General features: G+C 40.7%; 86 protein-coding genes, 1 tRNA gene, 1 other RNA gene and 2 pseudogenes. 42 read left to right on the top strand and 48 right to left on the bottom strand.

The window, feature by feature from the left end; all coding sequences use genetic code 11:
* The first annotated feature begins 503 nt into the window (after positions 1-503).
* Positions 504-1,691, top strand: a complete 1,188-nt coding sequence (locus tag FTV38_RS09280; protein ID WP_180010092.1) for an ammonium transporter — start codon at positions 504-506, stop codon at positions 1,689-1,691.
* A gap of 76 nt (positions 1,692-1,767) precedes the next feature.
* Here FTV38_RS09280 and FTV38_RS09275 read toward each other — a convergent pair whose 3' ends face one another.
* A complete protein-coding gene (locus FTV38_RS09275) occupies positions 1,768-2,466 on the bottom strand; it encodes an HAD family hydrolase (RefSeq protein ID WP_180022306.1) in 699 nt (232 codons plus the stop codon).
* A gap of 226 nt (positions 2,467-2,692) precedes the next feature.
* Between FTV38_RS09275 and FTV38_RS09270 the strand changes: the two genes are divergently transcribed.
* The gene (locus tag FTV38_RS09270) at positions 2,693-3,346 is read left to right on the top strand and encodes a phosphatase PAP2 family protein (RefSeq protein WP_257227287.1); all 654 of its coding nucleotides are present in this window, start codon (positions 2,693-2,695) and stop codon (positions 3,344-3,346) included.
* A 30-nt stretch (positions 3,347-3,376) separates the two neighbouring features.
* Here the strand turns inward: FTV38_RS09270 and FTV38_RS09265 are convergent, their stop codons facing one another.
* The 5 genes from FTV38_RS09265 to FTV38_RS09245 all read right to left on the bottom strand — a co-directional run bounded on the left by FTV38_RS09265 (position 3,377) and on the right by FTV38_RS09245 (position 9,754).
* Entirely contained in the window at positions 3,377-4,702 is a 1,326-nt protein-coding gene (locus FTV38_RS09265; protein WP_180022304.1) for an ATP-binding protein, read from the bottom strand.
* Positions 4,703-4,721: 19 nt separating this feature from the next.
* Positions 4,722-5,390 (bottom strand): response regulator transcription factor, encoded by a 669-nt coding sequence (locus FTV38_RS09260; protein ID WP_078189962.1) that lies wholly within the window; start codon positions 5,388-5,390, stop codon positions 4,722-4,724.
* Between the two features lie 3 nt (positions 5,391-5,393).
* Positions 5,394-7,064, bottom strand: coding sequence for a phosphoethanolamine transferase (locus FTV38_RS09255; protein WP_180022303.1), 1,671 nt, complete (start codon positions 7,062-7,064; stop codon positions 5,394-5,396).
* A 140-nt stretch (positions 7,065-7,204) separates the two neighbouring features.
* The gene (locus tag FTV38_RS09250) at positions 7,205-8,341 is read right to left on the bottom strand and encodes a porin (protein WP_180022302.1); all 1,137 of its coding nucleotides are present in this window, start codon (positions 8,339-8,341) and stop codon (positions 7,205-7,207) included.
* 126 nt (positions 8,342-8,467) lie between these two features.
* Entirely contained in the window at positions 8,468-9,754 is a 1,287-nt protein-coding gene (locus tag FTV38_RS09245; RefSeq protein ID WP_180022301.1) for an MFS transporter, read from the bottom strand.
* Between the two features lie 168 nt (positions 9,755-9,922).
* On the opposite strand from FTV38_RS09245, the pseudogene FTV38_RS09240 reads away from it, so the two are divergent.
* From FTV38_RS09240 to putP, 5 genes and pseudogenes are all read left to right on the top strand, one after another.
* Positions 9,923-10,557: pseudogene (locus tag FTV38_RS09240) on the top strand (1-acyl-sn-glycerol-3-phosphate acyltransferase).
* Between the two features lie 61 nt (positions 10,558-10,618).
* A complete protein-coding gene (locus FTV38_RS09235) occupies positions 10,619-11,542 on the top strand; it encodes a patatin-like phospholipase family protein (RefSeq protein WP_180022300.1) in 924 nt (307 codons plus the stop codon).
* A 99-nt stretch (positions 11,543-11,641) separates the two neighbouring features.
* Positions 11,642-12,121: an NfeD family protein gene (locus FTV38_RS09230; RefSeq protein ID WP_180022299.1), complete on the top strand. Its 480-nt coding sequence runs from the start codon at positions 11,642-11,644 to the stop codon at positions 12,119-12,121.
* A 16-nt stretch (positions 12,122-12,137) separates the two neighbouring features.
* Positions 12,138-12,992: an SPFH domain-containing protein gene (locus FTV38_RS09225; protein ID WP_078189969.1), complete on the top strand. Its 855-nt coding sequence runs from the start codon at positions 12,138-12,140 to the stop codon at positions 12,990-12,992.
* Between the two features lie 211 nt (positions 12,993-13,203).
* Positions 13,204-14,694, top strand: coding sequence for a sodium/proline symporter PutP (putP, locus tag FTV38_RS09220; RefSeq protein ID WP_180022298.1), 1,491 nt, complete (start codon positions 13,204-13,206; stop codon positions 14,692-14,694).
* Positions 14,695-14,889: 195 nt separating this feature from the next.
* On the opposite strand, the gene FTV38_RS09215 is transcribed toward putP, so the two are convergent.
* The 3 genes from FTV38_RS09215 to prpF all read right to left on the bottom strand — a co-directional run bounded on the left by FTV38_RS09215 (position 14,890) and on the right by prpF (position 18,302).
* On the bottom strand, positions 14,890-15,798 hold the full coding sequence (locus FTV38_RS09215) for a polyprenyl synthetase family protein (protein ID WP_168379257.1): 909 nt from the start codon (positions 15,796-15,798) through the stop codon (positions 14,890-14,892).
* Positions 15,799-15,927: 129 nt separating this feature from the next.
* On the bottom strand, positions 15,928-16,905 hold the full coding sequence (locus FTV38_RS09210) for a GGDEF domain-containing protein (RefSeq protein WP_180022297.1): 978 nt from the start codon (positions 16,903-16,905) through the stop codon (positions 15,928-15,930).
* A 206-nt stretch (positions 16,906-17,111) separates the two neighbouring features.
* Positions 17,112-18,302, bottom strand: coding sequence for a 2-methylaconitate cis-trans isomerase PrpF (gene prpF / locus FTV38_RS09205; RefSeq protein WP_168379031.1), 1,191 nt, complete (start codon positions 18,300-18,302; stop codon positions 17,112-17,114).
* 330 nt (positions 18,303-18,632) lie between these two features.
* Between prpF and FTV38_RS09200 the strand changes: the two genes are divergently transcribed.
* The 4 genes from FTV38_RS09200 to FTV38_RS09185 all read left to right on the top strand — a co-directional run bounded on the left by FTV38_RS09200 (position 18,633) and on the right by FTV38_RS09185 (position 23,422).
* Positions 18,633-20,021: an amino acid permease gene (locus FTV38_RS09200; protein WP_078189974.1), complete on the top strand. Its 1,389-nt coding sequence runs from the start codon at positions 18,633-18,635 to the stop codon at positions 20,019-20,021.
* 73 nt (positions 20,022-20,094) lie between these two features.
* Positions 20,095-20,167 (top strand) — tRNA-Arg (locus FTV38_RS09195).
* A 538-nt stretch (positions 20,168-20,705) separates the two neighbouring features.
* Positions 20,706-21,965 (top strand): OmpP1/FadL family transporter, encoded by a 1,260-nt coding sequence (locus FTV38_RS09190; RefSeq protein WP_180022296.1) that lies wholly within the window; start codon positions 20,706-20,708, stop codon positions 21,963-21,965.
* 305 nt (positions 21,966-22,270) lie between these two features.
* The gene (locus FTV38_RS09185; RefSeq protein ID WP_180004312.1) at positions 22,271-23,422 is read left to right on the top strand and encodes an OmpP1/FadL family transporter; all 1,152 of its coding nucleotides are present in this window, start codon (positions 22,271-22,273) and stop codon (positions 23,420-23,422) included.
* Positions 23,423-23,494: 72 nt separating this feature from the next.
* On the opposite strand, the gene thrH is transcribed toward FTV38_RS09185, so the two are convergent.
* Positions 23,495-24,112 (bottom strand): bifunctional phosphoserine phosphatase/homoserine phosphotransferase ThrH, encoded by a 618-nt coding sequence (gene thrH / locus FTV38_RS09180; protein ID WP_078189978.1) that lies wholly within the window; start codon positions 24,110-24,112, stop codon positions 23,495-23,497.
* A 201-nt stretch (positions 24,113-24,313) separates the two neighbouring features.
* On the opposite strand from thrH, the gene FTV38_RS09175 reads away from it, so the two are divergent.
* Both FTV38_RS09175 and FTV38_RS09170 read left to right on the top strand, forming a co-directional pair.
* Positions 24,314-25,048: a phosphoadenylyl-sulfate reductase gene (locus FTV38_RS09175; RefSeq protein WP_168379034.1), complete on the top strand. Its 735-nt coding sequence runs from the start codon at positions 24,314-24,316 to the stop codon at positions 25,046-25,048.
* A gap of 167 nt (positions 25,049-25,215) precedes the next feature.
* Complete coding sequence (locus FTV38_RS09170; protein WP_168379035.1) at positions 25,216-26,595, top strand: wax ester/triacylglycerol synthase family O-acyltransferase; 1,380 nt, start codon at positions 25,216-25,218, stop codon at positions 26,593-26,595.
* 311 nt (positions 26,596-26,906) lie between these two features.
* Here the strand turns inward: FTV38_RS09170 and FTV38_RS09165 are convergent, their stop codons facing one another.
* The 6 genes from FTV38_RS09165 to FTV38_RS09140 form a co-directional block, all read right to left on the bottom strand.
* Positions 26,907-27,080, bottom strand: coding sequence for a PA1571 family protein (locus tag FTV38_RS09165; protein ID WP_168379036.1), 174 nt, complete (start codon positions 27,078-27,080; stop codon positions 26,907-26,909).
* A 142-nt stretch (positions 27,081-27,222) separates the two neighbouring features.
* Positions 27,223-28,677, bottom strand: a complete 1,455-nt coding sequence (rng, locus tag FTV38_RS09160; protein ID WP_180022295.1) for a ribonuclease G — start codon at positions 28,675-28,677, stop codon at positions 27,223-27,225.
* Between the two features lie 42 nt (positions 28,678-28,719).
* On the bottom strand, positions 28,720-29,286 hold the full coding sequence (locus tag FTV38_RS09155) for a Maf-like protein (protein WP_180022310.1): 567 nt from the start codon (positions 29,284-29,286) through the stop codon (positions 28,720-28,722).
* Positions 29,274-29,765, bottom strand: coding sequence for a rod shape-determining protein MreD (mreD, locus tag FTV38_RS09150; protein WP_180004304.1), 492 nt, complete (start codon positions 29,763-29,765; stop codon positions 29,274-29,276). Before mreD ends, FTV38_RS09155 begins: the two co-directional genes overlap by 13 nt.
* Complete coding sequence (gene mreC, locus FTV38_RS09145; RefSeq protein WP_180022294.1) at positions 29,752-30,609, bottom strand: rod shape-determining protein MreC; 858 nt, start codon at positions 30,607-30,609, stop codon at positions 29,752-29,754. The genes mreD and mreC overlap by 14 nt, the downstream gene beginning before the upstream one ends.
* A 16-nt stretch (positions 30,610-30,625) precedes the next feature.
* Positions 30,626-31,672, bottom strand: coding sequence for a rod shape-determining protein (locus FTV38_RS09140; protein ID WP_086178633.1), 1,047 nt, complete (start codon positions 31,670-31,672; stop codon positions 30,626-30,628).
* Positions 31,673-31,805: 133 nt separating this feature from the next.
* Here FTV38_RS09140 and gatC point away from each other — a divergent pair, with 133 nt between their 5' ends.
* Genes gatC through FTV38_RS18075 form a run of 8 tightly spaced genes read left to right on the top strand, consistent with a single transcriptional unit; the run spans position 31,806 to position 37,165 of the window.
* A complete protein-coding gene (gene gatC / locus FTV38_RS09135; protein ID WP_078189985.1) occupies positions 31,806-32,120 on the top strand; it encodes an Asp-tRNA(Asn)/Glu-tRNA(Gln) amidotransferase subunit GatC in 315 nt (104 codons plus the stop codon).
* Positions 32,121-32,171: 51 nt separating this feature from the next.
* Positions 32,172-33,650 (top strand): Asp-tRNA(Asn)/Glu-tRNA(Gln) amidotransferase subunit GatA, encoded by a 1,479-nt coding sequence (gene gatA, locus FTV38_RS09130; protein WP_180022293.1) that lies wholly within the window; start codon positions 32,172-32,174, stop codon positions 33,648-33,650.
* Positions 33,650-35,125 (top strand): Asp-tRNA(Asn)/Glu-tRNA(Gln) amidotransferase subunit GatB, encoded by a 1,476-nt coding sequence (gene gatB, locus FTV38_RS09125; RefSeq protein ID WP_180022292.1) that lies wholly within the window; start codon positions 33,650-33,652, stop codon positions 35,123-35,125. The genes gatA and gatB overlap by 1 nt, the downstream gene beginning before the upstream one ends.
* A gap of 59 nt (positions 35,126-35,184) precedes the next feature.
* Complete coding sequence (locus FTV38_RS09120) at positions 35,185-35,649, top strand: hypothetical protein (protein WP_180022291.1); 465 nt, start codon at positions 35,185-35,187, stop codon at positions 35,647-35,649.
* 3 nt (positions 35,650-35,652) lie between these two features.
* Positions 35,653-36,279: a hypothetical protein gene (locus FTV38_RS09115; RefSeq protein ID WP_180014048.1), complete on the top strand. Its 627-nt coding sequence runs from the start codon at positions 35,653-35,655 to the stop codon at positions 36,277-36,279.
* On the top strand, positions 36,280-36,573 hold the full coding sequence (locus FTV38_RS18400) for a nucleotidyltransferase domain-containing protein (RefSeq protein ID WP_180014046.1): 294 nt from the start codon (positions 36,280-36,282) through the stop codon (positions 36,571-36,573).
* Positions 36,570-37,001 carry a hypothetical protein gene (locus FTV38_RS09105; RefSeq protein ID WP_257228757.1) on the top strand — a complete coding sequence of 144 codons (432 nt, stop codon included), beginning with the start codon at positions 36,570-36,572 and terminating at the stop codon, positions 36,999-37,001. Before FTV38_RS18400 ends, FTV38_RS09105 begins: the two co-directional genes overlap by 4 nt.
* Entirely contained in the window at positions 36,998-37,165 is a 168-nt protein-coding gene (locus FTV38_RS18075; RefSeq protein WP_257228756.1) for a hypothetical protein, read from the top strand. Before FTV38_RS09105 ends, FTV38_RS18075 begins: the two co-directional genes overlap by 4 nt.
* 862 nt (positions 37,166-38,027) lie before the next feature.
* Here the strand turns inward: FTV38_RS18075 and FTV38_RS09100 are convergent.
* Complete coding sequence (locus FTV38_RS09100) at positions 38,028-38,615, bottom strand: hypothetical protein (protein ID WP_180022290.1); 588 nt, start codon at positions 38,613-38,615, stop codon at positions 38,028-38,030.
* Between the two features lie 231 nt (positions 38,616-38,846).
* Here FTV38_RS09100 and FTV38_RS09095 point away from each other — a divergent pair, with 231 nt between their 5' ends.
* Positions 38,847-39,749: an NADP-dependent oxidoreductase gene (locus FTV38_RS09095; protein ID WP_180022289.1), complete on the top strand. Its 903-nt coding sequence runs from the start codon at positions 38,847-38,849 to the stop codon at positions 39,747-39,749.
* Positions 39,750-39,841: 92 nt separating this feature from the next.
* On the opposite strand, the gene FTV38_RS09090 is transcribed toward FTV38_RS09095, so the two are convergent.
* From FTV38_RS09090 to sbmA, 4 genes are all read right to left on the bottom strand, one after another.
* Entirely contained in the window at positions 39,842-40,288 is a 447-nt protein-coding gene (locus tag FTV38_RS09090) for a hypothetical protein (protein ID WP_180022309.1), read from the bottom strand.
* Between the two features lie 147 nt (positions 40,289-40,435).
* Complete coding sequence (locus FTV38_RS09085) at positions 40,436-41,281, bottom strand: hypothetical protein (RefSeq protein WP_180022288.1); 846 nt, start codon at positions 41,279-41,281, stop codon at positions 40,436-40,438.
* Positions 41,282-41,376: 95 nt separating this feature from the next.
* On the bottom strand, positions 41,377-42,354 hold the full coding sequence (locus tag FTV38_RS09080; protein WP_180022287.1) for a hypothetical protein: 978 nt from the start codon (positions 42,352-42,354) through the stop codon (positions 41,377-41,379).
* Positions 42,355-42,819: 465 nt separating this feature from the next.
* A complete protein-coding gene (sbmA, locus tag FTV38_RS09075) occupies positions 42,820-44,016 on the bottom strand; it encodes a peptide antibiotic transporter SbmA (protein ID WP_180022286.1) in 1,197 nt (398 codons plus the stop codon).
* A gap of 457 nt (positions 44,017-44,473) precedes the next feature.
* On the opposite strand from sbmA, the gene FTV38_RS09070 reads away from it, so the two are divergent.
* Positions 44,474-44,668, top strand: a complete 195-nt coding sequence (locus tag FTV38_RS09070) for a hypothetical protein (RefSeq protein ID WP_078189992.1) — start codon at positions 44,474-44,476, stop codon at positions 44,666-44,668.
* A gap of 151 nt (positions 44,669-44,819) precedes the next feature.
* On the opposite strand, the gene FTV38_RS09065 is transcribed toward FTV38_RS09070, so the two are convergent.
* The 4 genes from FTV38_RS09065 to ssrA form a co-directional block, all read right to left on the bottom strand.
* Positions 44,820-47,783, bottom strand: a complete 2,964-nt coding sequence (locus FTV38_RS09065; protein ID WP_180022285.1) for a type I restriction endonuclease subunit R — start codon at positions 47,781-47,783, stop codon at positions 44,820-44,822.
* A gap of 213 nt (positions 47,784-47,996) precedes the next feature.
* Complete coding sequence (locus FTV38_RS09060) at positions 47,997-49,175, bottom strand: restriction endonuclease subunit S (RefSeq protein WP_180022284.1); 1,179 nt, start codon at positions 49,173-49,175, stop codon at positions 47,997-47,999.
* Positions 49,175-50,743 (bottom strand): type I restriction-modification system subunit M, encoded by a 1,569-nt coding sequence (locus tag FTV38_RS09055; protein ID WP_180022283.1) that lies wholly within the window; start codon positions 50,741-50,743, stop codon positions 49,175-49,177. Before FTV38_RS09055 ends, FTV38_RS09060 begins: the two co-directional genes overlap by 1 nt.
* Positions 50,744-50,814: 71 nt before the next feature.
* Positions 50,815-51,174, bottom strand: a transfer-messenger RNA (tmRNA) gene (gene ssrA / locus FTV38_RS09050).
* A 128-nt stretch (positions 51,175-51,302) separates the two neighbouring features.
* On the opposite strand from ssrA, the gene glpK reads away from it, so the two are divergent.
* A complete protein-coding gene (glpK, locus tag FTV38_RS09045) occupies positions 51,303-52,787 on the top strand; it encodes a glycerol kinase GlpK (protein ID WP_180022282.1) in 1,485 nt (494 codons plus the stop codon).
* 72 nt (positions 52,788-52,859) lie between these two features.
* Here glpK and FTV38_RS09040 read toward each other — a convergent pair whose 3' ends face one another.
* The 3 genes from FTV38_RS09040 to FTV38_RS09030 form a co-directional block, all read right to left on the bottom strand.
* The gene (locus FTV38_RS09040; protein WP_180008247.1) at positions 52,860-54,386 is read right to left on the bottom strand and encodes a DHA2 family efflux MFS transporter permease subunit; all 1,527 of its coding nucleotides are present in this window, start codon (positions 54,384-54,386) and stop codon (positions 52,860-52,862) included.
* Between the two features lie 6 nt (positions 54,387-54,392).
* Positions 54,393-55,544: an efflux RND transporter periplasmic adaptor subunit gene (locus FTV38_RS09035; RefSeq protein WP_180022281.1), complete on the bottom strand. Its 1,152-nt coding sequence runs from the start codon at positions 55,542-55,544 to the stop codon at positions 54,393-54,395.
* A gap of 262 nt (positions 55,545-55,806) precedes the next feature.
* Entirely contained in the window at positions 55,807-56,304 is a 498-nt protein-coding gene (locus tag FTV38_RS09030) for a thioesterase family protein (protein WP_180022280.1), read from the bottom strand.
* Positions 56,305-56,411: 107 nt separating this feature from the next.
* Between FTV38_RS09030 and hemB the strand changes: the two genes are divergently transcribed.
* Both hemB and thiO read left to right on the top strand, forming a co-directional pair.
* Positions 56,412-57,425 (top strand): porphobilinogen synthase, encoded by a 1,014-nt coding sequence (hemB, locus tag FTV38_RS09025; protein WP_111885258.1) that lies wholly within the window; start codon positions 56,412-56,414, stop codon positions 57,423-57,425.
* Between the two features lie 138 nt (positions 57,426-57,563).
* Positions 57,564-58,688: a glycine oxidase ThiO gene (thiO, locus tag FTV38_RS09020; RefSeq protein ID WP_180022279.1), complete on the top strand. Its 1,125-nt coding sequence runs from the start codon at positions 57,564-57,566 to the stop codon at positions 58,686-58,688.
* Positions 58,689-58,709: 21 nt separating this feature from the next.
* Here the strand turns inward: thiO and FTV38_RS09015 are convergent, their stop codons facing one another.
* The 3 genes from FTV38_RS09015 to FTV38_RS09005 all read right to left on the bottom strand — a co-directional run bounded on the left by FTV38_RS09015 (position 58,710) and on the right by FTV38_RS09005 (position 61,500).
* Positions 58,710-59,645 (bottom strand): TIGR01777 family oxidoreductase, encoded by a 936-nt coding sequence (locus FTV38_RS09015; protein ID WP_180022278.1) that lies wholly within the window; start codon positions 59,643-59,645, stop codon positions 58,710-58,712.
* A 66-nt stretch (positions 59,646-59,711) separates the two neighbouring features.
* On the bottom strand, positions 59,712-60,161 hold the full coding sequence (locus tag FTV38_RS09010; RefSeq protein WP_168379056.1) for an ABZJ_00895 family protein: 450 nt from the start codon (positions 60,159-60,161) through the stop codon (positions 59,712-59,714).
* 394 nt (positions 60,162-60,555) lie between these two features.
* Complete coding sequence (locus tag FTV38_RS09005) at positions 60,556-61,500, bottom strand: GGDEF domain-containing protein (RefSeq protein ID WP_180004261.1); 945 nt, start codon at positions 61,498-61,500, stop codon at positions 60,556-60,558.
* A 169-nt stretch (positions 61,501-61,669) separates the two neighbouring features.
* Between FTV38_RS09005 and FTV38_RS09000 the strand changes: the two genes are divergently transcribed.
* From FTV38_RS09000 to FTV38_RS08990, 3 genes are all read left to right on the top strand, one after another.
* Positions 61,670-62,047: a VOC family protein gene (locus FTV38_RS09000; protein ID WP_180008234.1), complete on the top strand. Its 378-nt coding sequence runs from the start codon at positions 61,670-61,672 to the stop codon at positions 62,045-62,047.
* Between the two features lie 133 nt (positions 62,048-62,180).
* Positions 62,181-63,434, top strand: a complete 1,254-nt coding sequence (locus FTV38_RS08995) for an exonuclease SbcCD subunit D C-terminal domain-containing protein (RefSeq protein ID WP_373683580.1) — start codon at positions 62,181-62,183, stop codon at positions 63,432-63,434.
* A 9-nt stretch (positions 63,435-63,443) separates the two neighbouring features.
* The gene (locus FTV38_RS08990) at positions 63,444-67,037 is read left to right on the top strand and encodes an AAA family ATPase (RefSeq protein WP_180022277.1); all 3,594 of its coding nucleotides are present in this window, start codon (positions 63,444-63,446) and stop codon (positions 67,035-67,037) included.
* A gap of 48 nt (positions 67,038-67,085) precedes the next feature.
* On the opposite strand, the gene FTV38_RS08985 is transcribed toward FTV38_RS08990, so the two are convergent.
* On the bottom strand, positions 67,086-67,886 hold the full coding sequence (locus FTV38_RS08985) for a thioesterase family protein (RefSeq protein ID WP_180022276.1): 801 nt from the start codon (positions 67,884-67,886) through the stop codon (positions 67,086-67,088).
* 193 nt (positions 67,887-68,079) lie between these two features.
* The gene (locus FTV38_RS08980; RefSeq protein WP_180022275.1) at positions 68,080-68,766 is read right to left on the bottom strand and encodes a YggS family pyridoxal phosphate-dependent enzyme; all 687 of its coding nucleotides are present in this window, start codon (positions 68,764-68,766) and stop codon (positions 68,080-68,082) included.
* A gap of 125 nt (positions 68,767-68,891) precedes the next feature.
* Between FTV38_RS08980 and FTV38_RS08975 the strand changes: the two genes are divergently transcribed.
* Both FTV38_RS08975 and FTV38_RS08970 read left to right on the top strand, forming a co-directional pair.
* Positions 68,892-69,929: a type IV pilus twitching motility protein PilT gene (locus FTV38_RS08975; RefSeq protein ID WP_078190026.1), complete on the top strand. Its 1,038-nt coding sequence runs from the start codon at positions 68,892-68,894 to the stop codon at positions 69,927-69,929.
* Between the two features lie 27 nt (positions 69,930-69,956).
* Entirely contained in the window at positions 69,957-71,078 is a 1,122-nt protein-coding gene (locus FTV38_RS08970; RefSeq protein WP_168379063.1) for a PilT/PilU family type 4a pilus ATPase, read from the top strand.
* A gap of 78 nt (positions 71,079-71,156) precedes the next feature.
* On the opposite strand, the gene fur is transcribed toward FTV38_RS08970, so the two are convergent.
* Positions 71,157-71,594: a ferric iron uptake transcriptional regulator gene (gene fur, locus FTV38_RS08965; RefSeq protein ID WP_078193101.1), complete on the bottom strand. Its 438-nt coding sequence runs from the start codon at positions 71,592-71,594 to the stop codon at positions 71,157-71,159.
* A gap of 112 nt (positions 71,595-71,706) precedes the next feature.
* On the opposite strand from fur, the gene FTV38_RS08960 reads away from it, so the two are divergent.
* Positions 71,707-72,105, top strand: a complete 399-nt coding sequence (locus tag FTV38_RS08960; RefSeq protein WP_078193102.1) for an outer membrane protein assembly factor BamE — start codon at positions 71,707-71,709, stop codon at positions 72,103-72,105.
* Positions 72,106-72,148: 43 nt separating this feature from the next.
* Here the strand turns inward: FTV38_RS08960 and FTV38_RS08955 are convergent, their stop codons facing one another.
* From FTV38_RS08955 to FTV38_RS08915, 9 genes are all read right to left on the bottom strand, one after another.
* A complete protein-coding gene (locus FTV38_RS08955; protein WP_180022274.1) occupies positions 72,149-72,475 on the bottom strand; it encodes an RnfH family protein in 327 nt (108 codons plus the stop codon).
* Entirely contained in the window at positions 72,475-73,557 is a 1,083-nt protein-coding gene (locus FTV38_RS08950) for a hypothetical protein (protein WP_180022273.1), read from the bottom strand. Before FTV38_RS08950 ends, FTV38_RS08955 begins: the two co-directional genes overlap by 1 nt.
* 142 nt (positions 73,558-73,699) lie before the next feature.
* A complete protein-coding gene (locus FTV38_RS08945) occupies positions 73,700-74,155 on the bottom strand; it encodes a bacteriohemerythrin (RefSeq protein WP_078190032.1) in 456 nt (151 codons plus the stop codon).
* A gap of 263 nt (positions 74,156-74,418) precedes the next feature.
* A complete protein-coding gene (locus FTV38_RS08940) occupies positions 74,419-75,267 on the bottom strand; it encodes a class II glutamine amidotransferase (RefSeq protein WP_111885279.1) in 849 nt (282 codons plus the stop codon).
* 209 nt (positions 75,268-75,476) lie between these two features.
* Positions 75,477-76,385, bottom strand: a complete 909-nt coding sequence (gene argB, locus FTV38_RS08935; protein ID WP_078190033.1) for an acetylglutamate kinase — start codon at positions 76,383-76,385, stop codon at positions 75,477-75,479.
* Positions 76,386-76,395: 10 nt separating this feature from the next.
* A complete protein-coding gene (locus FTV38_RS08930; protein ID WP_180022272.1) occupies positions 76,396-77,820 on the bottom strand; it encodes a phosphomannomutase/phosphoglucomutase in 1,425 nt (474 codons plus the stop codon).
* A gap of 566 nt (positions 77,821-78,386) precedes the next feature.
* Positions 78,387-78,839, bottom strand: coding sequence for a dUTP diphosphatase (gene dut / locus FTV38_RS08925; RefSeq protein WP_111885270.1), 453 nt, complete (start codon positions 78,837-78,839; stop codon positions 78,387-78,389).
* Between the two features lie 62 nt (positions 78,840-78,901).
* On the bottom strand, positions 78,902-80,941 hold the full coding sequence (locus tag FTV38_RS08920) for a UvrD-helicase domain-containing protein (RefSeq protein ID WP_078193107.1): 2,040 nt from the start codon (positions 80,939-80,941) through the stop codon (positions 78,902-78,904).
* Between the two features lie 137 nt (positions 80,942-81,078).
* On the bottom strand, positions 81,079-81,711 hold the full coding sequence (locus FTV38_RS08915) for an OmpA family protein (RefSeq protein ID WP_078193108.1): 633 nt from the start codon (positions 81,709-81,711) through the stop codon (positions 81,079-81,081).
* A 247-nt stretch (positions 81,712-81,958) separates the two neighbouring features.
* Here FTV38_RS08915 and FTV38_RS08910 point away from each other — a divergent pair, with 247 nt between their 5' ends.
* The 6 genes from FTV38_RS08910 (at position 81,959) to FTV38_RS08885 (ending at position 86,537) form a co-directional block, all read left to right on the top strand.
* A complete protein-coding gene (locus FTV38_RS08910; RefSeq protein WP_180022271.1) occupies positions 81,959-82,882 on the top strand; it encodes an acyltransferase in 924 nt (307 codons plus the stop codon).
* 16 nt (positions 82,883-82,898) lie between these two features.
* Positions 82,899-83,963, top strand: coding sequence for a preprotein translocase subunit SecA (locus tag FTV38_RS08905; RefSeq protein WP_373686255.1), 1,065 nt, complete (start codon positions 82,899-82,901; stop codon positions 83,961-83,963).
* Positions 83,964-84,088: 125 nt separating this feature from the next.
* Positions 84,089-84,808 carry a septum site-determining protein MinC gene (gene minC, locus FTV38_RS08900; RefSeq protein ID WP_078193110.1) on the top strand — a complete coding sequence of 240 codons (720 nt, stop codon included), beginning with the start codon at positions 84,089-84,091 and terminating at the stop codon, positions 84,806-84,808.
* A 65-nt stretch (positions 84,809-84,873) separates the two neighbouring features.
* Positions 84,874-85,686 (top strand): septum site-determining protein MinD, encoded by an 813-nt coding sequence (gene minD / locus FTV38_RS08895; RefSeq protein ID WP_067670152.1) that lies wholly within the window; start codon positions 84,874-84,876, stop codon positions 85,684-85,686.
* Positions 85,687-85,688: 2 nt separating this feature from the next.
* The gene (minE, locus tag FTV38_RS08890) at positions 85,689-85,961 is read left to right on the top strand and encodes a cell division topological specificity factor MinE (protein ID WP_078190039.1); all 273 of its coding nucleotides are present in this window, start codon (positions 85,689-85,691) and stop codon (positions 85,959-85,961) included.
* Positions 85,962-86,249: 288 nt separating this feature from the next.
* Positions 86,250-86,537 carry a PA4642 family protein gene (locus FTV38_RS08885; RefSeq protein WP_067766167.1) on the top strand — a complete coding sequence of 96 codons (288 nt, stop codon included), beginning with the start codon at positions 86,250-86,252 and terminating at the stop codon, positions 86,535-86,537.
* Between the two features lie 81 nt (positions 86,538-86,618).
* On the opposite strand, the gene FTV38_RS08880 is transcribed toward FTV38_RS08885, so the two are convergent.
* Entirely contained in the window at positions 86,619-87,521 is a 903-nt protein-coding gene (locus tag FTV38_RS08880; RefSeq protein WP_180022270.1) for an AEC family transporter, read from the bottom strand.
* Between the two features lie 104 nt (positions 87,522-87,625).
* Between FTV38_RS08880 and FTV38_RS08875 the strand changes: the two genes are divergently transcribed.
* Positions 87,626-88,522 carry a LysR family transcriptional regulator gene (locus FTV38_RS08875; RefSeq protein ID WP_180022307.1) on the top strand — a complete coding sequence of 299 codons (897 nt, stop codon included), beginning with the start codon at positions 87,626-87,628 and terminating at the stop codon, positions 88,520-88,522.
* 41 nt (positions 88,523-88,563) lie between these two features.
* Here FTV38_RS08875 and FTV38_RS08870 read toward each other — a convergent pair whose 3' ends face one another.
* Positions 88,564-91,677 (bottom strand): DNA translocase FtsK, encoded by a 3,114-nt coding sequence (locus FTV38_RS08870; RefSeq protein ID WP_180022269.1) that lies wholly within the window; start codon positions 91,675-91,677, stop codon positions 88,564-88,566.
* Between the two features lie 252 nt (positions 91,678-91,929).
* On the opposite strand from FTV38_RS08870, the gene trxB reads away from it, so the two are divergent.
* The 3 genes from trxB to FTV38_RS08855 all read left to right on the top strand — a co-directional run bounded on the left by trxB (position 91,930) and on the right by FTV38_RS08855 (position 94,563).
* Entirely contained in the window at positions 91,930-92,883 is a 954-nt protein-coding gene (gene trxB, locus FTV38_RS08865; protein WP_111885274.1) for a thioredoxin-disulfide reductase, read from the top strand.
* Positions 92,884-92,994: 111 nt separating this feature from the next.
* Entirely contained in the window at positions 92,995-93,726 is a 732-nt protein-coding gene (gene aat, locus FTV38_RS08860; RefSeq protein ID WP_180010019.1) for a leucyl/phenylalanyl-tRNA--protein transferase, read from the top strand.
* Between the two features lie 21 nt (positions 93,727-93,747).
* The gene (locus tag FTV38_RS08855) at positions 93,748-94,563 is read left to right on the top strand and encodes an arginyltransferase (protein WP_078190044.1); all 816 of its coding nucleotides are present in this window, start codon (positions 93,748-93,750) and stop codon (positions 94,561-94,563) included.
* 85 nt (positions 94,564-94,648) lie between these two features.
* Here the strand turns inward: FTV38_RS08855 and rimI are convergent, their stop codons facing one another.
* The 3 genes and pseudogenes from rimI to tuf all read right to left on the bottom strand — a co-directional run.
* Positions 94,649-95,107: a ribosomal protein S18-alanine N-acetyltransferase gene (gene rimI, locus FTV38_RS08850; RefSeq protein WP_180022268.1), complete on the bottom strand. Its 459-nt coding sequence runs from the start codon at positions 95,105-95,107 to the stop codon at positions 94,649-94,651.
* 117 nt (positions 95,108-95,224) lie between these two features.
* A complete protein-coding gene (locus FTV38_RS08845; RefSeq protein ID WP_180022267.1) occupies positions 95,225-96,106 on the bottom strand; it encodes a metal-dependent hydrolase in 882 nt (293 codons plus the stop codon).
* Positions 96,107-96,324: 218 nt separating this feature from the next.
* Positions 96,325-96,683, bottom strand: a pseudogene (gene tuf, locus FTV38_RS08840) (elongation factor Tu); the annotation flags it as partial.

Raw genomic sequence — 96,683 nt, 5'->3', positions numbered from 1 at the left:
GGATAGTCTTTTTCAGATTCAATCAATAATTGAACCGCTCTTTCTCTGATTTCAGGGGTATATTTTAATTTGGTCATCGGAACATTCTCTCAGAATACTGAGTCTCCGACAAACCCGGTACGGTTCACCCCAAAATGTATCTTTCGTCAATTTTCAGTTTCATTATCGCACTAACATCTATCAATCAGATAAAAATAAAAAATAATGAATTGCCCTGAATTAACTCAGAAATGGCGCTATTAGTTTTTCATTTTTTAAACAGATTCAAAAAAAATAGTTTTTCACTTAATAATCATTCATTTAATTTTCTCATTGTAAAACGCCATTACACCATTTTAGTGCATTATTATCACATTCATGCAAGTCTTTGCTTTATATCGAGTCTTCTACATTTTTTAGTTTTTTTAATCAAAATTTCCCTCTCTCACTCCTCTTTTCGAAATTATTCCGCTCGATATACTGAACTTCTTTTCGTGAACTAGCGCACTAAACTGGAACACCTTATGCAAAATATAGATCTCCTCTTTCTCCTTCTTGGTGCAGTCTTGGTTCTTGCCATGCATGCTGGCTTTGCATTTTTAGAATTAGGTACAGTACGACATAAAAATCAGGTCAATGCGCTGAGTAAAATTTTGACTGACTTTTCTATTTCCGCAATTGCATACTTTTTTGTGGGTTATTACATCTCTTATGGTCAGCACTTTTTTCATATTGGGGACACTTTAGCAGCCGATCATGGCTACAACTTAATGCGTTGTTTCTTCCTGCTGACTTTTGCCGCAGCCATTCCAGCGATTATTTCAGGTGGTATTGCTGAACGTGCAAAAATGCGGACTCAAGCGATTGCCACATTATTATTGGTCGCTTTGGTCTATCCATTCTTTGAAGGCATGGCATGGAATGGTAATTTTGGGCTACAAGCATGGTTAGAACGCACATTTGGCGCAGCATTTCATGATTTTGCAGGTTCGGTCGTGGTACATGCGATGGGCGGTTGGATCGCTTTAGCTGCAGTACTTTTACTTGGCGCACGTCATGGACGCTATAAAAAAGACGGTCGTATCAGCGCTCACCCCCCTTCAAGTATTCCATTCCTTGCCTTAGGTTCTTGGATTTTAATCGTCGGCTGGTTTGGCTTTAACGTGATGAGTGCGCAACGTTTAGATGCCATTTCAGGACTGGTTGCAATTAACTCTCTCATGGCAATGGTGGGCGGCACGCTTGCAGCAAACTTTATGGGTAAAAATGACCCCGGTTTCTTACATAACGGTCCCTTAGCAGGTTTGGTTGCAATCTGTGCAGGCTCAGATGTAGTTCATCCTGTCGGTGCGTTAATTATCGGCGCTATCGCAGGTCTGATCTTTGTCAAACTATTTACATACACTCAAAACAAACTCAAAGTCGATGATGTACTTGGCGTATGGCCACTACATGGTGTATGTGGTGCTTTCGGTGGTATTGCAGTGGGTGTATTTGGACAAAAATGGTTGGGCGGTTTAGGCGGTATTTCAATGATCTCTCAATGTATCGGTACGCTGCTCGCGATCGTGATTGCATTGGCTGGTGGATTCATCATTTATGGTCTACTCAAAGTAACGATGGGCATTCGCCTAGATCAAGAAGAAGAATTCCGTGGTGCAGACTTAAGTATTCACCGTATTTCGGCAAACTCTGAAGAAAACATGTTCTAAACAACACAATCTAAAGCGGAATTTATGCCGCTTTTTTTTACCCTGAACTTCGCTTAAAGCTTGAGTTTAAATCACCTTATTTTAGAAAATCTAAGACCTGATCCAAATGCTGAATTTTATTCGGAATGCTGTGCTGTTGTTCAGCACTTAAAGTATGAAAGCCTTCAAGCAATACAGCAGACATCCCTGCTTGGCTCGCACCGTAAATATCATTGACAGGATGATCACCAATAAATAAACACTCGGTTTCCGTCACGCCCAACTCACGACAACTGTACTGAAATATTTCAACTTTGGGCTTACTGATGCCTGCACTTTCCGAGCTGATGATCTGATCAAAATACGATGCAAAACCTAGTCCATTCAAAATATTCAGGCGTGTGGCATGTCCACCATTCGACACCACCGCCAGTTTATACTGCTGCTGTTTTAGTTGCTGCAGCAAGGTCAATGCTCCCGGCATCGCCACGGCGAACTGACCAAAGTGCTGAAACCAAAATTGTGTGAGCTCATCAAAATCGGGTTGATGTATCCAATCCAGCTCCGTTTGTAGAGCATAAGCGACAGATGCCCCAATACTCGGATGAGTAAGGAGTTCTTTTTTCGGATATCCCCCATTATCTATACGATTAATAATACGTTTAATCTGTACAAGGTCTACCTCCACCAGCGTCGACTGATAAGACTCGGCTAAATACTGCGTATAGGCCTGAACGCTGTGATCTCGATGAGTCAAAGTATTATCTAAATCAAAAAGGACTGCACGTATGCTCATAAATCTTTATTACTGAGTTTTCAAAAACTTTAACACAATGCCCGTTTTGCTTTATGCACCTTCTTCGCTATCGATATCGATACAGTTCACATAGCCGATTAAGTCTGATTTAAGTTTCGTGGTTTCAAATAGCAGCATTCAAACAAAATAATTTCAGCACATCACACGACTTATGCTCTCGAACAGTACCTTTTTATTGCGACAAGCCCTGCTGCTCACGCTCAGTATGGTTGGCCTCCTTTATGTTTTTCCCGTCGGTGGTTCGCTCGACCAAGCTTTTATTCAGCCTTGGGTCGACCTACATGGTGGTTTTCCTCATCGTAATGATTGGGCACTTGCGGTGCTGAACCATCGCTATATCAAGAATATCGTCATAGGTGTGTATGTTCTCTATATCGCAGCATGGATATGCAGTTTTAAATATCCACATCTGAAAGCTCGCAAGTTTGAATTTGGTTATTTTTTCGTGGTTGCTCTACTCAGCACGGCAGTCATTGGGTTGCTCAAATCACAATCTGCGCATGCCTGCCCTTGGAATATGACAGTCGCTACAGCCCATGGCTTTTCTTGGGATTTTTCTGCACGCCAAGGACACTGTTTCCCTGGTGGCCATGCTGCGACTGGTTTTGCCTTAATCACAGGATATTTTGTTTATCGCATACATCGACCTGCCGGTGCTTACTTCTTTTTATCTGCTGGGCTGATTTTAGGCTTTGCTTTTGGCTGGGCGCAAATGATGCGGGGTGCGCATTTTCTGAGTCATAATCTATGGACAGCATGGTTTATTTGGGCCTTTAACACAGTCATTTATACATTTGGCTGTCGTTATCTACCCACAGAAAAAATCAAAACTGCCTATAAACACTTTGAATGGATATAGGCTTTATTCGCAAGGAGTAAATTAAAATAATTAGGAGTTTAAAGGTCTTAGCGGAATCTGAATCGTTACTTTCAACCCACCCAGCGTTTCACTTTTCGCGAAATCTAAACGTGCACCAATATGCGCAGCGGCCTTATCCACGATCGCCAAGCCTAAACCACTTCCAATTTCTTCATGATTATAAATTCGATAAAAGCGTTTACGAATTTGCTCATATAAAGCAGGGTCGATACCAGGCCCGCTATCTTCAACCTGTACAACCGCCTGCCCCGCATGTTCAAAGACGGAGACATTAATCACGCCCTGTGCAGGGGTATATTTGATGGCGTTATCAATCAAATTAAAAATGATTGAATGTACGGTTGGCTCAAGACTATATAAGGCAATGCGCTGTTGTCGCTCCATGCCAAGGTCAATATCTTTTTGCATCGCCAAATGCACCAGTTGCTCCACGCAATTGGTTGCGACTTGCTTCAGATCAAAATGTTGTTTGCGCTCAAGTTCAAAGACCGAGGCGTCTTGTTTTGCCAAACTCAACAATTGACTGACCAAATGCTGAATACGAATTAAACCTTTACTCAAATTTTGTAGAGCGTCATCTTGTGGAAATTTTTGTAGCAAAATCTGCATTTGCAAATTCAGTGCGGTAATTGGGGTCCGTAACTCATGCGCTGCATCCGCAATAAACTGGTGCTGTTCCTGCTGTGACAATGAAATCCGTTCAAACAACTGGTTCATTTCAATAATGGTCGGTGCAATTTCCTCTGGATATGGCATTTGAGAGATTGGAGAAAGTTCAAAGGCATCCCGTTTTGCCAGTTCTTTTTTAAATTTTTCCAGTGGGTTCAAACTGCGTTGAATCAACCATCCCAAAGCGATTAATGCAAAAGGTATAAAAACCAAATAGGGAATAAACATGCTACTAGCCAATTCTGCTGCAAGATGCTGCCGAACCGACTCCTGCTGACTGACCTGAATTTGCCGATCTGCAAGTGGCAAAATATAGGTATGCCACTCATCTTGTTGGGTACTGTGTGTATAAAAACCGGCTTTGGGCTGAGGCGCGACCAATAATTTTAATTGATGAGTTTGATGTGCATTGGACTGATAAGTCCACACATCGACAAATAAATCTTCTTCATGATAACGCTTATGTTGATCAAATTCACTGCGAATGGGCTGCGGATCATGCTCTGCAACACGTTCCGCCAAATTTTGCATTTGCGCATCTAAAATTTCATTAATTTCTTCAAGTGCAATTCGATAAGCTGAAAACACCAAAAGACAGCCCAAAAGCATACTGAAAACAGACACATAAATAATTAGTCTCTTTTTCAGAGAATAAGGCTGCTGCATGGTTGATAATTCCTTTGCCTTAACCGAGTCGATAACCTAAACCACGAATGGTGCGAATAAAATCTTTGTCTAATTTTGTTCTGAGATGATGCACATACACTTCAATAGTATTACTGCTGATATCACTATCAAAATCATAAAGCTTATCTTCTAAATTGGCTTTCGAAAAAATCTTATTCGGATGTGTCACTAATGGAATCAATATGGCCCATTCACGGTTAGATAAATCGACATATTGCCCCTTATAGCGTGCAAGATGCTGCTCAATATCTAAAATCAATTCACCATGTTTTAAAATTTTCTGTGGTGCTTCGACTGAACTCAGCCCTGTGCGTCGAAGGAGCGCATGAATCCGTGCAAGTAATTCATCAAACTCATAAGGCTTAATCAGGTAGTCATCTGCCCCATGGTTTAAACCATCTACACGGTTTTGTAGTTGATCCCGTGCCGAGATGATTAATACTGGCAATTTGGGCTGCATTTGACGAATTTGTTTCAGGACTTGCATACCATCCATCATCGGCAAACCCAGATCCAGCAAGACGATATCAATTCCCCCTTGCATTATGAGCTTTAAGCCATCGATACCATTATTCACCCACTCGACTTCAAACTGTTGATAGTTCAACAAGGTTTTAGTCGATTCGGCAATCATGAAATCATCTTCAATAATAAGTATTTTGTGCATGGCTTAAGTCCTGCGCTGTACTGAAGTACATTGTTGCAACATATTGTTTTTTTCATCAATCACTTGAGTCTGCACATCGAGCAAACTTAATAGCGATGGAAATAGATTATCCTGACTTAATTTTTGGCTTTTTTGTGCCATTAAACAAGTATATTGCGCTGAATTATTTTTTTGCCACGCCGGTGAAAACCACATCAACATCGGTACATGGGTTTGCTGTGACGGTGCAATTGCGTATGGAGAACCGTGTAAATATAAGCCATGCTCACCTGTCGACTCGCCATGATCGGACAAATACCACAGTCCTGTTTGATAGTGGTCAGTCACTTTTAAGGTGTTAATCAATTCACTCAGCACATGGTCGGTATAAATAATACTGTTGTCATAACTATTTATTAATTCTATAGAGCTACATCCCTGTATGGCATTGCTATTACAGGTTGGCTTAAATTTTTGAAACGCTGCGGTACTTCGTTTGAAATAAGCAGGGCCATGACTGCCCATTTGGTGTAATACAATCAAACGGGGAGTTGGATCTGCTTTGGGGATCGAAGCCAAATATACCTTCAAACCATCCACTAAGATTTCATCATGACATTCGCCATCGGCATCACACCACTTTTTCTTCAGCGCTTCAGGAAATTCATATTTTTCAACACGTGTGCATGTGCCCTTACAGCCTGAATTATTATCTAGCCACGTCACCTTATAGCCTGCACGCTGTGCAATATCGAGTAAACCTTCGCGATGACTTGCAAGCTGTTCATCATATTCGGTTCTCGGCATACCCGAGAACATACAAGGAACAGACACAGCGGTTGCGGTGCCACATGAGCTGACTTGGCTAAAATTGATAATATTTTGCTGACTGAGTTCAGGATTGGTATTTTTAGCATAACCATTGAGTGAAAAACTTTCCGCGCGCGCAGTTTCACCAACCACTAAGACCATCAATTTTGGTAAGCTTTTGGCGCTTACGTTTTCAACCATATGTGCATCTTCACCATAGTTCAGCAATGGCAAATTCTGTTTCGGTGCTTTTTTGTGATAATAGGAAAATGTCGAAGCGATACTGTTTTGTGGTGAGAGCATGCCTTTTAAGTCACGATGCTCACGAAAGATCGCAGCATAATCGACAAAATAAACAAACAGCAAAGCACCCAAAAGGATGAGCGATAGCACTATATGTAGACCCTTTTTGGCTACGACCGTGCTTAGGGCTTCTTTATGCAGTGGCAAAAGCCAGATCAATAGCACTGGCAAAATAACCAGTCCAAAGACCCAGATAAAAAATTGTGGCGAGATTAAATCCTGCACTTCCTTTACATCTGTTTGCATCATGTTCTGCACTTGGTCAGATGTAATGGTCACGCCTAAACTATTGACGAAATAGGCACTCAAGCCACCAATGATCAGCAAAACACTCGCCAAAAGTTTTGAATTCCATCGCCATTGCAGGAGTTGCATCAGCACATTATAAAGTGCCACTACCACCAGTACGGTTGCCGCTAAAAATAGTCCGGCCTTCAGCCCCGTATAAGGTGTGAGCTGCTGGATTTGCTGATAAAACGCGAGGTTCAAAACCACCCCAAGCCATAAGGCAAGCACGAGGTTAAATTGACTTAAACTAAGTCTTGGAATTTTTTGCTGTATTTTAGCTATGACCTGAAGCATATTGGCATCAATTATTGATCTTTGATGCCCTAATCTAAAAATTCAAACTTAAAAATCACTTAAAACTGATCAAAACCAAGCAAGAAAAATCAAAAAAGGCGATGTAAAACATCGCCTTTTGAACAACTTAAATCAAGGTCTTAGAATTTAAATTCTAGACCTGTACCTAGAACAGGTTGTTCACTTTCATTCGAACCTTTTTCAAGTGCTAAGTAACCTGCATAACCATAAGCTTTCACTTGTTTGCTAAATGCATAATCCGCACCTGCAATGAATTGCTGAGCTTCGTAATCCTCACCTGCTTTATAAGTCGTGGTATTTTGACTATATTGTGCTTTTACTGTCCAAGCTTTTGCAGAAGGTAGATTGTATTCTGCGCCGACTAACCAACCTTGAGCATCATCAATATTTGCTGCTGCAACATCATTACCTTTAGCAGCCTCAACCTCTGATGTTTGATACAGTGCTTTGAGTGCCAAACCGCCCTCAAGATTTACGCGACCAATCGCACGAATTGTATTTGCAGCAGCAAATACTTTGGTTCCAGTTATTTCAGAATTTGAAACAACTTTATCATTCACGGTATATGTACCACTATTTAGCGTCCCTACGCCACCAAAGTTCGATGGAATGGCTTTGTCATAGGCTAAACCTGCGACAACAACGGGGCTGTCATAGACAACAGACGCCGACCAAGCATCGCCAAGACCACGACCTGCAGTTTTTACTACACCTTTGTCGCTCTTGATTCCTGAAGATTCACCTGTTGCAAGCAATGCATTAACTTTAATTGCACCTTCAGCAATTTTAAATGCTGGTGATTCATAGACAACAACGTTATCTACACGGTTTTCGCCAGTCATGATGCCTGTAACATCAGCACGGTTACCCACGTAGTTGTTGAATGTATCAACCGGACTAGACAATTGTTTTAATGGGGTATCGTGTGCACCAACTTTCAATGTACCAAGTTTCGCATCTTTCAAACCAACGAAGCGGTTACGCTTAGACCAGTCATCGCCTTCGCCGTCTGAGTTAAATGCCCATTCAATTGCATAAACTGCGCTTAAACGGTCTGTCAGTTTTTCATCGCCCTTTAAACCCAAGAAAGAACTGTTTGAACTGATTTCAACGACATCTTTGTCTGAAACACCCGTTTTATTATCTTCAGGTAAATAATCAACAGACGCATCAATTTCACCGTAGAAGGTTGGTGCTGCAAAGGTTGACCCAGCCAAAAGGCTCAATGCGATAGCCGCTGCTAACTTAGTTTTCATCAAAAATTTTCCTTAAATTATTTTGTAACAGATATTACACACGGGAAACATATTACAAAATTATTAAATAATATTTGCATTGCTCTTTTAGTGCTTTAGCTGATAAAAAACAACCAAAATCATGATTTAGAAGTGATTTTGGTCATTTTTTGATGCTTTTCCCCAAAATAGAATCGGGACTAAGCTCAATGCAGCCAAACCTGTGATCCAAAATAAATAAGTGCTATAACCCAACTGATCGGCCACTATGCCACTGATGCTATACAGCCCCCCACTCACCGTCGCCATAATGGCAACCTGAAATGTAAAGTCCGTTGCTGCAAATGCTTTACGACTATATTGCATCACCAAAGTCAGCATGATCACGAGCAGCATGGCTGAAATCATGTCTTCGGCAGCATTGATCCCATAGATCAGCCATTCATGAACCTGCCGTTTAGCCTCGAACTGTAAAGCCAGCCATGCATAGGCCAATAAACTGAATATTTTCAATACCGAATAGAAAACCAAGGCCTGCGCCCGAGAAATATACTTCAAGCTTAGACCTGCAAGCCCCGCCCCAATTAAAGCAGCCACCGCACCTAACATGGTGACATACAGACCGATTTGACTAAAACTCAATCCTAAATCGACCATCAGCGGCTTAAGTAAGGGTCCTGCCAGACCATCTGCAAGCTTAAAACTCAATAAGATCATGAGCCACAGTGTGAGGGTTTTAGTTTGAGAAAAATAAGTCAAATACTGGGGAATAGCGTAGAACAAGGCTGAAGTATGCTTATGGTTGTTATCATTCTCTTGAGAGGAAATTATGTTGAGCTGTGGCTTTAAAGGTTCTCGATAGAGAAAAATAGGAATCGTATTGATGAATACCAATGCCGCTAAAAACAGAAATGTGGCTTGCCAATCCAACCAATCCAAGGCCCAAAGCACAGCACCACCACCGACGATAAAACCGAGTCTTGAACCAATCACCTGAAAGGTATTGCCCCAGTGCTGTTGGTCAGTTTTTAAAATATTGACAGCCAAGCCATCGGTTGCGACATCTTGAGTCGCACCGACCAAATTCATACTGAGTAAAGCCACAAAAAACAGCAGCAGATACATCGGTTCATTCAAGCTTTGGATCGGCAAAAAAGACAGGAAGACCAAGACCACCACGGACAACAACTGCATTGGAATAATCCAACTCCGATAGTGCCCTTTGGACCTTGAACCATGTCGATCAATCCACGGTGCCCAAAAAACTTTGATCGACCATGGCAGCATGAGTAATCCAAAGCCACCAATATGTGCCAAAGATACACCTTGCGCTCTTAAAATCACTGGTAAAACATGCGTCATAAAACCGACAGGTAACCCTTGCGCCCAATATAAGGAAAACAGTAAAAGATAGAGCTGACGAAGCTGGATCATAAGTTCCTAAATGTTGAATGCGCTGAAGTTACATTTAGAGTAGTCAAAATACGGCTATTTTGCCAATGATCTAAAAAAATCATCGACCTAAGATAAAGGTCAATGCTGATGCCGTATTTTTAAAGTACATCACGTCGAAAATGGATTTCACTTATATAAGAATATGCAATGAATCAAAAGACTCAATTATTTCCAGTTTTGCCCGATCAAGTTCCATCACGAGGCTCCATCCTGAGCCGCGCTATTTTTAAAAAACTTTTTTTGGCACAAGGTTGGAAATTTGACGGCGAATTTCCCAACCTTGCCAAAGCTGTGGCGATCATTTCTCCGCATACTTCTAATATAGATGCATGGCATGGTTTTCTCGCCTTGCTTGGAATCGGGATAAAAATAACCATTTTGGTAAAAACACCCTTTTTGATACCCCCTTAAAACCACTTTTGGATTGGGTCGGCGTGATCCCTGTGCAGCGTGAAAATCCACATGGACTGACGCGTGAAATTACTGAGATTGTCCAAGCGACAGATCAAATTTGGATTGGAATGGCACCTGAGGGAACACGAAAAAAAGCCGATAAAATCCGCAGTGGTTTTTACTATATTGCCTATGAAGCACAGATACCTATTGTGATGTTTAGCTTTGATTATGCAAAGAAAACCATTCATTGCTTGGGTGTTTTTGAACCTAGTGGAGATTTTGAAACTGATCTTGAAAAAATTTTGAAGATTTATGATGGCAAATTTTCCCCGAAAAATCCCGAATGGTTGGCCTTGCCGTTACAAAAGCACTGGAAAAAGCCCTAGTCAAATGGCTATTTTTTTGATGTGATGTACACTTTGTATATGTAACCATCAGATTTCACCCATGAAACTTTTGCATTACCTGATTCCTAGCCTCTTCGTATTAGCACTCGCTGGCTGTGATTCCGCAACCAAAACGCCTGCAACCACGACACCTACACCTGCCAAAGCACGTGAACCGGTGATCGCGATTGCGCTCGGTGGCGGCGGTGCCAAAGGTTTTGCTCATATTGGTGTGCTTAAAGTGCTCGAATCGCACGGTATTAAACCTAAAATTGTGACTGGGACCAGTGCGGGTAGTTTTGTCGGTAGCTTGTACGCCAGCGGTAAAACACCTTATCAAATGCAGCAATTGGCCCTGAACTTTAAAGAGTCCGATATTCGTGACTTAACCTTAAATAGCCAAGGCATTATTCAAGGGCAAAAACTGCAAGACTTTGTTAATAAAAACGTCGGCAATAAATCGATTGAACAATTTCCAAAACGCTTTGCTGCTGTAGCCACCCGTTTGGATAATGGCAGTAAAACTGAATTTAATCGTGGTAATGCAGGCCAAGCGGTACGTGCATCGTGCAGTATTCCGAATGTATTTGTACCTGCGACCATTGCAGGGGTGAAATATGTCGATGGTGGCTTAGTCAGCCCGATTCCGGTGAAAACCGCACGTGATATGGGTGCAGATATTGTGATTGCAGTTGATATTTCTGCGCGTCCTGACGGTAGCAAAGCCGTAAGCATGTTTGGTTTACTCGATCAAACCATTAACATCATGGGACAACAAAGTATTAATGAAGAACTGAAAAATGCCAATTTCGTGATTCAACCTAAAGTAGGACATATTGGTACACTCGATTTAAAGTCGAGCAATGCAACGATTTTAGAAGGTGAAAAAGCCGCACAGCTCAAAGTGAATAGCATTATTAAGGCGATCGATAACTTTAAACAGTCTCCTGCGGCCTTTAAACCAGCACCAAAAGCGAAAATATAATTCAACGATTTTTTTTATATTCATTGAGTTATACATCTGCTACATTGATATAGATACTGGTTCATCTATATCAATTCACCCTTATATAAGAGTAGATGTATGGAATTTATTTTAGAACCTTGGCACTGGTTTGTATTGGGCGTCGCTTTGATGCTTTTTGAACTGATTTTGCCGTCTTTTGCTGCGCTCTGGTTTGGCGTTTCCGCAATTTTGGTTGGGATCTTATATTGGATCTTTCCATCCATGGACTTTAATGTCCAAATTGTGGTTTGGATTATTTTTGCCGTGCTCTGCACATTTTTGTGGTTCAAATTTATTAAGCCTTTATCCATTGATAAAACCAAAGCAGGTCTGTCACGTGAAGCGACGATTGGCCAAGTGGGTATGGTGATTCAAACCCAGCTCAATCATGGCAGCGTAAAAGTTCGCTTCCCAATGCCTGTTTTAGGTTCAGACGAATGGCATTGCCGTACCCAAGATGCACTTCAAGTCGGTGATCGCGTTCGCGTGACCGATATTTTAGGCAATGATTTAGTCGTCCAACTGCACAGCAGCAACCACCCCGCTGACAATCCATAAATAAGTGAGAAATGACATGTCTGGTGTTTCTATTGTTTTTTTAGCGCTCTTAGTTTTTGTAGCCGTCACCATTTTTAAAGGTGTTCGTATTGTTCCCCAAGGTTATAAATGGATTGTTCAGCGTTTAGGTAAATACCATACCACGCTCAATCCGGGACTGAACTTTGTGATTCCGTATGTCGATGAAGTGGCTTATAAAGTCACAACCAAAGATATCGTGTTAGATATCCCCTCTCAGGAAGTGATCACACGTGACAACGCGGTACTGCTGATGAATGCTGTGGCTTATATCAATTTAACCACACCTGAAAAAGCAGTTTACGGTATTGAAAACTACACATGGGCGATTCAAAACTTAGTTCAAACCTCTTTACGTTCAATTGTCGGTGAAATGGACCTCGATGATGCACTGTCATCGCGTGATCATATTAAGGCTAAACTTAAAGCTGCTATTTCTGACGATATCTCTGACTGGGGAATTACGCTTAAAACTGTAGAAATTCAAGATATTAAACCTTCTCATACCATGCAAGCTGCGATGGAAGAGCAAGCGGCCGCTGAACGTCAACGTCGTGCGACAGTGACCAAGGCAGACGGTGAAAAACAAGCGGCTATTTTGGAAGCAGATGGTCGTTTAGAAGCCTCTCGTCGTGATGCAGAAGCTCAAGTTGTACTGGCAGAATCTTCACAGCGTGCAATTGAAATGGTGAGTTCAGCCGTCGGCGATAAAGAAATTCCAGTTGCTTACTTACTGGGTGAACAATACGTTAAAGCCATGCAAGATATGGCTAAATCTAATAATGCCAAAACTGTGGTATTACCTGCGGATGTACTCAACACCATTCGTGGTGTGATGGGACGTAATAACTAAATCTTCACATTAATAAAAATGGGTCGTGACATACGGCCCATTTTTATGCCCAAAACAAAAAAGAAGGCAAAGTTTGTGAATTTATGTTTAAATTTCACGTTATTTTTTTGACGTTTTAGGACTTATCGTTCGATTTCACCTACTTGGCTTAGGCAAATCCCATTGAGTCCCCTGATTAAACGCAATTGTCCAACGCCAAAGCGGATACCGTATGAGCTCCCTGAATCCCACCCTAATTACCTTTCTCTTTTATATTGTCGCCATGGTCGTGATCGGTTTACTTGCATACCGTGCGACCAGTAACTTTTCTGACTACATTTTAGGTGGCCGCCGATTAGGGAGCTTTGTCACTGCCCTTTCTGCAGGTGCATCGGATATGAGTGGTTGGTTGCTCATGGGTCTTCCGGGGGCGATTTACCTTTCAGGTTTATCTGAAATGTGGATTGCAATTGGTCTGATCATCGGTGCTTGGCTCAACTGGCTACTTGTGGCAGGTCGTCTCCGTGTACATACCGAAGTTCAAAATAATGCCTTGACCCTACCTGACTATTTCTCAAATCGTTTTAACGATCAAAAGAAAATCTTACGTATCGTGTCTGCTGTGATTATTTTGATTTTCTTCGCAATTTACTGTGCTTCAGGCATGGTTGCAGGCGCTCGATTATTTGAAAGTATGTTTGGTATGTCGTATAGCACTGCGCTTTGGATCAGTGCAATTGCAACGGTGAGCTATGTGTTTATTGGTGGCTTCCTTGCTGTCAGTTGGACCGATACCATTCAAGCGGGCTTTATGATTTTTGCCTTGCTGCTGACACCTATCGTGGTCATGTTGTCGTTTTCTGATTTAAGCCAGTTCACTCTGGCACTGGAAGCAGCACGCCCTCAAGCCATGGATGTATTTGCTGACTTAAGTTTTGTCGCAATCATGTCTTTATTAGCATGGGGCTTAGGCTATTTTGGTCAACCGCATATCTTAGTCCGCTTCATGGCAGCAGATTCTGTTAAATCGATTCCCAATGCACGTCGTATTGGTATGACATGGATGACGCTCTGCCTCGGTGGCGCAGTTGCAGCAGGCTTCTTCGGTATTGCTTATTTCCAACAGCATCCAGAACTGGCAGGTGTCGTTACAGCAAACCCTGAAACGGTCTTTATGGAATTGACTAAAATTCTATTTAACCCATGGGTTGCAGGTATCGTATTGGCTGCGATTTTAGCTGCGATCATGAGTACCTTAAGCTGTCAGCTTTTAGTCTGTTCAAGTACCTTAACTGAAGACTTTTATAAATCATTCTTACGTAAAAATGCTTCACAAAAAGAATTGGTTTGGGTCGGCCGTATCATGGTGTTAATGATTGCGTTGCTAGCGATCTATATGGCGGCTAATCCTGACTCTAAAGTCCTTGGTCTCGTCGCATATGCATGGGCAGGCTTTGGTGCTGCATTTGGCCCACTGATTATCATGTCATTGTTCTGGAAACGCATGACACTCAATGGTGCTTTAGCCGGTATGGTGGTTGGTGCAATCATGGTCATTCTATGGAAAAATCTCTGGGGCGATACAGGCGTTTATGAAATTATTCCGGGCTTCATCTGCTCACTACTTGCAATCATCATTGTAAGCTTAATGAGCAAAGCACCATCTGCTGAAGTCACTGAAAAGTTTGAAGAAGCAGATCGTATCTATAAAGAAAGTATTTAAGACCAATAGCACTTAAATTTAAGCTCTAAGTTTTAATATCTGCAAAAAAGGACGCCTAGCGTCCTTTTTTGTTTTTTATCATGTCATCCATTTTGATATTACTTAGATGTTTATTCACATCTGTCCCAAATGTACAAAATATAAAAATGCCCACAACACGTTAAATGTGTGGGCTAATGTCTTTACTACGTCATATTAACTTTGACGATTTAATAAAAACTGCGTGATCTTGTGTAATTCTGCCGCATCTTCTGCAAAATAATCCAAAGCTTGAAGCGCTTGTGCATGTAATTCTTCTGCATAAGCTTGGGCTTGATCAAGACCCATTAGCGCAGGATATGTCGATTTATCCACTTGTTGATCTTTACCCGCTGTTTTACCCAATGCTTCAGTGTCAGCAATAATATCTAAAATATCATCTTGCACCTGAAAGGCTAAACCAATCGCAAGACCAAATTCGCGGAGTTTAGGAATAGCTTGGTCTGTACCATTAAATATCGTCACTGCCGCCATCATGATTGCAGCAGAAATTAAAGCACCAGTTTTATTTCGATGAATGTTTTCTAGTTCATCCTGACTGACATGCTTGCCTTCCGCTTGTAAGTCTAGGACTTGTCCATTGACCATTTTTGAAGTTGCAGTCGCTAAAATTTGCATTTGCTTCAAGATGATCGGCGCTTCAACGGCTGGGCCTTGATCAAAGAGACGGCTGCCTAAAACTTCAAATGCCATCGATTGTAAAATATCGCCAGCAAGTAAGGCCGTATCTTCACCAAAAGCCACATGACAGGTTGGTTGACCGCGACGAAGTAAATCATTGTCCATACACGGCAAATCATCGTGTGCCAATGAATAACAATGAATAAATTCAATCGCCACAGCAGCACGGCGTACGGCTGCAAAATTGGTATTGGGTTTTAACGCTGCTGTTGCATAACAAAGTGCCGGTCGAACGCGTTTTCCACCCAACATCACAGCATGATACACCGCCCCTTTTAAGGGTTCTGGAATTGAAAATGCATCAAGCGCTGTCAGTAAATCCTGCTGAATACGCTGCTGCGCTTCTGTCAGGGCATGTGTGGAAACGTCTGTTAAAGAAGACACATTCACCTCAAATACTTTAAATATTTAACTGCTTCGTTCATTAGCAAATCGACTGCTAATGTTTTCTGTCATTTTGACCTGTTGCATCATACTGCTTTCTCAGATCTTTCTCTATGTTACGGCCTAAATCTATGTGTTTTTCCCACAGTCTGATGGTTTTTTAAATGTCGTTTCCTCAAATAGCGCCACATTTTGTCCATCATTAAAACAGGTACAATTTTTCGAGCCTTTCTTGGCTTGATACAAAGCCTGATCGGCACGTGCTAATGTTTCAAAAAATGACTCTGTTCCATCCCACAAGGCCACTCCGCATGAGATACTCAGTTGTAGAGCCTTATCCGCATAATTCATCGAAGAAGCATAGATTTGCTCACAACATTGTTGTGCAATCGAACATGCAGTCGATATAGCCGTGCGTGGCAAAATCATTGCAAACTCTTCCCCACCCATGCGATATATTTGTGCATCTGCGTGTTGACTAATTTGCATCCTTAAAAGCTGCGCACTTTTTCTTAAAACTTCATCGCCAAATGCATGACCGTAGATATCATTGATTTGCTTAAAATTGTCTAAGTCGAGCATCATCAAACAAATTTCATTGGCTTGTTCGACCGCGAAGCTTTTTTGCCACTGAGAAAGGTCTAAATCAAATCCACGTCGATTTTTTATCCCTGTCAGATAATCAAAATAAACTTGTTGTTCGAGTTGTTGGTTATGTTTCAACAGCGATAATTCGAATTGCTTTAAATTTGTAATGTCCGCACAGCACAACAACACATGTTCCAAATCGCCACTTTGTTGAAACTTTGGTTTGAGCGTAAACCAATAATGCCGTTCATTTTCACTATACATAAAGGGTTCAATGCTATCGTTCTCTAAACAGCGTAAATCAAACTCAGAACTTGTGGCTTTGGTTTTTTGCTGCATCACGGACACATGATTTAATACGATCTCTTGTAAGTCTGACTGAAATCGATGTTTAAATATTTGATTGGCGCATATCAGCTCAGCTGTCGCAGAAAATAACGCAGCAGGCATTGGCAACGCTTCTAATACAGCCAATTGTTCAGTAGGTAGGTCCGATTTTATTAAGTCTTTTTTAAGCATGGTTTCGCTACTTTTTTCAGGGTAAAGCTACGCAAAATGCTAACAAAATTAATCTGACATAAATCACAGAAACTTTCTAATATTAAATGCAGTTCATATTATATAAAACTATATACCAATTCATGATTTGCTTATTCATATAAAAGATAAAGGCAAAAAAAAGCCCCTGCAAAGCAGAGGCTGATTTCAAATGAGATGTTAAATGCTTAATCCAAACTATCCGCAGGAATACGCACCCAGCCTTCCATTAAGACACGCGCACTTCGGCTCATCACGGCTTTTTTAACGACCCACTGACCATTTTCATAAATTGCTTGCGCACCTACACGTAGCGTCCCAGACGGATGTCCGAAACGCACAGCTTCTCGCTCCCCACCACCCGCGGCTAAGTTCACAAGCGTTCCCGGTATCGCCGCAGCTGTACCAATGGCAACTGCCGCTGTGCCCATCATGGCATGATGCAGTTTCCCCATCGACAAGGCACGAACCAATAAGTCCGTATCTTGTTCTGAAATTTGTTTAGAACTCGAAGATGTATAGGCTTTCGGTTTTGAAACAAATGCAATCTTTGGGGTATGTTGACGCTGTTCTGCTTCAGCAATATCTGAAATCAAACCCATTTGCTGCGCACCATAAGCACGGATTTTTTCAAAACGGGCCAATGCCTTGGCATCACCATTGATCGCATCTTGCAGTTCAGTGCCGACATAACCAATATCTTCTGCATTTAAGAAGATCGTTGGAATACCTGCATTAATAAATGTTGCTGGGAAACTGCCTTCATCGGGTACGGTTAAAGTATCGACCAAATTCCCTGTAGGGAACATAGCGCCGCCATCTTCACCATCATCTGCGGGGTCTAAAAATTCAATTTGAACTTCGGCTGCTGGGAAGGTCACACCATCTAGTTCAAAATCACCAGTTTCTTGTACTGCACCATCAGTAATAGGTACATGCGCAATAATGGTCTTTTGAATATTGGCTTGCCAAATACGAACCGTACACAAACCATTCTCAGGAATACGTGATGCCTCAACCAAACCATTTGAAATGGCAAATGCACCAACCGCTGCCGTTAAGTTTCCGCAGTTACCACTCCAGTCGACAAATGCTTTATCAATCGACACTTGTCCAAATAGATAATCTACATCATGCTCAGGCTGTGAACTTTTTGCCAAAATCACGGTTTTACTGGTACTTGAAGTCGCTCCCCCCATCCCATCAATTTGTTTGCCATAAGGATCTGGACTGCCAATCACACGCAATAAAAGTTGGTCGCGAACTTTTCCAGCTTGTTGTGCTGCAAGCGGTAAATCATCTAGCTTGAAAAATACACCTTTACTTGTACCACCACGCATATAAGTCGCTGCAATCTTAATTTGGGGAGCAAAACTCATTTTTATTGAATCCTTAATCTTTATCATTGTGTTTTGGCAGAGCGTTCTTTTCTGCGCTTTTGCATCATACAATGTTTAATTGAAGTTTTAACAATCACATGACTTAAGTATAAAAAAACAACATTCGATACCTTTTCCATATAAAGGCAAGCATCAGAATTTCAATTAAAATAAAATTAATCTATTGATTCATAAATTTTTAACTCAGCATTTAAAACAAAAAATAGGTTATCAAACCTATAAATATTTTTCATAAATTTTGAGCTACTAGGCTATTCATTCTCTATACATTACAATTACCAAAATTAAACCATTCTCGGGAAGAGTAACTTGACTACCAATTCCTCCGAACTCAAGCGTGGCTTAAAGAATCGTCATATTCAATTGATTGCCATGGGTGGTGCAATTGGTACAGGCTTATTCTTGGGCTCAGCGCATGTGATTCAATCTGCTGGACCATCCATTATTCTAGGCTACGCCATTGGCGGTTTGATCGCCTTTCTAATTATGCGTCAGTTGGGTGAAATGATCGTCCATGAACCTGTAGCGGGTTCATTTAGCCATTTTGCATATAAATATTGGGGGAAATTTCCAGGTTTCTTAACAGGTTGGAACTACTGGATTCTCTATATTTTAGTGGCAATGACAGAACTCACCGCTGTTGCGAAATACATCAATTACTGGTGGCCTCATATTCCAGCATGGGCATCTGTACTGTTCTTCTTCGTGATCATTACTTTAGTAAACTTAGGTAATGTGAAGTTTTATGGTGAATCTGAGTTTTGGCTGTCGATTATTAAAGTCACTGCAGTTATTTCGATGATCGTATTTGGTTTGTATTTGCTACTGACTGCAGATGCCAACTCAACAGCATCATTTACCAACTTATGGAGTCAAGGCGGCTTCTTCCCAAATGGTTTTGAAGGCTTATTCTTCATGCTGGCTTTCTTGATGTTCGCCTTCGGTGGTATTGAACTGATTGGTATGGCGGCAGCGGAAGCTGAAAATCCAAAAGAAACTATTCCTAAAGCGATTAACCAAGTTGTTTTTCGTATTTTGATTTTCTACGTGGGTTCTTTGACTATTCTATTGTCACTTGTGCCATGGAATCAGCTTGAACTAGGTGGTTTAGACAAAAGTCCATTTGTGATGATCTTTAGCCAACTAGGAATTGATTGGGCTGCACATTTACTGAACTTCATTATCTTAACTGCAGCACTGTCTGTTTATAACAGCGGTATGTATGCCAATAGCCGTATGCTTTACAGCTTGGCGAAGCAAGGTAATGCACCAAAAGTTTTCGCTAAAACCAACAAAAGTGGCGTGCCAATTCCAGCGGTATTACTTTCTGCAGTCCTGATTTTCGGTTGCGTACTCTTAAACTACTTCGTACCTGAAGATGCGCTTGGTCACTTAATGTATGTGGTGGTTGGTGCACTTGTCCTTAACTGGGCGATGATTACCATGACTCACTTACAGTTCCGTCGTGCAAAACGTATTTTGAATTTTACAACGTCTTATCCTGCACTTTGGGCACCAGTCAGCAACTACATCGTTCTGATCTTTATTGCTTTAGTTCTCTTTATTATGTGGACTCAGGGCTTTATGGAATCTGTTCTAATGATCCCTGTTTGGATTACAGTCATGTTATTAATGTTTAACTATCTTAATCCTAAAGATTTGAGCGACATTGACCCCAATGAAGTTCATAAAGACTAAGTAATTTAAAAAGTTATTGTTTCGGCAATAACTTTTTTTTTAGCTAAAATAGGAGTACATTAGCCTCCGTCTTGCGCTCTTAGCTTAACTGGATAGAGCAGTTGCCTCCTAAGCGACCGACGTGGGTTCGAGTCCCGCAGAGCGCACAATTTCTGAGATATCCCTCCTCCCTGTATTTGTAATCCCCCATATACCAATAAATATAAAGAAAGAACCTTTCACACTAAAAACCCATCAATTACAGTTTTTAACTTAGTTATTGTTTTTACAAAGATTACTGTTCAAAGACTATTTTTAAGAACAGTTAAATAGCGCTTTAAAATGTGCTAACCACCTACCTCTCAATGCAAAAAACGACACATAGTATGGTCCATAAGGCCAAAAAATCAATTTATGACTGCTCATATCAAAATTTTTTCAATTTTTTTCTAGGTTTAGAAAATAATGCGCTAAATGAAAATATTAAATAATAATCAAAATGTTATATATACTAATTAGTACTTTTACTCTAAAAATAGCAACTTTTAGCCATATTTTTCAATCTAGAGCATTTACTCTTATTTTAATTGTGCTATTTTTGTCACATGGAGTAACAATTAAGCCTAAGAGTATTAAGAAGTTTTCCATAACGAATATATGCAGTAACCATAAAAATCAAATTCGTATCTCAAGGAATGACGAAGAATGAAATTAAAAACTTTAGCTACAGCCATGATTCTTGCTTCAGTTCCAATGACAGGTGCTTTTGCAGCAGCACTAGATCGTTCAGGACAATCTATTTCTGCATTTCTACAACCAGGGAACTATTTTGAAGCTGGCATTTCGGTTTTAGACCCTAATGTTTCTGGGAAGATGAACAGTACTGCTCCTGCTAGCAACCCAACATTAGGAGCTCTTGCCAATACTTCACTAGATGACATGGCAGGTGATTACTATTTTCCACAAGCAGCATTAAAATTACAGCTAACTGATAATTTTTCTTTTGGTTTACTATATGATCAACCATTTGGCGCAGAAGCTAAATATAGCGATACAGATCAAACACTACCAGTTGCAGGCACCCCTGGTGCATTCCAGCTAATGGGCGAAACAACTGAAGTCGACGTTCACACCCAAAATATTTCGATGATATTTGGTTTTCAACCGACTGAAAATTTCAACATTTATGGCGGTGGTGTATATCAAACAGTAAAAGGCGATGTTCAACTACGTGGTATTGCATATGGAGCAAACCAAGCTCTCGGTTTATATAATGCAAATATGAAAGAAGATAGTGCCGTTGGTTGGTTAGCAGGATTAGCTTACCAAATCCCAGAAATTGCTTTAAAAGCATCTATTACTTACCGTTCTGAAATTGATCACGAAGCTGCAACCACAGAAACTGGAAACAGTGCTCTACTTGGCGGTGCTTTTTCAACACGTGCTGACACCAAGATCACTACACCTCAGTCTGTTAACCTAGATTTTCAAACTGGTATCATGGCCGACACTGTCGCATTTGCGAATGTCCGTTGGGTAGATTGGTCAAATTTCGCAATTCGTCCAACTGCTTTTGGTGCAGCATCTGAAACACTAGGTGCCATTGGTCGTGGCCCAGTGGGTGGGTTTGATCTTGTTGCTTATACTGATGATCAAATCAATGCTACAGTCGGTGTAGGTCGTAAATTTAGTGAACAATGGGCTGGTAACGTCTCTGTAGGCTGGGATTCAGGCGCAGGTAACCCTGTATCAACACTTGGTCCTACTGAAGGCTACTGGAACGTAGGCTTAGGTTTACAATTCAGCCCAGCGCCTAACTACTTTATCGCAGGTGGTGTTAAATACTTCATGTTAGGTGATGCTGAAGCACAACCTGCATCAATGTTTGGTACAAATGAATCAGTAGCATCATTTGAAGATAACGATGCTTGGGCATACGGTTTAAAAATCGGTTACCGCTTCTAATTTAAATATGATTCGGGCCATAGTTCGCTATGGCCCTAACTTTTTATTCTTTCCCTATCTTGTTTGATCAAACAATAAACATTTAAATTTACTAAAACATTTATCAAAAACTAAGCTTTTTACTCTAATTTTTCATTTAAAAATCATAAAGATAATTATCAATCACTAGAATAAATACTCTAGTCATGCTCATTTTTTAACTTCCCTAGTTCAATTTTAGAGTAGCAACTCTTATTTACTGTTTTTCTATTTATGTTACTTTCCACACATTGAAATAACATCAAAAGTTACAAACAGGGAAAAGTATGCGCTTAAATCACCTTAGCTACGCAATTTTACTTACCGCTTTACCAACAGCATCATTATTTGCAGCGGGTCTAGATCGTTCAGGTCAGTCTATTTCAGCATTCTTACAACCTGGTAACTATGCAGAAGCAGGTATCACTGTTCTAGATGCAGAAGTAAAGTCAAATGAACTTAATGTCGATGACATGGCGAAGTCATATTACTTCCCTTCCGCTGCTGTCAAAGTACAAGCGACTGACAAAATTTCACTAGGTTTAATTTACGACCAACCATACGGTGCAGAAGCTGAATATGATGCTGCATCGCAAGTATTTGGTAATGGTGCTCAAGGTACATCTGTAGATGTTAAAACTGAAAGCTTAACTGCCCTAATTGGTTACCAACCAAACGAAAATTGGAACTTTTATGCAGGTCCAGTTTGGCAAACTGTAGAAGCCAATATCAAACTACGTGGTGCTGCTTATGGTGGTAATGCCAAACTTGGTACTTATAACATCGAAATGGAACGTGAAGAAGCTTATGGCTGGTTAGCAGGTGTTGCTTATTCGATTCCTGAAATTGCATTAAAAGCGGCTATTACCTACCGCTCTGAAATTGAACATAATACAAAATCCAATGAAACTACGCTTCTACCGTATCCATCTTTAAGTGCGCTGACATCATCTGTTGATGCAACAACACCTCAATCAGTTAACTTAGATTTCCAAACAGGTATTGCTAAAGATACGCTAGCATTTGCCAATGTTCGTTGGGTACATTGGAGCCAGTTTGCGGTTAAACCAACTTTACTTGGTAACGTAAGTTCAATTCCAGCACCTCATGTCCGTCAAAATCTTATTGATTACTCAGACGACCAATGGTCAGCTAATGTTGGTGTAGGCCATAAATTTAACAGCAAATGGTCTGGTTCTGCATCTGTAGGTTACGATTCGGGTGCTGGCAACCCTATTACGACTTTAGGCCCTGTTGAAGGGAATTGGAATGTTGGTCTAGGTGGTCAATATAGTCCTGCTGAAAACTATTTCATCCAAGCAGGTGTTAAATACTTCTGGTTAGGTGATGCTACTGCTCAAACTGGTGGTAATCCAGTAGGTGAATTTGAAGATAACCATGCGCTTGGCTATGGTTTGAAAATAGGCTATCGCTTCTAAGTTGTTAGAACAGCTTTGCATTAAACAAGAAAGGGCGCATAAGCGCCCTTTTCTATAACCAGCTATACAGAATTAAGCTGGAATATCACGAACTGAAGCATTACGAATCGCTTCTTTTAATGCAGCATAGCCATGAATTGGTGGGAATTGTGGAAATTCTGCAATCACATTGTCAGGCGCATCAAATAAGAAACCCGCATCTGCTTCACCAAGCATCGTCGTATCGTTATAAGAATCACCTGCTGCAATCACCCGGAAGTTTAACCCATGCAATGCTTGAACGGCTTTACGCTTTTGATCAGGTTGACGAAGCTTATAAGCTGAGATCATACCATTTTCATCAGTTTCTAATTTGTGGCAGAAAATCGTTGGCCAACCAAGTTGCTGCATTAATGGATGTGCAAACTCATAGAAAGTATCTGAAAGAATAATCAATTGAAAATGAGTACGCACCCACTCTACAAACTCTTTTGCACCTTCAAATGGCCCCATATCTGCGATTACGTCTTGAATATCGTTTAAACCCAAACCGTGTTGTTTTAGGATATTTAAACGCTGAGTCATCAACACATCGTAATCTGGAATGTCACGAGTCGTTGCTTCAAGTTCTTTAATGCCTGTTTTTTTCGCAAAATTAATCCAAATTTCAGGTACTAAAACCCCTTCTAGATCTAAACAAACGACTTCCATGCACTCTACCCTCTGTTATGTGAAAAAAATTTTTTCAATATCATAGCGGAAGAATAAAAAAATGCATTGTTCTTTTTTAAATCTATTTTTTTCATAAGTATCTATTTTTTAGTGATAAGTGTGTTTTAGCATTTCCATTAAAATAGTTCTGAAATAAATTAATATAGGTTTTAACGTTCCAAGCCTATAGCCAGGACATTCATGACTACCATCCCTACTATTGACCTTGTCGATGCACTTGCATCTGAATATGCAGATAAATCACCTTCTGAGATTATGAAACTTGCGCTTAGCCAGCAAGGTGAAGTTGCGATTTCCTTTTCTGGTGCAGAAGATGTTGTACTGATTGATCTTGCATCGAACTTAGGGATTCCTTTTCGTGTATTTAGTTTAGATACCGGTCGCTTACACCCTGAAACTTACCAATTTTTAGATACTGTCCGTAAACATTATAAAATTGATATTGAAATCTGTTTCCCAGAAAGTGATGCCGTACAAAAACTGGTAACAGAAAAGGGCTTTTTTAGCTTCTATCAAGATGAACATAAAGAATGCTGTGGTATCCGTAAAGTACAACCTTTGCGTAAAAAACTAGCCACTTTAGATGGCTGGATCACTGGTCAACGTAAAGACCAAAGCCCAGGCACACGTAATGAAATTCCTGTGGTACAAGCAGACCCCGGTTTTTCAGGTCCGGGCAAGCAATTGATTAAATATAATCCTTTGGCAAACTGGTCTAGCGCTGATGTCTGGAACTATATCCGTCTAATGGAAATTCCATATAATCCACTACACGAACGTGGCTTTATCTCGATTGGCTGTGAACCATGTACTCGACCTGTTTTACCGAATCAACACGAACGAGAAGGTCGCTGGTGGTGGGAAGATGCAACCCATAAAGAATGCGGCTTACACGCAGGCAACATGAAAAAATAAAGATCACAAAACCACTGCATAGCAGTGGTTTTTTTCAACGCATCGATACACATAATTCCGTATCATTTCAACGTAAAAACGCTATACTGCAAAAGACAATTTAATAATTCTAACAATGCTACTCATACATGAGCAGCTGTAGAAATTGCAGTGAGGCAATCAACGCTATGCGTCCATTACATCCTATTGATTTCATATTCTTAAATTTAGAGAAACGGCAACAACCGATGCACGTAGGTGGTCTATTTTTATTTCAGATCCCTGACAATGCACCAGATACTTTTATTCAAGATTTAGTCGCAGATATTCGTAATTCAAAATCCATTCCTATTCCTCCTTTTAACAATAAACTCAACGGCTTCTTTTGGGATGAAGACGAAGAGTTTGATTTAGATCATCACTTCCGCCATATCGCACTGCCGCATCCCGGTCGTATTCGTGAACTTTTGACTTATATTTCTCAAGAACACAGTGCGCTGATTGACCGTGCGAAACCGCTTTGGACTTGCCATATTATTGAAGGCATTGAAGGCAATCGTTTTGCTATGTACTTCAAAATCCACCACGCGATGGTCGATGGCATTGCAGGTATGCGTTTAGTTGAAAAATCACTTTCGCATGACCCAGATGCTAAAAGAATTGTGCCACCATGGTGTGTAGAAGGCCCTCGTGCAAAACGCCTGAAACAGCCTAAATCCAGTCGTATGAAAGGTCTGTTATCGACCATTAAGGGACAACTTGACTCAACTCCACGAGTTTTGTACGAACTGTCACAAACAGTAATGAAAGATATGGGGCGTAACCCAGATTATGTGTCTAGTTTCCAAGCGCCGAGTTCAATATTAAACCAACGGGTTAGTTCTTCTCGTCGTTTCGCTGCTCAGTCTTTTGAATTTTCACGTTTGTCACATATTGCCAAGTCACTCGGCGTAACAATTAACGATATTGTGCTTGCAATTTGTTCAGGCGCATTACGTGAATATTTAATTACACAAAATGCTTTACCTAAAAAGCCATTGATTGCCATGGTGCCTGCATCAGTTCGTACCGATGATTCAGATATGTCAAACCGTATTACCATGATTTTGGCCAATCTTGGAACCCATAAAGAAGATCCGCTAGAACGGTTGAAGATTGTGCGTCGTAGTGTGCTCAATGCCAAAGAGCGCTTTAAGCGGATGAACTCGAATCAAATTTTAAACTACAGTGCTTTTGTCTACAGTGCAGCAGGTTTAAATATTGCATCAGGCTTCATGCCAAAACGTCAGGCCTTTAACTTGGTCATTTCGAATGTTCCCGGCCCACAAGAGCCGTTATATTGGAATGGTGCACGTTTAGAAGCGCTCTACCCAGCGTCTATTGTTTTGGATGGTCAAGCGCTTAATATCACCATGACCAGCTATTTAGATAAGCTTGAAGTGGGTTTAACCGCATGTCGTAATGCGCTGCCAAAAATGCAAAATTTACTCACGCATTTGGAAGAAGAAATTCAACGATTTGAAACTATTGTGAACCAAGATTCCCCAAAGTTACAGGCGGTTAGCTAACCGCCTGTTTCTAGATTTGGTATCAATTCATCAGCATCTTGAACCATACATAATGATAAAAACCCGTCTAAATTGAACAATCTAGACGGGTTTTTAGTATTTGAACTTTGATTGATTTTTTGGAGCAATTTATGTGTATAAGCTAAAATTTAGGTGAACAAATCCGTTGCTATTGTTTAATTATGACTTGTAGATACGAACTGATAATTAAGTTTATTTTCCATTATTTATAAAATTTTAGCGCATTAAATATTTTAGAATTGCGCGTTAGCACTTTAACCCTCTGGATTACATTATTTATATTTCAATATTTAAGCTTTAATTGCTCGGCACTGTTTAAGTAACTGATGACAAGCAGAACGAATCATAGACGCTGTAATTTGAACCTCATTACCACGCTCATCCACGATATAACCTGAATGGATCGCTTTTGCTTCAACAACAGTTTTAAGACCACTTTTCATTACTGTTTTACTAACACCCATAGTACACCTCTTTTTGCTAAGCCATTTTCAAGTCCAATGCAGGAAAATGGCTTTGGCTATTTGATGTGTCTAGTATTCAAAATAACAGTTCAAAAGTAAAATCTCAGTTGTAACAAGTGTTTAACGATATTCTGTTACAATTTCAGCTCAGAATGATATCGTATTGCTCTTGCGTATATAAATTTTCCACTTGGAACTTGATCACACGGCTAATAAAGTGCTCTAAATCAGCTACCGCAGGTGCTTCAGCAGTTAACAATCGGTCAATCACCGACGGATGTGCCACCACGGTAAAACCACTTTGTGACTCATAAGCACGTGCATATCTCAAGATTTCACGGAAAATTTCATAGCAAACTGTTTCAGCCGTTTTCACATAACCACGCCCCTGACAGGTCGGGCAAGAATCACAAAGTAGATGCTCCAGAGATTCACGGGTGCGTTTCCGAGTCATTTCCACCAAACCCAGCTCAGACACTTGAGTGATCTTGGTTTTAGCATGATCGCGCTCAAGCATTTTCTCAAACTGGCTTATCACCTCTTCACGATGATGTGCTTCTTGCATATCAATGAAGTCAATAATGATAATCCCGCCCAAGTTACGTAGTCGGAGCTGACGTGCAATGACCTGTGTGGCTTCCATATTGGTTTTAAACACAGTGTCTTCAAGCGAACGACCACCGACGTAGGAGCCAGTATTGACATCAATCGTGGTCATCGCTTCAGTTTGATCGATCATCAGGTAGCCGCCAGACTTAAGTGCTACACGTGTCTGTAAGGCTTTCTGAATATCCTCTTCGACATTGTACAAGTCAAAAATTGGACGCTCACCCGGATAATGCAGTAAGCGATTTTGCATACTCGGTACAAATTCTTGAACAAACTCTTGCAATTTGCCATGCACTTCACGTGAGTCGACCTGAATTTTAGACGTATCTTCATTGGCCAAATCACGGATGACGCGTTGTGGTAAAGGTAGCTCTTCAAAAATCAATGAAGGCACAACAATACTGCGTTGTTTACGTTGAATGTATTCCCACAGTTTTGCTAAATAAGCCATGTCCTGCGCAATTTCACATTCAGGAATACCTTCGGCGGCAGTACGAACGATGACTGAACCCGGTAAGTTGTGTTCCTTTTGAATGCGTTCAATCATGCTACGCAAGCGATCTCGTTCTTCTTCAGACTCAATGCGCTGAGAAACACCGGTATGACTGCCATATGGCATTAAAACAAGGTAACGAGAAGGAATAGAAAGATCAGTTGATAGTCGTGCACCTTTGGTACCCAACATATCTTTCATGACTTGTACGGTGAGTACTTGCCCTGGTTGTAACAGCTCAAAAACATTCGGGGTTGGTTGATTGCGCTGCCAGACCATATCATTGATATGTAAAAAAGCCGTTCTCGACAATCCAATATCAATAAAAGCAGCCTGCATACCCGGAAGCACGCGAACAACTTTCCCTTTATAAATATTGCCCACTAACCCACGCTTCACGGTGCGCTCAACAAATAATTCATTGACCGTACCGTTTTGAATCAACGCCACCCGACATTCCATCGGTGTGACGTTAATCAACAACTCGTCAGACATATCAAAACTCAAAACATTATAAAAATTCTTGTGTTGCAGCAGTTAATTTAATGCCTTAACTATCTGTAATAACTGTACGGTTTCATGCAAAGGCAGCCCAACAACATTGCTGTAGCTCCCTTCAATACAAGGAATATAGCGCGCAGCAATTCCTTGAATAGCATAGGCTCCCGCCTTGCCGATTGGTTCACCTGTTGCCCAATAGCTTTCCATGTCAGCTAGACTTAGCGTTTGAAATTCAACCTGTGTACGCACTACTATACTGTATATTTGATCTTTTGTACTGACACAAACACCTGAAAACACATCATGTTTTCGTCCAGAGATCATTTCCCACATAGAAAAAGCATGTGCTTTCGACGCTGGTTTTCCTAAAATGTGCTCATCTACGCCTAAACTAGTATCCGCGGCAATAACGATAGCATCAGGGAATTGTTGTTGTACTGCGCAAGCTTTGGCACGTGCTAAACGCTCTACATAATCCGCTATAGGTTCTCCTTCCAACACGGACTCATCAATATCTGGACTGAAAATTTCAAATTCCAGACCTAATTGTTGCATTAGTTCGCGTCGTCGAGGAGAACTCGAAGCTAAAATTATATGCGCCATTTTCTCAGGAAGTAATACATGATTGGCCAAATGATTAAGCTAGTAACAATTGGCTGCCAATGGCGAGCAAATGAAAACTGTGCCCCACCCATCACTTGAACAATCCACACAAACAGTAAATGCGCGAAAATTGCCATTGCAGCAATAATCCACAAATTACCAAATGTAAGGATACGACGTTCACGCGTTAAAAAGCGCGTCACAAATGCAATGACCACAAAACTCAGTGCGTTCATGCCAAAAGGTGCATCAGTCAACAAGTCCGTAAAGAGACCTGTGGCAAATGCAAACCAAACACCGCACCATGTCGGCTGACAGAGTACCCAAAATAGCATGATCATCATCATGAATAATGGACGCCAACCCGATAAGTCATAAGAAAGCGGATACACCATCAGCACGGATGCCAAAATGATGGAAAAGATAATCGGAAATAATGGGTCGCGCTCTGTATGACGACTAAGCTTAGCGAGTGACATGCGGTTGCTCCATCGCTAAAGAATCGGAAAATAGCACAACCACATGATGACCACCTGCCAATTGGGCAGCAGGATTGATATCAATTTGGGCAAATTCACCGCTATTGTGACGACTGACTTTCGACACTGTACCCACCAAATAACCCGCTGGGAAATGTGCCCCTAGACCTGAGCTATAGACTTTTTCACCGACTTTGATATTCGCACTGGTTGGCACGTATTCCATCTTAAGTCGACCTAAGTCACCTGTACCCGTAACGATTGCGCGCATACCAGTATGTTCCAGACGCACAGATAAAGAGTGCTCTTTGTCTGAGAGCAACATGACACGACTACTATGCGGGTAAACATTGATAATTTGCCCCATAATGCCCTTGTCATCGAGTACAGTTTGTCCCACTTTAAGCTGACTGCTGGCTCCACGGTTAATCACAATAATATGACGTAAGGGATCAGCATCAGTACCAATGACTTCGGCAATCTCCATACGACCATCAATGATGAGTGGTGTATCGAGTAGTCCACGTAGTCGAGTATTTTCAGCAGAAAGTTCAGAAAGTTTCTGTAAACGGACTTGAGCCTGAATTAACTCTGCTTGCATCGCGGTATTTTCACGACGTAATTGAGCTTCAGACTTGGTTTGTTGATTCAGCCATTCTCGCGATAACACTGGATAGCTTGCTAGTGCATAAATTGGATTATATGCCGCATACAAGACGTCTCTGGCCGGTTGAATTACATGTGGCATGCGCCAATCAAAGAAAAGCACCACCAAGCATGTAATCACCGCAATGATAAATGAGCGAAAAGATGGCGGTTGTCTTGAAAACAGTTGCGTTTGCACCCGCCGAGTCCTTTTCTTAGCCTACAAATAACATGTCATGATTTGGGTTATCGAAGAATTCGAGAACCTTACCACCACCACGTGTAACACATGATAGTGGATCTTCTGCAACCACGACAGGAAGACCTGTTTCTTTTGCAAGAAGCTTATCAAGATTGCGAAGTAATGCACCGCCACCAGTCAACACAATACCGCGTTCTGCGATGTCTGAAGACAACTCAGGTGGCGTTTGCTCTAGTGCAGATTTAACCGCAGCCACAATGTTTTGCAGTGGATCAGAAATCGCTTGAGTCACTTCATCAGAAGTTACGGTAATCGCACGAGGTACACCTTCAGCCAAGTTACGACCACGGACTTCGATTTCCAAAGGTTTTGCACCTTCTTCTGGAAGCGCCATACCAACTTCTTTTTTGATGTTTTCTGCAGTGGTTTCACCAATCACACAACCATGTGCTTTACGCACGTAGTTAATGATTTGTTCATCAAATACATCACCACCGATACGTAGTGAGTCTGCATAGACACAACCTTGAAGTGAAATGATCGCGATTTCAGTTGTACCACCACCAACATCGACAACCATCGAACCACAGGCTTGCTCAACAGGCATACCTGCACCAATTGCAGCAGCCATTGGCTCTTCAATTAAGCGAACTTCACGTGCACCTGCATTGTATACAGCTTCACGGATTGCACGGCGTTCCACCAACGTCGATTTACATGGCACACACACCACGACACGCGGTGCAGGTGGGAACAAACGTTTTTCGTGCACTTTGCCAATGAATTGATTCAACATCGTTTCAGTGACTTCAAAATCTGCAATCACACCATCTTTCATTGGGCGAATCGCAGAAATATTTGCAGGTGTACGACCTAGCATTTGCTTCGCGTCAAGACCTACTGCGGCAACGATTTTTTGTGAACCACTGTGGCGAATTGCCACCACCGTCGGTTCATTTAATATAATGCCTCGTCCTGGCGCATAAATAAGTGTATTTGCAGTGCCTAAATCAATGGCAAGATCCGGCGAAAACAAGCCAATTAGTCGTTTTAGAATCACGGGGACGTTCTCAGTTAAACTTTTATATGGACGCAAGGTGGCAACTTTAACTAAATGTGATGATTTGAACAAGTCAATCGCTTATTATAAGCCACGATATTTTGAATTTTTTTAATACTGATTAGGTAATGTTATGTCTACATCGGATGCACAGCATTCTGCAGATCTAAATGCACAAACAGTTTCAGCGATTGCCCATCTGGCTCGATTGTCGCTAGATGAAGCGCAATCTGCTGACTATGCTCAAAGTTTAAATAAAATTTTAGGCATGATGGAAACCCTGAAAGGCATCGATACTGACGGTGTTGAACCACTAAAAAGTCCATTCGACAATCCACAGCCCTTACGTGAAGACGTGGTATCTGAGACCAATCATCGCGAAGCATATCAAGCAGTTGCTCCTGCCGTACAGGATGGCTTGTACCTTGTTCCGCGTGTGATTGAATAATTTTTATTCAGATCAACATTTTTTCAAATTAAACGTAAAGAAATATTTCTCATGACAGATTTACATCGCTTATCAATTCGTGAATTGTCTGAAGGTTTGGCTGGCGCTAAATTTTCTTCACGCGAATTGACAGAACACTATTTAAAACGCATTGAAAAAATCGATGCTCAAGTCAAGTCATACGTGACCGTGACAGCTGAACAAGCACTTGCGCAAGCAGATGCGGCTGATGCTGCAATTAAAGCAGGCAATGCAACTGCGTTGACCGGTGTACCAATTGCACATAAAGATATTTTCTGTACCCAAGGCATTAAAACCACTGCTGGTTCTAAAATGCTGGACAATTTTATCTCTCCTTACGACGCGACCGTTGTAGCGAAAGGTAAAGCTGCGGGCCTTGTCACTTTAGGTAAAGTGAACATGGACGAATTCGCCATGGGTTCGACCTCTGAAAATTCATTTTATGGCGCAACGGCTAACCCTTGGAACTTAAACCATGTTCCGGGTGGTTCTTCAGGCGGTTCTGCTGCGGCTGTAGCAGCTGATCTTGCTCCATTTGCAACAGGTACAGATACAGGCGGTTCAATCCGTCAGCCTGCGTCTTTCTGTGGTTTGACTGGTCTTAAACCGACTTACGGTCGTGTTTCTCGTTTCGGTATGATCGCGTATGCATCATCTTTAGACCAAGGCGGCCCAATGGCACGTTCGGCTGAAGACTGTGCTTACCTCATGAACGTGATGGCAGGTCATGATGCGAAAGATTCAACTTCTGTTGAAAAAGACGTCGATAACTACGTAGCAAACTTAAACGGCACTTCTGTAAAAGGTTTACGCATTGGTATTCCTAAGCAGTACTTTAATGTTGCTGGTTTAGATGCAGACGTAAAAGCACGCGTTGAAGAGTCACTGAAAAAGCTTGAAGAAATGGGCGCAATCTTGGTTGAGATTGACCTAAACATGACTGAAAGCTACGTGCCGACTTACTACTTGATTGCCCCTGCTGAAGCATCGTCTAACTTATCTCGTTTCGACGGCGTACGTTATGGCTACCGTGCAGAAAACCCTGTGGATTTGATGGACTTGTACAAACGTTCACGTTCTGAAGGTTTTGGTAAAGAAGTTCAGCAACGTATTTTGATTGGTACTTACGCGCTTTCTGCCGGTTACTACGATGCTTATTATGTGAAAGCGCAAAAAGTACGTCGTTTAATTCAACAAGACTTCTTAAAAGCATTTGAATCTGTAGACGTGATTGCGGCTCCTGCTGCACCAACGACTGCATATAAGATTGGTGCAAACTTATCTCCTGTAGAAATGTACTTAGGCGACATCTACACTATTGCAGTGAACTTGGCAGGCTTACCTGCGATTAACGCGCCTGTTGGTTTTGACAAAGACAACTTGCCTGTTGGCTTACAGTTGATTGGTAACTACTGGTCAGAATCTCAATTGTTGTCTGTGGTGCATCAGTACCAACAAGCAACCGATTGGCATACACAACGCGCTGCAATTGCTGAGGAGAATGCATAATGGCTAAAAACGCTGCGAAACCAAAATCTAACCTGATTGATGGTTGGGAAGTGGTGATTGGTATCGAGATTCACACTCAGCTTGCAACCAATACCAAAATTTTCTCAGGTTCATCAACTACGTTTGGTCAAGACCCAAATACGCAAGCGAGCCTTGTTGACTTGGCAATGCCCGGCGTATTGCCAGTATTGAACAAAGAAGTGGTTGATCTTGCGATCCGCTTTGGTTTGGGTATCGATGCGTACATCGACCAAGCATCTGTGTTTGCACGTAAAAACTATTTCTACCCTGACTCTCCAAAAGGCTACCAAATCAGCCAAATGGACAACCCGATTGTGGGCTTGGGTCATATCGACATTCAACTTGAAGATGGTACGGTTAAGCGCATTGGCGTAACCCGTGCTCACCTTGAGGAAGATGCAGGTAAATCGATCCATGACCAATTTGAAGGTCAATCTGGTATCGATTTAAACCGTGCTGGTACACCGCTGCTTGAAATCGTATCTGAACCCGATATGCGTTCGGTTGAAGAGGCGGTTGCCTACATTAAAGCGATTCACACGCTAGTTCGTTGGTTAGGCATTTCTGACGGCAACATGGCAGAAGGTTCGTTCCGTGCAGACTGTAACGTGTCTTTACGTCGTCCGGGTCAACCGTTTGGTACACGCTGCGAGTTGAAAAACCTCAACTCATTCCGCTTCATTGAACAAGCGATTAACGTAGAAATTGAACGTCAAATGGAAATCCTAGAATGGGAAGGCACCATTGACCAAGAAACACGTTTATTCGACCCTGTGAAGATGGAAACACGTTCAATGCGTTCTAAAGAAGAAGCGAACGATTACCGCTACTTCCCAGACCCTGACTTGTTGCCTGTAGTCATTCCAGATGCGCAAATCGAAGCGATTAAAGCGCAAATGCCTGAGCTTCCTGCGGCTCGTCGTGCACGTTTCGTGACTGACTTTGGTGTGACTGAATATGACGCTCACGTGCTTACATTGAGTCGTGAAATGTCAGAATTTTACGAAGAAGTTGTCGCTGCTGCTGGCGGCGCTGCTCAAGGTAAGATTGCGGCAAACTGGGTAATGGGCGAATTCTCTGGTGCTTTAAACAAAGCGGGCTTAGAGCTTCATGACTCTCCTGTATCTGCTGAAAAACTTGGCGGTATGATCGCGCGTATTGTAGACAACACCATTAACGGTAAGATCGCGAAGCAAGTATTCGGCTTTATGTGGGATGAAGGCAAAACTGCGGACGAGATTATTGCTGAAAAAGGCTTGAAACAGGAAACTGATACAGGCGCAATTGAAGCGATTATTAAAGACGTGCTTGCGGCAAACGAGAAGATGGTTGAAGAGTATAAATCTGGTAAAGAGAAAGCCTTTAACGGTCTTGTTGGTCAAGTGATGAAAGCAGCGAAAGGTAAAGCCAACCCTGCACAAGTCAATGAATTAATGAAGAAATTGATTGGTTGAGAATTGACTAATCAGTTGTTTTCATGAGATAAAAACCTCGCTTAATGCGGGGTTTTTTTATGGACAAGATATTATCTTCAGAACATCTTCAAAATGTTGGTTTTAGTGGTTGGACTGTTAGTTTAATTCTCATTGTTCTTTCTATTTTAGGATGGGGTTACAAAAAATTCAAAAACAGGAAAAGCGCCCAAAGAAGCCGCCTTTATAAAAAGCTTAAACCTTACTGGGATCGGAACTATCAGATCTTTATTGATTATGGTCCTCATGAAAACAATGATGCTTTCTATGATTTAGAGGGTAATGCAACAGAAGAATGGCGAAAAAAAGTTAAAGAAATAATGTTGCCTAATCATCAAAAAATTAGGGATATATGCTCTGAAAATCTATTGCTAATGACGCAAGAGGAACGTGACTTATATCATCAATATGAAGATCATGTCACCGATTTTAAATCGTGTCATGAATCAGGTTATTTACCCAATAGAAGATTCCCCCAAGATATAGTCACAATATTTAAGGATTAAATTATGAATTGGTTAGACAGCTTAAAAGCTCATGATAATGTTGAAACCGTTAATAAAGAAGGTAATCTCATTAAAATAACTACGAAAGATAATCGACCTGAACTTTTATCTCTTTCAAACTTTAATGAGAAATTAACGGGCAAAATGCTTCAAACCCTCTTAAAAACTTATAAGTTTGATTTTTTACTGTGCAATAAGAAAAATTTTTTCCTAGATGAGGAGGCTATTCGATTATTAAAACAAAATAATATTAGTTTTGGTACTGGTGGTGATTTATTTAGGTTGTTGAATGATACAGAAACTGCTTATCCAAATTTCATTAACAAAGATTCTGAATACGTCATGAAGAATTTAGGAACAAATTTTAATGTTAAAAGCTATCAACTCACTTCCAACCGAAAAGTTTCCGTTAAACGTCATGATGGTCGAGATATTACCTTTGTATTTATTAATGAATATGCTATTACACAAGAAAGAATAAATGAAATTTATGAGCTTTATGCACCATTTGACTTTGTTCTTGCAGCAAATCCAAACGCCCATTGGAAAGACTACACCTACCGTGGTCAAGAAGTAAAAATTGGATTGTGGGCTGCTCTTTTTTCATTTTTAGCAAATCCAAAGTCATAAGTGCTCGAAATTTCAAATTTAATTAATGAACTTCAAATATTAGAGATTGATTGTGATATCTATTTATTCGGCTCCTACTTGAAGAGTAGCAAGTGGGCTGACCTTGATTTTCTTATAGTTTATAGAACGTACGAAGATATAAAAAAATTGAAGGAAGTCTTTTCAAGACATTTTCAACATACACCTTTAGATCTAAATTTTATGACACAAGAAGAAGAAGGATATTTTAATTTTATTAGTCAAACCAATGCTCAGCAAATTTTTCCTAAAATAAGTCGCAATATCAAAACATGACCATCAAAAAATTATCCTCCATCGCCAAACTCGAAGACTTAGGACGTGTTCAACTTTCAAAGTCCTTCTTTATGCGCGACTTCATGTGTAGCGAAATCACCAACTGGTACGGTGTCCCCAACTTTCCAGACCATCCTGAAAAAGCCATCTACACAGGCACACAACTGTGTGAGCAACTGCTCGAACCATTACAAGATAAGTTTGGACGTATTGCGATTCGTTCAGCATATCGCTCACCAAGCGTCAACCAACTTGGTAATGAAAAAGGCCATAACTGCGCCACTAACGAGATAAACTTTGCCAGTCATATTTGGGACTATCCCGATGCAAAAGGCTATGGTGCAACGGCATGTATTGTCATTCCATCATTTCTTGAATTATATGAAAAAGACCTAAGCAATTGGCTTATTGGATTCATAACAACTTGAACTATAGCCATCTGCAGTTTTTCCCGAAACTCTGTGCTTTTAATATTGGTTGGCATGAAAAACCTGCACGAGAAATTTATAGTTATATCCAACCGAAAGGCTATTTATTACGGGGTGAAGCAGTTAATAAAGAATTTGAAAAGTTTTATCCTGATCTACGGTAATTTCTCCCGCACCCCTGCGCATCAGTGTTGCTCATCCCAGAGGAAGATAGAGTGTCAAGTGATTCTTTAGGTAAGTGAAGTTCCCTCTCCTTTTAGGAGATGAGAAGCACTACTTCGCAAAGGAGGGGTTTTAGAAAGCTATTATTGTGAGTAAGATTTAATTTTTTTAATTAAAATAAAAAAAAATTCAAATAGATAAAAACAAATAGATCATTAGAATTTTATGTGTAAACTTAGCTAGAATATCCGATTAAACTTTTATCAAAAAAGAATAACAAATGTCACTACTACAAATTTTACTATCGATACTAGGCATCTGTTTCGTTCTTTTGATGTATGGCTCTGTAAATACTGACAGAGAACTAATACCTAAGTTATCTCAGCTAAAAAAAATTTGGAGTGTAAAGTCTCTATATCAATTGTTTTCGCCCATTCGTTTTATCTTTAGTAAATTTAACCAATTTCTATTTTTCTTAAAGAAAAATGTTAAAAAGATCTTCAGATTTCTTGTTGAAATAACCTTTGAAATTTTATTCAACTTAATCCTACGTGGGATTTGGATTATCATAAAAAGTATATTTTTAGCTATTTTCAGAATATTTGACTAAAACTCAAAGGACTACTTTTCTTTTCATACTTAGATAGCTATGGAAAGCTAATAGAATTTGAGCGCGTTCAACCTTTAAAATCATTTTTATGCGTGACTTCTAATTACCCTCACCCCAGCCCTCTCCCTCCCATAGGGAAAGCGCGCGTCACAACATCAATGTAATACGCATTGTTCCCTCTCCTTTTAGGAGAGGATTAGGTTTGATAAAGACATCTGGGACAAAATTAATAAAGTTTTTATAAAGAATAAACCTTAAAGCCCTTCCAACTGAGCTTCACACCCCGCCCACTCATTTACATTACGCAAATACTTTAATGGTTTAATTTCAACTCGCTCACCAGAAGGCAAAATTTCTTGCACTTCTAGGGAACATTGATTCCCACCCTTTTGGTCCAACAATTCATAATTCTTATTTGAAGCAAATTTATAAACAGCATCTACACTGCAACCACGCATTTCCGCACCTGTATGCCAGCTCTTATAAGCACTTAAAGCTATAAAACGTTCCGCAGGTAATTTAAATTCTGCAAACTGAATATTTTGAGGTGGGTATGGCATATTTAATGTTTTAACTTTATAACGAATATTACCACCTAAACCATTAACACTTTCCACTTCAGGCGACATGAGAAACTTAGGCTGCATTGACGTTATACATCCATTTGGAAATAATCGCACACTGAAATTTTGGCCTTGCTCAATCCGAATACTACTAGTCAAAGCTTCTGTAGAATCTTGATATAACTTATGACCAATTAATTTTTTTGATTGATTTACAACATTTGCTGTACAACCGGTAAGTGCTGTTGCAACTAAAAGCACAATACATATTTTTTTCATTATCCACTGCTTCCAGTTTAAAATTTGACTGATTTTATTAAAAAATAATCTAAATTTAAAAGAATTTAATTAACTTTTTTACTGTAGATATATGTATCAGTTCAATCTAAAGCATTTCAACTGTTCTATTTTTAGAAAAATCTAATGCAAATTTCGGTCTGTAATCTATATACACCGCCTGCCTATAATCCAAGCATGATTTAAAAAACTAAATGTAATAGGCACAAGAAAATGAAATCAATCATCTTAGCAGCACACCAATACGGCCAACCGGAAGTCCTCGAATTTGCAAACTACGAACTTCCGCCACTAGCCTCTGGCATGGCACGTATTCACGTCAAAGCCTCAGGGATCAACCCGATTGATGCACGTCGCATGACAGGTGAATTTAAACATCCAGCTCTGCCCCAAACCTTTGGTACAGAATACGCAGGGATCATTTCAGAAGTTGACGGCTCACAAAATGAATGGGCGGTAGGCGATGAAGTGCTGGGTTCAGGCGGTGCATTTACCCATGCAACCGTGATTGATGTGCCACTAGCGAATTTAATCCGTAAGCCGAAAAATATTGATTGGTCTATTGCTGGAACAATTGCAGGCGCAGCACAAACAGCCATGATTATTTTAGATGAAATGGGCCCTGCTCAGTCCTTACTGGTACATGGAGGTTCAGGCGGTGTCGGTTCTATTGTGGTACAGCTCGCAGTAGAAAAAGGCATTGAGGTTGTCGCAACGGCATCAGCAGCCAATCAAGACTATATTCGTAAATTAGGCGCTACGCCTGTCACTTATGGAGAAGGTTTAGTTGAACGTCTAAAAGCAGTGCATCCAACACCCTTTGATGTCTCTATTGATATGATCGGCTCGGAAGAAGCCACTCAAACCTCTCTTGCTGTGGTCAAAGTTGGCGGATTTATGGGAAGTATTGCTGGCAGAAAATTATCTTCCAATAAAATTCAGCCAGTATGGGTTAAACGTAACCCAAAAAACCTACAGCATGTCGTTGATGGCATTGCTGACGGCCGTTTTACGTGGACAGTCAGCCGTGAATATGAATTTAAGAATGCGCAGCAAGCCTATAGTGATATTTTAGAAGGTCATACCAAAGGTAAAAGTGTACTGGTTTTTGAATAATTATTAGCTAATCCATAATGTAAATGAGCGCTAAACAGCGCTCATTTACATCATTATTTAACTTAAAAATATGTATTTCAAATTTAAAAACGTTATCGGGTAATACCCAATTTATTCCAAATTTCTGGGGTTAAAAATTTAGTCACCAATTTATTCAAATCGACATAACGGAGTACGCCTTGTAATTGTTGTTTAATTTCAGGCGTCTTTAATATTTCATCCCCCGTGATACTACCAAGCTCTTGAAAACTTTCGCCTACAGCCTGTAGACCGTCGGCTTTAATTACAGCCTGCGTTTGCGTAGAACATTGCTCCACCAAAATTCGCTGCATCACTTGAGCCAAATTTTTATCGAGTTGCGTTTTTTGCGCATCACTGACATTACTGTATTGTTTTAAATCTGGATGCGCTGCCAAGGCAGAAAAGGTCCATTGCAGCACCGCTGTTTTATCCGCAGCAGTGGTCGATTTCACTAAACATTGACTGAGCTGATCGACCGTCGGACTCGCTAAACTCACTTGCGTCGTCCCAAGCATCATGAAGGTCAATAAAGCCAAACCTGCTGGTCGTGAAAAACGTAGATGTAATTTTTTAGATAAACCGTAAGCCATAGACCAAACTCCCAAAACTTGAGTCACCTTTGTATCATGAAGTGCTGTATTTGCTGTTTGGTCTATGTAACTCAACTATTCATTTTTGCTAGTCGGTGCATAGATGAGAGGATGAATCGTTGGCCTTCTATTCCAATACCAGTAAAAATGTCCATGGGTATCGAGCAAACTATGGGTGGTCAATGTCGATTTATTGCTATCACCTCGCCAACATGCAAGTGCTGCATTACGGTTATTATGTAGGTCAATAAACTCGGGATTTAAATATTTTGGTTTCGCAGGAATGTATAAAGCATCTCCCGGATTGACCCATAAATCTGCCAAGTAAATCTTGCCTAGATTTGGAAAATAGCGTCCCACTGAGATGACCAGAGGCAATTGATCCTGATCTGTCGCGCTAAAAATATGCGGAAAGTCATGGTGTTCTAAATCAGTAGCCACATAAGGAAATAAGGTTTTTCCACTACAGTCAGGCTTACCGCCATCTAGATAGGCAAAACAATGACCTGCCATCATGCCGTATTCATATTGAATCTCTGACAGTCGTTTTTGATTTGAATGAATCTGAATCGCTTCACCTGCCTGAACTAAGGTGATACCAAAAGCTGCAGCGGTTTCTCTGGTCGCAACCAATGGCATAAACTCGAAGTGTTGCCCTTCAAATTCAAGCTCCGTTTGCTCCCCCCAATTGGTAATTTTAGTCGAAATTTCGGAAGGCACATCGTAGGGATTTCCCATCGTCATTTTCGCATTGGTGGCTGACTCGGTAATTAAATGAATTCCTGCCCCAAGTGATGCTAAATATGTTGGATGCCCACGATCATTCAAAAAGAAGGGTGTTTGCTCGATATTGACTGTAATCTCTGTTAATTCTCGGTCAAATAATGGTGCATTAAAATAAGTTTCATTTACTGAACTCATGGTTTTTCCTTATTATTTTTTAAAATTTTATCTGAGTACATCATTGGATCAGGATAAAAGCTTATTTCCCCAAATGGCTTTTATCCTGTTGAAGTTTATTTCATACGATTCAACATATTTTTTGCCCCTGCGTGGTTATAGTTGGTCGCTAAGTTTTGTAGGATGCCTTTTGCTCTTGCATTGGCGTTTGGATAACTTTTGCTATATGCAGGCACTGAGGTTAAGCATTTTGCAACGAGCATACCTGATTCAGCATAGGCTCTATTGGCATTTGCACCATTTAATTTGCCATAGCTATAAGCGCGCTGTGCATTATTACAAGCGGTGACTTGGTTTTTTCCGGCATTCAGATCGCGTCGTGCATTCACATATAAGCGCATTTGTATCTGCTGAGATGTTTCAGCAACTGGTTTCACTATAGGTTTGTTTTCAGGCTCTTTGGCTTTGGTTTCTTTTTTAGTCTCTACTTCTTTTTTTGCTTCATCTTTCGCATTGCTTTTTGTTGTCGTTGCTTTTGCTTTTGCTTTGCTTGGTGTGGCTTTTTTAGCTACAGTTTCTTCTTGTTTATTATAGTTTTTGCGACGTTCTTCGGGTCCAATAATTGCTGTATACAAACTCACTAAGCGGGTTTCAGAACGGTCATTTAATTTACGCTCTGAAACGGGTTCAATAGCAACCATCCAACGTTGTCCATCTGCCTGACTACACTGAAACACACCTGTGCTCTGTTTTATACTGCTATAGGTCGCTAATAATTTACGACTCCATGCATTTTTGACTTGGTTCAAATTGCTTTTATTCAGTTGAATAAATTTGCCATTTTTGGCTTGGCAGTAACTGCTCATATTTTGCTTGGGTATGAGCGATTCTGCTTCCATATTTTTCTTTTGTGGTCCCCAATCATAGACGTATTCTTTCGCCTTGCCATTTGAGCTATTTAGCCCTTTTTGATTGATCACTTCTTGTGGTGATGCATAATGATTAAATGAATTTGGGTTTAAACTCTGCATGGTGGTACAACCATGTAATGCAAATCCAATACTCCCCACCCATAAAATTGCCTTTAAATTCACAGCAAAAATCTCAAAAAATTCACCCTTAAAAAATAGCGTAATTTAGTGCCTTTCACAATTTTATAATCTTGATTTTATTTATTATTTTTATAAATTTAATCACTAAAATCGTACACGTTTGAGATGTGTGCATATGTTGTTAATTTTAATTTGATGAATTTCACATTTTATTTAAGTGTATTTGTTTATCCTTGGTGAACGGTCATCATCGTTCCCTTTTAGGTTATTTCGCAAGCATTTATGTATCGCTATGTGCTTATCAAATCTGCCATCAGAACAAGCCTCTATTATTAATAATAATATAAAGCTGGGCCTATCCATGATTCGAGCGACAATATGGAATCGAGTAAAAAAACAGCTCATCTAAAAATATTAATCTATTGATTTTATTGAAATATATTAACTTAAAATTAAAGTCATAAAAAAACCTGCATTTTAGTGCAGGTCTATTTTAAACTTATAAAATCAATTATTAATTTTTTCTTCAAACGCTCTTAAACGCTTATAAATAGAAATCAGTTCGATAATGGTTGTCCATGAGGAAATCAGGTATTGGAAGGAATCACGTACACGCCCAAAGACATTTAAAATTTGCATTAATATACCGAGCGTAATTGTTCCCGCAGCAATACTTGGAAACAAAATAAAATATCCATAAATATTATCCAGTTGCATGTACCAAATACGAACCAGATTGAAATAAGCGTAGTGGAAATACAGTCTAAAATAATTAAAACGAACTTTAGTAAATAATTCTTTTAATGTGAAAGGGTCTGCTCGATCTGCATAATCTTCACCATAAACTAACTCTTTACGATATGCCGCTTCGACTTTTTGATTATTAAACTCCAAACCCGGTAGTTTATAACCCACCAGCATTAAAATAACCGTCCCTAAAACCGCCCAAAGGACTGCCGCCCAAACCAATGCATAGGCGATTTCCCCCACGACAGGTAATTTCTTTACATGTGTTGATAAAGTTAGCAGCACAGGTAGAAATGCAATTAAGGTCATCACCGATTCAACTAAGCTAACCCCAAGTCCTTCTGTGGTTCTCGCAAAACGCATCGTGTCTTCTTGAATACGCTGTGAGGCACCTTCGATGGTTCTCAGTTTTTCCCAATGCGCTGTATAAAAGTCATTCATCGCAGTACGCCAACGAAAAACATAATGACTGACGAAAAACAGGTTCAATACCGCCAGTGTGACATACACCATGGCCACATAGAGAAAAGTCAGTATCTCAGAATATAGCATCGTCACTTCGCCCCCACCACCTGAAAGCATTTTCTGGATCAGGTCATAGAATGGGTTATACCAAGCATTGATCACGACATTACATTCCACACTAAACCAAACATTAAACAGAATAAGTGCGGTTCCCCACACTGACCATCGCTGCCAAGGATTATCTGATTTGATCTTCCAAAAGGCTGCAAAAAGCGCCGTTGCTACAAAAAACCAAACATAGAACCATAAAAATTTGGGACTCCAAAATCGGCTGACACCAATAGGTAGTTCTGCAATATGATAATTTGCAGGTAAACCAAATATCGTACCCCAACTATTACCACCGCTATACCACAAGACAATATTGATTACGAACCATAGAAGGAATGATCCAAAAAACCATTTTGGATTTGGAAAAAACGATTTAAACATTGGCCCTACATTTCCCTAAATCTTTGTTTTTAGTTTGAGTTGCTGATGATAAGTTTTATTTCATCAATTTTGTTATTCGGATTGAATATTTAACGCTGTTTAATCTGAAATTTAACAATCAAATACAAGACGACACATCATTCTGTTAGCTTAAGCATGAAAACTGAAAATTGCCTTAAATTCCTTTATTGATCAAGTCATATTGATGATTTGGTCATTGTTTGTGGAACAAAAAACGCATCTTAAGCATACAGATACACTTAAAAAATTTGTAATTTTATAAATTTTCTTTGATATCAATAAATTAAAATCCATAAATTATTTAACCATTATTTAAACTTAAGTTATGGAATTCTCTAAAATATTTTCTGCGATGTAGCTCACGTCATTTACAAAACATGTTTCTTCACCAATAATATGCTAAGTTCAATTAACAACCTATGCTTGGGGAAGTAAAATGGAAAGTGCAATTGTTGAATTACTCAAACCAATTACATTAAATAAAGAAAATTGCAGTCCTTTGGTTTTTGAAACTGGTACCGTTCTAAAAGTGATTATGCAAACGCCAGAAGGCCTTTTGGTAAGTAATGATGACAAATTTAACTTTATGATTTCATTGAAAGATAAGAATGAAGTTTGGCGCGAAATTTAATTTTCGCCTCACTTTGTGATTTGTTTTTAAATCATATTTATTCTAAGAAATTTAATCATACAATTATTGAATAAACAGGATAAGGTTCTTAAATTCCATAAAAAAAGAACCCTCCTTTTAAGCAAATATTTTTCATAACTTAGCTTAACGTTTAAATCCGTAAATCATATTTTTCTAAAATCGCATTGGTTTTCTGATGCAATCCCTCAAAATAGACTTTACTCACCAGTGCTGAAGGCTTGTTTTTTGGCAATGGCCGAATTTCATGTGCGTGCGGAAAACGTTCAGTAAAATCAAATCGTTGAACCACTTTTTTAAATTCATCAATCACAAGATTTTCATCTTTACAAAAGACATCATAGGCTTGCTGTTTTTCTGCATCCCAAAACTGCTTAAATGCATCTTGAACACTTTGGCCATTCAGCATTCGTGGCATTTGTTCATCAATAAATTTCTGAATCAAATCCATTTTTTTATACATTTTTCGGTCATTACTGAGTAAAGATTGGAGTTGTTGCTGCTGTTTCGCTCTTTGAATCGAGGACGGTGGCGCAGCAGCAATCATATTTAATAATGTATAAATATAATCCTGATTTACATAATCACTAATAATAAAATCTAAAGCAAAATTCACGTCACGTAGCACTGAATCTTTTTCAACCGCTGTACCTTTATTTATTCTGTCATACAAATCTTTATATTTAGATTTATAGTCCTCAAGTTCTTGCGGCACTATAACTGCGTTATCAACATCAAAGTCTGTATACATTTTCAGTTGTGAATGTAGACGAATCACATCACGAAAAGCTTGAATAAACTGCAACTGCTGACTTTCGAGTTTTAGATCATCTACTGACTGACACTCAGGTGTTATTTTTCTTAATTCACTAACACACTTATTAAATTCTGCTAATTGTTGATCCAATGGTGGCACAATCACTGGTTCAAAATTTTGGTCGTCTGCAAAAGTAGAAAGAGCTTTATCTGTTGCCTGCTTTAAATTTCTAAAACACACGACATTACCAAAAGCTTTAGTTGGTTTGTAAATACGGTTTGTACGCGAAAAAGCCTGAATTAATCCGTGATATTTTAAGTTCTTGTCGACATAAATCGTATTGAGCGGCAATGAGTCAAACCCAGTCAGGAACATATTGACCACAAGTAATAAATCAATTGGTGGCCCTTTCAGCTCCCCAACTTCTTTAGGTGGTTTAGGTACTTTGAAGTACTTAACGCGATCACCTAGATTTTTATAATATTCGTAAAATCCTTCGTCACAGTTATAGCTAGTCAGATGGCGCGTATTGAATTCTGCAATGATCCGTTCAAGTTGCGCTTTACGCCCCATATCAACTTGACTCGGCTGTTCTAGTTCTTCTTCAGAAATTGTACCTGTTGCAGAGTCATTGGCGTCGTTTGTCGTGTCCTGCGCTCCAAAAGAAAATATCGTACCAATCACTAAAGGGGTATAAATTTCTTCCTTCTTGTCCGCTTCTGCAACCAACTCTGCTTGGACTTTGGCAAATATTGCATAATATTGAAGCAGGACATCTACTGAGCTGACACAAAACATTGAACAAAATTCGCGTTTTGCCGTTTTTTTGTCATGATTTTTTAAAATATAACGTACAATTTTTTCTAAGCGCTCAGGGTTGTCATACAGCTCTTTAGTATCGATGCCTTGTATTTTTTCATCACCTGCATTCACCTGATTTGCGGTAAATTGCCCCACATAATCAATTTGAAAAGGTAGAACATTTTTATCTGCAATCGCATCGACAATCACATATTTATGCAGTCGTTTAGGGAATAGATATTCTGTGGTGTATTTCACGCCACCAATGCTTTGACAGTTCACAGGAAAAATAGGCGTGCCTGTAAAACCGAACATTTGCGCCTGTTTAAAGAAGCGTTTGATATTTTGGTGAGTATCACCAAATTGACTGCGGTGGCATTCATCAAAAATAAATACGACTTTTTTATCTGCCAAATCGGCGATCAATTCTCTGAATTTAGGGAGTGTAATTGCGTTATTCAGCTTTTGAATGGTCGTCACGACCAATTTATCTGTGAGTATATTGCTTTCATTTTTTCGTGAGTTCAGCCGTTTACCGATGAGCTGCTCAACCAATGTTTTGGTGTTGGTCGTTTGGTCTACGCAGTCGGGAACAAAGGCATTGAACTCTTTAGTGGTTTGATTATCGAGGTCTTTTCGGTCCACGACAAAGATAACTTTTTCTATTTCAGGCAACTGACGCATGATTTCACTGGCTTTAAATGCCGTGAGTGTTTTACCCGAACCCGTTGTATGCCAAATATAGGCATGATCGGTTGAGGTTTTTACATGCTGAATCATGTTTTCAACTGCATAGACTTGATAAGGTCGTAGCACCATTAAGCATTCATTGGTTTGATGCTGAACGATGTATTTACTGATCATTTTCGTAATATGTGCGGCGTTTAAAAATGCTTCGGTAAATTTACTCAAATCATTAATTGCTTTGTTGTTTTCATCGGCCCACGGAAATGTGAAATCAAACAGTGGCGTACCGTGTGAATAATATAAGCAATTTACGCTGTTGCTAATGACAAACAGCTGTATGTATCCAAACAAACCTTTTCCAGATGTATAGGCGTCTTTACTGTAGTTATGCACTTGGTGAAACGCTTGTGCGATTTCTACGCCACTACGCTTAAGTTCAACTTGTACCAACGGAAAGCCGTTGATCAATAGCGTGACATCAAAACGGCTGGTTTCTGTACCGCTCTCACCGTATTGAACCGTCACTTGGTTGGTCACTTGAAAAATATTTTTTTCTGCATCATCACTTAAAAAGCGCAGTGTTTGGGTCGTACCATCATCATGTTTAAGCTGGTATGAACCACGCAATAGTTTGGCTTTGCCGAAAATCGTATGTTCACTGCTCAGGTAATTCCACACCTGTTCCCATTGCTCATGTGTGAGTGGTGCAGTCAGTGCGTTAAATTTTTCTATTTGATTTTTTAAGTTTGCGAGTAAGGCTGTTTCGTTTCTATACTGAACACGTTCGTACCCTAAAGTTGTTAAGTGCTCTATAAATTGGTTTTCGAGTTCAAGTTCTTTTTGGGTCGACATTTATAATACTGCTCAGTTTTTAACTATTGGTATGTATATCTTTTGATTCTAATAGATTTATTATATTTTTCAATCTTTTAAATTCATCAAATAAACACCTAAACTGATGATACAGATCACTGTTTTTTCTTTTAGGAATCCTTCAGTACTTTCTTAAATAAAAAATTCCCACATTTGAATAAATGCAGGAATTTTATGAAGCAATATAAACAATCAGACAAACATTTGCTGTAACAAGCCTTTTTTCCACTGTTTGGCTTGTTCAATTTTCTGTGCAACACCTGCAATTTTTTGGTCAATCACTGTCAGAAAATTAGCGATTTTAGTTTGTTCTTCTAGGCAAGGGATTTCTATTTCAATAGATGATAAATCTGAACTATTAATCGCAGGATAGCTTGTTCCTGTGCAATGATTCAGAACTTCATCTAAAAATACTTTTCCATGTAAGGCATAATAAATAAACTTAGAGTTTAATTCTGTACGAATTTGAGCATAACCTGTTGAAGCTACGTATCCCCCATCTAAATTAAAATAATAATTGTTCTGTTGATAAGGTCTAACCATTTGAAATAAAACATCTCCCTTAGCCAACAATCTTTGTGCTCGACTTGGTGCTTCACTCAAAGTAATATTTTTTTCTAAAAGTAACTGCCCCTTTTCAACGCTTTCCAAATCAATATAAATAAAGTTTTTAGGTAGTGTTTTTGTTTTAGGATTAATTTGTGCGACCTCTTTTAACTCTCGCTGACTCCACTCCCCAAACTCACTCCCATCATCCGCTTTAAAACGTATCTGCTGGCTAAACAGCTTTTGCATCATGCCCTGTTTATATTGGCTCAGTAGTTCATGTTTTTGGGTCAGTAGGTTAATTTTTTCATCCACAGCGGAAAGAAAAGAAGCGATTTTGGCTTGTTCTTCTAAGCAAGGAAACGCTATATCTAAATTACCCACAATTTTAAAGTTTAAGGCTGGCATTGCTCCACCAGACATTTCGCTCTGAAAATAGTTAAACGTCTTGTCTGATTTCAAAATCAGCTTCAAATATTTCTGATTTATTATTTTACTATCAGCAACCACTTTAAAAAGGTTATTTGCAATAACACCTTCTTCATCTGAACCGATAAATCCTGCTGTTGCACCATATCTAACAATGGCTATATCTTCTTTACATAGAATTTTCTCAGGTGAGCCATCATATTTAATGAATCTAAAATCTTTCGAATTCTGAGTGAAGTTTTCAATTCTTAAGAATTTTATCAGTCCTTCTTCACATGCTATATATTGATCATCTAAAGATACTTGTTCACCTTGAAAAAACTTAGCTTTATTGCCAAGTTTTGATCTTTCCCAATCCCTATCAAACTCTTTAAATCGTAACTTAGGCGAAGCCATTACTTCACCTCCGCAAACGGAGAATCAATCCCTAACTCTTTACAAAAACCTGCAATCACCGCATCAGTCTTTTGACTTTCCACTTCTAAGGCGTGAAGCTGTTTCGCTATTGCATCTAAATCAATTTCAGCTTCCGCTTCAAAAGTATCCACATAACGAGGAATATTCAAATTGTAATCATTGTCAGCAACTTCTTGCAGACTCGCTACGTATGCATATTTTTCAATATTTTGACGGTTTTCAAATGCACCAACGATATTATCTAAATGCTCTGGCAAGAGCTTGTTTTGATTCTTTTGCTTATCAAACTCGTTGCTCGCATCAATAAATAAAATATTGTCGCTATGCTCACGGTTTTTCTTCAACACCAACACACAAGTCGGAATAGTCGTGCCATAGAAAATATTGGCAGGCAAACCAATAATCGTATCAATCACATTTAACTTTTCAATTAGATGCTTACGAATGTGCCCTTCACTCGAACCACGGAACAAAACTCCATGCGGTAGTACAATCGCCAAAGTCCCATTTTCATCTAACTGATAAAGCATGTGCTGTAAAAACGCCATATCGGCCTTAGAACTTGGGGCTAACTTACCAAAATCACGGAAACGCGGATCGCTTAAGTATGACTCACTCGCAGACCACTTTGCCGAAAATGGTGGATTCGCTACAATCGCATCAAATTTCAGTTCCATATGCTGTGGACGTTTTAAAGTATCTTCCTGCTTAATTTCAAACTTTGAGTAATGCACATCATGCAAAATCATGTTCATACGTGCCAAGTTATAGGTCGTACGATTCATTTCTTGACCATAAATCGCATCCACATCGCCGACTTCACGCTTTACACGTAGCAATAAAGATCCTGAACCACAAGTCGGGTCATATACACTGCGTAGACGTTCTTTACCTAAGGTGACAAGTTTTGCAAGCAAAGTCGAAACCATTTGCGGTGTATAAAACTCACCTGCTTTTTTACCAGCACCTGAAGCAAATTCACCAATGAGAAACTCATAAGCATCGCCTAAAATATCAGACTCAGTATTCGATAGATCAAAATTAATATCGTCTAAATGTACGATCACACGGCTAATCAGCTCATTGCGGTCATCTGGCGTATTACCTAACTTGGTCGAACTTAAATCCATGTCTTCAAACAAATGTGAAAAATCATCGGCCGCATCTGTACGCAATGTACTTTGCTCAATTGCCTTAAGGGTTTTAATTACATCATCCAAAATGTATTTTTTTGCTCGAGCTAATGTTGCCATACTGTGGAACAATTCTTGTGGCGCTAAGAAATAGCCCATACTGGCAAGACATTCTTCACGCACAGCACTCAAATATGCATGATTATTTTCAGTATCTTCGACCAATTCTGCAAACTTAATTTGATCCGGCGCCAAAATTTCGTTGGCATTATTTTGAATTTTTTCAGACAAATATTTATAGAAGATCAAGCCCAAAATGTAATCACGGAATTCATCTGCCCCCATTTTACCGCGCAAAGTATTGGCAATATTCCAGAGTTGTTTTTGCAGTTCTTGAAGCTGGACTTGAGTCATTGTTGTACCAAAAAATGTTTTTAATTAATCATAAAAAAAGCCGAACCCGAAGGTTCGACTTTTTTGAATTTTGGTGGAGATGGCGGGAGTTGAACCCGCGTCCGCCAGCACTACGCTCGAGAATACTACATGCTTAGATATCGTCTATTGATTTAGCTCTTTGTGACCCGACGAACAGGGTACAAATCGCGATCCTTTAAGATTTAGTATAAGACCCCAAGGCTTGATCTTATACGGACTTGTGTGCGTTCGCTTCAGTCGGGACCCCTAACCACAAGTATTCAGGGATGCGGACAAGCTGCCCTTAGGCAGCTAGAGCGTAAGTTTCGTCGTTTGCGACTAAAATATGCAAATTTGATTTACGAGAGAAAATGCGCTCTCGACATGCATCTATGAGTTTCATCACCAGCGTCGAAGCCAGAAACATCCCCAAAGTAGCGTCATCATAGCATAACTGCAAAAAATTGCGATGCAATTTCGAAACAATTACACATTGATCTGCGCTTAATTACATAATTGCGTTAATATTTTATTTTTCAAGACCGCAAAAGAAAAATATATGAGCTATTTATTGGCACTCGATCAAGGAACGACTTCAAGTCGTGCGATCATTTTTAACGAACATGGACAAGTTCAAGCTACAGCTCAACGGGAAACCCATATTCAAACCCCACATTCGGGTTGGGTGGAGCAAGATGCTCAGGAAATTTGGAGTACCCAAATTGCCGTCGTACAACAAGCGCTCGCCTCTGCTCGCATCCTCGCCAAAGACATCAAAGCCATTGGCCTGACCAATCAACGTGAGACCACTGTGGTTTGGGATAAACGCACAGGTCAACCACTTGCTCCTGCAATTGTTTGGCAAGACCGCCGTGCAACCGAGTGGTGTGGGCAACTAACTCAACAAAACCTCAATGACCTCATTCACAAAAAGACCGGTTTACGTATCGACCCCTATTTTAGTGCTGGGAAATTGGTCTGGTTATTAGAACACACCCAAGGTCTACGTGAACTCGCAGAGCAAGGTCATGTGGCTTTCGGCACGATTGACAGTTGGTTGGTGTGGAACCTGACACAAGGTGCAGAGCATGTGATTGAAGCAAGCAATGCCTCACGAACCATGCTAATGAACTTGCAGCAACAAGCTTGGGATGAAGAACTCTTAGAATTATTTGATATTCCCCTTTCGGTCCTTCCTAAAATCATCAGTTCAGATGAATATATTGCAGATACCGCTACAGGTTTACTTGGCGCAAACATTCCCATTACCGGCATTTTAGGTGATCAACAATCTGCGCTATTTGGTCAATCTTGTTTTGAAGCCGGTACAGCCAAAAATACCTACGGTACAGGCTGTTTCATGTTGTTTAATACCGGCACTGAAGTTCAATATAGTCAAAATAAACTACTCTCGACATTGGCGTGGAAAGCACAAAACCAAACCCATTATGCACTCGAAGGCAGTGTCTTTATGGCGGGTGCCATTGTGCAATGGCTAAGAGACGGTTTAGGGATTATTCAAAAAAGCAGTGATGTTGAAAAACTCGCGTGCCAAGTGGAGCATACCGATGGCGTGGTTTTGGTTCCTGCCTTTACTGGGCTAGGCGCTCCGCATTGGGATAGTGATGCCCGTGCCCTCCTCTGTGGAATGTCACGTGGTACAAATAAATCCCACATAGCTCGTGCCGCCTTAGAGGCCATTGCCTTTCAAGTGTCGGATGTATTGACCGCCATGCAGTCAGACCTGTCTAGTCCACTTAAAGAACTCCGAGTCGATGGCGGTGCCAGTAGCAATGATATGCTGATGCAATTTCAGGCCGATATTTTAAATGTGCCTGTACTGCGTCCTAAACTTTTAGAATCAACAGCATGGGGCGCTGCCGCAATGGCTGGACTCAAAGCGGGTGTGTTTTCAAATCTTGATGAAATTGCCGCATCATGGCAATTAGAACGTGCTTTTGAACCAAAAATGAATGCTGATCAACGTGAATTTCATTTGGCTCAGTGGCAGTCTGCACTCAAACGGGCGCGCTCGGACCTTTAATTTTTTTCAATCAACACCGTATGCAATAAAAAAAACCGCTCATTTGAGCGGTTTTTTTATACTTGATAATATTTAATGTGCATGACCACCACCCACACCTGCTTTAGGTCGTGGACAGAGCCAAATGATCAGTGCAGCGAATATAAAGACACCTGCCAAGACTAAGAACACATGATTGGCTGAAAGCGTTAAGGCTTCTTTATCCACCAAACTGGAGATATATCCCAAAGCAGCTTCTGAACTCATTCCATGATTCACCAAGGTATTTTGTACCTCAGTAACATGTAAATTACTGACCATTTCACTGCGTGCGACTTTGGTGTGATCATCCCAAATGGTTACTGCAATCGACGCTCCAATTGCCCCTGCCATGGTTCTTAAGAAGTTCATCAATCCTGCTGCAGATGCCATGTCTTGTGGCAGTACCGATGCCAAGGCCATATTGGACAAAGGAATAAAGAAAAATGGAACGGCAAAACCTTGTAATATTTGCGGTAAAGCCAAAGCCATAAAGTCTGCATCCGTGGTCCAAAAGGCGCGCATAAGAGTTACACCGCCCAAGATACTTAAACCAAAACTCGCTAAAGCACGTTGATCGTATTTGGTTGCAAGCTTCGCAACAATTGGCGACATGGTCAGACTACCGACGCCCATCGTTGCAGTGAGATAGCCTGCCCACGTTGCGGTATAGCCCAAGTTGATCTGTAACCACTGCGGAATCAGGACAATACTCCCGAAGAAGGCACCAAAACCAAAGGCCAAAGCCAAGACCGAAATGGTAAAGCTTCGGTACTTAAACAGCAGTATATTCACCACAGGATGCCGCTCAGTCAGCTCCCAAATCGTAAAAACGATCAACCCGACAAATGCCGTCAGTGCCAGTACCACGATAAATGGATGATTAAACCAATCTCGTTCATGACCCAAGTCCAACATCAATTGCAAGGCACCGATCCACAACACCAACAGCAGTAAACCACCGCGGTCAATTTTCAATTTCTGTGTTGGAGTTTCAGCCGTTTTCAGTAAGCGCATCGCTGCGATTGCACAACCGATCCCGACAGGAATATTGATAAAGAAAATCCAATGCCAAGATAAATTATCACTGATCGTACCACCCAAAATTGGACCTAAAATGGGGCCAACGACGGTAGTCATTGCCCACATGCCCATGGCTTGGGATTGCTTTTCAGGAGGGAAAATACGCATTAACAACGTTTGGCTCAGTGGCATAATCGGGCCACCAAACAAACCTTGCCCAATTCGGCAAAACACCAACATTTCCAAACTGGTCGATAAACCACACAGTATCGAAAATACAGTAAAGCCAAACAGGCTGATCACAAAAACCCGTACAGAACCAAAGCGCCCAGCGAGCCAACCGGTTAATGGCACACAAATCGCTTCTGCCACAGCATAAGAGGTAATGACCCATGTCCCTTGGGATGCCGATACTGCAAGGCTACCAGTAATATGCGGCACAGATACATTGGCAATGGTCATGTCGAGCACAACCATAAAGTTCGCCAATGCCAAGACCAAGGCAGCGAGAATCAGACGACCACCTTTCAGGTCAGTCATTTGCATTTGCTGATTCATAGGCAATTACTTCGATTTCAGGTCAATCGTCGCTTCCATAGACAGCCCCACACGTAGTGGGTGTTCTGCCAACTCTTTTGGATCTAAACGAATCCTCACAGGTAAACGCTGAACCACTTTAATCCAGTTTCCTGTGGCATTTTGTGCTGGAATCAAGGCAAATGCTGAACCTGTGCCACCAGAAAAACCAGTGACTATGCCATTAAATTTAACTTTGTCACCATACAGATCAGACGTCAGTTCAACTTTTTGACCCGCTTGCACCCCTGCCAATTGACTTTCTTTAAAGTTAGCATCGACATATAACTGAGAGACTGGCACTACCATCATTAATGACGTTCCCGGTGCAATGCGTTGTCCAACTTGAATATTACGACGTGTCACCACACCATCAAAGGGTGCTTTGATTTGTGTACGTTCTAAGTCTAACTGAGCTTGTTGTAGACGTGCTTGTGCAACTAAAACATCTGGGGTTGAGTTTTCATTGCTGTCTTGAATTAATGCATCATTCGCAGCTTTATTACTTTGTGCCGCTTTTTGACTAGATTTGGCTTGAGCAAGTCCTGCTTGAGCCACATCAAAACTAGCTTTAGCTGTATTCACAGCACTTTGCGCTGTGCTTAATTCTTCTTTAGAAATCGCACCCGAAGCAGCCAATTGTTGACGACGTTGTAATTCATCTTGAGCTTTATTCAGATCGGCTTGTGCCTTGGCGACTTGTGCGCTTGCACTATGAATTGCATCATCACTGACAAAAATTTGTGAGTTTAAAGAGCTGCTATTCGCCGCAGTTTGTTTGTATTGGCGTTTTGCTTTAAGTAATTCAGCCTGTGCCTGAGCTAAGGCAATTTCAGCATCGCGCGCATCAATGCGAACAAGCACATCGCCTTTTTTCACTTGCTGCGTATCACTCACCAAAACATCTGCCACTTGCCCCGTGACCATCGAGGTAATCGACGCTGTTTCTGCACCAACATAGGCATTATCGGTACTGACGGAATGATTTAGAAATATTGACCAAATCAAATACATCACCAAAGCAATCACGATCAATACAGCCACTATACCAAGGCCTTTTTTTCTGCGTGCTTTTAATTCCTGATCGGTGGGCTGCTCTGTAGATGGGGTTTCTGGCAGGTTACTAACGGTATCTGTCATAGATTTGTCCTAAATCTAGCAGACTTGGTCATGGCATCATGAGCTTTGCAAAGCATGTCAACTTTGCTGTCAGATAATGGTGTCGTGAGAAAGTCTATCTTCTTCAATTTTCCGGCATTTTAAAGCTAAAAAATCATATCCTGAGAATAGAAAATGTAACTCGTCAGTCTTTTTTTCGTCGGCAACAGGATAAAATCATGCCCTACTGCCAATACTGGACTTTATTTTTTCATCATTTTGAATGTGTTAACTTAAAAATGGCTTAATAAGCATACGATGCAATCGCCGTTGCAATCACTTTACCTTCATCATTGACCATAGTCATACGCATAGTGCAACCCTTACGGCCTAAACGTAAGGTTTCAGCTCGTGCAAGGAAATACTGTCCACGTCCTGGCGCCAAATAATCCACACGCATATCGACGGTCGCTAAGCGAGATACCTTTTTACTCGTTTCTGCTAGATCTTCAGCTGTGGCCTTTTTATACAATTCTGCCATTGCAGAGATACCACCGATACTGTCGAGTAAAGTTGCCGCAACACCACCATGTAAAATTTGGAATGCGACATTTCCTATTAGATTACTGGCCATGTCCACACGTGCTTCGATCTGACCATCGATCACCGTCATTTTCATTGCATTGTGTACAAAAAATGGGGAGCTGTTAAATGCTTGAGCAATGTTATTTAATAAAGTATCGATTTCAATCTTCGAGTTTAGGTCAATATTACCGGTCCAACTCTTATTTACATCTGTCATAGCCTACTCGAATCGCTGTCATTGAATAAAAAAATAATACGGGGTGCGCCAAACCCTCATTATGCGTCTACAATAGTCAAAGTTTAATACTGATCAATGAGATTGTTATGACCTATACGTTCAATCGTCCAGCTTTTCCTGCTACCCGCATGCGTCGCATTCGTAAAAATGACCAGCTTCGTGCCATGGTGCGTGAAACTCAACTGACGACTGATCATCTCATTTATCCAGTATTTGTGTTGCCAGGCCAGCAACAAACTCAAGACATTCCAAGCATGCCAAACGTACAGCGTCTATCTGCTGACTTGTTACTAAGAAAGGCAGAACGTTTACTCGAATTGGGTGTTTCAAAATTAGCTTTGTTCCCAGTTACCCCACAGGAAGATAAAAGCTTAACGGCTGAAGCAGCTTGGCATGAAGATGGCTTAGTCCAAAGCACCATCCGCTTATTAAAAAAAGAACTACCAGAAATGGTTCTCATCACTGATGGTGCTCTCGACCCATACACCACACATGGTCAAGACGGTATCATTGATGATACCGGCTATGTACTGAATGATGAAACCGTTGAATGCTTAATTAAACAAGCGCTCAGCCATGCCGAAGCGGGTGCAGATGTGGTTGCACCAAGTGACATGATGGATGGTCGTATCGGTGCAATTCGCCAAGCCCTTGAAGCCAATGGCCATATCTATACCAACATCATGGCTTATTCTGCAAAATATGCGTCTAGCTTTTACGGGCCATTCCGTGATGCGGTAGGTTCTTCAAGCAACCTCAAAGGTGGCAATAAATATAACTATCAAATGGACATCGGTAACCGTGCAGAAGCTTTACATGAAATCGCACTGGATATCCAAGAAGGCGCCGACATGGTGATTGTAAAACCGGGTATGCCGTATTTAGATATCGTCCGTGAAGTCAAAGATAATTTCGGTGTTCCAACCTTTGTCTATCAAGTGAGTGGCGAATACGCCATGTTGGCAGGTGCCATTCAAAATGGTTGGCTGTCTGAAAACGTGATTATCGAATCGCTTATGAGCTGCCGCCGTGCAGGTGCAGATGGGATCTGGACTTACTTTGCTGAAGATGCAGCACTCATGCTGAAAGACATGAAATAATTCGCAAAGCCTTCCTGTAATGGTGACATCCAGGAAGGCTTTTTTTATATCTGTAAAATTTAAAAAACAGTCTTGGAAGAAAAACTTCGGCGTTGCTGAAGTTAAGATCAAACTCATACATTCATCGGTTAAAAGAACATGAATATTGCCATTATTGGGGCGGGTATTAGTGGTTTACTCAGCGCATTAGAACTGGTTGAACGCGGTTGTACGGTGACGATTTTCGACCAACAACGCACAGGTTCTGCTGCATCATGGGCCGGTGGTGGCATCCTCTCCCCGATGTATCCTTGGCGATATCCCAATGAAGTCAATGCGCTCGCACGTTATGGCAAGCAGAGCTACCAAAAATGGAATGAAAAATTAAAACCTATGACTGGGATTGATTTTGAAATTCATGAAACTGGCATGTTGATTTTTGATGAAGATGATTTTGAAATCGGCTTAGATTATGCCCGTTTGCACCAAGACCCAATGCAACAGGCGGAATATTTACAATCCGAGCAAATTGAGCAGATTAATCCTCACATTTCAGCACGCTTTGCACATGGCATTTATTTTTCGCAATTAGCCAACATCCGTAATCCGCGACTTTTGCAGTCATTAACGGCTTATTTACAGCAGCATCCTAAAGTTCAGATTTATGAACATTGCCCGATCCACCAATTAAACCGTTCGGACAATCGTATCCAGTCCATCACCACCGCAGATGGTACACAACATACAGCTGATCAATTCGTTATTGCCACGGGCGCTTGGTCAGCCGCATGGAGTGAACAACTAGACATTGAGATACCCGTACAACCCGTACAAGGACAAATGCTTCTCTTTAAAACTCCGCAGAACTGGTTGCCGACCATGTGCATGAATAAGGTCATGTACTTAATTCCACGCCAAGACGGTCATGTGGTTTGCGGCTCAAGTATGCGCCAATGTGGCTTTGATACTCAGACAACAAATACAACCTTGCAGCATATTCAAAAATCCTGCTTTGACATGGTACCAGAGCTTGCCAACTTTCCGATTGTGAAATCTTGGGCTGGCCTGCGCCCATCTTCGCCTGAAGGGATTCCATATATTGGGCAGATGCCAAATTTCGACAATCTTTGGGCAAATTTTGGGCATTTTAGAAATGGTTTATGCATGGGACCAGCTTCAGCTCAGTTATTGGCTGAACTGATGACTGGGGAAACGCCTTCATTCAATGCGGACCACTATAGTCCGAGTCGCCTGTTTCAAGATGCATTGTTAAGCGTCGAATAATGGTCAATCCGTCAAATTCAACTAAGCCAATAAATCCTGCAAGGCTTCTTTTAACGTCGGAAATTTAAACTCAAAGCCTTGCTGTAATAATGCGGCTGGCTGAACCAATTGACCATTTAAAATTAATTGCGATTGCTCACCCAATAAAATTTTAAAGATAGTTGCAGGCACATTGAGCCACGGCTTTTTGGCTAATTGACGTGCTGCAATCTGCGCAAACTGAGCCTGCGTCGTTTTTTCAGGCGCAACCAAATTGAAAATATGCGGATCGATTGGCGTGGGTTCAAGCAATGCATGTTTTTTCTCTGCTTGTTTCATTAAAAACAGCATACTTCGGATCACATCTTGTATATGTATCCACACAAAAGGCTGCCGACCGGAACCTATTTTGTTGACCAAATTGAGCTGAATCGGTCGCAGCATTTGCGGTAAGATTCCGCCACCTTCAGCCAAGACCACACCTAGTCGTGTGATAATGGTATTTTGTTCAGGAAATTGGCGTGTGACTTGCTCCCAACTTTGGCATAGCTCTGACATAAAAATGGCTTGTGGTGCAGCATTTTCATCGCACACTTTTGTCCATTGTTCTTCAATATCAATACCATAATAGCCAACAGCCGAACCTGAAATAATGCATTTCGGAAAAATTTTACGTTTACGTAAATATTGATACAGCGCTTCTGTGGTTTTGACCCGACTTTCTAATAATTGCTGTTTACGCGTCTCTGTCCAGCGACCTTTGCCGATACTTTCACCTGCAAGATTAATCACATAATCAATTCTGTCATGAGGAATTTGATCGAGCTGCTGTACCCAAGTTAAATGTGGTGATTTAGAAATACGCCCAGCCTTACGACTGAGCCCAATCACTTTATAATCCGCAGCTAAAAGTGCCTTGATGAGATGTGTGCCAATAAAACCGCTGCCACCCGTCAGCAGTACTGTGGGCTGATGCATAATTTGTTCTTATCTATATGAAATAATACTATTATCTATAAAACAAGATCACCAGATGATCAAGCTTTATGCGCCAAACTTTTGAGAAGCCATCCGCTGTGCTTGCGGACCATAAAACCAATAGGTGATTAAATACAAAGGGATAGCCATCAGTAATAACATGATCACCATTAAACTCATAAACTGAGGATGTTGAACATAGAGCATTAAATTTTGCCAAATTTCAGGATCTTTTCTTGAAAAAATTGCGATACCCAAAAGTACAAAACCAAAATTATATAACCAAAAAATCAGGCTAAAACCTAGGGTAAATTTTTTACGTTCTGCCTGTGTCGGTGCTCTCTGATTTTTATTTAAAAACCGAAATAACACCACGATCATGGCAATCAGATAGGGTACGACCGTTAAAATACCACCCACACCCTGTGGCAATAATGCTGCGATCACACCGCAAATACAGGTCATGATTAAACAAATGAAAAAAAACAAGAAAAAATAACGTGTTAAAGACACCATGACCCTAACCCAAGAAGAAGTTGACACCTAGTATAAAAAAAAATGCATTTTTTTTCATTTTCATGTCAACCAATCTGTAATCAGCTACGTTATATAGGGTACAAGGTCTGTAGCAACCGATGATTTGGACGGCATCCACAATGTTTCGGTGACCTTTTTAAAAGCAATAAGTTTCATTTTGAATTTAAGTATGAACAGCAGCCATCACTTAAATTTAAAATCGATTTTTTGACCGACGATTTCATCATCACTCGAATCGTCGGTCTTTTATTTTGTGCCTTATGTATTCAGCATTTAATTTTTATATTCTACACCAAAAAAAATCAGCCGATAAAATATCGACTGACTAAAAACTTGCTGCAACTTTAAAATAAGTCACAACAGCAAAGCCATGTTATGCAGCACAATAGCGATTACGCCCCTGTCTTTTCGCTACATAGAGGTTTTTATCGACCTGATCCAAAAATTGCATTCGATTATCTAGATCTGATGGAATAATGGTTTTTACCCCCATGCTGAGTGTGACGAGTTCAGACACCGCTGAAGCTTTATGCGGTAATCGTGCAGCACGCACGGCCTCCATAATTCTATCGGCCATCACTGCTGCTGCTGCCTCATTGGTTTCTGGTAAAATCCAAGCAAATTCCTCACCACCAAAACGCGCGACTAAATCACGAGGTCGTGTACAACAAGATTCCAAACTTTTCGCAATTTGACGCAGACATGTATCCCCAATCACATGACCATTCAAGTCGTTGTATTGTTTAAAATAATCCAAATCGATCAGAATTAAACTCAGTGGCTTTTGTGTGCGTATCGCGTTCAACCATTCGCGTTGATAAAAGTCATCAAACAAACGTCGATTGGCAATACCGGTTAAGCCATCTTTATATGAATATTCTTCGAGCTGACGTTGCAATTTTTGTAACTGTTCTTCTTGTTTTTTACGTTCGGAAATATCAAACATAAATCCTACGAGGCAATCTACATCACCATTTGGTTTACGCACGACATGCACAACATCACGTATCCAAAGATATGAACCATCCTCTTTAAGTGCGCGATAATCTGCCTCATGATCTATACCAGCCATCGACTGCGAAACACAATAATTCAGCACAAAATCACGGTCTTCCTCATGCATACGTGATGCCCAGTCCTGAACGGTGCGCCAAGTATTTTGCTTCCAACCGAGCAACTTTTCAATTTGCGGTCCAATATAGCTGAATGTTTTACTGTCCCAATCAATACACCAAGGAATGGCTAATGTAGACTCTAATAAAGTCTTATACACCATACTATTTGCAAGTTTTTCTTCATCAAAAGGATTATTTGGCATGTTGCATCTCCTGCTACCCCAAATGCAGGTAATACACCTGCTGTACAACAATTGATCTATATACAGGATTAGAACAACATTTTATATTCCTAGTTCTTGGTATTTTTTAGCCTAATTTCAAATCTCTGCTATTTGAAATGTGCAATCCATCAAACAAAGAGTAATAACAATGAACCAGCTCTGCTATTTTGAAATTCAAAGCTCCGATCCAAAGCGTGAAGTGGCCTTTTATTCTGCGGTTTTCGGTTGGTCATTTATCCCAGTTGAAGGGCTACCGATTCAATACTTCCGTATTGAAACTCAAGGCATTCATGGTGGCCTCTTAGAGCGCCCTGCTCAGACTCCACCAACGCACTGCGGCACCAATGCATTTACCTGTAGTTTTGAAGTTGAAGATTTCGACCATATCGCTGAGAAAATTTTGGCGCAGGGTGGTCAAATTGCCATGGAAAAATTTGCGATTCCTGGTCAATGTTGGCAAGGCTATTTCTTAGACCCAGACCACAATACCTTTGGCCTCGTACAAGTCGATCCAAATGCACAGTAACAGCTTAGATTGATGACCTTGTAACTGTCGAGAACGACTTAGTTTGACGTATGAATGATTAATCACCCTCGAAAATGTGAACATCTGTGATACTTTAGACCCCAATCAATTTTTTTGATTTTTGGGGGCTTGCATGACTGTTCGTTTTTTTCATACTTCTGATTGGCATTTAGGACAATTCTTCTATAACCACTCACGTGACTACGAACACGAACAGTTTCTTCATTGGTTACTCGAACAAATAGAACAAAAGCAGCCGCATGCCCTGCTGATAGCTGGCGATATTTTTGATGTCATCAACCCAGCTTCCAAAGCGCAAAAACAGCTCTATCAATTTTTAGCCGATGCGCATGTGCGTGCCCCGCACATGCAAACCCTGATGATCGCAGGCAATCATGACTCAGGTTACCGTATTGAACAAGTTGAGCCATTATTAGAAAAATACCATGCCAAAGCTGTTGGCGTGGTCCATAAAAATACTGAAGGTCAGCTCGATTTAGACCGATTACTCGTGCCTATTTATGATGAACACAAAAATATTGTGGCATGGTGTCTAACCTTACCTTTTTTACGGGCTGCCGAGATCACCGGATTCAATGATCAAACCACCAATAGCCAAAACGCTATTACCTATGTGCATCAGCAATTAATTGCGGAAGCCAAAGCACGTAAAACTTCAGATCAAGCCTTAATTTTAATGTCACATGCCCACATGCAAGGCGGTGAAACGTCGGACTCAGAGCGCCCGATTATTATTGGCAATGAAGAAGCGCTTTCGACTGCCCTATTTGATGATGTAATTGACTATGTCGCACTTGGGCATTTGCATAAACCGCAAAAAGTTGGACAAGCCCATATCCGTTATAGCGGCTCACCGATTCCCCTGTCATTTAGTGAAATTAATTATAAGCACCAAGTGCTTGAGATCAGTATTGATCCAACTCAAACAGATGAATCACGCTTTCAAATGGGGTCCTTAGCAATTCCGCGCAGTGTGCAATTGCATCGCATCAAAGGCACAATTCCAGAAGTTTTGGCACAATTATCTGCTTTGGCGAGCGGTGAAATTGAAGATATTGATCAGCGTGAATATGTCGAAATTGAATACCATACCGACACCCCGCCTGCACCTAATTTAAGACAGCAGTTTGAAGAGGCTTTAGCGCCGAACCGTTATCGGTTGGTGCGCATCAGCCGCCGTTATTTAAACTCAGATCAAAATAATCAGCAACAAGCCGCAATCAACCTTGATCCACCTACGCCTGAAAAATTATTCCAAAACCTTTGGGAAAAACAAGGCTATGGTGCTGATGACACCGTAATGAAAGATTTTTTAAGTTTGGTCGATGAAGCACAAAAATCACTTGAAGATGATGTGAACGCTTAAGGAATTGCCATGAAAATTTTATCTATACGTATTAAAAACTTGGCATCTTTAGCGGGTGAACATTTTATTGATTTTGAATCTGAGCCTTTAGCCAGTGCAGGCTTAGTAGCAATTATTGGCAAAACTGGTGCAGGTAAATCAACCATTTTAGATGCCATGTGTTTGGCGCTGTTTAATCGTGTGCCACGTTTAAAAGACAGCGATGGTAAACTGATCGATATCGATGGTTCAGAGTTGCCAACCAACTCACCGCAAACCGTATTACGCCGTGGCACAGGTCAAGGCTTTGCCGAGCTCAGCTTTGTTGCCCAAGACCAAAAAGTCTATTCAGCGCGTTGGGAAATTAAACGTGCCCGTGAAAACCCAAATGGCAAATTGCAAAGCGTACAGCGTTCACTGAAATGCTTAACGGATGGCAGTGTCGTTGCAGATAAAACTAAAGCGGTTGAGAGCCAAATTTTACGCATTACTCAACTCAGTTTTGAGCAATTTACTCGTGCTGTTTTACTGGCTCAGTCAGAAGTGACCGCTTTTTTAAAAGCGCGTGATAATGAACGTGGCGAGCTATTGGAATATCTGACCAATTCCAGTATTTTCGGAAAAATTGGTCAATTGGCCTTTGAAAAAACTAAACAAATTGCCAATCAGCGTAAAGAGCTGGAAAATGTTTTAGGACATATTGAAATATTGTCTGATGAAGATCTAATAACAACCACGAATCAATTCAATACGGTTTCTACAGAATATAAAAAGCTGGAAATAGAAAAATCAGCGTTCGAAAAAAATCAACAGTGGTATGAACAAAAGCAAAAATACGAAACTGATGTGCAAGCACGTCAGCAACAACTACAAAATCAGCAACAACAACTTGATGCACTTGCGCCTGAAAAGCTACAACTGCAACAACTTGAACGCTTTTCATCTATACGCCCAAGTGTAATTCAACAAAAAAATATCAAGCTTGAAATTGCACAATTACAGCCGCAATTGACACATGCACAACAGCATTTTTCAGAGATTGAACAACAATTCAATGCTGAAAAAACCATCTTTGAAAAAATAGATACAGAACAAAAACAACAGCATCAATTTGAGATTCAACATCAAGACAAAATTAAACTGGTGCGTGACCGGATTGCTGAACGTCTTGTATTGGTAGATCAATTACGCAAAGCGCAAGGTGATTTTAAAGAGATTGAAAACCAACTTGTTCCGCATATCAACAATGAAAAACAGATGAAGGAACAGCTTGAGCAACTGCAAACCAATATTGCTCAACACACGGCACAGCTAGAAAGTTCAAATCACTTTGCCTCACTCGATGATGCACTTTCAGCGCATATCACACAGACTCAACGATTTATTCAAAGTTATGCACAATTTGAAAAAAATTATGGCAATGTGCAACAAGCCAATACACAATTACAGACACAACAAAAACAACTTGAAAAATTAACGCAAACATTTGGGCAAGAAGATGCGCTCAATCAGAAAATTTCATCACTACGTTACGAACGTGACCAGCTTTTACAAAAATTAAATCAGCTCAATGTTGTTCAGCAACAATGGCAAAGCTTCCAAAATATTGATGCTGAAAACAACAATCTCATGACGGTGAAACGTACACTAGCTCAGCAAATTAAACAAAGTCATACGCAGCTAAAAACGGCCGAACTTACCTATCAAACGCAGAAAAATGAGCGTGAAAAACTGCAACACATGTTGCAACAACAGCGCTTACTGAATACGGAAAATATTGAAAAATTGCGTGCAGATTTGGTCGATGGCGAAGCGTGTTTAGTCTGTGGAAGTACCCATCATCCTTATTCAGAAAAAGAAGCTTTTTCTGATGAATTACTGAAACTACAAACGCAACAAGAACAACAAGCACTTGCATTGGAAAAAGTGGCTTTCGAAGCTTGGCAAAAATTACAAACCACCTCCACTCAGCAAACCGCGTTAATGGATGCCAATGCGCAACAGCTAGCGACCTTAAAAATACAACTTGATCAGGCAAAAAATGCGCTTCAACAACAATTAAATATTCTAAATATTTCTTTTGATTTTTCACATCAGCATGAAGCCTTGGCGCAACTGATTCAGACAAGAATCAATGAATCACAACAAGCGCAAAAACAAACTGAAGATGCCTTAATTTCACATGAAAATGCTCAAAAACAAAGTCATGCACTCATAACTTCAATTCAACAAACCACACAGCACTTATCCAGTGTGCAACAAGCTGAAATCAATATTCAGCATATTCTCATTGTGTTGAATGACGTAGAAAAAAAATTATGGGAACAGTCGACTTTAAGCGCGGCTGAACAGATTTATCACACACTACAACAACGTCAAAATTACTTAAAGCAACGCCACGAGTTAAATACTCAATATAATCAAACTTCACAACAGCTTGAGCACTATCAGCAACAAATTAAATTTAGTCAGGAAAAAATTCAAACGGCTCAAAATCTAATTGAAAATTTAACAATTGAGGGCAAAAAAAATAGTGATATTGCGATTCAAACTATTTTTGAGATGACCCAAACACAAGTTGAAAAACCACATGATTGGTTAAATGATTTTGACCAAAACAGACAACTGTTACAGACGAGATTCAATCAGGCTCGTCAAACATTCGATCAAGTACGTCAAGCCTTTGAAACCAGTCAAAGTCGCTTAAAAGAATACCTCACCCAGCAAACACAATTAGTCACTCAAATGAGGCATGTTGAAAATACGCTTCAACAATGGATGAGCCAAAATTCAGAATTTAGTGAAACGCTGTTAGCGCAACTTAGTGCAATTTCATATGAACAAGAACAGCAGCTTAAACAGCGTGTTTTAAATGCAGAACGTGCCTATTCAGATGCTCAAGCAGGTATTCAGGCTATTCAAGAAACGTTGAAACAGCATTTAAAAACACAGCCTGAAATACAAATTTTACAAATCGAGCGTGTCATTGCACTAAATCTTAAAGCCCTTGCAGAACAGCAAGAACTTAGAGATCAACTTAAAAGTAAGTTAGATGTTCATTTTTCTAACCTCAGCAAACAAAAACAATTTACCGATCAGATTCAACAGATCCAATCTGAGGAACATCGTTGGAATAAGATTTCGAGCTTAATGGGCGATGCAACGGGCAAGAAATTCCGTGATTTGGCACAGCAATATAACCTCGATATTTTAATTGAATATGCCAATCAGCAATTGGCGATGCTTTCACAGCGCTATACCTTAAAGCGCCTTGAAAACTCATTAAGCCTAGCCATTGTCGATCATGATATGGATGGTGAAACCCGCTCGGTCTCTTCGCTTTCAGGCGGTGAGTCTTTCTTAACCGCGCTCGCTTTATCCTTAGCCATTGCGAGCATGGCATCAGGTACAACAAAAATTGAAAGCCTATTTATTGACGAAGGATTTGGTACGCTAGACGCTTCAAGTCTGCACATGGTGATGAATGCTCTGGATCAGCTACAAAACCAAGGGCGTAAAGTCGTGCTAATTTCTCACATTCAAGAAATGCACGAACGAATCCCTGTGCAAATTCAAGTCAATCCTGTCGGAGCAGGTGCAAGCACCATCCAAATCGTATCTTAAAAAAAGCCTGCTTAAAGCAGGCTTTATAATTTTTGATTCTCTAGATCATTACGTCCCGAGTGGACGTAGCGTTAAAATCTGTTCACTACGCCCAAATGGGCCATGGACATCATGCAATACAGAACTACTCAAACCAACACCATCCGCTCCATACTGCTGCACGGTTTCCAGACCTAACCACTGTCCCTGTGGTAAACGGTGCAAATGGATTTGTAGATCCAGATTTGGAAAGCCCCAGCCAAATGGCCAATCCTGACGCGGAACAATACCATTGGCGGTATCAACCATGCCCATTAAACGGACAAAATCAGCAGTCGGCTCACCTTCAACCATGTCATGCTGTGTTCTCAGCCACACAATGCCTTGACCTGCACGGCGCCCATGGCTTCTTGCTTCAATCGACTGAATATATCCCCCCGGCCACTGACGGATACCGTCCCAAATCGGCGCAGTTTCTGGCCCAGTCACATCAGCATCCTCCAAACCTTTCACGGACTGGCTATTTTGCGTCATCATGCGCCAAGTGCGTGCCACAATGCAGGTTTTGCCCTGAGCCCGCATTTCAGATTCAATCAGTTCAATGGTTTTTCCCGGACGAATCACTTGCGTGATTATTTCAAACTCGCCAGCAGGAATTAAGCCCAAAATATCGAGGCTAATGCGCCCGATACGCATATCATGACGTGGTGAAAAACGGTCTAATTCAGCACAAATAATGCCTGTAGCTGGTGCCATGTGTTGCTCATGTGCATTCCATGCACCTTGTGCTAAATCGGTCGAACGGTAATGTGCCGTGACACAGCCTTGCGCATCTACGTCGCGTTGAATCAACTGATAATATGCCGTCATGAACTTCCCTATTTGTCCAAGTGTGAATTACTTCAATATCAAAAACATCCTGATTATTTTGTACTCAACTTTAATGGAAAGTTCAAATTAAAAGGCTCACTTTGAACCCATAGGTTTCATCTATTGTGAAAATTTATCTGCTGTGCTTACACTTTATAAGCCTAGTTTTTGAAAGCAGGCTGAATCTTCTGTCCTATTTTGAATAATCACGTGCGCCAAACAATGCTGTCCCCACGCGAACCATCGTTGAACCCGCAGCAATCGCATCAGTCATATCGCCTGACATCCCCATACTTAATGTATCCCAATCTTCAGGTTTCGCATGCTGTGCTTTGACGTGTTCAAAGAGCATTTTGGCATCAGCAAACGCTTGCGGATTGTTTGGAGCAGGAATTACCATTAGTCCACGTAAGCGTAAATTCGGTAGCGTAGAAATCTGTGCGACCAAATCTGCTACTTCATTCGGCTGACAGCCATCCTTCGTATCTTGCGCATCAATATTGACTTGTAGGCAAATATTCAAAGGCGCTTGAGTCGCTTCTCGCTGGCTTGATAAACGCTCCGCAATAATCAAACGGTCTACCCCATGCACCCAAGCAAAGTTTGAAGCCAAATGTTTGGTTTTATTGCGCTGTACATGACCAATAAAATGCCAATCAATCTCTAAATCTGCCAAAGCCTCAATTTTTTCAAGCGCTTCTTGCAGATAATTTTCACCAAATGAGCGTTGCCCCGTTGTATACATTTCTCTTAGCATTTCAGCAGGATGCGTCTTAGATACAGCCAACAATTCAACCGACTGCTGTGGTCGACCCGCAAGTTGGCAAGCCTGCTCAATTTGCTGCAAGACTTGATTTCGTGCTTCTTGAAGTTTATTCATTGACGGGGTTCTCATTTCATTCATCTTTTTTTGCATTGCCCTGCAACTAAGTGTTGGTTAAGCTGTGGGAAAGCCTTATTATTCTATCAAAATAATTAAGATTTAATTTTTATCTCGGGGATTTTATGGACATTACAGAACTATTGGCCTTTGCTGCCAAAAATAACGCTTCGGATTTACATTTATCTTCTGGTATGCCACCAATGATTCGTGTGGATGGTGAAGTTCGTCGTATCAACCTACCTGCTCTTGAACATAAAGAAGTACACAAATTGGTTTACGACATCATGAACGATAAACAGCGTCGTGATTACGAAGAAAAATTAGAAACTGACTTTTCATTTGAAGTCCCTGGTGTGGCACGTTTCCGTGTGAACGCATTTAACCAAAACCGTGGTGCTGGTGCCGTTTTCCGTACCATTCCTTCAAAAGTATTAACCATTGAAGATCTTGGCATGGGCCAAATCTTTAAAGATATTTGTGAATATCCACGTGGCATCGTACTGGTGACCGGTCCAACGGGTTCGGGTAAATCAACCACGCTTGCTGCGATGGTCGATTACATTAACGACAACCGATATGACCATATTCTAACGGTCGAAGACCCGATAGAATTTGTACACGAATCTAAAAAATGTTTGGTCAACCAACGTGAAGTACACCGTGATACCCACGGCTTTAACGAAGCACTTCGTTCCGCACTGCGTGAAGACCCGGATATTATCTTAGTCGGTGAGATGCGTGACCTTGAAACCATTCGTTTGGCACTGACAGCCGCTGAAACAGGTCACTTGGTCTTCGGTACTCTACATACCACCTCTGCGGCAAAAACCATTGACCGTGTGATTGACGTATTCCCTGCTGAAGAAAAAGACATGGTTCGTGCCATGTTATCTGAATCACTTCAAGCCGTAATTTCACAAACCCTACTCAAGAAAAATGGCGGTGGTCGTGTAGCTGCGCATGAAATCATGATCGGTATTCCTGCGATCCGTAACTTGATTCGTGAAAACAAAGTCGCGCAAATGTATTCTGCGATTCAAACGGGTGCCAACTACGGTATGACCACACTCGATCAAAGCTTAAAAAACCTTGTCGCAAAAGGCATTATTAGTACGCAAACTGCACGGACTGCAGCGAAACAACCCGAATCTTTCTTGTAATTTTTTTATTTTTCTGGGGCGATCGTTATGGATTTTAACGGCTTACTTGATTATATGGTGGAGAAAAAAGCATCGGATTTGTTTATTACAGCCGATGTTGAACCCTCGATTAAGATCAATGGGCAAATTTTGCCAATTGGCTCGACTAAGTTACCGGGCCCGACTGTCGGTCAAATCTTACATTCGATTATGTCTGACAAACAGCGTAAGGAATTTGCCGATACGCGCGAATGTAACTTTGCCATTAGTAATACCAGTAAATCTGCTCGTTTTCGTGTCAGCGCCTTTCAACAACGTGACCAGCCAGGTATGGTGCTGCGTCGTATCGAAACCGTTATTCCAACGATGGATGAGTTGAAATTACCGCCGATTTTAAAAGAATTAGCGATGACCAAGCGTGGCATTATCATTTTCGTAGGTGCAACGGGTACAGGTAAATCAACCTCTTTGGCATCTTTGATTGGCTATCGTAATGAAAATAGCAAAGGTCATATCATTACAATTGAAGACCCGATTGAATTTGTACACCAACACCGAGGCTGTATCATTACCCAACGTGAAGTGGGTATTGATACCGACTCTTTCGAAGTTGCCTTAAAAAATACGCTACGTCAGGCACCTGACGTGATTCTGATTGGTGAGATTCGTTCACGAGAAACTATGGACTATGCGATTGCCTTTGCTGAAACCGGTCACTTGGTTTTTGCAACACTGCATGCCAACAACGCCAACCAGGCCATCGATCGTATCATTCACTTCTTTGAAGCAGATCGTCATAGTCAGCTATTCATGGACTTGTCTTTGAACTTAAAAGCAATGGTTGCGCAGCAGTTGATTCCAACCATTGATGGTAATTCACGTCGTGCTGCCATTGAGATTTTGATCAACTCACCTTTAATTTCAGACTTAATCCGTAAGGGTGAAGTGCATGAAATTAAAGACCTGATGAAGCGTTCTCGTGAACTAGGTATGCAAACCTTTGACCAAGCCTTATATGACCTTTATAAAGCCAAGCAAATTAGCTACAAAGATGCGCTCAAACATGCCGATTCACCGAACGACCTGCGTCTACAAATTAAATTGTCTGAAGAAGGCGGTGAGCATTTACTGCGTGCAAATTCAAATATTACCTTTGATGGTCAACATTAATTTTGCTTAAACGCTTTCGGAAATAAAAAACAGACTTCACATGAAGTCTGTTTTTTATTCATTCTCATCCGTATCGGATTATTTTTTACGATATGCTTCTTGGCATTCAGGCGCATCACAATAGCCATAAAGATTTAATGAGTGACCTGTAAGTTGGAAACCAAATTTTTCTGCCACTTGATGTTGCTCATGCTCAATCACATCATTAGTAAATTCCACCACTTTATTGCAGTTTTGACACACAATATGGTCATGGTGATCTTCTTGCATAATCTCAAAAACAGAATGATTGTTTTCAAAATGATGGCGTTGAATAATACCTGCAGCTTCAAACTGTGTTAACACGCGATACACAGTTGCTAAACCCACATCTTCACCCTGTTCAAGTAAAGTCTTATAAATATCTTCTGCGCTTAAGTGATGTTGTCTTGAATTTTCAAGCAATTCCAATATTTTAATTCGTGGAAGTGTAACTTTAAGTCCAGCTTTACGTAAATCTTGATTTGAAATAGGCATGAAAAAAGGTCTCTCAACAAAATTAAAGTTGGAATATGCAACAAAGTTTAGATGCAGTATGATCTATCCTTGGATCAAATGCATCATAATTAATTTGGGATAGTTTAGCAAAATGCAAAAAATCATGCTGACGTTATTTGTCACTTCATTGCTCGTAGGCTGTTCAACCTTGGGCGTTTATAAAGTTGATATTCCACAAGGTACACCTTTAACTCAAGCACAAGCGGCTAAAATTCAAGTGGGAATGAGCCACCAACAAGTTCGCTTTTTGCTAGGTAGTCCAACTGTTGCCGATCCAATGAATCCGTTACGTTGGGACTACATTTATAAGTATACCCCAGGAACATATGCTAAAAAAGCCAAGATTCCTGCTGCACATGGTCAACACTTAAAAATCTTCTTTGACCAAAACGGTATCGTTCAAAAAATTGAAGGCTTAGAAACCATTCCAGAGTCTCAACCGGGCTTACCAGGTTCTAAAGAAGCGATTTTAACTGCGCCACCACTATAGTCGCTTTAAGATAAAAATAAACCCCTAAATTTAGGGGTTTTTTTTATAAGTACAATTGCTTGAAACGATTGCCTCGACAATAACGGCCGACGGGATTTTTCTTGGCGCGATTACGACGAATATCTTTCGGATTAATGGTTAATGCACGATAGATTTCGACACGATCACCTGCTTCAAGTAACTGAGATGAATCGCTTAAACGTGCCCCGAAGATTCCAAGAGTTAACTCTTCGGGTAATTCAACTTGCTGTCGAATACCACTTTGCATAATGGCATCTTCAGCAGTCATACCGGGGTTAAAGCTCAGCGGAATTAATATCTGCTGTTCAACGCCTGCATAAGCCACCCACACTTGTAACTGAGCAGTCATTAGAATAACTGCCCAATCACAGCTACCAATGCCAATATTATTGACAAGGGCACTACGATACGTACGGCAATACGCCAAATATTATAAAAGGTTTCATGACTGAAGTTCATTGACTTACGTAGATGACTAATCTTCATAATCCACCCTGCGAAAATCGCATAAATCAGACAAATAATTAAGCCCCAAATCAACAAGGCAATATTAAATACTGGAACAACAGTGCTCAGTGCCCATACAAAAACCGCAACCAATAAAATCGCCCATTGCACCACTACGGCCAATTGGCGTTGTTGTAATTGTTCACGTGCCATTTGAATCAGCAATGCTGAAGCTGCGACTAAACCCACAACCAGTGCTAAAGCAGGTACTTGTGCTTTTGCTGCGAAAAAGGCAAAAGCAACCACTGCCAAAAGTTGAGCGATCCAAATTGGAAATACCGTTTTGCTTGCAATCTCTTGTTGCTTCACGGCTGGTAAACTTGACTGCCAGTACAAGCCCATCCCCAAACCACTTGCTACGAGCGCCAAGACAGTTGCATTGCCCCATTCACTAAATTCGAGCGCAGTCATTTTCCACTCTGGTAAGGCAGTTCCCATAACATTCGCTAAGACTACTGCAGCAATCACACCAATAGCGGTCAAAATCACTAAAAATTGGCGTGGTACAAACGACAATGCAAATGCAATGACCGCAAGGACAGCCAAAATCATGCTATAGGCAAAGCCATTAGCTGTAAAAATTGCCACATATTGCGATGCGGCTGAAAGCATGGCACCTGCTAAAAATGGAATAAATACTACGGCAAGCCAACCGACTACACGCCATTTGGGTGAAGCATCCGCATCACGTGTTAGCGAAGACAGTGCTTGAACTGCTGTGGTTTTTGAACGTTTTGCTAAAGCAATTTCCAAATAACATAGCGGTAAAGCTAAAATAAGCATTGTACCTAGCCACAACAGCCAGAAATCTAGCTGACGTTCAATTTGAATACCTGTTACCGGTGCTAAAGTTGCAATAATGATAAAAGATAAACAGAACGCCATCAGTGGCGATAACCATTTCGACATCGCATTGTCCTGCATGACAAATTCCTTTGAAAATTCTAGCGCTATTTTGCCTTGCTGTGCCTTGAAAATCAAAAACAAAAAGCAAATCACCTTAAAGGTGATTTGCTGCGCAAATAATATTATTAGATTTTAATTGTTTTTATTTCATTTTTTGAGGTTATGAAAAGAAACGTGCAAACCAATTTTTGCCTTTTTTCTTTTCTTTTTCTTTGATGATACCCATCATATTTTCTTTAACCGCACCGACATAATCAGCATCATCGTGCTGAATATGGTTAATCAGCCATTTTGAAAGCACTTCATGTAATTCATTTTCAATCGCATGCCCCATTTCAAAACGGTCGCGGTAAGATTCAATTTTTTTAATAAATAAATCATGTACGCGTTTATGTGGCACACGATATTTATAACCCGCTTCTTCTTGTAAAGATTCTTCGAAGGTAAAATGTGATTGCGTGTAATCAATAATGTTTTCCAGAATTTGTTTTACACGATCACGATCTGTATTTGCGTCAATGCCATCAATTTCATTGATGTAGTCAAGAATCCGTTTGTGTTGATCGTCAATCACATCGATACCAGTATTGTATTCTGGAACCCATTTCATTTTCATTACGACCACCTATAAATATGAAGGACTTATCACGTAAATTTCATCATATAATTAAAGAACTTAAATAAAAATGAAGTAAAAAGGTTGGTTTTAATTGAAATACTGCTATTTATATTGTAATCAATTGTTTTTATTATGTTAATTTATTTAATCCCGAGTATAAAGCTAAGATATTTTTTAATCAATTCAATATCTTAGAAAACACGCTTAATTCAATAAAGTGTAAGATATTCATTTTTATAATGAATATCTTTCATTCAAAATTAATACTGATCTGCACGTGTGACACGTTTTAAAGATGGGTCCAGCCGCTCACGTTCTAAACGTTCAACAACCGTCTTTGCAGCACGTATTGGACGGCCATGTTGAAATAAAATCATTTCACCCGGCTCAAATGCGGTCCAAACTTCATTTTGCGTTAGGGGTTCAGTGGTAATCACGGCAACACGGTCTTCAGGCGTGGTGACTTCACTAAAATCGACTTCAACATCAATATCAATCAACTGTGCAGGTTGAAATGGGAACTCTCGAACCAACCAATGCAGCTTGGTAATCGCATAACTAAAGAGCGCCTGCCCATTCGACAAACAAAAATTAAAGGTGCCATGTTCTGCAATTTTCGGAGAAATTTCCAATAGCAGATCAAATACCTGATCGAGTGTTGGTTCGGTATAACCAAAACGTTTCACCATTTGCTCGAGCAAATAGCAAAAGGCCAATTCACTGTCGGTATTACCGACGGGGCTGAAGCGCCCCGTGAGCTCAGGCTGAAAGCCATGCAGGTCGCCATTATGCGCAAAAATCCACTGTCTGCCCCACAATTCACGGCTAAATGGATGTGAGTTTTCAAGATTAATTTTGCCTTGTGTCGCTTTACGAATGTGTGCAATCACATTGCGAGATTTAATCGGGTAGTTTCGGATCAGCTCGGCAATCGGAGACTCTACAGCGGATTGATTGTCGACAAATAAACGACATGCTTTATCTTCAAAAAAAGCGATACCAAAGCCATCACAATGATCTGAGGTAATTCCTGCTCGCTGCGAAAATCCCCGAAACGAAAATGTTATATCGGTGGGAGTCGCACAATTCATTCCGAGCAGCTGGCACATATCGATCATTTCATCAGTAAATCTATGATTTCTCTATTGTGCATGACAGTTTTGGTTGTTGTAAATCTAAAATCGGCGCCATTGTAAGAGTTTTTATAATCCAACAAGGCAAATACATTATTTGATCTTTCCAAACGTCACCTAGCCAACTGATAAATAATAAAAAAGCCTCAAAAGAGGCTTTTTTATATCAAAAAATGCTAAGTATCTTAAGCTTTTTTCACATTGGTTCGATTGGTGATTAATGTACCCACACCATGATCCGTAAAGATTTCAAGCAATGTTGCATGAGGTACACGACCATCAACGATATGCGCGCTGATTACGCCGCCTTTGACTGCATCTAATGCACAGCCAACTTTCGGAATCATGCCGCCATAAATCACGCCAGTTTCAATCAAACGATCGACTTCTTGGGTGGTTAACCCAGTCAGCAGATTTTTATTTTCGTCTAAAACGCCCGTGATATTGGTCAAAAGAATTAGCTTTTCCGCACCCAATGCTTCAGCCACTTTACCTGCAACTAAGTCAGCATTGATGTTGTAAGTATTGCCGTCTTCGTCTACACCTAATGGTGCAATAACAGGAATAAAATCGCTTTGGGTAAACATTTCAAGTACGTCAGTTTTCACACCAACCACTTCGCCAACGAGACCTAAATCAATCTGTTTTACTGAACCATCTTCGGCAGTTTTTTCCATTAATAATTTTTGCGCACGGATCAAATTACCATCTTTACCCGTTAAACCAATCGCACGGCCACCGTGTTTATTGATTAAGTTCACAATCGACTTATTCACGCTGCCGCCCAAGACCATCTCGACAACTTCCATCGTTGCAGGATCAGTCACGCGCATACCGTCAATACGATCTGACTCACGGCCTAATTGTTTAAGGAATGAATCCACTTGTGGACCACCGCCATGCACCACAATCGGATTTAAACCAACCGTTTTCAGCAGCACGATATCACGTGCAAATGAGCTCTCAAGCTCAGGATCGGTCATGGCATTACCACCATACTTCACTACCAGCGTCTTACCCGCAAAACGTTGAATATACGGCAAAGCTTCCGTCAGGATTTGTGCTTTGTCGATGCCAGTATGTTGATGTGGCATTTGCCTCTCCTTATTGAGCATCTGGAATGTCATGAGCAATGTCTGGATAGTGCTCAACTAACATGGAAACAAACAGATCTCGTATTTCTTTTAAGCGTGCTGATGAGTTGGCATCAAAGCGTAAAGTGAAATACTCACCTGTATTCGATGCTCGAATGATGCCAAATCCATCATCAAAATCAAGGCGTATTCCATCAATTTTACTGATTTGTGCCGGAATTCGCGCAGAATTGGCTTCAACCTGCTTTAAAACTTCCGTTGGATCATGCTGATGCGTACTGACATATAAATCTTCTGTACTAAAGCGCTCTGGATATTTCGCCAAAGCTTGTGACAATGTCAGTCCCTGAGCTTGAATATATTCTAAGACCCTTAAGGCAGCATATAGGCCGTCGTCATAGCCGCCACCACGACCGTCATTAAAAACATAATGCCCTGCGTATTCACCACCAAAAACCGCTTTGCCTTTAGATTGGGAAATATATTTTCGCAAGAAACTACTGCCTGTTCGAATCATGACAGGCTGTGCTTCTAGATCACACACGGTATCGCGAATCATCGTTGAACATTTCACATCAAATACCACTTCTGCATGTGGTTTTTGAGTCAAACAAATTTCAGCAAATAAACATAATAATCGATCTGCAGAAACCACTTTGCCAGTTTCATCAATCAGCACTAAACGATCACCATCACCATCTAAAGCAATGCCAATATCGGCTTTTTGTAGCTGTAAGGCTTGGCGAAGGTGAGTTAAATGTTTGAGCTGTGATGGATCTGGAGCATGATCAGGGAAATGTCCATCAGCTTGGCAACGTAATGCCAAAACTTCACAGCCTAATTTATTTAATAATAAGGCTGCACAATGCCCAGCTGAACCATGCATACCATCGATCACAACTTTAAGCGGTTGCTGTAAATAAATGTCATCTAAAATAAATTTCTGATAGGCCAAACAATATTCAGGTTTGATTTCGTGTGGCTCAAGTTCAGTCATCAAGTGCACGCGTTCCGATGAAAAACAATTTCGTGCTTCGACTGCAACGTGTTGAATCATCTCCGGACAAGGTGGCTCACCTTTGATAATCCATTTGATACCATTATCTGATTTAGGATTATGGCTCGCCGTCACCATAATGCCATTGCCTTGAAATTGTCCCGCAATAAAATACAACATCGGGCTTGAGCAGCAGCCAATAATTTCCGCTTCAAGGCCAGCATCATGGCAGACTTTTTGAATTATTGTTGCATAGGTTGGACTGGTTAAACGCGCATCATAGCCAATAGCAAGGCTCTTTTGACCTGCATCTAAATATTGTTTTACTAAGCCGTAAGCAATCGACTGAACTAAATCAGCATTTAATAGCGATATTTTCCCGCGAATGTCATATGCACGAAAAATATGTTGCGGAAAGTGATTAAACAGTGAACCCATACTATGTTCTTCTAATTACATCTTTATTAATTAAAAAATCTAAAATTCTCATGAGAATTTAAGCTTTTAATTAAAGGATAAAATCCTGTAAAAAAGTGTAACTTTTTTATAACAATTTTAGTTAATAATCAATTAATAATATTTAAGCACTAACCAAAAATCTGACAACAATCTAACATTACTTCTTGTTTTCAAGATTATTTTCATAAATAAATCTTTGAGTTACATTTAATTAACTTGCTTATTTTCTTTTATCTAATTAAATTTTTACTTTTCCAAGATTTTTTATATTCAAAATCCACTCTGTACACATATAGTAAATTGATCAAAATAAAATCACTCATCATTGATTCAGATATTCATGTCATTCAAAAGTATAAACGTATTAAGTTCATCAGAATTCAACACTCTCTGGTAGGCACCATAATCTTTCACGATAAAAATCTAGATATTATGAATAAATTTAAAATTTAAATAAAAAACCATCACGAGGATGGTTTTTTATTAGCTACTTGATTGCAGGCATGTTACTTGTCAACGCACTGCAGCAATATGTTTAGCGCTGATTAGTTTTTACCTGTATGACCAAAACCGCCTGCACCACGTTCAGTGGCTTCAAACTCATCCACAATATCAAACTGAGCTTGTACAACTGGCACTAAAACATATTGTGCTAAACGCTCACCCGGCTCTAGGCTAAATGCCGTTTGGCTACGGTTCCAAACAGATACCATCAATTCACCTTGGTAGTCTGAGTCAATCAAACCGACCAAGTTACCCAACACGATTCCGTGTTTATGACCTAAGCCTGAACGCGGCAAAATTAAACCTGCAAAGTTAGTGTCTTCGATATAAATCGATAGGCCTGTTTTTACCAGAACAGTTTGACCCGGCTCAATCACGGTAGTCTCTTCTACACATGCACGTAGATCAAGGCCTGCCGAACCTGCTGTTGCATAAGTTGGCATTGGCCATTCTGTACCTAAACGTGTGTCGAGAACTTTAACTTGAACTTTCATGGTTCATTCCTGTTTCAATAAAACGAATTTTCAAAAAATAAAAATAATCTACGCTTTAAGCTTTAACGCTTAATCAGCGCACGTAAATTTTCTAAATAATGCTGTGCTTGCTGTTTAGGATCGATATCCCCTGCTAGCTTTTTCTTGCGTCCTAACCACTCCAATTCATCTTGTGGTAGTTCATCCAAGAAACGGCTAGGCGTCATTTGTCGCATTTGCCCACCGGCTTTACGTTGCTCAGCCAAAGTCATGGTTAAACCTTGACGTGCACGAGTAATCCCCACGTACATCAGTCGACGTTCTTCCTCGACCGTGTCGGCAGCAATGGAGTTCTTATGCGGCAGAATTTCTTCTTCTAGACCAATCAAATAAACAAATGGAAATTCCAGACCTTTCGACGCATGGAGTGTTAACAAATTGACTTTATCAGTGTCTTCTTCTTCTTGTTGCTGTTCTAACATATCGAGCAACACCATTTTACGAATCACACTTTCAATGTTCTTTTCATCTACATCTTCTGCACGGTTAATCAAACTTTGAATACTGCTATACAGCACTTCAATGTTATCGAGTTTGGTTTTTTCCTGTGCTGGCGTTGCTGCCGACTCTTTCACATAGTCGATATAACCCGCTTCTATCATCATGCGACGAATGATCGGAACAGGCTCATCATCTTCTAACAATTCACGGGTAAAGGTCGAAATAAAGTCCGCAAATTCGGCCAATTGGGTTGTGGCTTTTTTCGGAATCGCCATACTTAAGCGCTGGTCGCCTGCTGCACTGAGTAAGGATAAATTACTTTCCTGCGCAAATAGACCAAGCTTTTCCAAAGTCACAGGACCAATCGCACGTTTTGGCGTATTGATAATTCGTAAAAATGCACTGTCATCTTCAGGGTTGATGATCAAACGTAAGTAGCTCATCAAGTCCTTAATTTCAGCACGAGCGAAGAAAGACTGACCACCCGATAATTTATACGGGATCTGCATTTGGCGTAGCTGTGTCTCCAAAGCGCGCGCTTGGAAATTACCACGGTATAAAATGGCGTAGTCTTTCCAATTTTTACCATTCATCAGCTTGTGCGTAATCAAGTCTTTTACAACGCGTTCTGATTCATCATCGTCATTACGACAAGTAATCACGCGGATCACTTCACCATGGCCTTTATCTGACCAAAGCTTTTTATCGAAAATATGTGGGTTATTGCCAATAACTGTATTGGCAGCTTTTAAAATACGACTGGTCGAGCGATAGTTTTGCTCAAGCTTAATCACTTTCAGATTACGGAAATCTTCCTTCAATAAAGCCATGTTCTCAGGCTTAGCACCACGCCATGCATAAATTGATTGGTCATCATCACCTACCGCAGTGAATTGTCCCATGACACCCACGAGTAATTTCACCAAAATATATTGCGCGGTGTTGGTATCTTGATATTCATCGACCAATAAATAGCGGATTCGATTTTGCCAACGATCACGCACTTCTGCATTTTCTTGTAATAAGCGCGTCGGCATGACAATTAAATCATCAAAATCAACGGCATTGTACGCACGTAAATTACGCTCATACAGTTGATACAAATGCGCAAATTGAACGTCTTCTGCTGTTTCACAAGTGGTGTGCGCTTGCTCAGGTGGAATCAGATCGTTTTTCCAATCTGAAATCATTTTCATAGCTTTGGCAATCAGCTCTTTACTTTCTGCACCGGATAAATTGTCGCGATGCATTAAGTCCATCAAAATGCGTTTGCAGTCATCTGCATCTAAAATTGAAAAGTTATTTTTCAGTGGTGTATTTTTTAATTCCAAACGGAGCATGTTTAGCCCGAAGTTATGGAATGTAGAAACCGACAGCCCTTTTGCCTCTTCACGGCTCATCAGCTTCGTCACACGCTCTTTCATTTCACGCGCAGCTTTGTTGGTAAAGGTCATCGCGGTGATACGGTGCGCAGGAATACCACAATGCTTCACCAAATAGGCAATTTTACGGGTAATCACCGATGTTTTGCCTGAACCTGCCCCTGCAAGTACTAACAAGGGTCCTTGAGTGTATTTCATTGCTTCAAGTTGCTTGTCGTTCAACTGACTTGCCAGTGACATAGTCTTTCCTCTTATTAATTCGAGGATGATTATAGTCATCTGAAACGATCTTGCCTAATGCAAAATGTATTTTATCGGTCATTAAAAATGCCATAAAAAAAGCCACCCGAGGGTGGCCTTTAGTTTCGAACTAAAACTTATTTAGTTTCGTAAACTGAGATTTCTACGCGACGGTTTTGTTCACGACCTGCAGCAGTTGAGTTATCCGCTACTGGAGAAGTTGAACCGTAACCACGTGCAGTAATACGAGTTGAAGAAATACCTTGAGACGCTAGGTAGTTTTTCACTGAGTTTGCACGGTTTTGAGAAAGTGGGTTGTTGATCGCATCAGTACCAGTGTTGTCTGTGTGACCATGTACAACGATTGCAAGTTTGTTTGCAGTACCGTCTTCACGCAATACTTTAGCAACGTCATTCAACGCAGATTGGAACTGAGATTGAATAGTTGAAGAGTTAGTTGCGAAAGTTACTGATGGCATAACAAGGTTGATCGAACCATCTGGATTACGACCTACGTCAACACCAGTACCAGCCAATTCTTGTTTAAGACGTTTTTCTTTCTTATCAAGAAGAAGACCTGCACCACCACCAACTACAGCACCAATTGCAGCTGCTTGACCCATTTTGTCTTTATCAGCATTAGAATAAGCAATACCAGCGCCTAAAAGAGCACCTAGACCAGTACCGATTGCTGCTTTGTCATATTCCATGTTTTGACAACCAGTAAGTGCCATTGCCCCAACTACTGCCGAAATTACTAGTGCACGCATTGCATGCCTCCTTCTTTGTGTTTTGTTGTATGGTTGAAATGATGAAGTAAAACAAATGGCTGAACCATTGATTTTTTGTTAATAATAAAACGTTTAGTTACAATTTGTAATATGAATACGAGATTTATTTGTTAATTCCATCACAATTTCTTCACAGTTCTGCAGATGCCCTTTTTTATTTAATCAACTCGAACTATATTTATTAGAATCAATCATTATTTGGACAATTTCCGCTAGGACTTTTTATATGTCATCTCAAACAAATAAGCAACCGACACTAAAAAAAATTAGCAAAGGACTTACCGTCGGTTCAGTTATGACAGGCAGTACTTTTTTCCATGGTCCTCCTGTACTAGCCCTTGGTCTAACCAAACTCTTTAAAAAATCAAAAAAGGTTGATGAAACCAACATAAAAATTACCAACAGTTGGCTCACCGTCAATAACTGGCTGATTGACCATGTTCTGCCTAATACCGAATGGGACATTACCATCGATGAAGGCCTCGACTTAAATTTGCAGGGTCGCTATCTCATGACCTGTAATCATCAAAGTTGGGTCGATACGACAGTCAACCAATATTTTGGTTTAACCCGTATGCCTCTGACGCGTTTCTTTACCAAATGGGAGCTCATTTTCATTCCATTTGTGGGACAAGCTTTTAAAATTTTAGGCTTCCCAATGATGAAACGTCATAGCAAAGAACAAATCGCGAAAAATCCTGAACTTAAATATCGAGATATGGAAGAAGCGCGTAAATCTTGTGAACAGTTATTGAGCCAGCCTTTTACCCTGCTGAACTATTTGGAAGGCACTCGCTTTACCCCTGAAAAACATGTGCAGCAGCAATCACCGTATCAAAACCTTCTTAAGCCGAAAGCGGGTGGTTTAGCACTGGCACTCAATATTTTAGGGGATCAAGTTGATGCTCTCGTGGATATGACCATCGTCTATCCAAATGGTGCACCAGGTTATGGCGAATTTTGGCTCGGTGAAGTTCCACGCATAGCCGTGGATTTACGTAAAATTGAAATTCCAACGTGGGTGCATGGCGGCAACTATGAAGATGACGTAGAGTTCCGTGAAAAATTTCAGCATTGGGTGGATGAGCTGTGGACAGAGAAAGACCAACTCATTACTCGTATGAAAGCTAAATACTCAGTTACTGAATAATTAAGAAGAAGTTTTTATGTCGCAGAACAGCATGCCGCAAAACAAGAAATCTAAATATCATCATGTCAATCCAAACAGTTGGTCATTCAAACTGTTTTTGATTTATGACATTTTCATGGTGTTTATTATTGTTTTTAACTTGTTCTGCCTATGCATGAACTTTTTCCTCATGAGCAATCTTGGCAGTTGGTTCTTTAACAGTATCCACCTGCCCGATGTGCTGAGTTTTTACCGTGAACATTTGCATCCGTGGGTCATTACCACCGAAGCGTGGTTTATTATCTTTTTGATAGTCGAACTGTTGGTACGTTGGGCGATTGCTAGCATCAACAAGCACCATCAGCGCTGGTTCTTCTTCCCGTTTATACATTGGTACGAAATTTTAGCTATTGTGCCGCATTTACGTTTCCTGCGTTTATTTCGTGCGGGCGTGATTGCTTATCGACTGTATGAAATGGGCTATCAAATCGTGCCATCGGCATGGCAAAAGAAAGCTTTGTTTTATTATCGTGTGGTGATGGAAGAATTGGCTGATCGAGTGGTACTCACCGTACTCGATGGGGTTAGACATGAGTTAAACACCAGTACCACACATAAAGATTTGATTAGCAATGTCGTTCAGCATCACCGCGAATTATTCACCCAAGTCTTGGCCGAAATTTTGCAAGAAAATTTAAGCAAAGAGCTACGTACTGAACGTGAATTGATCGCCAAAAATGTCGGACAAATCGTCAGTCAGGCCATCGAAGATACCCCAGAACTCACGCAGCTATTGCGCTTAGTGCCAATCGTTGGCAGCCGCATTGAACAGCAGATTCAAAGTATCGGGCAACGTTTGGGTGAAAATATTACCCAAGGTTTAATTTCCCCATTGGCTTATCCCAATACATCGACGGCTCAAAAACCCAATCTATATTTAGACATTTCACAGCGTGTTAGCCGTATTGAAATCGAAAATAATGCCCAGCTGGATGAGTTGGTTCGCTCTGCGGTTTTTGAAAGTCTAGAAGCCATTCGTAAGCAAGTGAAAGTAAAACAGTGGCAGCAGATTATGCAGGAACAGGACCAAGCTACAGAATAAACACTTAGTCAAAAATAATTGCGAACTCCGCTAGAGTATTCATGCAAATTGTTCTAGGATTTGCTCTATTTACAACATAACTACTTCGGCACAAAAGTAATAGTTAGAAGTCTCAAGGATTCAATATGGCTGATATACGGATAAAAGGCAAAATGGTCAATGCGATTCGCATTCACCTCGATACCAATGATCATGATGCGATCCGCCAGCAACTTACTCCAATGTTCCAAAAGGCTTTTCCACCCGGAACATTAGCCGTGATTGAAAGTACGGTTGATCAAGAACTAATTGCACTGATTCAACTGCTTATTAGTATTGAAATTCAACCCATTGGTGTCACTGAAGGTCCGCTATCTGACCAAGCGCGTGCCATCCAATTTCCCGTGGTTCCTGCAGATCGTAAACTACAACAAGTTAAACCGACACGCGAACAAGTGGTTGAAGAGCCCGCGCCTGCAGAAGAAAAAACCGAAGATAAAATTGCTGCAGTCGAAGTACCGACCATTCGTCATGCTACGTCGTATCACAATGAAATCTTGCGTACAGGTCAATGTTTAGTCCAAGACCATGGCGATATCATTATTAATGCTGGTATTAATAGCGGTTCAGAAGTAATTGCTTCAGGAAATATACATATTTATGGTAGTGCTCGTGGTAGAGTCATTGCCGGAGCTGGTGGGAACACGGCTGCACGTATTTTCTGTCATTCATTAGAAGCTGAATTAGTTTCAATTGCAGGGACTTACTGTGTCGCTGATGATATTCCACCTCATGTGGTCAAACAGCCAGTACATATTTATTTGAATGACCAGCAAGAGCTAGTATTTGAAGCTTTGCAATTTTAATGTATAAATAATCACCAAACCCCTAATTAAAAAAGGGGATTTAAACCATAACAGGAGTGGATTCGGTGGCGAAAATTGTTGTCGTAACATCAGGTAAAGGTGGCGTAGGTAAAACAACTACAAGCGCATCTTTTGCAACAGGTTTAGCCCTTCGCGGCCACAAAACTGTTGTGATCGACTTTGATGTGGGTTTACGTAACCTTGACTTGATCATGGGCTGTGAACGCCGCGTTGTATATGACTTTGTAAACGTATTGAATAACGAAGCTCGATTACAACAAGCGCTTATTCGCGATAAAGATATTGAAAATCTCTACATTTTGCCAGCATCTCAAACACGTGATAAAGACGCGTTAACAGATGAAGGTGTAGCTCGTGTAATGGACGAACTTTCTCAAGAGTTCGATTACATCATTTGTGACTCACCTGCGGGTATCGAACGTGGTGCAATTTTAGCAATGTATCATGCTGATGAAGCGATCATTGTGACGAACCCAGAAATTTCTTCGGTACGTGACTCTGACCGTATTATTGGGATGCTCGACAGCAAAACCAAAAAAGTAGAACAAAACGAAGGTCGTATCCGTAAGCATCTCTGTATTACACGTTTCAATCCAGAACGTGCGGATAAGCAAGAGATGTTGACGATTGATGACATTTCAAAAGATATTTTACGCGTACCGACTTTAGGTGTTATTCCTGAATGTAAAAGCGTTCTACAAGCATCAAACGAAGGTAAACCAGTGATTTTGTTTACAGAAGAAGCGGCTGGCCAAGCGTATGATGACCTTGTTGCACGTTTCCTTGGTGAAGAGCGCCCTTACCGTCACATTACGGTAAAACCTAAGGGTTGGTTAGCACGTCTATTTGGAGCGTAATCATGGCAGGATTCTGGAGCAAACTTTTTAGCAGCGACGAGAAACCGTCAAGCGCACAAACGGCAAAAGACCGTTTAAAAGTTATCGTAGCGTCTGAAAATGGTTTAGGTAAACGCTTAAGCCAAGACAAGATTGACATGATGAAAAAAGAAATCATGCAAGTGGTAAACCGCTATGTTCGTGGTGTAGATGAGCAACATATTCAAATGTCTGTTCGTTCTGAAGCGAATATTGAAATGCTTGAAATGAATATCAATTTGCCTGAAGAACGTTAATCTGAATTCTGATTAGCCAAGTAAATTGAATCAAGGCAAAATGTGAGGCTGGATCAGTAAAGCGCTGCTTTACCCAGCCGCAAGATGAGAAGCTTTGCTTCGAGTGGGCTGGATTAGTTTTATTCCTTTGTTAGATCAAAAGCTTTGCTTCGAGTAAACGGGATAAAAAAAATAACTTTTGATCCAACCATAAAATGAGTCGCTTAACTTAGAGACGGCGAATAAAACTATTTTACTTGCGTACTCATATTTGCCTTTTTGTATTTTTAAACCAGCAAGGAGATTGCGATGGCATTATCTCAGCCAGCAACGTTCAACGAAGAATGGTCAGATGAGCGTGTATTTGCCTACCTTACTCAGCTTCCTCCTGAAGGAGTGAATGGCGACTTTCACGTGCTTTACCATGCTTTCAAACATATGCGTCCAAATGACTATGAGCGTCTTTTGACTCAATTCGTTGCCGATGGCCGTGATGTGAACGCAACTAATCCTGAAGGTCAGCGTATTCATGACGTGATTGCTCAATACCCACGTCAAAGCGCAGGTTTCCTCGAAGTATTGGCAAAATTTGCTTAATTTCGAGTAACAAAAAAAAGCCCGCATGATGTGGGCTTTTTTTATCTTATTTAAAATCAGCGTGATAGTATTTCAGCATGATTAATGCACGATCAACATGAGCAATGGAAACATCAAGCCAAAACCAATGGTTTGTACACTAATAATGGCCGCCATCAGTTGTGAATCACCTTGATAATAGCGCGTTAAAATATAGGACGATGATGCAGTCGGCAAAGCAAAAAATACCACTAAAATTATCCGTTCAAAATCAGTTAAACCAAGACAACTACTTATCACATAAGCCAAACTCGGCATTAAAACTAATCGCCCAATCGTATTTAAACTCAGACGACGTACATCTGCACGCATCTGCTGAAACTGTAATGCCGCTCCCACAGACAATAAACCCAAAGGTAAACTCATTGCCGCCAATATTTTTAATAATTCAGGTAAGCCTTTAAATAGACTCAAGCCTGATAAATTAAACAACACCCCTACAACACAGCCTAAAATTAAGGGATTTTTTGCGATTGACTGACAGGTCTGCCTCAATTGCTTCACACTTAAATTTGAGAAGGCCAATACTGAAATAATATTGACTAAGGGCACTGCAACGGCAATTAACATGGCAAACATCTGCATGCCTGTGGAGCCAAATAAAGCGCCCATAAGGGATAAACCAATATAGGTATTAAAACGGATATGACTTTGGATATACACGCCAAAACGCTGCACGGGGATATGCATAAACTGCTTGATCCCCCACAATACAATGCTGATCAAACAGGTGCCCGCAACCAGTACTGTCAACATTCGTGAAACGGTGTTCATATCCAATTGCACGGCTGATACATTCAAAAAAAGCAGCACAGGAAATAAAACGTAGTAATTAAGTTTTTCTGAATTTGCCCAAAATTCATCCTGAACAAACTGTGTGTATTTAAGCACATAGCCCATCGCGATTAATGCAACGAGGGGAAACAATGCGACGACGATATTCATGCTGTACGCCTTGAAATAAACAAGCTATTTCATCTTTAACCATTTATGTAGCACAATATAATCCTCATCTAGACTCATAACAAAATGAGTAATTACTCATGGCGATGACATTTTCTCAGCTTGAAATTTTTATTAAAGTCGCAGAACAACAAAGCTTTACTCTCGCTGCTCGACAGCTGGGAATTACTCAGTCAGCTGTCTCTCATGCCCTAAAGTGTTTAGAGCAACATTGGAATGTCAGCTTATTTAGCCGTGAACAAGGCGCTATTGCCCTAACACATATCGGCCAACAACTTCTACTACACGCAAAGGAAGTACTCAATACAACGCAAATCATGCAACAAGAAGTGCATGCCGCACATGGTATTCAACAAGGAACGCTGAGAATTGGCTCTTTTGGTTCTTCTAGTTCGATTCATCTGCTTCCAGAGCTATTAAAGGCATATAGAGAGCGCTATCCACACATTGAGATCTATGTCGAAGAAGGTACCGATGCAGAAGTGTCTCGTTGGATTTCTGAACGTCAGATTGATGTTGGTTTTGCCGTACTCCCTAAGCCGCAACTGTTCACCTTCCCCTTAATTCAAGACATTTTCATTGCCTTGATTCCAGATAGTTATTCAGTTTCCAAACACAGTCATTTAGATATCCAAGACCTGCAAAATTACCCCTTTATTATGACCCGTGCAGGCAGCCAGTCCCATGTCGAAAAACTGCTTAAACAACACTACATACAACCTAAAATTACCTATCAAATGTCGCAACTGTTAACCATTTTAAACATGGTGAATTTACAGGAAGGGATTGCTATTGTTGCAGATATGGCGATGCCTACTGAGCTGTTGGCGTTGCATCCACATGTGGTTAAACGTCCACTCTTTCCAAATACCCAACGGCAGATTGGACTCGCCGTAAAAAATCAAAAACTTATGAGCCCTGCCTGCAAAGCCTTTATCGAACTGGCCCAGTCCATGTTCTACCAAGATAGGTTCTCAATCTAAAAATAAAAAAACCTGCCGAAGCAGGTTTTTTGTTTTAGGACTTAGACCAAGATATCTCGTTTACCATTTGGCCCCATACTACTTACGATACCATTTTCTTCCATTTGGTCGATGATACGTGCAGCACGGTTATAACCGAGGCTAAATTTACGTTGCAGCGAAGAAGTAGAAGCTTTACGAGTTTCCAGTACAAAGCTAACGCATTGGTCATACAAAGCATCTCGATCTGATCCGCCATCACCATCTTCAAAACCGCGAGATGTCGGCTCTTCATCATAAGGCGTGAGGATTTCATCGACATAATTCGGTTCACCGCGCTCACGCCATGCATCACAAATACGGTTCACTTCATCGTCTGAAATAAACGCGCCATGTACCCGTTCAGGTTCAATTTTCCCCGGTCCGAGGAATAACATATCACCATGGCCCAGTAAGTCTTCCGCACCACCAGCGTCTAAGATAGTACGTGAATCCAGTTTACTGTTGACACGTAGCGCAGCACGCGTTGGAATATTGGCTTTGATCAAACCTGTCACTACATCTACGGTTGGACGCTGCGTCGCCAACAGCAAATGAATCCCTGCTGCACGTGATTTTTGTGCAAGACGGGTAATCATTTCTTCAGCTTTTTTACCCACTTGCATGATCATGTCGGCAAATTCGTCGGCAACAATTACGATCAACGGCATAGGCTGTAAACGTGGCGCACGACTTTGGGTTGCAGAGTCATCTGGCTTCCAAGTTGGATCGATGAGATCTTCCCCGTTGGCCATTGCTTCTTCAATTTTGCGGTTAAAGTCAGTCAGCTTACGCACTTTCATCAAAGACATCAGCTTATAACGACGCTCCATTTCATTCACACACCAGTTCAATGCACTCACCGCATCTTTCATGTCAGTTACAACAGGCGTTAATAAATGTGGAATATCGTTATAGTTGGCAAGTTCCAACTGTTTCGGGTCAATCATAATAAGTCGCAATTGCTCAGGTGTATATTTCAACAACATCGATAGCAACATGGCATTTACTGCGACTGACTTACCAGAACCCGTAGTACCTGCCACCAACATATGCGGCGCTTTCGCCAAATCAGCCAAGACAGGATTACCGGAAATGTCTTTACCCATCGCCATACTAAGTAAGGCATTTGGATCACGGTATGCCGGCGTTTCTAACAGCTCAATAAGACGAACCATTTCACGTGAACTATTTGGGACTTCAATCCCGATATACGGTTTACCCGGAATAACTTCCACCACACGTACAGAAGCCATAGACATTGAGCGTGCCAAGTCACGTGAAATATTGGTCACTTTCGATGCTTTTACACCGGGTGCCAAATCTAGTTCAAAACGTGTCACGACAGGGCCCGGCTGTGCTTCTACAACTTTAGCTTTGACATTAAACTCTTGCAGCTTAATTTCTAAAAGTTCAGACAAGCGAGACAATTGCTCTGCGGTAAAATTAACTTTCTTATTCGGATCTACAGGATCTAATATTTCCAATCCCGGCAAAGTCGGTAAATCCAAACGTTTTTGTGCCACTTGCATCGCACGAGACATTGGACGACCAGAGGCATCGGTTAAAGGCGCATCAAAGTCAAAATCATCTTCGAGATCTAAATCGATGTCTTCAGGCTTACCTGCTGTTTCTTGCCATACTTCACGGAAAGCATCTTTATTCGAGCTGATTAAGGCTTTTTCATCGTCAGATATAAAAGTCTGTGGCTGCGTATTGATTTCAGCACGAACCAAAGGCGTAGATTGCGCATAACTACTGGTTGTACGAACCGGTTGTGACTGTTCTATTGCTCGCTCTGCTTCTTCAACCAGCAAATCATCGAGATCATTAAATTCAGCTTCAGCACCGATATTTTTCGGTGTGGTGAGCGTTGTCGTTTGTGCAGCTGCCACACCTAATCCTACAACAGTTGCAGTAGTACCTGTTGCAAAATCATTTGAATGCGTTGCAGGACTTTCACTTTGTGCTGTATTAAATGGGCTATGCACATCAGTCGCTGTTTTACCATTTGGAACAGCGGCTAACAGCTCATCGAAGATTTCATCATCATCCCAATCCACTGATTTTTTAACTGCCGGCGCCGCTTCTGTCGGAGAAGTCAAATGCACATCTGCTGCTTTGTTGAAATATTCAGTTTGATTGGCAGGCTGCTCTTCTTCTGCAGCTTTCAGTAAAGCATCAATATCTTGTTTGTGCCGTTGGTCATCATTTGAATGCAAGGCACGCCAAACCTCTCCCGTCGCAACAACACGTTGTTGATCTTGCTCAAGCTGACGCACTTTCTCCAAAGTATGTTCAAAATCTTCATCGGATGGTGTAGCAGTCTCCGGCGAATTTACCGTAGATAAATGCTGTGCATTGCCTTCTTTGTCTGCACATTCTTTATCAGCAATATCATCAAATAAACGCTCAGCAACACGATCACGTACTACAGGGTCAACCTCTACAGCATGATGCTCATGGGCGGGTGTGACTGGTGCAATCACTTTTGATGCATGCGCAGCAGCACTCTCTTTTTTAGTCGTTGGTACGGTACGGTCAAAAGCAGTATCTCCTTCAGGGACATTGCGATAGAACAAATCTTGGAGATAAGCCGGTGTCGATTTCATGGTTGCCCATGTCTTATTCCACTTGATGCCAAAGGCCAAAGTGAACAACATGATCCAAAATGCAATAAGAAATATTGCTGCACCATAGACCGTTAAAATTTGTTCAAGACTTTGACCCAGTTCATAACCAATAATCCCGCCCGATGCATTTTCTAAAGTATCTTCGGGAACATTCCAAAATAGGAAAAGTAAACTTGAAGTTGCCAGTAAAATAAAGAACTGAGCGGCATAGCGAAATGGACGGTTTAGAAAACTACGTGGCCACCAGACTTGAATTGCTTCGAGAAATAAATAGACAGGTATCAGCAGACTTGCCCAACCTAAAAATCCATAGAGTAAGTCAGCTATCCATGCGCCTGCGACGCCGCTGGCATTTGAAACTTGCTGAGTATCACTGGATAAATGCATCCATCCCGGATCAAATGGCGTATATGTGACTGTTGCAAGGAACAGATATATCCCAAATGAAACAAGGAATAATGTCATTATTAAGCGCTGTGCATATGCACCCGACACCGCTGTCATATACGTTCCTGTAACCAATTCTTCATGAATGTTTTTGTCATTACCCACAACAAAATGGGCTGAATCTAAACCTGTTATTATGCACCTGTTCAATAAAAAAGATGCAAGATAATTTAAGTATAGTTGTTAACTTTATTGTATATAGCTCAAAACGATTTCGATGATCAATAATATCGACTTTAATCTCACACAATCGTTTCAAACTTTGACGTATAATTCCACAAATTATCATATAAAAAAAGGATTCTACGGATGAGCGCTCGTCACTCACGTCTAATTATTTTAGGTTCTGGTCCTGCAGGTTATAGCGCTGCGGTATACGCTGCCCGTGCGAACCTGAAACCGACACTCATCGCAGGTATTCAATTAGGCGGTCAATTGACTACAACGACAGAAGTAGACAACTGGCCAGGTGGTGCAGAAGGTTTAACAGGCCCTGCCCTAATGGAACAAATGCAAGCGCATGCTGAACGTTTTGGCACAGAAATAGTGTATGACCATATCAACGAAGTTGACCTCAATGTTCGTCCATTCGTACTTAAAGGCGATATGGAAGAGTTCACTTGTGATGCATTGATTATTTGTACAGGTGCAACTGCGCAATACTTAGGTCTTGAATCTGAAGCTGCATTTATGGGTCAAGGTGTAAGTGCTTGCGCAACTTGTGATGGTTTCTTCTACAAAAACCAAAAAGTAATGGTTGTCGGGGGCGGTAATACTGCTGTGGAAGAAGCGCTTTATCTTTCAAACATTGCTTCTCATGTCACTCTTGTACACCGTCGCGACACTTTACGATCAGAGAAAATTCTGCAAGATCATCTTTTTGCAAAAGAAAAAGAAGGTAAAATCAGCATCATCTGGAATCACCAAGTGGATGAAGTGATTGGTGATACGACGGGTGTGACTTCTGTACGTATTAAATCTACGCAAGATGATTCAACTCAAAATGTTGATGTCACTGGTATGTTTGTGGCTATTGGTCACAAACCAAACAGCGGTATTTTTGAAGGCCAATTAAACTTACGTGACGGCTACATCCAAGTTCAAAGTGGCACCGCAGGTAACGCAACACAAACGTCTATTCCCGGTGTATTTGCTGCGGGTGATATTGCCGATAGTATCTACCGTCAAGCGATTACTTCTGCAGGTTCAGGCTGTATGGCTGCACTCGATGCTGAAAAATACCTTGATGCACTCGGCGAATAATCTTTTGCTTCATTCATTTGCTTAGCTAAATAATTTTAAAAAATTAGCCGACCTGATGGTCGGCTTTTTTATGTATGATAAATATCCGTGTACCTCAATAAGAAGCTTGGCATGCCGATACTCCCTCCTTCTGAATTTACTTTCCCCGATCCTGTTGAATGCGATCCCGAAGGTGAAGGCTTAATTTGCATCGGTGCTGACCTCTCCCCTTCCACACTGTTTGAAGCCTATAGTCACGGTCTTTTCCCATGGTTCAGTGAAGGTGATCCGATTTGTTGGTGGTGTCCTGAACCCCGCTGCATTATTCGACCGCAGGACTATCATCCGAGCAAATCGTTATTACGCAGCATGAAAAAAATGGACTATAAGATCACCATTAATCGTGCGTTTGAAACTGTGATTCTCTCATGTTCACTGCCACGTAGTTATGCCAATGAAACATGGATTTCAGAAGATATCATTCAGGGATATTCTGCGCTATTTGAAGCAGGCTATGCTTATAGCATTGAAGTTTGGGAAAATGAGACTGTTGTCGGAGGCCTCTATGGCGTCAATATTGGCCATGGCTGCTTTGGTGAGTCTATGTTCAGTACACGAACAGATGTCTCTAAAATGGCGTTTTACACCTTAATGCTCATCGGGCAAGAGAATCAGTTGCCATGGATTGATTGCCAATTGGTCAACGATCACCTCTTAAGCTTAGGGGCGAGTACACTTTCTCGCCAACAATACCTTAATTCGTTACAAGATGTTGTTAAACAACCATCAATCGATTGGAAAAAGTATCAGGACAGTGTATTTTCAAGTAAAACAATAGCGCAATGGGCGAGTCTCAGCGCATGACAATAAAAGAGGGATATTACGATGAATTCCTATCAACCGAAGTCCCTGTTGAACGAATTACAGTACTACATCACGCCTCCGCATGATTGTAGCTACTTAGAAAATAAATCTGCTCGGATGGTCTTTCTTGATCCTGTCCATCGTATTGATGTGGTCACATTATCTGAACTTTCCCGCATGGGTTTTCGTCGTAGTGGTGATTTTGTCTATCGCCCTGAATGTCATCTTTGTCGCCAATGTTTGTCCTCTCGCGTTCCTGTTCATGAATTTCAAATGAACAGCGTGCAAAAAAAAGCGTGGAAACGGAATCAAGATTTAACGGTGAAAATTAGCCGCCCTCAAGATGCCGATGCAAAGCATTATGCGCTGTACGAACGCTACATTAATGAGCGGCATGCTGATGGTGATATGTACCCACCTAGCCAAGATCAATTTGAAAAATTTTTAATTAATAGCTGCACTGACAGTTTCTTTTTAGAGCTGTGGCTAGATGAGCAACTAATCAGTGTATCTACCTGTGATCCCCTCGATGATGGTATTTCAGCGGTATATACCTTTTTTGATCCTGATGAAAGCCGTCGCTCACTAGGGACTTTTGCCATTCTGAAACAAATCGAGCATGCACAAAAGCTTGGACTGCAATATGTCTACTTGGGCTATTGGGTGCCCGATTCGCAAAAAATGAATTATAAATCTCAGTACATTCCACTGGAACTTCTGCTTGATGGACAATGGCGTCGACTCAACCGACCACTGACCCAAGAAGAAATTAGCCAACTGGGGGATTCCCTGATGACCACCTTACCTTCAGGTTGGAACAATCCTATTATTAAATAAAAGGGATCAAACAAAAGATATTCAATAAAAAAGCATCCGTTTATTCACGAATGCTTTCTTTAAATCTGATCACGCTTCACCGCTTTTATTTAAATAAAGCTGCAAAATCATCACCACAAGCTTTCACCATAATAATGGCATGTTCTCGTGTTCCATCGGCATTTGGATAATAATTCTTTCGCAAATCGATTTGGTGAAAATCAGCTTTTTCATATAAACGGATCGCAGGTTGATTACCTTCACGCACTTCCAAGAAGATTTGAATGGGGTTATTTTTGAGTAAGGCAATAGATTCATCGAGCAATTGAAAACCTAATCCTTTGCCTTGCTGGCTCGGATCGATCGCCATCAACAGCAAATTTGCTTCATCTAAAACGGGTTGTAAAATGCAAAAACCTACAACTTTTCCTTGTCGCTCAATCACCGTACTTTGATAGGCAGCAATCGATTCTTGAAATTGTTTTATGGTCCAAGGATGGCTTTGTACGCGGCGCTCGATATCGTAAACCTGCTGTACATCAGCGTCTTGCATCAAACGAATCATCTTCGTTTATCTTTCTATAGCTAGGGTATGCGCATTATAAAAAGTTTGCCTCTAAAGTTGAATAAAAAAAAGAGCGATTTACATCGCCCTTCTCAAAAAGTCACCACAGCGCTGTGATTAGAGACCCAAATATGCTTTCCACGTTTTTAATAAACCTGAAGTATCTAAATCATTCGGGTGAAAACCAGGTTTAAAATACATCAGCATTTCTTTACCCATACCAGTGATGATGCCTTTTGAAGGGCTATAACCATAGGTATAAATATCTTTTAATGCTTCAAAATTAAGCTTGTTATCTTCTTTTAATAAACGAGCAACAAAGTAGCTTTGTACGAAGAATAAAGTCACCATTGCGCCAATCAATGAACCTGTACGGAGTGCGTAGGCCTTAATCCCCTGACCAAAGACACCTTCAAAAACATCATAAGCCACGGCTTTATGTTCATTTTCTTCAATCGCATGCCACAACCACATATTTTTCATGGTTTCATCTGTCATTAAAGCTTGAATATGTGGGTTAACCAATAACTGTGAAGCAATCGTTGCAGTGAAATGCTCAAGTGCCGTAGTTGCGGTTAGATCCACCATTTCTTGAGTAATACCAACAGGTTTACCAATACGTGCAAAGACTTTGCGCACGCCTTGGATAACTCGACCCGTTGCCTTATCAAGCGTTTCGACATCATGACCGTATTTTTGTGCATAAGCATTGAAGCCTTCATGCTCTTGCGTATGCATGGCTTCCTGACCAATGAAAGCACTAATTTCTTTTTGTAAGGCTTCATTGTTTGCGATCGCTGGGTGTTTACGTACGGCACGCACACTATCAATAAAGAACATTTCACCCGCTGGAAATAAAGCAGATAATGCGGTCATAAAATGTGTCAAACCAGCTGAGCCGTTCATCCAATACTCTGGTACTGCATCAAATTCAAAATTCATGCGACGTACAGGGAAACTTGCACCTGCTCGATTAGTAATCTTTACTTTAGCGTTCATGCCTAACTCCTTTTTGAGTTATTAAATACTCAAACTTTTTATTGGTTTTCTTGAGTTCATATTACGGTTTTATTGAAGCGTAATTATTTCAGTTAAGGACAGTGAATTATCACTAAAGGACAGCTTTAAAAAATATTGTCAGACAATTTCCCCTATCACATTGAATAAGCATAAAAAAAAGCGCCTCAAAGAGGCGCTTTTTTACACACATTTAGTGATTATGCAGTTACTTTAGAAACTACACCAGCACCAACTGTACGGCCACCTTCACGGATCGCAAAGCGTAAGCCAGCGTCCATTGCGATTGGGTGGATTAATTCTACTGACATTTCTACGTTGTCACCAGGCATAACCATTTCAACGCCTTCTTTAAGCGCGATCGCACCAGTTACGTCAGTTGTACGGAAGTAGAACTGTGGACGGTAACCGTTAAGGAATGGAGTATGACGGCCACCTTCGTCTTTAGAAAGTACGTATACTTCTGCGTCGAATTTAGTATGCGGTTTGATTGTACCTGGTTTAGCAAGTACTTGACCACGTTGAACGTCTTCACGTTTAGTACCACGTAGAAGAACAC

Origin of the sequence: Acinetobacter sp. YH16044, assembly GCF_013417145.1 — a bacterium.
Lineage (GTDB): Bacteria > Pseudomonadota > Gammaproteobacteria > Pseudomonadales > Moraxellaceae > Acinetobacter > Acinetobacter amyesii.
The sequence above is the reverse complement of the archived record's forward strand: the minus strand, read 5'-3'. Positions and strand labels throughout refer to the sequence as shown.

Bases quoted from the DNA above. Each gene is read 5' to 3' on its own strand.
- FTV38_RS09210 (WP_180022297.1), bottom strand. From the start codon at position 16,905: ATGCTTAAAAAAGACTTAATAAAATCGGACCTACCTACTGAACAATTG.
- FTV38_RS08990 (WP_180022277.1), top strand. From the start codon at position 63,444: ATGAAAATTTTATCTATACGTATTAAAAACTTGGCATCTTTAGCGGGT.
- FTV38_RS09100 (WP_180022290.1), bottom strand. From the start codon at position 38,615: ATGAAAAAAATATGTATTGTGCTTTTAGTTGCAACAGCACTTACCGGT.
- FTV38_RS09175 (WP_168379034.1), top strand. From the start codon at position 24,314: ATGACTACCATCCCTACTATTGACCTTGTCGATGCACTTGCATCTGAA.
- FTV38_RS09185 (WP_180004312.1), top strand. From the start codon at position 22,271: ATGCGCTTAAATCACCTTAGCTACGCAATTTTACTTACCGCTTTACCA.
- gatC (WP_078189985.1), top strand. From the start codon at position 31,806: ATGTCTACATCGGATGCACAGCATTCTGCAGATCTAAATGCACAAACA.
- FTV38_RS08880 (WP_180022270.1), bottom strand. From the start codon at position 87,521: ATGAATATCGTCGTCGCATTGTTTCCCCTCGTTGCATTAATCGCGATG.
- FTV38_RS08960 (WP_078193102.1), top strand. From the start codon at position 71,707: ATGCAAAAAATCATGCTGACGTTATTTGTCACTTCATTGCTCGTAGGC.
- putP (WP_180022298.1), top strand. From the start codon at position 13,204: ATGAGCTCCCTGAATCCCACCCTAATTACCTTTCTCTTTTATATTGTC.
- FTV38_RS08995 (WP_373683580.1), top strand. From the start codon at position 62,181: ATGACTGTTCGTTTTTTTCATACTTCTGATTGGCATTTAGGACAATTC.
- FTV38_RS09245 (WP_180022301.1), bottom strand. From the start codon at position 9,754: ATGATCCAGCTTCGTCAGCTCTATCTTTTACTGTTTTCCTTATATTGG.
- FTV38_RS09250 (WP_180022302.1), bottom strand. From the start codon at position 8,341: ATGAAAACTAAGTTAGCAGCGGCTATCGCATTGAGCCTTTTGGCTGGG.
- FTV38_RS09270 (WP_257227287.1), top strand. From the start codon at position 2,693: ATGGTTGGCCTCCTTTATGTTTTTCCCGTCGGTGGTTCGCTCGACCAA.
- FTV38_RS08920 (WP_078193107.1), bottom strand. From the start codon at position 80,941: ATGTCACTGGCAAGTCAGTTGAACGACAAGCAACTTGAAGCAATGAAA.
- FTV38_RS09040 (WP_180008247.1), bottom strand. From the start codon at position 54,386: ATGAATCAGCAAATGCAAATGACTGACCTGAAAGGTGGTCGTCTGATT.
- rng (WP_180022295.1), bottom strand. From the start codon at position 28,677: ATGTCTGACGAGTTGTTGATTAACGTCACACCGATGGAATGTCGGGTG.
- FTV38_RS09085 (WP_180022288.1), bottom strand. From the start codon at position 41,281: ATGAGTTCAGTAAATGAAACTTATTTTAATGCACCATTATTTGACCGA.
- gatA (WP_180022293.1), top strand. From the start codon at position 32,172: ATGACAGATTTACATCGCTTATCAATTCGTGAATTGTCTGAAGGTTTG.
- FTV38_RS09165 (WP_168379036.1), bottom strand. From the start codon at position 27,080: ATGGGTGTTAGTAAAACAGTAATGAAAAGTGGTCTTAAAACTGTTGTT.
- sbmA (WP_180022286.1), bottom strand. From the start codon at position 44,016: ATGTTTAAATCGTTTTTTCCAAATCCAAAATGGTTTTTTGGATCATTC.
- FTV38_RS08915 (WP_078193108.1), bottom strand. From the start codon at position 81,711: ATGCGTGCACTAGTAATTTCGGCAGTAGTTGGGGCAATGGCACTTACT.
- FTV38_RS08980 (WP_180022275.1), bottom strand. From the start codon at position 68,766: ATGAATAAACTTCAAGAAGCACGAAATCAAGTCTTGCAGCAAATTGAG.
- FTV38_RS09120 (WP_180022291.1), top strand. From the start codon at position 35,185: ATGGACAAGATATTATCTTCAGAACATCTTCAAAATGTTGGTTTTAGT.
- thiO (WP_180022279.1), top strand. From the start codon at position 57,564: ATGAATATTGCCATTATTGGGGCGGGTATTAGTGGTTTACTCAGCGCA.
- FTV38_RS09115 (WP_180014048.1), top strand. From the start codon at position 35,653: ATGAATTGGTTAGACAGCTTAAAAGCTCATGATAATGTTGAAACCGTT.
- FTV38_RS08930 (WP_180022272.1), bottom strand. From the start codon at position 77,820: ATGGGTTCACTGTTTAATCACTTTCCGCAACATATTTTTCGTGCATAT.
- hemB (WP_111885258.1), top strand. From the start codon at position 56,412: ATGACCTATACGTTCAATCGTCCAGCTTTTCCTGCTACCCGCATGCGT.
- FTV38_RS09235 (WP_180022300.1), top strand. From the start codon at position 10,619: ATGAAACTTTTGCATTACCTGATTCCTAGCCTCTTCGTATTAGCACTC.
- fur (WP_078193101.1), bottom strand. From the start codon at position 71,594: ATGCCTATTTCAAATCAAGATTTACGTAAAGCTGGACTTAAAGTTACA.
- FTV38_RS09260 (WP_078189962.1), bottom strand. From the start codon at position 5,390: ATGCACAAAATACTTATTATTGAAGATGATTTCATGATTGCCGAATCG.
- FTV38_RS08985 (WP_180022276.1), bottom strand. From the start codon at position 67,886: ATGACGGCATATTATCAGTTGATTCAACGCGACGTAGATGCGCAAGGC.
- FTV38_RS09105 (WP_257228757.1), top strand. From the start codon at position 36,570: ATGACCATCAAAAAATTATCCTCCATCGCCAAACTCGAAGACTTAGGA.
- argB (WP_078190033.1), bottom strand. From the start codon at position 76,385: ATGCCACATCAACATACTGGCATCGACAAAGCACAAATCCTGACGGAA.
- FTV38_RS09030 (WP_180022280.1), bottom strand. From the start codon at position 56,304: ATGACAGATGTAAATAAGAGTTGGACCGGTAATATTGACCTAAACTCG.
- FTV38_RS09015 (WP_180022278.1), bottom strand. From the start codon at position 59,645: ATGCATCAGCCCACAGTACTGCTGACGGGTGGCAGCGGTTTTATTGGC.
- minC (WP_078193110.1), top strand. From the start codon at position 84,089: ATGGCTGATATACGGATAAAAGGCAAAATGGTCAATGCGATTCGCATT.
- thrH (WP_078189978.1), bottom strand. From the start codon at position 24,112: ATGGAAGTCGTTTGTTTAGATCTAGAAGGGGTTTTAGTACCTGAAATT.
- FTV38_RS09225 (WP_078189969.1), top strand. From the start codon at position 12,138: ATGTCTGGTGTTTCTATTGTTTTTTTAGCGCTCTTAGTTTTTGTAGCC.
- FTV38_RS09090 (WP_180022309.1), bottom strand. From the start codon at position 40,288: ATGATGCTTGGGACGACGCAAGTGAGTTTAGCGAGTCCGACGGTCGAT.
- FTV38_RS08845 (WP_180022267.1), bottom strand. From the start codon at position 96,106: ATGAACGCTAAAGTAAAGATTACTAATCGAGCAGGTGCAAGTTTCCCT.
- dut (WP_111885270.1), bottom strand. From the start codon at position 78,839: ATGAAAGTTCAAGTTAAAGTTCTCGACACACGTTTAGGTACAGAATGG.
- FTV38_RS08945 (WP_078190032.1), bottom strand. From the start codon at position 74,155: ATGAAAATGAAATGGGTTCCAGAATACAATACTGGTATCGATGTGATT.
- minE (WP_078190039.1), top strand. From the start codon at position 85,689: ATGGCAGGATTCTGGAGCAAACTTTTTAGCAGCGACGAGAAACCGTCA.
- FTV38_RS09190 (WP_180022296.1), top strand. From the start codon at position 20,706: ATGAAATTAAAAACTTTAGCTACAGCCATGATTCTTGCTTCAGTTCCA.
- FTV38_RS08885 (WP_067766167.1), top strand. From the start codon at position 86,250: ATGGCATTATCTCAGCCAGCAACGTTCAACGAAGAATGGTCAGATGAG.
- rimI (WP_180022268.1), bottom strand. From the start codon at position 95,107: ATGATTCGTTTGATGCAAGACGCTGATGTACAGCAGGTTTACGATATC.
- FTV38_RS09155 (WP_180022310.1), bottom strand. From the start codon at position 29,286: ATGGCGCATATAATTTTAGCTTCGAGTTCTCCTCGACGACGCGAACTA.
- FTV38_RS09000 (WP_180008234.1), top strand. From the start codon at position 61,670: ATGAACCAGCTCTGCTATTTTGAAATTCAAAGCTCCGATCCAAAGCGT.
- FTV38_RS09005 (WP_180004261.1), bottom strand. From the start codon at position 61,500: ATGCCAAATAATCCTTTTGATGAAGAAAAACTTGCAAATAGTATGGTG.
- FTV38_RS09230 (WP_180022299.1), top strand. From the start codon at position 11,642: ATGGAATTTATTTTAGAACCTTGGCACTGGTTTGTATTGGGCGTCGCT.
- FTV38_RS09170 (WP_168379035.1), top strand. From the start codon at position 25,216: ATGCGTCCATTACATCCTATTGATTTCATATTCTTAAATTTAGAGAAA.
- FTV38_RS09255 (WP_180022303.1), bottom strand. From the start codon at position 7,064: ATGCTTCAGGTCATAGCTAAAATACAGCAAAAAATTCCAAGACTTAGT.
- FTV38_RS08855 (WP_078190044.1), top strand. From the start codon at position 93,748: ATGAATTCCTATCAACCGAAGTCCCTGTTGAACGAATTACAGTACTAC.
- FTV38_RS08940 (WP_111885279.1), bottom strand. From the start codon at position 75,267: ATGTGCCAGCTGCTCGGAATGAATTGTGCGACTCCCACCGATATAACA.
- FTV38_RS09065 (WP_180022285.1), bottom strand. From the start codon at position 47,783: ATGTCGACCCAAAAAGAACTTGAACTCGAAAACCAATTTATAGAGCAC.
- FTV38_RS08910 (WP_180022271.1), top strand. From the start codon at position 81,959: ATGTCATCTCAAACAAATAAGCAACCGACACTAAAAAAAATTAGCAAA.
- FTV38_RS09055 (WP_180022283.1), bottom strand. From the start codon at position 50,743: ATGACTCAAGTCCAGCTTCAAGAACTGCAAAAACAACTCTGGAATATT.
- trxB (WP_111885274.1), top strand. From the start codon at position 91,930: ATGAGCGCTCGTCACTCACGTCTAATTATTTTAGGTTCTGGTCCTGCA.
- FTV38_RS09060 (WP_180022284.1), bottom strand. From the start codon at position 49,175: ATGGCTTCGCCTAAGTTACGATTTAAAGAGTTTGATAGGGATTGGGAA.
- gatB (WP_180022292.1), top strand. From the start codon at position 33,650: ATGGCTAAAAACGCTGCGAAACCAAAATCTAACCTGATTGATGGTTGG.
- FTV38_RS08955 (WP_180022274.1), bottom strand. From the start codon at position 72,475: ATGACTGCTCAGTTACAAGTGTGGGTGGCTTATGCAGGCGTTGAACAG.
- FTV38_RS09070 (WP_078189992.1), top strand. From the start codon at position 44,474: ATGGAAAGTGCAATTGTTGAATTACTCAAACCAATTACATTAAATAAA.
- FTV38_RS09275 (WP_180022306.1), bottom strand. From the start codon at position 2,466: ATGAGCATACGTGCAGTCCTTTTTGATTTAGATAATACTTTGACTCAT.
- prpF (WP_168379031.1), bottom strand. From the start codon at position 18,302: ATGAGTTTTGCTCCCCAAATTAAGATTGCAGCGACTTATATGCGTGGT.
- FTV38_RS08905 (WP_373686255.1), top strand. From the start codon at position 82,899: ATGTCGCAGAACAGCATGCCGCAAAACAAGAAATCTAAATATCATCAT.
- FTV38_RS08870 (WP_180022269.1), bottom strand. From the start codon at position 91,677: ATGACAGCGGTGTCGGGTGCATATGCACAGCGCTTAATAATGACATTA.
- mreD (WP_180004304.1), bottom strand. From the start codon at position 29,765: ATGTCACTCGCTAAGCTTAGTCGTCATACAGAGCGCGACCCATTATTT.
- FTV38_RS09095 (WP_180022289.1), top strand. From the start codon at position 38,847: ATGAAATCAATCATCTTAGCAGCACACCAATACGGCCAACCGGAAGTC.
- FTV38_RS09010 (WP_168379056.1), bottom strand. From the start codon at position 60,161: ATGGTGTCTTTAACACGTTATTTTTTCTTGTTTTTTTTCATTTGTTTA.
- glpK (WP_180022282.1), top strand. From the start codon at position 51,303: ATGAGCTATTTATTGGCACTCGATCAAGGAACGACTTCAAGTCGTGCG.
- FTV38_RS08875 (WP_180022307.1), top strand. From the start codon at position 87,626: ATGACATTTTCTCAGCTTGAAATTTTTATTAAAGTCGCAGAACAACAA.
- FTV38_RS09035 (WP_180022281.1), bottom strand. From the start codon at position 55,544: ATGACAGATACCGTTAGTAACCTGCCAGAAACCCCATCTACAGAGCAG.
- FTV38_RS09265 (WP_180022304.1), bottom strand. From the start codon at position 4,702: ATGCAGCAGCCTTATTCTCTGAAAAAGAGACTAATTATTTATGTGTCT.
- FTV38_RS08975 (WP_078190026.1), top strand. From the start codon at position 68,892: ATGGACATTACAGAACTATTGGCCTTTGCTGCCAAAAATAACGCTTCG.
- FTV38_RS08950 (WP_180022273.1), bottom strand. From the start codon at position 73,557: ATGCAGGACAATGCGATGTCGAAATGGTTATCGCCACTGATGGCGTTC.
- aat (WP_180010019.1), top strand. From the start codon at position 92,995: ATGCCGATACTCCCTCCTTCTGAATTTACTTTCCCCGATCCTGTTGAA.
- FTV38_RS09280 (WP_180010092.1), top strand. From the start codon at position 504: ATGCAAAATATAGATCTCCTCTTTCTCCTTCTTGGTGCAGTCTTGGTT.
- FTV38_RS08970 (WP_168379063.1), top strand. From the start codon at position 69,957: ATGGATTTTAACGGCTTACTTGATTATATGGTGGAGAAAAAAGCATCG.